We start from the raw sequence: 114726 nt of genomic DNA, 5'->3' as shown, positions 1-114726 counted from the left end.
GCAATCGGCCGTCGTCGAGGAGCAGGACGTGGAGTCCTCGATCTACGAGCTTCCCCTGATGTTGCAGCGCGAAAATTTGGATACCCTGGTCGTCAAAGGACTGCACCTTCCGGATGAACGTCCGGGAATGGCGGTCTGGCAGGATGTGGTTCGCCGCTTGAAGTATCCGCAAACCCAGGTTCGCATCGGGGTGGTTGGGAAATATATCGAGCTGCAGGACGCTTATAAGTCTGTTTACGAGTCGCTCACCCACGGCGGGATCGCCAATGACTGCGGTATCGAAGTGGTCCGGGTCGATTCCGAGACGCTCGAGGGTGAGTTCCCCGAAGAATTTAAGAATTTGGATGGGATTTTGGTTCCGGGTGGATTTGGTGATCGCGGCATCGAAGGAAAGATCGAAGCCGTGCGTCTCGCCCGCGAGAACGGCATACCCTACCTAGGCCTTTGCCTCGGAATGCAGGTCGCCGTCATCGAGTATGCTCGCAACGTTCTCGGACTCGAGGGTGCGAACAGCACGGAGTTTGACGCCAAGGCCGAGCACCCGGTTATCGACCTCATGGAAGAGCAGCGGGGGATGACGGTAAAAGGCGCCTCCATGCGCCTCGGAGCCTATGACTGCGAACTCGTCGAGGGGTCGAATGCCGCCAAAGCTTACGGAGCCCCGATGGTACGGGAACGCCACCGCCACCGTTTCGAGTACAACAACGCCTACCGGGATCAACTCACCGAGGCTGGTCTCGCCGTCGCCGGGCGCAATCCCGAGCGGGACCTGGTCGAGATCGTCGAAGTGGAAGATCATCCTTGGTTTGTCGGGGTCCAGTTTCACCCGGAATTCCAGTCGAAGCCGAACTCGGCGCACCCGCTTTTCGCGGCTTTCGTGAAGGCCGCGATCGCGAGGAAATCCGCCAAGAACGAGAAGTAATCAATGTCTCAGGAGAATATTCATCCCGTCTTCGACCGTCTTTTGGGACGGGATGATAAGCAACGACTGCTCGGACAACGATCAGTAGTCGTCTGGCTCTACGGTCTCTCCGGTTCCGGTAAGAGCACCATTGCCAATCTAGTCGAACGCGCTCTGCACGAAGACGGGAGAATGACTCAGATTCTCGACGGGGATAATATCCGCAGTGGGCTGAATCAGAATTTGGGCTTCTCCGATGAGGATCGGTTGGAAAACATTCGCCGGATCTCCGAAGTCGCCAAGCTCCTGAAGGAAGCTGGTGTCGTGACCTTGGCTTCGTTTATCACCCCGAAGAAGGAGCTTCGGGAGATGGCTCGTTCGATTGTCGGGGCCGAAGATTTTATCGAAGTCTACGTCAAAGCCTCTTTCGAGGAGTGTGCCCGACGGGATGTCAAAGGGCTCTACGCCAAGGCTGCGCAAGGTGGCGTGAAGCAATTTACGGGGAAGGATTCCGGATTTGAAGAGCCTGAGGGCGGAAACGTCATCATTCTCGATACCGAATCGGAATCCGCCGAAGACTCCGCCAAGCGTTTGCTCACGATTCTTCGCGAGCGAGTCCAGCCAACTGTTTCATAGCTCCGTTTAGATCCAAGGGAAACGCGACGGATAGGGAGGGTTGCCTACTGGATCCGTAAAGGCCTTGTTTGGTCGATGAAAGCTGGGAATAGGGCTCTTATTCGGTAGGATTCCGCGTTCTCTCGGGGGAGCGGCGGCCTTTTTTCCTTTTCCCCCACCCATAGTTCTGGTTTTCTCCGCCTTTTTCATGAGTGTCTCTTATAAGATCCGTCATTTGGAGCAGCTTGAATCGGAGGCGATTTTCGTCCTCCGTGAGACTGCTGCCCAGTTCGAGCGGCCGGTAATCCTCTTTTCAGGGGGGAAAGACTCCATCGTGGTCGCACGGCTCGCGCAGAAAGCGTTCTGGCCCGCGCGTCCACCGATGCCGTTCATGCACGTTGATACCGGCCATAATTTCCCGGAAACCATCGAGTTTCGCGACCAGTTCATCAAGGATATCGGCGGACAGCTCATCGTCGCTTCCGTGCAGGATTCGATCGACCAGGGTCGTGCCGTAGAAGAGAAGGGTCCGAATGCTAGCCGCAACGCGCTGCAGACCGTCACTCTCCTGGATGCGATTGAGGAAAATCGGTTCGATGCCGCCGTTGGGGGTGCCCGTCGCGACGAGGAAAAGGCCCGCGCGAAGGAACGTTTCTTCTCCCACCGGGACGAATTTGGCCAGTGGGATCCGAAGAACCAGCGCCCCGAGCTCTGGAATCTTTTCAACGCCCGCAAGTCGCAAGGGGAGCATTTCCGTGTCTTCCCGTTGTCGAATTGGACCGAGATGGATGTGTGGCAATACATCCTCCGCGAAGAGATTCCGATCCCATCGATCTACTTCTCTCACGAGCGTGAGGTGATCGAGCGGGAAGGTGTTCTTCTCGCCAACAACGAGTTTCTCACTCTCCGAGATGACGAGAAGCCCGAGAAGCGCATCGTCCGTTTCCGGACCGTGGGCGACGCCACCTGCACCGGTGCGGTGGAGTCGACTGCTGACACTTTGGAAAAGATTATCGAGGAAGTTGCCTCGGCTCGTCAGACTGAGCGCGGTGGCCGCGCCGACGACAAGCGTTCCGAATCGGCGATGGAAGATCGTAAAAAGGAAGGGTATTTTTGATGTCTACTGACGACGGATACATGGATATGGACCTCCTGCGGTTTACGACTGCAGGGAGTGTCGACGATGGTAAGAGCACGCTCATTGGGCGGCTCATGTACGATACCAAGACGATCTTTGAAGATCAGTTGGAGGCGATCGAACGCAGCAGCCACCAGCGGGGGGACGCCAATGTCAATTTGGCCCTTCTCACAGATGGATTGCGGGCCGAGCGGGAGCAGGGGATCACGATCGACGTGGCCTATCGCTACTTCGCGACTCCCAAGCGCAAGTTCATCATCGCGGACACCCCGGGGCACATTCAATACACCCGGAACATGGTGACGGGGGCCTCGACCGCAAATCTGGCGATCATCCTCATTGATGCCCGCAAGGGAGTGATCGAGCAAACTTGCCGCCACTCCTTCATCGCTTCGCTTCTTCGTATCGAGCACGTGGTCCTCTGCATCAACAAGATGGACCTCGTCGACTATTCGGAAGAACGCTACAACGAAATCGTGAAGCAGTTCTCCGACTTTGCGTCGCGGCTGGACATCAAGGAGATGACCTTCATCCCCATCAGTGCTTTGCATGGAGACAATGTGGTCCGTCGTTCCGAGAACATGCCTTGGTATGAAGGCTCACCGCTTCTCTACCATTTGGAGACGGTCTATATCGGTTCGGATGCGAATCACGTCGATGCCCGCTTCCCGGTTCAATGGGTGATCCGCCCGCATTCCGAGAAGTATCACGATTATCGGGGGTATGGTGGTCGCATCGCCGGCGGGGTTTTCAAGCCCGGCGACGAGGTTACGGTGTTGCCCTCCGGTTTCTCTTCGAAAATCCGCTCAATTGATCGATTCGAAGAGGAAGTCGATGAAGCCTTTTCGCCGATGTCCGTCGCGATCCGTCTCGAGAACGAGATCGACATCAGTCGGGGCGACATGATCGTGAAGCCGAATAACCAGCCGCAGGTGAGTCAGGACATTGACGCCATGATTTGCTGGTTCTCTTCGGATAACACTCTGCAGACCCGCGGGAAGTACATCATCCGCCACACGACGAAGACGGCGAAGGCGATGGTCAAGGGGATCAAGTACAAGGTAGACATCAACAATCTGCACAAGATTGAGTCGGATCTGAACATTGGGATGAACGACATCGCCCGTGTCCAGCTCCGCACTTCGGAGCCCTTGTTCTTCGATTCATACGGACGCAATCGCTTCACGGGAAGTTTCATCCTGATCGACGAGTTCACGAACAAGACCGTGGCTGCCGGAATGATCCGGTAATCGGTTTTTGTCTCAGATTCACGGCCGAGTATGACCGGCTCTTTTCTTGGAATACTGGGGGTGACCCTCCCCGTGTTCCTTCTGGTCGGCTTGGGGATCTTCCTCCGCAAGAGCAACCTCCTGCCCGCTGAGGCGGAGAGCCCTCTGATGCGGGTGATCGTCACCATCTTTTACCCGGCGTTGATTCTGGGTGCGGTGGGGCCGACGCCTGCCGTGGAAAATGTAGGAGTCGTCGGGGTGTCGATCGCGACGGGTTTTCTCACCGTTCTTCTCGGCTTTGGTGTCGCATGGATCTGCGCTCCGATGTTCCGGTTGAAACTGGGCAAGGGCCGCCGCGCATTCTCCTTCACCACCGGAATTTACAATTACGGCTACCTGCCGATTCCGTTGGTCTTTGCCTTTTACGGGCAAAATGACGGGACCTTGGCCATCCTCTTCGTGCACAACGTCGGCGTGGACCTTGCCTTTTGGACGGTCGGCGTCCTGATCCTTCAGGGAATTTTCAATCGCGAAGGTTTTCGGCGCGTCATCAATCCGCCTCTCATCGCCCTCGTTCTCGCTCTCGTCCTCAACTACTCGGGAATTTACGCCACCTTGCCGAACTGGGTAGAGCAGTTTCTCGAATATCTCGCCGAGATTGCCGTCCCGATGGGAATCATTCTCGCAGGCTGTGCGATCGGTGGACTCCTCACCCGCGATGCGTTTCGCTCCGGCTGGAATGTCGTGACCGGTGCTTGCTTGCTGCGATTGGGGTTACTCCCGGTTTTCTTTCTGGCTGCCGCCTATTTTCTCCCTCTTCCCGTCGAACTGAAACGGGTCGTTGCCATCCAAGCGGCGATGCCTGCCGGTTTGTTTCCCGTTGTCGTGACCGGGTTTTACGGAGGGCGTCAGGATGTGGCGGTCCGAGTGGTCGTTTCCACCTTGCTGGTGTCAGTGATCACCACACCGCTTTGGTTGCAGGTGGCGATGAACTTGGTTGGGAATCAATAGATTGCGTAGACGCAAGCTGAGGTTGGAAAGGGAATTGGTGTTAGCGCTTGCGAATCCGGTCGGATTGCACTGATCGTTGTCGAGTGAAAGAAATGAATTCCCCCGAGATGGATTCCCAGTCCTGGACCTCCGAAGACTCTGCCGCCCTTTATGGTGTTCGCGAATGGAGTGGTGGTTATTTTGACGTATCTGAGGAGGGGGATGTGGTCCTCTGTCCTAAAGGGGAGAATGATGGATCCCGCCTTTCTTTGCCGAGGGTGGTAGAGGGATTGCGGAAGCGGGGAATTTCGATGCCCGTTCTCCTGCGGTTTCCCGAATTGCTCGACCAGCAGATTCACGAACTGAATTCAGGATTTAACGAGGCGATCGAAGAATATTCCTACGGAGGAAGATACCGTGGAGTCTACCCGGTTAAGGTGAACCAGCAGGAGCAAGTGATCGACGAGGTCTGCACCTATGGCGCCCGATACGGCCACGGGCTTGAGGCGGGAAGCAAGGCTGAGCTCATTGCCGCTCTTGCCTACCTGAAGAACCCGGGAGATCTCCTCATTTGCAATGGCTACAAGGATGAGCGCTTTATCGAGTTGGGCCTTTACGCCCGCCGAATCGGGATTGACTGCGTTTTCGTCATCGAGACTCCGATCGAGGTCAATCTGATCATCGAGACGGCCAAGCGGTTGGGGATTCGCCCGAAGGTTGGTGTCCGGGTTCGCCTTTCCTCTTGTGGTAGTGGTCACTGGAAGGATTCCGGTGGGGATCGTAGTGTCTTCGGGCTCAACGCCGGTCAGTTGATGGACTGCATTGATCGCTTCCGGGAATCGGGGTATCTCGATTGTGTGCAGCTCCTGCACTATCACTTGGGATCTCAAGTTCCGGATATTCGGGATATCCGTACTTCCCTGACCGAAGCCTGCCGGGTTTACGTCGGGCTGATCGAGGAGGGGGCGCCGATGGGGACGCTCGATATTGGTGGGGGGCTGGCGATCGATTATGAGGGCTCCCAATCAAAGAGTGGAGGCAGTCGGAACTACACGATCCAAGAGTATTGCCGCGACGTTATCGAAACGGTGAAGCACCAGATGGATCTCTCCAAGGTGGATCATCCAACCATCGTGTCGGAGTCCGGCCGGGCGACCGTGGCCTATTATTCCGTCTTGTTGGTCGACGTCCTCGATGTGAATCGTTTTGAGCCGGATCTTGACGAGTCGGAGGTGCCGCAAGATGCGCACTACCTGCTTCGCAATTCTCTGGAGGTTGGCCGCGCCTTGAACGACGAGAATCTGCAGGAGTGTTACAACGATGCCTTCTACTACCGGGACGAGATTCGCCAGCTTTTCCAGGCGGGAGCGCTCGGGCTGCGCGATCGGAGTCTCGGAGAGAAAATTTTTTGGGACAATCTTTCGAAGATTTGGAAGCTTTGTTCGCAAATGGATGAGGACGAGGTGCCGGAGGAGCTTCTCGGGTTGGAGTCTTTCCTCGCCGATATTTACTACGGAAATTTCAGCCTCTTTCAGTCGCTGCCCGATGCCTGGGCGATTGACCAAGTGTTTCCGGTTGTGCCTATTGAGCGTCTCAACGAGGAGCCGAGCCGCCGGGCGATCCTTTCGGACATTACCTGTGATTGTGATGGGAAAGTGGACCGTTTTGTCGAATCGGGCCGCATCCGCCGCACTCTGGCGGTTCACGAACCGCGGGATCAGGAGAAGTATCTGCTCGGGGTCTTCCTCGTTGGAGCGTACCAAGAGACTTTGGGCGATCTGCACAATCTTCTCGGCGATACTCATGTAGTGAGCGTGAGAATGGGGAAGGGCGGCGATTTTGAAGTGGACCGCGAAATTGAAGGCGACTCCATTGCCGACGTTCTTTCTTACGTCGAATACGACCCGAAGCAGGTTTCTTCGCGTTTTCGTGCGTCGGTTGAGCGGGCGGTGCGCTCGGGAGATATCGATGTCGATGAGCGGCGTTCGATCGTGAAGACTTTCGAGGATACGCTGCGCGGTTACACTTACTTCGAAGAGTAGGCGGAGGAGGTTTCGCCCCATCCGCTTTCCTAGGTGGTCCATTTTTCTGCGGCCTACCATGTGTACCGGTTCCGTAACGGTGCTGAATATTTAACCGATTCTTCCTCTTGGCGAAGAGGCTACAAACTGTTAGCCGTGTTGTATGGCAAAAGTGATCATTATTGGTGCTGGAGGTGTCGGCGGTGTCGTCGCTCACAAGTGCGCGCAAGTGCCCGAAGTTTTCGAAGAAATCGTTCTGGCTAGCCGCACGGAGTCGAAGTGCAAGGCAATTGCCGCTGAGATTGGCCGCGACGTGCGCACAGCGCAGATCGATGCCGATGACGTCCCGGCTCTGACCGCATTTCTCGAGAAGGAGAAGCCGGATCTGGTGATCAATGTGGCCCTGCCTTATCAGGATCTTTCGATCATGGATGCCTGCCTCGCTGCGGGAGTCAATTACCTCGATACGGCCAACTATGAGCCGCCGGAAACCGCGAAGTTTGAGTATTCTTGGCAGTGGGCATATCAAGAGCGTTTTAAGGAGAAGGGTTTGATGGCACTTCTCGGCTCCGGGTTCGATCCTGGCGTGACCAACGTCTTCACCGCCTGGATGGCGAAGCACGACTTTGAGGAGATTCACGAGCTCGACATCATCGACGCGAATGCGGGCAACCACGGGATGCCCTTCGCGACCAACTTTAATCCCGAGATCAATATCCGCGAGGTCACCGCTCCTTGCCGCCACTTCGAAAATGGGGAGTGGGTCGAGACGCCGGCGCTTTCGACCAAGAATAGCTTCGATTTCCCGGAAGGCATTGGGCCGATGAACATCTACCGGATGTATCACGAAGAGTTGGAGTCTTTGACCAAGAACATCCAAGGCCTGAAATCGGCCCGGTTCTGGATGACTTTTTCCGACAATTATCTGAAGCACCTCGAGGTCTTGCAGAATGTCGGGATGACCCGGATTGATCCGGTCGAGTATCAGGGGCAGCAGATCATTCCTCTCCAGTTCCTCAAAGCCGTCCTTCCCGATCCCGCCAGCCTCGGTCCATTGACCAAAGGGCGCACTTGCATCGGATGTATCGCTGACGGGGTTCGTGACGGAGAGCGCAAAAAGGTCTACGTCTACAACATCTGCAATCACGAGGATTGCTACAAGGAGGTGAAGTCTCAGGCCATCTCCTACACGACTGGCGTCCCGGCAATGATCGGTGCCAAGATGATGCTTACCGGAAAGTGGAGCGGAGAAGGCGTCTTCAACATGGAGCAAATGGATCCGGATCCTTTCATGGAAGACTTGAACCAGTACGGCCTTCCCTGGACTCGCGTGGAGATCCCGGTTTGAGCGATATTCCCATTCACTTTCCGACTGGCGATGAGCTGAAACTCATTCTTCGCGAGTCGGATAGCCCGTCCTACGTCATGGTGGAGAGGGCTTTTCGGGAGAATCTCGAGAAGCTGCGCCGGGTGAAGGACGAGAGTGGGGCGACGGTGTTGCTGGCACTGAAAGGCTTTGCCTGCCGCCCTCTGCTCCCACTCGTTGGACAATATGTCGATGGGGCCTGTGCGAGTTCGCCTCACGAGGCACAACTCGCCCGCGAAGAAGTGGGTGGAGAGGTTCACATCTTTGCGCCGGCCTACCGCAAAGAGGATTTTGAGGTATCCCTGCCCCTGGTGAATCACGTGGTCTTCAACTCGCTGTCGCAAAAGGATCGTTGGATCGAGTTTGCCCGGGAGGGAAATGGTTCCATCGATTTCGGGTTGCGGGTGAATCCTGAACATTCCGAGGGGCACACTCCTCTCTATGATCCGTGCTCACCGGGCTCGCGCTTGGGGATCCGCTCGGAAGAGTTGTCCGAGGCCTCTTTGGAGGGGATCGACGGCCTGCATTTTCACACTCTCTGTGAGCATAATTCTGATGCCTTGGAGAGGACTTTGGCAGTTGTGGTAGAAAAATTTGGCTGGTGCTTTCCTCATCTGAAATGGATCAATTTCGGAGGAGGGCATCACGTCACCCGAGACGATTATGATATTGATCGACTCATCCGGATCGTTCGGGAGTTCCGCGAAAAAACGGGGCTAAAGGTTTACTTGGAGCCGGGCGAGGCCTTCGGCTTGAACACCGGAGTCTTGGTGACCACGGTTCTCGATATCACAGAGAATCACGGTCGCAATGTGATTTTGGATACATCGGTCACGGCGCACATGCCCGATGTCCTCGAAATGCCCTATCGACCCGAAATCTACGGAGCCGCTCGGCCCAATGAGAAGCCCTATACCTATCGTCTCGGGGGGCTGACCTGCCTGGCTGGCGACGTGATCGGAGAATATTCTTTCGATCAACCTCTCGAGGTTGGCGACCGAATCGTATTCGGAGACATGGGTCATTATACCATGGTGAAGAATACCACCTTTAACGGGATTCAGCTTCCCTCCATCGCGGTGCTGCGGGAGAACGGGGAATTCGAAACCGCGCGGCGTTTCGGATACGAGACGTTTCGGGACAGGCTGGGTTAAGGCGCTTTACCCTGTCGGGCCGGAGAGTAGCAGGTGGTCCGTCCGCCTACCTGAATCCGGGCCAGAGGTTTTTCCGTTTTCGGGCAAATGCCTCCATCTTTCCAGCGGTGACGAAATAGCCAACTTTGGGGAGGGTCGGACCAGTCAGGGGCAATGACCCGCATCGCGTCGCGACATACTTCACGGAGGCACTGGTAGAGCGCAGAGATCTCTTTTTCGCTCAGTTGGCCTCCGCGCTTTTCGGGATGAACAGCGGCCCGCCAGAGGATCTCGTCTGCCATCCAATTCCCGATTCCGGGAAAATGTTTCTGGTCCAGAAGTAGCGATTTGGCGGGAGTCTTGGAACGTCTTCTCAGGCTCTCGCGGAAAATCTCTTCGGTGTAGTCATCATCGAGAAGGTTGCGCCCGGCCTGAGTCCACCAATCTGGTTCCTCCGGTCCGCGATGCCAGAGAATCCGGCCAAAATATCGAGTATCTCTGAAAATGAGAACGCTGGGTTCGAGGTGAATGACCAAGTGGTCGTGTTTGTGCGGTTCGAACGTCTCGGGAGACTGACAGAAGAGCTTTCCGGCCATGCCGAGATGAACCCCGAGCCAGCCTTCTTCCCCAAATCGGAAAAGCATTTGTTTCCCATGGGCCCGCGCTTCGCTGAATTGGCTTCCGGTTAAGCTCTTGGTCAGATCCTCGGTGTCCGTCCCTCGGAAAACCCTGTTTTTCTCATGCAGGTCAATCTTTTGCACAGTTTGGCCGAGCGCCGGCTCCCAGCGCCTCTTGTAGTATTCCACTTCCGCAAGTTCGGGCATGGCTGGGAGCGAAGCTATCTTTTCCCGGAAAAGCAAATTTCCCCGCAACCTTTGCAAAAAGGGGTCTGGTTTAAAATGGATGACGGAGGCCGAAAGCTGACGGGAGGAGGGAAACTTCCCCGTTCTTCCCCCTTGTCATCGGCGCGGATTCTGGTTTCTTTTGCCTGTTTATGGCATCACCAACCGAAATTCGAAAAGGTCGAGTCATCGACTACCAGAGCGCTCCCCACCTCGTACTGGAAATGCTTCACCGCACCCAGGGCCGTCAGGCCGGGTTTGTTCAGGCTACGCTCCGCAACCTCAATACCGGATCCACCACCACCCAGAAGTTCCGTTCGACGGAGTCGGTGGAGTTCATGCACACCGAGAATTTGCGCCTCGAGTTCAGCTACGAAGATCAGGACGGCTATCATTTTCTCCACCCGGAGACCTTTGAGGATACGATGATTCCGTTTGATTTGCTGGAAGACAAGAAGGCCTATCTGACCGAAAACCAGGAGTATGACATTCTTCATGTGGATGGTCGCCCGGTGCAGGTCCAGCTGCCATCTTCCGTGGAAATGGATGTGGCGGAAGCTCCCGAGGGTCTTCGGGGAGATACGGCCAGTGCCGCGCAGAAGCCCGCAGTGACGACGACGGGGATTACCGTTCAAGTGCCCCTGTTCATCAAGCCGGGAGACCGCATCAAGGTGAGCACGGACAACGGCTCGTACCTCGGTCGCGTCTAGTCTTGAGCTCTTGGAGTCGGAGGCCGCTGCAGAAGCGGTTCTTGACTTTGGACCCATTCTTCACCCTAGCTTGATAGCCTATGCCCGGTCGTAAAGTTGAAATGGATCTTCTCAAGCGTGTTCTCCAGCGCAACGAACTCGATGTCCGTCAGGTCAGCCAGATCATTGAGGACATCAATAAGGAGTTGGAGAAAGAGGAAGAACCGAAGGCTCCGCCCGTAAAAAAGGAGTTTTCGATCATGGTCTCGGACCCCGAGGGCAAGCTGCAAGGCATCGACCTCACGGGTTGGGTAGTCCAAATTCCCGAAGGGGAAAGCCCTCAGTTGGCCAAGGACAAGATCATCCGGGCCGCGTACGAGTTCAATACAACCCCGAAGGGGCGCCGTTTCCCGGTGGAGACGATTGGTGAGGCTTGTGAGACGGTTACCGCCCGCCACTTCAAGGAGCAGGGGATCTGGGTGAAGACCAAGGAGCCGGTCTTGCTCGTCCGCACGGACAACAAGATTCCCAAAGAAACGAGCGAGTAAGTTTCTATCGGTCCACCGAGACCGAGGACACTTTTATTTGAGTCTGTCCCAGATATTGGGACAAGGTAAGGACGTCCTCAGTGAGAGAGGGGTCCATCAGATCGGTGGTGGAGAAGAGGATGCGAATCGGAGCGGGTTCGGCGGTTCCGAAGGCGGCATCGATGTCGAGCCACTGGCTTCCATTCCAGAATTGGGCCCACATGTGATAGCCCATGGTGGGTTGGCCGTCGGCATCGAGAAAGTAGACCACTCCGGAAGCTCCGCGCGTGGGAATGCCGGCCGCCCGTCCCAGTGCGGTGAGGAGGAGGGCATGCTCCGTGCAGTCGCCCTCGCTGAGGGCCACAGTTTCTGATGCAGTGGCGAATCCCATGTCCATGGATTTGATCGAGATCGCCTCGTCGGCAATGCGGACAAGCTCGCGGACCCGATCTTCGGGAGAGAGTTCGTCCAGTCCGGCGTTCTCGATGAGCTCGGCGATTGCCGGATCTTCAAAATCGACGAGTGGGGAGGGTTGAAGATAAACTTCGTCCAAAGGGGAGTTCCCGGCGAACTGGAGTTCACCCCGCTGGACGGTCACTTCAAAGGTTCCCTGATCGATCCGTTTGACGCTCTGGTAGGCACTGTCGGGAAGGCCTTCGACGATATTGCCGTTCGACTGAACGAGGAAGGTCACCGTCTCGGCGTTGTCGGGAATGGCTTTATTGAGGGGAATGAGGGTATTGGTAAAGAGATCGGGCGGGGAAAAGGAGGACTTTGCTCGGGCTTCATCGGAGCCGAGAAGGGTGATGTCCATTCCTCCGAGTGGCATATTCATGCGCAGGAGAGTTCCGTCGGTCTCAATCCACGCGGTCAGCTTCAAGGGGAGGAATCCGAGCTGCAGGGTTTGCTGGATCTTTGTCGAAGGGACCTTTTTCCCGTCGACCGTAACGTTTTCCTCGCCGATGACCGTGGTCGAAACTGGAAGCGTGCGGTCGAGAACCAGATCCGGGACGTAGATTTGGTTTTCGAGTGTCTCTCCGGGCTGAAGGTTTCGTTTCTCCAGCTCCCGGACATAGCTCCAGCTGAGGACGAAGCCGGGATCGAGCTCGATGTCTCGTGACCAGGAGCGGGTATTGTCGGTGGTCTCCACATGGGCGCCATCGGGGCTGAATTTCACTCTCTGAGTCTTGGTTCGTTGGCCTTCCCGGTTCACGGAGACCATCGAGATAGGAGTGCCGTCGAGTTTTTCGCGGGTTTTGCTCGTGCTGATCGTGGTGATGGCCGTATCTCCGCGGCCCATTTTCATGAAGCTATCCTCGAGGGTGAGGATCTCTTCTCCTTGTCGCTCGAGGACGGTGTGTGTGTAGCCGACTTTCGACCCGTTGATGTACATCTCCGACCACTCTTCGGAAAAAATTCCTTCCGGAGGATCGTCGACATCGATATCGACGCCGAAGGTCTGCCCGGCCGCGGGCATCAGAGAAAGGAGAAGGGCGGGGAGATAAAGCAGGAACTTCATGGCATTGATCGTGGGATTGAAATCGCTCGAGTCGATCCCGCAATGCGGTTGCCTGTCCGCCGAGGAATGGACAATTTGGTGAACTATGCCGAAGGATCGCGATGAGATTGTTGAAATTCTGGAGGAGATCGCCGTGCTGCTCCAAATCAAAGGAGAGAACGCTTTCAAAATCCGGGCCTACGAAAACGGAGCTCGAGCGCTAGAGCGAAACTCCGAATCGCTCGAAACCTTGGTCGAGGAGGGACGCTTGCAGGATCTCGACGGAGTGGGGAAGGCGCTCGCCGAGAAGGTCGAAACCCTCTTTCGAACCGGAGAGCTCGAGTATTACGAGAAGCTGAAAAAGGAAATCCCGGAGGGGTTGCGGGAGATGGTTGGCATTTCGGGTCTCGGGGGGAAGACGATCCATAAGCTGAACCAAGAGCTCGGTGTGGACTCCCTGGACTCGTTGCGCGAGGCCTGTGAGTCCGGCAAAGTGGCGGCTTTGAAGGGGTTTGGCGAGAAGAGTGCGGCAAAGATTCTCAAAGGTCTGGAGAATCTGGAGAAGTTTTCCCAGCGACAGCTTCTTTCTTCGGCCGAGGAAGTGGCCCTCCCGGTCTTGGAAGGTTTGAAAAAATTAAAGGCGGTTCAGCGGGCGGAGATTGCCGGTAGTCTGCGGCGCCGCAAAGAAACGGTTGGTGATCTGGATTTCATTGTCGCTTCTGAGGATCCGGAATCGGTCATGGACTGGTTTGTCGGGCAAGAGGGGGTGACGGAGGTGTCCGCCCACGGGAAGACGAAATCGAGTGTCCGTTTCGAGGGGGGGCTGCAAGCCGATATCAGGGTCGTCTCCGAAGTCCAATTCCCCGCAGCTCTTCATCATTTTACCGGATCGAAGGATCACAATGTCATGATGCGCAAGCGAGCCCTCGAGAGGGGGTTGAGCCTGAGCGAGTGGGGACTCTTGCAGAAAGGAGGCGAGGGGGATCACGAATCCGTTGCGGACGAGGCCGGTTTGTTCGAACGCTTGGGCCTCGAGTGGATTCCCCCGGAACTGCGCGAAGGCGGTGATGAGATCGAATGGGCCGAATCGGGAAATCTCCCGAATCTAATCGAGTTGGACGATGTCCGGGGCGCTCTTCATAACCACACGAAGGCTTCCGATGGGCGGGGGACTCTTGCCGAAATGGCGGCCGCCGCCGACGAGCTTGGCTGGGATTATCTCGGGATCGCCGATCACAGCCGTTCCAGTTTTCAAGCCAATGGCCTGACCGAAGAGCGGCTTCGTGAGCAGGTGAAGGAGATTCGTGAGTTTAACAAAAAGGGTGGGGCTAAGGTCCACCTCTTCGCCGGGACGGAGTGCGATATTCTCAAGGATGGGTCACTCGATTTCTCTGACGAGCTTCTGGCCGAGATGGACTATGTGGTAGCTGCGATCCACCAGGGAGGGTTTGGCCAGGACCGGGATACGGTGACGAAGCGGATTGTACGGGCCCTCGAGCATCCTTCCGTGACCTTTCTCGCTCATCCCACGGGGCGCCTCTTGCTCCAGCGCGAGCCCTATCCCGTCGATCTCGCCAAAGTGATCGACGCGGCGGCGGCGAACGGGAAATGGATCGAGATCAACGCCCACCCGGTTCGATTGGATATGGACTGGCGGGAGTGGAACCGTGCTCGTGAAAAGGGGGTACTGGCTCACTTAAGTCCCGACGCGCACCGTCCTTCCGGACTGGCTTACGTGAAATACGGGGTCGATATGGCCCGTAAGGCGGGTTTAGCTGCCGATGAGGTCGTCAATACCCGCGATTTAGCGGGAATGAAAAAGCTTCTCGGCGTCGATTAGCCGGAGAGAGACGAGATCGATTCGGGAAGAGGGCTATTTTTACCGGAATGGCAGTTTAGGGAGATCCTCTTTGTAAGAATCTTTTTTCAGTCGTCTCTGAGTTTCCTTCCTGCAAATAGAAGGAGAATCCGAATCCAAACTCCTCCCTTGATCGCAGGGGAGGGGGATCCGCGCTAGCGGGTGGAGGGGTTCCGGGCCAATCAGTGGCGTTTGGCAATCATTGGGTCACAGGTCTTTAACCTGCCATCCCCCTCAATACCCGGCCATTTCTCTCTGGAGGTTCTCCTTGATCCGCTTGCGAATTTTGTCGATGCGGACCGGAGGAGTGTAGCGTTTGGTCGGCTTGCCGGTTACGTCCACGGAGTAGGAATTCGAGTACCCATCGATGACGGTCTGCTGGAAGAGGAAGGTGAAAATCGATTCGGCAAAAACGCTCGTTTTCTTGACTTGGATCATGCCGCTGTCGCCCTCGGTCCCTGCGTCGACGGCTTCCCATCCTTCCTGGTAGGCCGCGTTGAAGATCGCTTGACGGATTTGGAGCATCGAAAGCCGTTTCGGAAGATTCAGGTGAATGACCTTATTCCCGTAGATCGTGGCCGCAGGGTGGATCAAATTAGACGTGTCCGCCGGGCTGGTCGCTGTTTTAGGAGCAGTCGAGCAGCCAGCCAAAAAAGTGAAAAGAAAAATGGCAAAAATCGCGGGTATTTTCATACTGTACAATAGTTTCTTATCCACATCTCCCCGCTCGTAAACGTTTTTCGCACCACTTCGGTGCCCTCCGCTCTCTCTCATGAAGAAAATATTCCCATTTCTCGGATTTGCGGTCCTCGCAGTCCTCATCGTCTTCAATTTTTATAATCCCTTCACGGCCGAGGTGGAGGAGGGCCGAGGCGCGCACGTGGGGGAGTATGTTCCCTCTGAGCTCACAGGTTGGAGCGTGAAGGATAAAAAGCTGGGCGAGACGGAATCCGTGGAGGCCCGCGCCGCTTCGATTCTCGACTTGGACGATTTTGTTTACCGGAATTTCTCGCGAAAGGGCGGCGAAGAGTTTTTTGAGGTCTATGTGGCCTACTGGTCCCCGGGATCCGCCTCGATCGTTGATGTAAACGCCCATACCCCGGATCGCTGCTGGACGAAGAATGGCTGGGACATTGTCAATAAAGAGCACCGGGTCGAGAATATGTGCGGCGATGACCTCCTACTGCCCGCGGAAAAGCGCACATTTGAGATTCAGGGCAATGAGCAGTACGTTTATTTCTGGCATCTGGTCGGAGGAGAAGCTTACGAGTACGGGAAGCGAACCAATCAGTTTCCCACTCCCTATGCCTATGTCCGCGACTTCCTGAAGTCGAAGGTCCTGGGAACTGGGGAACAATACTTCATCCGGATCAACACCAACATTCCTTTGGACACATTGTGGAGAAACAACCAATTCCAAGAAGTCCTCGCCGATCTTTCCGGCCTGGGACTGACCATGGAAAAGGACGATGTGAACGTCTCCTCCTAGGAGGCACGGGGCCTGAAGAAGATGATTGCTGAGATTCAGAAAAACGTCCTGGGCGAGGCCCTGATTCCGTGCTGTCTCGATCCCATCACCGGGTTTTCCCGGAATGGATCCTGTGAGGTGCCGACTGAGGACTATGGATTGCATGCTGTCTGCGCAGTTATGACTGCGGAGTTTCTCGAATTCACGCGTGATCGTGGAAATGACCTCTCCACCGCTATTCCCGAATGGGGATTCCCTGGCCTCAATCCCGGAGACCACTGGTGCTTGTGCGCAAGCCGATGGCAGGAGGCTTTTAATGTGGGTAAAGCTCCTCCGGTCATTTTGGAAGCGACGCACGAGAGGGCCTTGGAGATTATCAAGATCGCAGATTTGAAGAGCAAAGCCGTTGTCGTTGACGACGAGGACTGAGCTGTTGATGTTTAGTCAGATGTTCGCCTCTATCGCCGCCGCTACTGCAGCTTCCTCTCCGTCTACGGATTTATTTTTATGGGTCGGAGTCGAAGGAAACGTTTGGGAAGTTTTGCTCGTTACGGCGAAGGTTCTTGCTCTGGTTGCAGGATGTGTCGTCGTCAATTGGATTGGGAAGAACGTTTTGGTTCGAGTGGTTCGCGCCATTATCAAGGGGACAAAAACCAAGCGTGATGATGTCTTCCTGGAATCCGGGGCGATCACTCGTTTCTCGCACATCCTCCCGGCGCTCGTTGTCCATTTTTCCACACCTTTCCTCTTCGAGCACGAGAAGGTGAAGAGTGCGGTCAGTTCGGCGGTCTCCATCTATCTCATCTTTATCTCACTCTTCGTGCTGGATGGGGTGTTGAATGCCCTCCACCGTCTCGCCGCCCAATCACCGCGGGCCAAGAATCTTCCCCTCAAGGGCTTTATCCAAGCGACAAAATTGATCGCGAACCTGATTGGGTTGATCTTCATCGTTTCGGTCCTTTTCAATAAAACACCGTTCTTAATTTTCTCAGGGCTCGGTGCTTTGACCGCCGTCCTTATTTTGATTTTTCGCGATGCGATCCTCGGGTTTGTTGCCGGGATTCAGCTTTCGGTGAATAATATGGTCCGGCCCGGTGACTGGATCGAGATGTCCTCGAACAATGCGAATGGGGACGTTCTCGATGTTTCCCTGACCACGGTTAAAGTTCAAAACTTCGACAAGACGATCACCAGCATTCCGGCCTACGATCTGATCTCGAAGTCGTTCATTAACTGGCGGGGAATGTCTGAATCCGGTGGTCGCCGGATCAAGCGTTCATTGCGCATCGACATGCGGAGCATTCGCTTCGTGGATGATGAACTTCTCGCCGAGTTGCAGCGGATCCAAATCCTCAAGCCGTATTTGGAAAATCGCCTCAAAGAAATTCACGAGTCGAATGAAGAGAATCAGATCGACGAGGACATGCCAGTCAATGGACGGCGATTGACGAATGTCGGTTGCTTCCGCGCTTACTGTGAGGCTTATCTCCGCAAGGATGACCGGATCCGCAAGGATATGACTTTTCTTTTCCGCCAGCTGGAGCCGGACGGGAAAGGGCTTCCGATTCAGGTCTACGTGTTCACCGCCACGACGAATTGGGTCCGTTACGAATCCATCCAAGCCGATATTTTTGACCATTTCATTGCCGCCCTTCCTCGCTTCGGTTTGTCGGTCTACCAAGATCCGAGTGGCGGAGATCTCGAGCGGGGATTTGTGAAGATCGCGGCTCGGAACGACTCGACCTCTCCCTCGGGGGATTTCAACCTCTCCTAAGAGCGGATTTTCCGAATTTCTCGGATCTATTATTTGCGGTTGCCTACCGAGGCGCGGGGCCATTCTTATACTCTCATGAAAAAAGTCCTTTTAGTCCTCGGTTTTCTTTCGATTTGTTTGGTCCCTGCCAAGGCACAGCTCTTGGGGCTTGAGGCGGGAGCATACGGTTCCTACTGGAAACCGAAGGATTTGGATGAAGGACATGGCGGAGGAATCGTCGCCCGTGGCCAGATTTTTGGTTTCTTTGGCTTGGATGGGCGCGTCGGGTATTTCAAATTCGATGATCCTTCGGTGGACATGGTCCCCATGGAAGTCACCGCCATGCTGCGTTTTCCCTTTCCACTGGTCTCCCCGTTTGTCGGGATCGGTGGGGGATATTACCAGTTCTCGGGCGAAAAAGGATTCTCCTTGGATGATTCTACCGGATATTTCGGGGCCGCAGGTCTAGACGTCACTTTGGGGGATCTCCGGGTCTTCTTCGAATGGCGTTACCAGTCGCTTGAAGCCGAGGTCGACAAGACAGGCGGCGGCTATGTTCGAGGTCAGGATCTGGACTTCAGCGGAAATGGGTTCACCTTGGGTGTGACCTATTTCTTCTGATTCTTACGAGGAGACTCTCTCTCGGGATCGGGATTTTTCCCAATCCCTCTGTCGTTCCGTTCAGACGATCGGAAGGGTTTCAAACGGGCGACCCAGCACTGGTTCGGACGGGCAGTTCAGCCAGTTCTCAAGAACGGAGGCGTAAACGCTGCGAAAATCGATTTCGTGGGAGAGGTCTCCGTTTTCAGGGACGTCGAGCGAGGGCGCATCTCCGTAGATCGGGGTTTTGACTCCGCTGCCCATAACGAAGAGCGGGGCGGCGGTGCCGTGATCGGTTCCCTTGCTCTCATTCTCAAGCGGACGGCGACCGAATTCGGAGAAGGTCATGGTCGTCACCTGCGAATCCAGACCGTCACTTTCCAGATCATTCTGAAAGGCGAGGAGAGCTCCCGACAATTCGCTGAGGAGCTTGGCTTGCCGTCCTTCCTGATTGCTGTGGGTGTCAAATCCACCCAGCGAGACAAAATAGACCCGGGTGTCGAGGCCAGCGCGAATCATGCGGGCGACGTTGTCGAGAGATTTGGCCAGCCGGGAATTCGGATAGGGGGAGGCGGACTGGTTATTCTTTAATATCCGGCCGATGCGTTCGTCCATGGCGAGCGCGTCCAGGTAGGTATGACTGAGAAAATGGGCGGGTTCCGGTGTTTCTTTTCCCTCGGTCAGGGCAAAGCTCTCCAAGAGACCACGATCTCCTCCTCGACTTCCGGAAAGCTGATTGGAGGCGCCGTAAATGTTGAGGAAATTCTCGGAGTCAAAGACTTGAGGGGCTTGTTTCGTCAGGTAGATCCCCTCCGGGTCCTCCGAGGGTGCGCCTTCGCAAGCGTTGTCGAAAAACCGGGAGATCCAACCGGTCTGCCCGAGGTCGTCGGAGTCGGAGGCGGTTTCCCAAATCTCCATGGAACGAAAGTGACTTCGGTTCGGGTTGGGATAGCCGACGTTCTGCAGGACGCTGAGTTTGCCTTCCGAGAAAAGTCGGTGCATCTCGCTGCAGGAGGGGTGGAGGCCCACGGTATCGCCGAGCGGGAGAACCTCATTCTTCGGGATGCCCAGGGTGGGCCGCAGATTGTAGTAGCGGTCATCCTCATACGGAATGACGGTGTTCAGTCCATCGTTCCCCCCGGCAAGTTGAACGAGAACCAATATCGTTGAGTCCTTGTCCGGTCTTGGACTGCCCACTGCAGCCGCTCGGGCAACGAAGGATGGGGCGACTTGGCTCAGTGCGAGAAAGCCGAGGGCTTTTCCACTGGCGCGGAGAAACTCACGGCGGGTCGTTCGGGGAAGAAAGGCGTCGTCCATCATGGCATGTGTATCAGCTGAGTTGATATTGGGGTGATTGGATCACCGTGAGGACGACCGTCCGGATGCGTTCGGGCTTCGGATTCTCTCCGAGAAAGTCGCGAATCTTGCCGAGGTATTCGGGATCGGGTTTCGTCGCAAGGAGCTGATCCTGAATGTAGCGAATGACGTCTTCCGTCGACTTGCCTGTGAGCTGGGTCAGTTGCTGAGGCTTGAGGTAGAAGGGTCGGGATCCGGGCCTCGCTTCCTCACGCTCAACCCTCTGTTTATCATCAGCGTTGAGGCGCTTCATGGGGAGCGGATCGAAAAGGGCGTCTGCGGTTTGTCGGCGGGCGGCCAACTTTCCCGCATTGATCCAGGCTGCGCCCCCGATCCAGCCACGAACGTTAGGTGGGTCGAAAAGTTCCTGCCCCATGTCACGGAGGGGGCGAGTGGTGCGCTGGGGAAGGGGAGCCGGTTGGAGCCCAAGGCGCTGCAGGTTGCCCAAGTAAAACTGGATGGGGCTCTTGATCCGGGTGCCGCGGAAATCCTGAGCGTAGAATCCTCGCGAGGAGAAGAGGCGGCGGCGGAGGGCGTCGAGTTGGAAGTTCTCCTCCGCCCAGAGATCGCCGAGAAACCGCAACCGTTCTTCGGATATCGGATCCTGAGTCAGGTAGAACCGGATGGCTTCGGAGGGGAGGTAGGTGCGGGCGGCCGGTTGCTGGAAGACAATATCGATGATGTCGTCGCCGTCCCAATTCCCGGTTTTTTGGAAAAAGGTTTTGGTCCCGTTATCGCGTTGCTTCTCGACCTCCCGGTATTCGCCTTTGGGCAATCGGCGCCCAGTGAAGGAGCGGGCCGCTTGCTTGATGTCGGCTTCGGAGTAGTTTCCTTCGCCGAGAGTGAAGAGCTCAAGGAGCTCTCGGGCAAAATTCTCGTTCGGCTTCTTTTTCGAGCTGCGGTGCAGGTCGAGGTAGCGAACCATCGCGGGCTCACGGCTGAAGTCTTTGCAAAACTGGGGGTAGGGGAGATCCGACTTTTCTGCCATTGTGATCCAGTAGGAGCTGATCCAGCTGGGATCGCGAACGGTTCGGTTTTCCACGACCCAGACATCGGAGAGGAAGAGCTCCCATTTCGCCCGGAAGGCAGCATCGGGGTGGGAGGCACGCAGGAGCCACTCGTATTCGAAATCCTTGATGAACTCCCGGTACAGTTGGTTGCGCTCCCGATATACCATTCTCCGAGCTTCCCGGTCTTTGGTCTCGCGGGCCTTTTCCGAGAGGGAATCGTACTCGGCAATCTTTTTCTCGATCCATTCTGGGATGACAAGCGGGGTTTCGGGGAAGAATCTTTCGCAGCAGCCTTCGGCTGCTAAATCAGTGGCTTCCTCGACCAGGTCTGTCGTCGAGGCAAAACCAGCTCTTTCGAGAAAATGGCGGGCCTCTCCGGGACCCCAATCATCAGGGTGAACCGGCTCCCAAACGGCGAGCGTCGGAATTTGCTCAAAAGTAGGTGGCACGAGAACAGAAAGAGTAGCGGAAGAAGTCTCAAGACTATCTGCTTTTCCGCAGAAAACAATTCGAGAGTCTCCGCAGCGCTCCTTTTACAGAGAATTTCGAAATCCTCATCCGGCTTTAGGAGGAGGTCGGTTGTGGAGGCTCCTCTTGCATTTTTTGCTCCTATTGATTGAATGGTAACCATGGACCACACATACAAGAAAATCGAAATTACTGGCTCTTCTTCCGTCTCCCAGCAGGAGGCGATCGAGAACGCAGTAGCAAAGGCAGCCGAAAGCGTGCGCAACATGCGTTGGTTTGAAGTCGTTGAGACCCGTGGGCACATCGACGACCAAAAGATCGCTCACTGGCAAGTGACGATCAAGATCGGTTTTACCCTCGATTAAGATCGCAGCACGGCGGCAATCCGCCGAATCGCTTCCGGAAGACCGTCGATATCCATCGCATAGTTAATCCGGATGCACTGCGAGGCGTGGGTCCAGTCGCCGGGCAAATTATGAAAAAAGAAATGCCCGGGAACGACGAGGACTCCCGCCTCTTTTAGTTTCTGGTAAAATTCGGCGCTGTGCATCTTGAGTTCAGGAAACCAGAGCCACAAGAACAGCGCTCCGTCCGGTTCATGAATGCGGAAGGGGATGCCCTCCAGCTCCTCTTGGACAATTTTGACCGCGCAGCGGGAGCGGGTCTCGTAGTAGGGGCGCACCGTGTTCCGGCAGTAGTCGAGGATGCTTCCGTCCTCGAACATGGGTAGGGTCAGCGCCTGACCCACAGTGCCGTTGGCAAGACCGACGACTGCGGTCATAGAGGCAATGGCTCGGCACACGGCTTTCGGGCCGATGACGATTCCCGTGCGGGTTCCGGGGAGTCCGAGCTTGGAAAGGCTGTAGGTGAGAACCACCCCTTCTCTCCAAAACGGAGCCTCGTCACGGAAAATCATATTCGGAAATGGAGTCCCGTACGCGTTGTCGATGATGAGGAGGGCATCCTTGGCACGGCAGTAAGCGTGCAGGCGTTCGAGATCCTCAAGGCACAGCACGTTTCCAGTAGGGTTCGTCGGTCGGGAAACGCAGGCGGCTCGAATCGGCGTACCCTGAGGGAGCGCGTCGAAATCGATTCGATAGCGGAAAAACGGTTTTTCCTGCAGCTCGATTTTGCCGGGCACGGAAAGGAGTGACTCCGGGGACAGTCCCTGGGTCGAGTATCCGATATACTCCGGTGAGAGGGGAAAGAGGATCTTGGAGTCTGAGTCTCCGAGGAGGTTGAATAGGAAGAAAAATGCAGTTTGTCCGCCATTGGTGATCGCGATGTTCTCCGGCTCGAGGTCCCAGCCATATTCACGATTGAAAAGGTTGGCGACCGCCTCGATGAAACGGCGGTTCCCTTGGTGGGGATCGTAGTATCCCAGCATTCGGTCGAAGCCGTCGCCTTCTTCGGCGAGAAGGCTGCTCATGCGCTCACGCCATAGCTTTTGCCCCTCTGGAATCGGTGCGGGGTTTCCCCCTCCCAGCATCGCGATCGACCCGTCGCTGTTGACCAGGGTTTTGCCCAAGTCTTCCATCAAATCTTCAATGCCACTCCCGGCCGCCATGCGCTTTCCCAGTTGCGAAAATTGAATGTTGGCCTCCGTATTTTGCTCTTTCACGGAAGAGAGTATGGAAGGTCTGGGGGCTCGCGGGCAACGGCAATGCGCGGCGAACCCCCCCATCTCTCCAATCTCTTCAGTTTCCCGCTTCTGTAAAAATCCTGAGCTTTGGGATGGGTTCTCCGAAAGGCCATTGACCGTCGGGATGCCCCTGATTATCGAAGATTTGTGCAAAATCGATTCTGTACTCTCTTTCTCTGCGCTTCTCTCCTTTCTCCTCTCTCGGTTTTCGCTGTGGGCGAATTCGGCAGCGGCGGAAGCAGCCTCGAGGAGGGTATGTCTGGTGCTGCGGAAGAGGCAACGGAGGGGAGCAACCCCAGCGAGGCGATTGAGAAAGCGGTTCAGCCCGGGAAAGCTCAGAATCGGGGTCCGCGATCGTTCTTTTCCTTAGAGGGAGAGGTGCATTATTTGCCGAAGGCCGACCTTGACGGTAAGCCGGGCAGACTGGGCGAAACCGGGGCGGGACTGGAACTGAATTGGACTCAACTCGCTTCCTTTAACAATTTCACCCAATTGATGACGTCCTACTCGCAGAGGTCCTACGAGGCGGACAATGGAGATCCGTACTCGAGCAGCTTTACCGAGGTCAATGCCGTCCGGATTGGTGCGACTTTTGAGCGTCCTTTTGGCGATCGTTGGAGTGGCTTCGTGACCTCGCGCTTGAGTTTGCAATCCGCCAAGGGCACCGCGCTCATTGATGGCTGGAACGTTCCGTTCGCAACCGGTGTGGGCTACTTGATACATCCGAAGCTCATTGTTTCGGCGGGTGTTCTCGGAATCTGGCAAGCAGAGATTGGGACTCGTGTCATCCCTTTGGTAACACTGCGATGGACCCCGACGGATCGTCTGACCATTATGACGCTGAATGGCGTTCGGGTGAGCTACAAGCTCGGGGCCAAAAAAGAGTGGGAGATCGTCTCCTCTGTGATGTATGAAACGTTTGTCTTCGCGGTGACCGATTTGGAAGGTTTCAACGAAGAGCAGGGAGTCGTGTCTCAGGAATATTTTCAAGCGCGTGTCGGTCTGAAGCGCCAGTTTGGAAAGATGTTCGAGTTGGGTGGATATGTTGAGAGCCGCTTTAACCGGAATTTTGAGTATTATAAAAACGACGACAAATTCGACGAGTTTGAAGTCGATTCAGCCGTCGGTATCCGGATCACTGGAACCTTTCGGTTCTAGTTGGAGTCGGGGGCAGCCGGAAGCTCAGGCTTCGCCCAAATCGGTGCGGGCAGCTGTCAACAGGCGCTTCATGTACGCCTCGCAATCCTCGATCATGGGTGCCTCAACGAGGAAGCGGAGCTTAGGCTCGGTCCCGGAGTAGCGCAGCATCACACGGCCGGATTGACCAATCGTGGATTCGATCGCAGCCTGCTCGGCGATGAGCGTTTTGCAGGTGCTCAACGGATGTTTTTCTTTCACCCGGAGGTTTCCCGTCATCTGCGGGAGAAGTGGGACTTCTTTGCGAAGTTGGCTGAGGGGCTTGCCGGTTTCTTTGAGAACCCGGAGGAGGTAGAGAGCGGCAAGGAGACCATCCCCGGTCGTCGAGTAATTGTGGAGGATAATGTGTCCGGAGGATTCTCCTCCGAGGGAGGCTCCGATTTCCCGCATGCGGAAGGCGACGTTGCGGTCCCCGACGTCGGTGCGGACCACTTTACCGCCCGCTTTTTGGATCGCGAGGTCGAGGCCCCGGTTGCTTTGAATCGTCGTCACCAGGGTGTTCTCTACGAGCGATCCCTTGGACATGCTATGGAGGGCGAAGATCCCGAGGATTTGATCGCCGGGAACGATGGAGCCTTTTTCGTCTACGAAAATGACCCGGTCTCCGTCGCCATCGTGGGCAATGCCCAAGGTAGCGCCCGACTCTTGGACCATTTTCGCCAATTTCTCGGCATGCTCGCTGCCGCAGTCCAAATTGATATTGGTCCCGTCCGGATTATTTCCGGTCAGAATTAAATTTGCGCCCCGGGAGGTGAGAATGCTCGGAGTCGATTCGCAAGTCGCGCCGTTCGCTGTGTCGCAGACGATGGTTGTATCTTCGAGGTTCAGGTGAACCGAAAGGATTTCGGAGGCCTGTAGGTAGGAGGCTAGTCCGTTCCGTTTGGTCTTGGAAAAGTCGGCGTTCTCGCCCATCGGAATCTCGGTGGGAGCGAGCATAAAAGCTTCGATCTTTTCCTCTTCGGTTTCGGGGAACTTGGTTCCCTCGGCGGAGAAGAGTTTGATCCCGTTGTCCTCCGCGGGATTGTGGGAGGCCGTGATCGCAATCCCAAGATCGGCCTCCGTTACGCGAACCGAATTGGCCACCGCGGGAGTCGGAACGATTCCGAGATCGATGCATTCGCCCGGAATGCGACTGAATCCCTCGATCAGATCTTCGACGATCCTTGATCCAGTCTCCCGGGTATCACGCCCGATGACGATGCGGGGCGATTTGACCGCGAGGGAGGAGCGTAGATAACGGATCAGGCCGTCAGAGAATTTGAGGAGGAATGCTTTCTCGAAGAGGGGGCCGTCTGCGGGGCCGCGTATGCCATCCGTGCCAAAATAACGTGTGCTCATGAATCCTTTCGATTGAAGTCTTCGAAGCGGGCTAACCACTTCTCTAAAGTTTTGTCTTGGAGTGCTGCCTGGGCGGCTTCGATTCCGGCTTTGATCGTTTTCGATCGACCGCAGGTGTAGAGGGCGGCCCCGGCATTGAGGCAGAGAGTATCGGCCATGGGGCCGGTGATGACCCCATTGGCGAGGGAACGAAGGATGATCAGGTTCTGCTTCGCGCTGCCGCCCAGAATATCCGTGATGGGGCCTCCGATGAGTCCGAACTCTGAGGGACGCGAAGGGAAGGTTTCCCCTTTGAGGCGTCCCGCGCCTTCGATGAAGTTCGGGCCGGCCACGGTCAGTTCATCCACACCAAGGGTTTCGGAAACTTGGCAATGAACCACGAGAGCGGCTTTCAAGTCGAGGCTGTCTAAGGCACCGGCGATCGGAGAGACCCAATCCTGAGAGAAAACACCCATGAGCTGGTGTGTCGGCTTCCCCGGGTTAATTAGAGGCCCGAGAAGGTTGAAAATGGTTTTTTGCCCCGATTCTGCCAACTTTTTGCGCACTGGCATGATCTCCTTGAAGGATGGATGGAAGGAGGGGGCGAAAAAGAAGCAGAAGTTGAATTCCTCCAGACTTTTCCGCAGATGGTCTGGCTTGCTCTCCATCGGGATTCCGAGGGCGGCGAGGAGGTCGGCGCTTCCGCTTTTCGAGGTGATGGAGCGGTTTCCGTGCTTCATCACCGGGACGCCCATTGAGGCGAGTAGGAGGCCGGTCGCGGAGGAGAAATTAAAGGTGCCACTGCGGTCGCCTCCCGTCCCCACGATGTCGATGGCATCGGGAGCGATGTCACTCATTTCCGGATCCACCGCTCTTTCGCGGAACTCTTGGGCAAAAGCAAAGACCTCGTCCGGAGTTTCTCCTTTTTGGGCCAGAGTCAGGAGAAAACTCTCCTTGGTTTCTACGGATGGGGTCGGGTCAGCAAGGGCCGCGGCGCCTGTGCGCGCTTCGGAAACCGTGAGGGATTCCTGTGCGGCGAGCTTCTGCGTCAAGGCGATGAGCTCTTCGGTTGGATTTGGATTCGAAGACATGAAGAGGCTGTTCTGTTAAAAATCTGTTTGGGTTTTGCTTTCTCGAGTAGGGAGGGATCATTTTGGCTCTTGGCCGGGAACTCAAGACTTCCTTCGAGGCGCCAACCCCACGGGATTGGCCCGGGATAGGGTTTCCAAGTCAGAGCAGAGCCTTTCCCAGTTGACCGGAAGGGGTTGCAGGAATAGCTCGAAGGGATCGAAACGTTTCGTCAGAAAAACGGTTCTTCCCGTAGAGCCAAAAAGTATTTGCGCCGGTTTCAGCCCCCATTGAGAACGGCTGCGGGTGAATTTGTGGAGCGTCGTGGCTGGCTTCTCCAGGAGTCTAGGGAGGGAAAGAACTTCTGGGGAGAGGTCGCTCCATTCCCCGGATTTGCAGAGGGCCCAAGGGATTGGGAGTCTCGCATCCAAAGGTGGCTCGCCGAAGGGGACCCTGGCGTCTTGGGAGACTCTGGTGCGGTGGGCTTCGGTGCCTGGTGTTTGGAGCAGGAGATTCCGTTTGTCGTCGATGCGAAATCCGCCGGATTGATTCAGGGCAATGGCTCCGTAGAGGATTCTCTTCCGGATTCCTCCGATCAAACTTGGAAGGTGAAGATTGGAGTGAAGGACGAGCGGGAGGAAATATCGCGTCTGGACCGGATCCTCACCGGGGCCCCAGCGGGCACCAAGATTCGACTCGATGCCAATCAACGACTGACCCCCCAGTCCACGAGGGAATGGTTAGAGTGGATGTCCGATCATCCGGAGGTTGAGTTTCTGGAGCAGCCGCTTCCCGTCGGGCGGGAAGGGGAGTTGTTGGAAACTTTTTGCGAGGACGCCGTGCGGTTGGCTTTGGATGAGTCAGTAGTGGGGCTGGAAAATCTGGAAAAGGCTCGAGCCATGGAGTGGCCGGGATGGTTCGTCATCAAACCCTCGCTTTTTGGTTCGCCCGAGCCACTTTTTTCCCTCCCAGAGGAGCTGCGGCGGAGGGTGGTGGTTTCCTCGGCATTTGAAACTGGGATCGGGTTTGCCTTCGTTTTACGCATCGCTTCGCGGCTGGGCCAATCGGGCGTCGCTCACGGATTGGGCACTCGCGGGAGCTTTGGGGAGGACGGGCTGGACGGCTGGTCAACAGCTTCCCAGTATCAAGGAGAAGTGTCCGCAGCATTTTTGGAGGAGATCTGGAACCGTGCTTCTTAAAGAAAATTTGCAGAAGAATCGAATTTTCGCCGATGACTACTCAGAGGAGCGGTTCCGTGCATCCCTCACCCGTGAGGTGGCACTTTGCCGTCAGTTCGAAGGCGGAATTCGAGAGGTCATCCTGACCGATTCGGGGCCGGATTCGGTTGCGGCGGTGTTGTCCTGCCTCCTAACCGAGGTGCCCGTTCTCCTCGCTTCGTCCTCGTGGGGGAAATGGACCTGGGATGCTTATGCGCAGGTCAAAGATTCCAGGGTCGGGAAGGGGAGCGTTCTCATCCGGACCGGGGGCAGTTCAGGAAAGCCCAAGTTTGCTATCCACAGCTGGGAAACTCTTCAGGCGTCCGCCGAGAACCTGTGGAATCATCTGGGCCGTCGCCCAATGTCCGCGATACTGGACCTTCCCTTGAATCACGTCAGTGGCTGGATGCCGGTGATGCGGGCATTGGTTTCCGGAGGCAGTGTTTTGGTGCCGGGTGCCGGAGAATTTGAGCAACTCCCCGGGATGCGATTATTTTCCGTGGTTCCGACAACGCTCTATCGGGCTCTGGCAAACCCGAAAAAAAAGAGAATCCTCCAACAGGCGGATCGGGTCTTCGCGGGAGGGGCAGCGTTTTCTCCCGAATTGCTGGAGGAGGGGAGGCGGGCCAATCTGGCGTTGAGTCTGGTCTACGGAATGACGGAAACGGCGGCGATGGTAGCGGTTCAAGATCCGGATGACTTTGCGGCTGGCCGTGAACCCCGCGTCTCTTCCATCGGAAGCAATCAAATCGAGAGCGGAGATCAGAATGAGATCCGAATTCGATCAAACCAGCTCTTTGCCGGATATCTCGGACAAGCGCGACGGGAGGGGGCTTTCTGGCCGACCGGTGATCTCGGGGCGTTGGATGAGGAGGGCCGGCTCGACCTCTGGGGAAGAAAAGGCAGATTTGTTTCTAGTGGAGGGGAGACCGTTTCGTTGGAAAAGATAGAGGAGGCGGCGAAGCGATTACCCGGAGTTGCGGATGCCTATGCCGCGGCGAATCAGGACCCCGAATGGGGGGAGCGGGTTCACCTCTTTCTCGTTTCGGAAGAGTCCGCCCAATTCGATTGGAGGAAGGAGTTGAAGAGCATCCTCGATCCCCACGAAATCCCAGCCTCAGTCAAAGATTTGAAGGAAATTCCCCGAAATGGTGCCGGAAAAGTTGATCCGGACCGTCTTTTCGGGTGAACTCCCCTCATGGAACCAAGTTCGTTTTCTCTTCCACTCTCGAGACGCCCCAGACGCTTGCGCCAAAATCAAGCCACGAGGGAAATGGTGCGGGAGATTCGTCTCGCCCCCGAAAAGTTGATTCAGCCCCTCTTCGTCCTTGATGAAGAGAGCGCCCGCGAACCGATTGATTCGATGCCGGGAATTGATCGTCTGGGGAAGAAAGAACTGATCGAAGAACTCGAGCAACTGGCAGACCTAGGAATCCGGGGGGTCGCTCTTTTTCCCAAGATCGATTCCTCCCTCAAAACCGAAACGGGACGCGAAGCAGCGACCAATCCAGAGGGAATAATTCCTTCCCTGGCCCGTTTGGTAAAAGAAAAAGACCTTCCCATCAACCTGATCGCCGATATCGCTCTCGATCCTTACACCCTCCACGGCCACGACGGGATCGTTGATCCTGCCAGCGGAGAAATTCTCAATGACCCCACGGTAGAGGTTTTGGCGGAAATGGCAGTGAACTATGCCGAAGCGGGAGTCGATTGGGTAGCCCCCTCCGACATGATGGACGGCCGGATTGGCGTCATCCGCGACGCTCTGGATGACTCCGGATTGGCCAACACCGTAATCATGGCCTACTCAGCAAAATTCGCCTCAGCGTACTACGGCCCATTCCGGGACGCAGTAGGCAGCGCCCCGCCAATCGGAGGGAAATACCTCGATAAATCGTCGTATCAACTCCCCCCAACCAACGTCCGGGAAGCCATGGTCGAGGTAGACCTGGATATACACGAAGGAGCCGACATCGTAATGGTAAAACCCGCCGGTCCGTACCTAGACATCATTCGAAGAGTCCGCGAGCGCTGCGAGCTCCCCGTAGCCGCCTATCAAGTCTCCGGAGAATACTCCATGATCCACGCCTCCGCCCAAAAAGGCTGGATAGACTACAAATCCGCCCGAAACGAATCCCTCACCGCAATTCACAGAGCGGGCGCAGACCTGATCCTTTCGTACTTTTCGAAAGAAGTAGCCAGCAGCTAAAGAAGGTTCTTCGCCACTAGAATAGCTGATCTATTTAATAATTTTATAAACCAGACCCATTTTGTTTGACCGAAATAACAAAAGCCTATCATATTGAGGGTATGAGAAGAAAACGGATGCGCCTCGATGGACAGACAGCTTACTACCATGTGATGAGTCGGACGGTGAATGGGGAGGCTCTCTTTGGGGATCGGGAGAGGGAGGTTTTGCGGAAGATCATCTGGCAGGTGGCTGATTTCTCGGGGATCCGGGTGGTTACTTATGCGGTGATGAAGAACCACTTCCATATCCTGGTGGAGGTGCCGGCGGAGGTTGATGTTTCGGATGAGGAGTTGGTTCGTCGGTATCGTCGGCTTTATCCGAAGCCTACGCCTTGGAATCCGATGCGGGCGGAGGTTTTGGAGGGGCACCTTCGGGATAATACTCTGGAAGGGATGGACTTGCGGAAGAGCCTGCTGCGACGGATGGGGGATATTTCCTGGATGATGAAGACCCTAAAGCAACGATTTACGCTTTGGTTTAATCGATCACGGGATCGTTTTGGACCGCTTTGGTGTGAGCGGTTTAAGAGTGTGCTGGTGGAAGGGGACCGTTGGGCCCTGCGGACGGTAGCGGCCTATATCGACTTGAACGCGGTTCGGGCGGGGTTGGTTGAGGATCCTAAGGATTATCGGTTTTGTGGGTATGCCGAGGCACTTGGAGGGGGTCGGATGGCTCGGGCTGGGCTTTCTGTGGTGGATAAGGATTTGGCCGGGTATCGGCAGACTCTGTATGGGGTCGGAGCCGGGGAGAAGGCTGAGAAGTGCTCGATTTCTCGGGAAGAAGCGGTGCGGGTGCTGGAAGAGGAGAAGGGGAAATTGCCTTTGTCTGTGGTTTTGCGGTGTCGGGTGAGGTATTTTACCGACGGGATGGTGCTAGGGTCGCGCTCGTTTGTGGAAGAGCACGTTCAGACCCAGAGTTCTGCTGGGAAGCGTACCCGGCGGGCGCATGCGATGAGCGGGGCTGACTGGGGTGGTTTGGCTGTTGGGACCGGGCTGCGGAAGGGGTTGTTTGAATAGAGGGGCGCGGGCTTTAGGCGCCCGGAAATCCTCCGGGTAGCCCACCACCTCCCGGCATTCCTCCGCCGGGCATGCCGCCTGGACCTCCACCCATTTTCTTCATGAGCTTTTCGGGGTTTTTTCCCTTTAGCTTGCGCATCATCTTGCGCATTTGCCCAAATTGTTTGAGGAGCTGATTCACGTCGCGGACGTGAGTCCCGGAACCACTTGCGATTCTCATCCTTCGGCGGCCGTTGATCAGATTCGGAGAATTGCGTTCTTCCGGGGTCATGGAGAGGAGAATGGCTTCAGTGCGACCCATTTTCTTATTTTCCTCATCCCCAATTTCGATGCCGTTCATCCCCGGCAGCATTTTCATGATCGAGCCGAGTGAGCCCATCTTTTTGACCTGCCTCATCTGGCTGAGCATGTCATCGAGATTGAAGTCAGCCTTGCGAAGCTTCTTGGCCATGCGCTCCGCTTCATCCTGGTCGACCGTTTCCTGGGCTCTCTCAACGAGAGAGACCACGTCCCCCATACCGAGGATGCGGGAGGCCATCCGGTCTGGGTGAAAGACTTCGATGGCGTCCATCTTCTCGCCGGTTCCGACGAATTTGATCGGAACCCCGGTGAGGCTTTTCATCGATAGAGCAGCACCCCCGCGGGCGTCACCATCGAGCTTCGTGAGGATGATCCCCGTGAGATTGGTCGCTTCGTGAAACGTTTTGGAGACGTTTACCGCCTCTTGGCCGAGAGCGCTATCGGCTACGAGGAAAACTTCTTCGGGTTGAATCTTTTGCTTGAGATCGCTGACTTCCTGAATCAGTTCGTTGTCAACTTGGAGTCGTCCGGCCGTATCGAATATGATGACGTCGCAGCCTTGGGAGATGAGCTCTTTTTCTCCCGCCTTTGCGATTTTGATGACTTTCTTTTGATCGCGATCCGTGTAGATCGGAAAGTCCCCTTCTTTGGCAAGGGTTTCGAGTTGGTCAATTGCTGCAGGGCGGTAGACGTCACAGGCGACCAGACCCGGCTTCATTCCCCGCTTGCGGAAGAGACGGGCTAGTTTTGCCGTGGAAGTCGTTTTCCCCGAGCCGTGCAGCCCGACCATGAGGACGCGAAGGGGGCGAGCGGTGCTGATCTCCGAGGTGTCGTTCCCCAGAAGCTCCACGAGTTCGTCATTGATGATTTTGACGATTTGCTGGCCGGGAGTGATCGACTTGGTAACTTCGACCCCAGTGCTCTTTTCGCGGACTCGCTCAACAAATTCGCGGGCTACTTTAAAATGGACGTCAGCGGAGAGGAGCGCGGAGCGGACCTCTTTGAGGGCTTCAGCGGTGTTCTCTTCCGTAAGCTTTCCTACTCCGCGGATATTCCGCAGAGCTTTGCTCATTCGGTCTGTAAGGCTTTCGAACATATGGCCCAGATAAATAGAGGAGGAGAGCCGCCGACAACTCGAAAGAGGAGATTCCTTGAGATGCTCTCGTTCGATACGAGTAAAAGAGGTCTGGTTTCAAAAAGTTGACAGAGTGGAACGGTGTCTTGCTGGGGGAGTTTGAAGAAGGTGGAAAATCATGCATTTTCCTTTCTTATGGGAACAGTGAATGCTACTTTCTGACTATGATCTCCGATGATCGAAAGGACGCTCTCAAGAAGCTTTTGGATGATGAGAGCCCGACGGTCCGGAATGCGGTCTTAGAAGAGATACGCAGCCGGAACGATGAAGGGGTTGGCTTTCTTCAAGAGCTTGCGCGGGAGACAGCATCTGGGGTGGGGCGTCATGCCCGTTCGCTTTTGGCTGAATTGGGGGCAGACGACCCCAACGGAGATTTTCAGGCATTTATTCGATCCTTTCGCTATGAACTGGAATCCGGTTGCTACTTGATGGAGAGGACGGTTCATCCGGGAGTGGAGTGGACGACGGTGGCGCGATTTTTGGATGCGATGGCGGCCCGCTGCATGGAATTTATTGATCCGGATTCATCGGTTTTCGAGAAGTGTAAGCAGGTCAATTTGGTCTTTTTCCACGAATATGGATTCCGGGGGGATTTGGATCATTTTCATGATCCGGAGAACAATTTCATCAGTTCGGTGATTGCCCGGAGAAAAGGGATTCCGATTTCGCTGAGCGTAATCTACTTGCTGGTGGCGGATCGATGCGGGGTTTCCCTCGATCCGATTGGAGCGCCGGGGCGGTTCTTGTTGGCTAATTTGGAAGACCGGAACTCTTTCTATCTGGATCCATTTGATCGGGGCCGTTTTCGCAGCGAGGAGGAAGTGCGGCAGATGTTGCTGACTCGGAATATTGAGGATGCCGCCGAATACTTGCTCCCATCGCCAATTGGTGAGGTGCTTTGCCGGTTCTGCCGGAATCTGGTCCATCAGTATACGATTCGTAATGAGCTCGGAAAGGCTCGCCAATTCGCCGGATATATTCAGGAATTCGAGGATGCCTATGAGCGCGAATCGTCCTGAAGAAGTCTTTACTCTAGAATCACTACGCGAGTTTCAACCCGAGGGAGTGCCTCTGGGGGTGGTGGGTTGGCCAGTGCGGCACTCGATCAGTCCGCCAATGCATCGGGCGGCCCTCGAAGTTTTGGCGCAATCGGATCCCGCTTTTGCCGAGTGGCACTATGGGGCGTATGAGTTGAGGCCGGAGGAGCTTCCTGAAGGCGTGCAGTATTTCCGTGAGAAGGGATTCCGGGGGATTAACCTCACGGTTCCTCACAAGGTGGAGGTGCTGCCTTTGCTCGATGAGATTGATCCGGTCGCCGAACGAATGGGGGCGGTCAACACGTTAGTCTTCGAGGACGGTAAGCTGAGCGGTTTCAATTCAGATGGTTATGGAATCGAACACGCGGTTGAAGAGGCTTTTGGTCAGGGGCTGGCGGGGCGCTCCATTTTGATCTTGGGGGCCGGCGGAGCCTCCCGAGCGGCGGCCGCCCAGTGTGTGGAGTCGGGGGCTAACTCCGTGTTGATTGCAAACCGCACGGTTGCCAAAGCCCAGACAATTGCAGAGGCCTTGGCCACGGGCACTTCTTGCGAGATCCGGGCGGTTTCGATCGATGCGGCCGCTGACGAGGTGGCTCCGGGAACGTTGGTCATCAATGCAACCTCCCTCGGTTTAGCCGAAGAGGATCCGATGCCGATCGAGGTTTCCGATCTGCCGGAGCAGTGTCTTCTCTACGACATGATCTATAACCCGGAACAAACTCCTTTCCTGCGGGAGGGTATGTTGCGCGGATATCCCATCTCCAACGGTTTGGGCATGCTCGTTCACCAAGGAGTCCGCTCCCTGGAGATTTGGTCAGGGCGCGAAGTGAGCGCCCGCGCTATGCGGTCTGCTTGCGAGGCAACCCTGGCGGCCCGGAGCTGACGGGGGGCTTACTCGAAAATGATTCGGGCGCTTCTCCGGTAGTTGATGTAGCTGTAGAACCAATCGAGCAAAACTACGATTCGGTTCCGGAAGCCAACGAGGAAAATTAGGTGGACGACGAGCCAGGCCATCCAAGCGGGCATCCCGGACATCTTCAGTTTACCGATTTCGGCGATCGCTTTCGAGCGGCCGATGGTCGCCATATTTCCCTTATTAAAATAGGTGAAGGCTTTGCGCTCTTCCGGCTTCCGCATTTGGCCGGTTTCGATCTCTTTGGCGATAATCTTGGAAATGTGCTTGGCCATTTGGAGGGCGGCCGGCGAGACCCCGGGGACGGGTTTTCCCTTGGTGTCGACCAGGTGTGCGATGTCGCCGATGGCAAATGCTTCGGGATGCCCTGGGATGGAGCAGTCCGGGCAAACTTTGATCCGGCCAGCCCGATCGAGGGGAGCGCCGAGTTGCTTGGTTAGGGGGACGGCTTCGACACCAGCTCCCCAGATAATCGTTCCGGCGTAGATGGTTTCTCCTCCGACATCGAGTTCGCCCGCCCGGATATCCTCGACCATGTTGCCGCAGCGGACCTCGACCCCTAGCTTTTCGATCTGTTTCTGGGCAGAGGCGGGAAGGGGATCACTGTAATTGCCGAGGATCTTGTCCGATCCCTCGACGAGAATGACTCTGACATTCTTGGGGTCGATGTGGCGGAAGTTGCGGTTCAGGACGTGGCGCCCGAGTTCCGCGAGAGCGCCGGCCATTTCGACCCCGGTCGGGCCGCCGCCGACTACAATGAACGTCATCAGGCGTTTCTGTTTTTCGGAGTCGGTCTCCATCTCGGCCATCTCCAGCGAGCGGAGGACGTGGTTGCGGATGCCGAGAGCATCGTTCAGCGTCTTGAGCCCGTGGGTGTGCTCGGCCCAATGATCGTTGCCGAAGTAGCTGGTTTTCGCTCCCAGACCGAGGACGAGGTAGTCGTATTCGTAAATCCGGTTCTTGCCTTTTGCGAATTTGCCCTCGAGCGAAATTTCCTGAATCTCATCGAGATAGGTGGTCAGCTGATCGCGGCCGCGGAGGATACCGCGTAGCGGCTGCGCGATCTGCGGTGCGGAAAGCCCAGAGGTGGCGACTTGGTACAGGAGTGGTTGGAAGAGGTGGTGGTTCTTTTTGTCCACCAGCATGATCGAGGTATCTTCGTCCTTAAAGCGGCGGCAGAATTCGAGACCGGCAAAACCGCCTCCGAGAACGAGAATTTTTTTCTTTGTCGATGAGCCCATTGTATAAACTTCTATGGTTAATGGTGGAGATGCAAATGAGAGAGTGGATTGAGCTTTGTTGACGTTCGCCCGAGGAGCAGTCCAAGATAGCGGTCATGAACAAGCCCCCAGTTGTTGCGGTTCTCGATGTCGGGAAGACCAATAAAAAGGTCGCCCTGTATGATGCGAACTTTCGTGCGGTTGATTTGAAAAAAATCAGCCTCGACGCGGTTCCTAATGGAGATGGAATTGAGTATGAGCAAACGGAAGAGTTGTTCCGTTGGACTTGCAAGATTCTTGCCGAATTCGCCGAAGTTTACGACATTCGTGCCATCGGGATCACGACCCACGGAGCGACTCTGGCGGTTCTGGACCGTGATGGCGAATTGGCTCATCCGGTCATTTCGTATTTGAGCCCCGCTGGCGATCGGGTGGAGGACGAGTTTAACGAGAAGTTTGGCCCTCCGGAAAAGATCCATTCCGAAACCTGCACGCCGCCCTTTGGTTTTGCCAATGCGGCCAAGCAGATCTATTTTCTTCAGAAATTCTTTCCGCAGGACTGGGAGAAAGCGCAGCATTTGCTCTATTTTCCCCAGTATTTGGGCTATCTCTTTACGGGGAAGATGGCGGCGGACCCCACTTACCTCGGGTGTCACACGTATCTGTGGGATCTCCGGAAGAGTTGCCCCAGCGAGGTTGCCCGCGAGCTTGGAGTCGATGGGATGATCCCGGAGAAGGTTCTGGCCCCGTGGGACGAGTTGGGCACGGTTGGAGAATCGGTTGCGGAAGAAAGTGGGATCCCTGCGGGCATTCCGGTGGTTGTCGGGATTCACGATTCGAATGCGTCTCTTCTGCCCTACTTGGCCAAAGGGTTTGATCGATTCACGCTCAACTCGACGGGCACCTGGTGCGTCGCGATGACGCCCTCCGATGGATTTGACTTCGAGCCGAACGAGATTGGTACGAAGACTTTTTATAACCTGAGTGCCTACGGTCGCCCGGTGAAGACCGCGATTTTCCCGGGTGGACTGGAATTTTCCGAGTTCTCCAAAATTGTCGGCGAAACTGCGATGGAGAATCCGGAGGAGATCAATCTCGTCTGCCGGGATGCGGAGATTATTTTGACAGGGGGAATCATTCCCGGAGCGGAAGCGTTCCCGGGATCGGTCCCGGTTCTGCGCCTCGGACGTCAGGAAATTTCTCTGGAGGAATTGAAAGAAATGGGGCTCGATGCCGCGGGAATTGGAAAGGATACCTTTCTGGCCGCGCTGAATCTGTCTCTCGCGATTCAGACTGTAGAGGTTCTCAATCGGGCAGGTCTCCGGGAGGATTCGGAAATCTTCGTGGAAGGCGGGTTTGCGAATAATCCGGAGTATTGCCGTATTTTGGCCTCTCTTTTGCCAAAGAATCGGGTTTGCCTCACGGAACTCAAAGAGGCGACCGCCTTTGGGACGGCGCTCTGCGCTTGGAAACTCGTTGAAGGAGTCGATTTGGAGAGCCTCTCCTCGCGCTTCGAGATTGTGATCCGCGATGTGGAGTCGGCGGAGATCTCCGGTTTGGATCAATACGTCGAAAAGTATCGAGCTCTCTGCACGGGAGCCTGAACTCTAGAAGGGGAGGGATGCTTTTATGAAAGACGGGGGAGATTCGGGAAGTTTTCGGAATCTCTGCCGTGAGGAGCGACCGCAAGAGCGGATGGAGCAGCATGGAGCGGGCGCATTGTCTGACTCCGAACTTCTCGCCATTCTCGTGCGAAGCGGAACGGCGGGCCATGACGTGATGAAAGTGGCCTCGGAGATGGTCCGCCGGGCGGGTTCGATTGCTCAGTTGGTTCGTTGGACTGTCGCCGACTTTGAGCAACTCCACGGAATTGGGCGGGTGAAAGCGCTCCAGCTGGCGGCAATCATGGAAGTGGCCCGACGGGCAATTCTTCAGACCGACCGCGAGAAACCGGTCGTCTTTGATGATCCCGAGAAGGTCTTCCATTTTTTCCAACCGATCGTTGCTGGATTGGACGTCGAGTATTTCTGGGTTCTCGTCCTTAATCGGAAAAATCACCTTATCCGATCAATCGAAGTGACCCGCGGAATTGCCGATGCGAGCCTGGTTCATCCACGTGAGGTGTTTCGGCCTGTGATTCGTGAGGGTGGGTCGGCGGCTATCGTAGCCCACAATCATCCGAGCGGAGATCCTGCTCCAAGCGCGGCCGATGTCCGGGTCACCCGCCAGCTGCGGGAGGCCGCGAAGACGCTCGATATCTCCCTCCTCGATCACGTGGTCATCGGGAACCGGGCTCTCGATCCCGCCGGAGTGGGATTCTACAGCTTCTCCGACGGTGGACTCCTCTGATCCGGCGGTGGACGCGGAAGCGCTCGCCGATCCGCTTTATAGAATGGGCGCTTTATTGTCTCTCGGCGTCGATCTGGCGGAGGTAGGGCCAGGAATAGAGGCCGGTGGAGTGTCCGTCGGAAAAGTGGAAGCAAACGGCATAGTTGCCGACCTTTTCCCAGCCGACGACGCGTACGCCCGGGAAGAATTTGGGGCCGTCCCCGCCGTGGCGTTGACCGAGGATATCCACCTCGCCCATATTATCGGCGCTGGGAGATTTTTCCCGCAGATATTCATGAGGAAGGTAGGATTCGTGGCCATCGGGCCAAAGAATGGCGATTTCTGCGCCGATGTTTTCGATCTGTTTGGGAGCTGGGACCATGGTTTTTGAAGAAATGACAAAAAATCAGAATTCAGGGATTGACGAGGGTGGGGGCAAAACTCATTCTCCACCGCTTTCGTCTCTACGTTCTACAAACATACAACCTACAAAACCAATCCCAAAAGGCACTTTCGCCGCCCTTGTAGCTCAGTCGGCAGAGCGCGTCCTTGGTAAGGACGAGGTCGGCGGTTCAAATCCGCTCGAGGGCTCCACTTCAATTAAACTCTAACCTGATAACAAGCACGAATCCATCTCATGGCTAAGGAATCATTCGAACGCACGAAGCCCCACCTCAACGTGGGAACCATCGGTCACGTCGACCACGGCAAGACCACTCTTACGGCTGCAATCTTGCAGACACAGGCCGGTAAGGGTCTCGCTGAGGTCAAAAGCTATACGGACATCGCCAAGGGCGGTACGGTCCGTGACGCTTCCAAGATCGTCACCATCGCAGTCTCACACGTTGAGTACGAGTCCGACAAGCGTCACTACGCTCACGTCGACTGCCCGGGCCACGCTGACTTCGTAAAGAACATGATCACGGGAGCTGCCCAAATGGACGGCGCCATCTTGGTTGTGAGCGCAGCTGACGGACCTATGCCGCAGACTCGCGAGCACATCCTTCTCGCTCGTCAGGTCGGTGTTCCTAACATCGTAGTTTTCTTGAACAAGGTTGACCTCCTCGACGACGAAGAGCTTCTCGAGCTCGTCGAAATGGAAATCCGCGACCTTCTCTCCAAGTACGAGTTCGACGGTGACAACATCACAATCGTTCGCGGTTCCGCTCTTGCTGCTATTGAAGACAAGCAAGAAGGTAAGGACGCGATCCAGAATCTCATGGACGCCATCGACGCCGACATTCCGGAGCCGGAACGCGCAGTCGATAAGCCTTTCCTGATGTCTGTTGAAGACGTCTTCTCCATCACTGGTCGTGGAACGGTTGCCACCGGTCGTATCGAACGCGGTATGGTTAAGGTTGGTGAAGAAGTTTCCATCGTCGGCCTCGAGAAGGAAGGCAAGACCATCGTAACGGGTGTGGAAATGTTCCGCAAGACCCTCGACTCCGGTCAAGCTGGTGACAACGTCGGTCTCCTCCTCCGTGGTGTTGAAAAGGACGCTATCGAGCGCGGTCAAGTTTTGGCTAAGCCCGGCAGCATCACTCCTCACACCAAGGCCAAGGCTGAAATTTACGTCCTGACCAAGGATGAAGGTGGTCGTCACACTCCATTCTTCAAGGGTTACCGTCCTCAGTTCTTCTTCGGAACCGCTGACGTTACCGGTATCGTCGAACTTCCTGAAGGTGTTGAAATGGTTATGCCTGGGGACAACCTCGGAATTAACATCAACCTCCAGAAGCCAATCGCTATGGAAGCTGGACAACGCTTCGCCATCCGTGAAGGTGGCCGCACCATCGGTGCTGGTCGTATCGCGGAAGTCATTGACTGAGGATTTACGGCATAATTAGCCTTTTTGGGGATGCCGGGAACGCTTTTTTGCGTTCTCGGCATTCGCTATCCTAAAACTGAACCGATTTATTTAGGAGGGAGAATAGCTCAACTGGTAGAGCAACGGTCTCCAAAACCGTAGGCTGGGGGTTCGAGTCCCTCTTCTCCCGCCACCCTTTTTTACTGCACCACCTGATGAAAAACCCATTCCGATCCATTCGAACTTTCTGGAAAGAGACCATTCTCGAACTCCGGAAAGCGTCTTGGCCTACCCGGAAGGAACTCAGGCAGTATACGATTGTGGTTCTGATCGGGGTAGCGATCCTCGGGGCTTTTATCGGCGTATCGGATTTCTTCCTCCTCAACTCGATCGAGTTGGTCACTGAGTGGGTTCGCCCCCTCAACTGATTCTTTTTTCTTTCCGTCCCAGATTAGATCATGGTTTCCAATAGCACAATGAGCGGCCATCGATGGTTCGCCGTCCAGACCCTTTCGAACCAAGAACAAAAGGCCAAGTCTTACTTGGACAAGTTCGTGGAGATTGAGGAAATGGGCGATCGGGTTTTGGAGGTTTTGATGCCGACCGAGACCGTGACGGAAGTGAAAAGCGGGAAAAAGTCTCAGCGCACCCGTAAATTCTATCCCGGCTACATCTTCGTGCAAATGCGTTTGTACGACGACGACGGGAATCTCGACCAGGAAGCGTGGTACTTCGTGAAAGACGCGCAAGGGGTCATTAATTTTGTTGGAGGCGAACGCCCGGTTCCCCTCAAGAAGGAAGAGATCGATCGGATCCTCAAGCAAGTCACCGACGCCGAGGGCAAGGAACGCCCGAAGGTCGAATACGAGATTGGGGAAGAAGTGAAGATCAACGACGGACCCTTCTCGAACCTCACTGGACGGATCGACGAAGTCGACCCGGATCGGGGACGGCTCAAGGTTTCGGTTTCAATTTTCGGACGGTTTACCCCCGTCGACCTGGAATATTGGCAGGTTGAAAGGGTCGAAGAGTAAGGAATATCGATGTCTAAGAAAGTTATTGGAGAAATTCGTCTGCAACTGCCTGCAGGTGCAGCCAATCCGGCACCGCCTGTCGGTCCGGCACTGGGTGCGCAAGGGGTCAACATTATGGCCTTCTGTAAGGACTTTAATGCGCGGACGAAAGAACAGGCGGGGACCGTGCTTCCCGTCGTCATCACCGTTTACGCTGATCGTTCGTTTAGCTACATCCTGAAGAGCCCCCCGGCCCCGATTCTTTTGAAGAAGGCCGCTGGGATCGCCAAGGGATCGGGTGTACCCAACCGCGACAAGGTGGGTAAGGTCACTCGCAAGCAGATCGACGAGATCGTAGAAATTAAAAAGAACGACCTGAATGCATCCGATCCGGATCAGGCCGCTAAAATCATTATGGGAACCGCCCGCAGCATGGGCATTGAGGTCGTTGACTGATTCCCCAACGGGAAGCAGGAGACCGAAAGAAACAGAGAATTGCATCATGGCAACAGCTACACGCAGCAAACGTTACCGCAAGGCAGCCGAACTCACTCCTGAGCAGGAAGCTCTCGAGCTGAAAGACGCCGTCGCGGTCCTTCAAGGACTTCCAAAAGCCGCCTTTGACGAGACGGTCGAAGTACAAGCCCGACTCTTCGTCGACCCGAAGCAAAGCACCCAAATGGTGCGTGGTACGGTCAGCCTTCCTCATGGGAGTGGTAAGACGGTCCGGGTGATTGCCTTCACGGAAAATCCTGAAGAAGCCCTCGCAGCTGGAGCTGACGAAGCCGGTCTGGCCGAACTGATCGAAAAGGTTCAGGAAGGTTGGATGGACTTCGACGTGGCGGTCGCCTCGACTGCTGCCATGAAGGAAGTTCGGAAAGTCGCCCGGGTTCTCGGACCGCGTGGTTTGATGCCGAACCCGAAGGCAGGAACCGTTTCTGATAACCTCGCCGAAGCCATTCAAGCGGTGAAGGCCGGACGTGTTGAGTTCAAAATGGACAAGACCGCCAATGTCGCGATCGTTGTCGGAAAGCGTTCCTTCTCGGCTGAGCAACTCGCCGAAAATGCCACCGCCGCCATCGAAGTCCTCGGACGCGCCCGTCCGGAGACCCTCCGTGGCAAGTTCATCCGTGGATTGGCCATCAGCTCGACGATGAGCCCGAGCATCAAGCTCTCGCCATCGATCTACGGTAACTACTGATCAACCCAAGCAGAATTCTCAAATGAGACCGGAAAAAGAACTTCTCGTTCGCGACGTCGACCAACACCTCGACAAGTCCGACTACGTTTTCCTGACCAACTACGAGCGCATCACCGTTGAAGAAACGGAAGCGCTCCGTGAATCACTCGCTGCTGAAAACGCCGAGTTCCACGTGGTCAAGAACAGCATTTTGAACCTGGCTCTTCGCCGCCGCGAAAAGCCGGACCTGAAGGATTACCTGAATGGCCCGACCGCCATTATCGTGGGTGGGGAAAACCCCTCCGGCGTGGCCAAGGTCCTGAAGAAATTCTTCAAGGACAAAGAAAAGGTGGAGATGAAAGTCGGCCTCCTCGGTGATCAAGCCGTGGAAACCGAAGGACTCCTCGAACTCGCCGACCTCCCCGGTCTGGACGAGCTCCGTGCGAAGTTCCTCTCGCTTCTCAACACTCCGGCACAACGCTTCGTTACCGTCGTCAACGCGGTTCCACAAAGCGTCGTCAATGTCCTCAAGGCCTACGCCGACAAAGGCGAGTCCAACTAATTTTTTCCGGTGGCCATTGGCCACGGGAAGGAAAGAAAAGCAAACAACACACAACCAACAACCAAGAGTGAAGTGGGTAGGAGGGTGCTCCCTCTTAAACAGGCCGAAACCGGTCCCTATCCGCTCAGGAGGTAATTATGGCAGATATCACAAAAGAAGACGTAATTGAATGGCTCAGCTCCCAGACGGTCCTCGACATCGCAGGTCTCGTTAAGGAACTGGAAGAAAAGTGGGGCGTTAGCGCTGCTGCTCCTGTCGCTGTAGCGGCTGGCGGAGCTGCTGCTGCCGATGCACCAGCCGAAGAAGAAAAGGATGAATTTGACGTCATCCTCGCCGACTTCGGTGGCAACAAGATTGCCGTCATTAAGGAAATTCGCGCAATCACCGGTCTCGGGCTCAAGGAAGCCAAGGAACTGGTCGAAGGCGCTCCCAAGCCTGTCAAGGAAGCCACCACGAAGGACGACGCGGAAGAGATCAAGAAGAAGCTCGAAGCCGCCGGTGCCAAGGTGGAGGTCAAATAATATCGAAAGCTCTTTCTTACAGAACGAATTCCAGCCAGACCGCGCGGGTTTTTCCCGCGCGGCTGTGCTGTTTCTAATTCCCGGCGTCCTCGCCGTATCCTCGGATCTACGCTAACCTGTCCGCATCATCGCCACCATGTCAGAACGCATCAACTTCGGAAGCCTGAAAGAGGTCATTGAGCCACCCAATCTTATCCAGAACCAGATCGACTCGTTTACCGAGTTCCTGCAGATGGAAATTTCCCCGAGCCAACGGAAAAACGTTGGGCTCCAATCTGTATTTCGCGACGTCTTTCCGATCGAGAGCTACGACGCTCGTTGCATGCTCGACTTCTCGAGCTACAAGCTGACCGAGCCGAAATATTCCGAAATCGAATGCCTGCGTGACGGAGTTACTTACTCTGTAGGTCTCTACGTGAAGTTCTCGCTTCGCGAAGAGGAGCAGATGAAGGAAGAGGAAATCTACATGGGCGAGCTGCCCATGATTACCACCCGCGGAAGCTTCATCATCAATGGAGCGGAACGTGTGATCGTTTCCCAGCTTCACCGCTCGCCTGGCCTTTGCTTCGAGCAAGCACCACACACCAGCGGCAAAATGCTCCACTCCTTCCGGATTATCCCGGACCGGGGCACATGGCTGGAAGCGCAGTTCGACCAAAACGATCTGCTCTACGTTTACCTGGACCGTCGTCGCCGTCGCCGCAAGTTCCTCATCACTACGCTCCTGCGTGCGATGGGTTACAGCTCGGACTTCGACATCCTCAATCTTTTCTACGATCTCCGCGAGCTCAACGTATCCGAAGGGCTTGGCATGGAGAACGTCTCCAACCTCATCCTCGTCGAAGACATCGTCGATGCCGAGCGCGGAGTGGTTCTTGCGCGTGCTTTCGAGCCGCTGACCAAGACCACCATCCGTTCGTTCGAGAAGGCCGGAATCTCCAAGATCTCGGTCATCGACACAACTTCGGACGAAGGTCTGATTGTCCGCTGTCTGAAAAAGGATCCTACTCGTAACGAGGAGGAAGCCCTCAAGGACATCTACAAGCGCCTCCGCCCTGGTGAGCCTCCCACAACCGCCAACGCCAAGGCTCTCCTGAAGCGTCTATTGCAGGATCCGAAGCGCTACGACCTCGGTCGTGTGGGTCGCTACAAGATCAACCAGAAGCTCAACCTTTCCACCGACCTTGAAAATCGCGTGGTCAACGTTGAGGACATCGTCGAATCCACTCGCTACCTCATTAAGCTGAAGCGTGGCGATGGATACGTGGACGATATCGACCACCTCGGTAGCCGTCGTGTGCGTACGGTCGGCGAACTTCTCGCCAACCAGTGCCGTATCGGTCTTGCCCGCACGGAGCGTTTGGTCAAAGAGCGCATGACTCTTCTCGACCAAAGCGTCGACTCGATCATGCCGCAGAAGCTGATCAACCCGAAGGCTCTGAGCACGGTCATCCGTGATTTCTTTGCCCGGAGTCAGCTGTCTCAGTTCATGGACCAAATCAACCCGTTGGCGGAATTGACCCACAAGCGTCGTCTTTCCGCTCTCGGACCGGGAGGTCTGAATCGTGAACGCGCCGGGTTTGAAGTTCGAGACGTGCATCCGAGTCACTACGGCCGGATCTGCCCGATTGAGACTCCTGAAGGTCCGAACATTGGTCTGATCAACTCGCTCTCGACCTACTCGAAGGTCAACGAGTTCGGTTTCATCGAAACTCCTTTCCGCGTCGTCAAGGATGGCCGGGTCAGCGACGAAGTCGTTTACCTCAACGCCGACCAGGAAGAGCCGCACGTGATCGCTCAGGCGAACTCGCAGCTCGACGACAAAGGAAACTTTGTCGGGAAGGTCACTTGCCGATTCCGCGACCAGATCCTCGAGTGTGAGGGTGACCGCGTCGATTACATGGACGTGTCGCCGAAGCAGGTTGTCTCCGTGGCTGCGGGTCTGATCCCGTTCCTCGAGCACGACGATGCGAACCGCGCGCTCATGGGATCGAACATGCAACGTCAAGGGGTTCCGCTTTTGCAGACGGAAGCACCGTTTGTCGGAACTGGGATCGAAGGGCGCGTAGCCAGCGATTCCAAGACCGTCATTCGTGCCGAAGCTGATGGAGTCATCGCCTCGGTCGACGCCCGCCGGATCATCATCACTCCGGACGGCGAAGCGAGCAGCAAGCTCCTCCGCAATCCGAAGAGCGATATCAACAAGGGAGTTTACGTTTATCACCTGCGCAAGTTCCTCCGCTCGAACGCCGGAACTTGCTTCAACCAACAGCCCCGCGTTTACAAGGGTCAGAAAGTTGAGCCAGGTTCTCTCCTCGCCGACGGCGCCGCCACCGATCAAGGTGACCTCGCTATCGGACGTAACGTTCTCGTGGCCTTCATGCCGTGGAATGGTTACAACTTCGAGGACGCCATCCTTCTCAGTGAGAAGATGATCAAGGATGACATCTTCACCTCGATTCACATTGAGGACTTTGAAGTCACGGCTCGCGATACGAAGCTCGGACCGGAAGAAATCACCTACGACATTCCGAATGTCGGGGAAGAAGCTCTCCGCAACCTCGACCACAACGGTGTCATCCGGGTCGGTGCGGAAGTGAAGCCTGGTGACATTCTCGTCGGTAAGATCACTCCGAAAAGCGAAACCGAACTCGCTCCGGAAGAAAAACTCCTCCGCGCGATTTTCGGGGAGAAGGCTGCCGACGTGAAGGATTCTTCGCTCGTGGTTCCCTCCGGTGTGACCGGGATCGTCATGGACGTGAAGGTCTCGACCCGCGTCGAAGGCGAAACCGAGAAGCTCTCCGCTTCCGACCGCAACCGTCAGAAGAAGAAGATCAACGAAGACTACAAGGTTCAGTATGAGCGCCTGCGCGAAGAACTGACCGAGTCGCTTTCGAACATTCTTCTTGGGGAAAAGATTCCTCTCGACGTCAAGAACTCGGAAACCGGTGACCTCATCATCCCGGCAAACCGCAAGATCACCAAGACTCTTCTCCGGAAGCTGGCTCAGGTTTCGAAGCACATCGAAATCGATCCTTCGCCAGTGCGGATCAAGATCATGGAAATCGTCAAGAGCTTCCAGACGAAGTTCGACGAGATCGAGCAGGATCGTGATCGCCGCATCACCGCGGTCGAGCAGGGGGATGACCTCGAACAAGGCGTCATCAAGAGCGTCAAGGTTTACGTCGCCACCAAGCGTAAGATTCAGGTCGGGGACAAGATGGCCGGTCGTCACGGGAACAAGGGGGTTGTCGCCCGCATCGTTCCCGAGGAAGACATGCCGTTCCTTCCGGATGGAACGCCGATCGAAATCTGCCTGAATCCTCTCGGGGTTCCGAGTCGAATGAACGTGGGGCAGGTTCTCGAAACGCACCTCGGTTGGGCGTGTAAGAAGTTGGGCATTAAGGTCGCTACGCCGATTTTCGATGGTATTCCCGAGACCAAGGTTCGTCAGTATCTCCGCGATGCGGGGCTGCCGGAAAGTGGTAAGAGCATCCTCTACGACGGTCAGACCTGCGAACAACTCGACCAGCAAGTGGTTGTCGGCTACATCTACATGTTGAAGCTGAACCACCTTGTCGCTGAAAAGATTCACGCCCGTGCGGTGGGTCCCTACAGTCTCATTACCCAGCAGCCGTTGGGTGGTAAGGCTCAGTATGGTGGTCAGCGCTTCGGGGAAATGGAGGTCTGGGCTCTCGAAGCCTACGGTGCCGCCTACACGCTGCAGGAACTGCTGACCGTCAAGTCTGACGATGTCCAGGGCCGGACGAAGATCTACGAGTCACTCGTTAAGGGTGATCGCAGCCTCTCCGCCGGAACGCCGCAGTCCTTCAACGTTTTGATGAAGGAAATTCAGAGCCTCTGCCTCGACGTTAAGCGTGGCAAGGTAACCCTGTCGTTGTAATCGCAACCGAAAAGGATTTGTCATGAGTATGGAAGAAAAAGGCGGAAGCTTTTCCGCCGAACCCGAGGAACTTTACAACAGCGTCTCGATTGCGATCGCTTCGCCCGACTCGATCCGTGAATGGAGTAGCGGGGAAGTCCGGAACCCGGAAACGATCAACTACCGAACCTTCAAACCCGAGCCCGGCGGTCTTTTCTGCCAGCGCATTTTCGGGCCGGTTCGGGACTACGAGTGCGGCTGCGGAAAGTACAAGGGAATTAAATACAAGGATACCGTCTGCGAACGCTGCGGTGTCGAAGTTACAGTCTCCCGCGTCCGCCGTGAGCGTATGGGTCACATCGACCTCGCGGTTCCGGTTACGCATATCTGGTTCCTGAAGAGCATGCCGAGTCGCCTCGGTCTGCTTCTCGACATGACCGCACGCAGCCTCGAGCGCGTCGTTTATTACGAGAACTACATGGTGACCGATCCCGGTCGCACTCCTCTCGAGTTGAAGCAGTTGCTCACCGAGCAGGAATACCTTCAGGCTCAGGACGAGTACGGGGAAGATGCATTCGTCGCCAAGATGGGTGCGGAGGCCGTTCACGAAGTTCTCGGCACGATGGATCTCGAGCCTCTCGTGGACGAACTCCACGAGCAGATGCACGCCACCCGTTCGAAGCAGATCAAGAAGAAGCTCTCCAAGCGCCTCAAGGTGATCCAAGGCTTCATCGAGTCGAAGTCTGAGCCGGGCTGGATGGTTCTCCAAGTTCTGCCGGTCATTCCGCCAGACCTCCGTCCTCTCGTTCCTTTGGAAGGTGGCCGCTTTGCGACTTCCGACCTGAACGACCTCTACCGTCGTGTGATCAACCGGAACAACCGTCTGCGGAACCTTCTGCAGCTCAAGACTCCGGACGTCATCATCCACAATGAGAAGCGCATGCTGCAGGAAGCTGTAGACGCTCTCTTTGATAACGGTCGTCATGGCCGCGCCGTGACCGGTGCAGGAAATCGTCCCCTCAAGTCCCTGAGTGATATGCTCAAGGGGAAGCAGGGTCGTTTCCGTCAGAACCTTCTCGGTAAGCGCGTCGACTACTCCGGTCGTTCGGTTATCGTCATCGGTCCTGAGCTCAAGCTCAACCAGTGCGGTCTGCCGAAGAAGATGGCTCTCGTCCTCTTCGAACCATTCATCATTCGTCGTCTGAAGGAACTCGGCTTCGTCCACACCGTCCGCGGTGCTCGGAAGATGATCGAGAAACGTTCCCCCGAAGTGTGGGACATTCTGGAAGAGGTGACCAAGGGCCATCCGGTGCTCCTCAACCGTGCGCCGACCCTTCACCGCCTTTCGATTCAAGCCTTCGAGCCGACTCTGATTGAAGGGGATGCCATCCGCGTTCACCCGCTCGTCTGCACGGCTTACAACGCCGACTTCGACGGGGACCAAATGGCCGTCCACGTGCCGCTCTCGATTGAGGCGGTCATGGAAGCCAAGATGCTGATGATGGCGACGAACAACATCTTCTCGCCCTCGAGTGGTAAGCCGATTCTCACGCCGTCTCAGGACATCGTGCTCGGTTCCTACTACCTCAGCATGGAGCCGAAGAATCCGCCGGCTGAAGGCGTTCATGTTCCCCTCATGGGAAGCATTGACGAAGTCATGGTCGCGGAGGCAGAGCACGTTCTCAAGAAGCATGACTGGATCGACATCCGGAACCCAGACTACGGGAAGAAGACCACCTTCGGGAAGCCAGAGAAGAAGATTCTCCGCACCACCGTTGGTCGTGTGATCTTCAACACCATCTGGCCGGACGAAGTTGGTTTCTACAACGAACTGGCCCCGAAGGGTAAGCTCGGCGACCTCATTCTCGCGACCTACCGGGTCACCGGACAGGAAGAGACGATTCGTACTCTCGACCGCCTGAAGGAAGTTGGTTTCAAGACCGCGACTCGCGCCGGGATCTCGATCGGGATCGACGATATGATCATTCCGCCTTCGAAGCCGAAGATGATTTCGGAAGCGCGCAAGCAGATCGACGGAGTGGAAAAGCAGTACCGCAAGGGGCAGCTGACTCCGGGTGAGCGATACAATAAGATCATCGCGATCTGGTCGAAGCTCACCGACGATATTGCTGAAGCGGTTTACACCGGTCTCGAAGCGAACTCGACGGTCGATAAGGTCAATCCGGTTTATCTCATGATGCACTCCGGTGCTCGTGGTAATAAGCAGCAGGTTCGTCAGCTTTGCGGTCAACGCGGACTGATGGCCAAGCCGTCCGGTGATATTATCGAACGCCCGATTCTTTCTTCGTTCCGCGAAGGTCTGACCGTTCTTGAATACTTCATCTCCACTCACGGTGCTCGTAAGGGATTGGCCGATACCGCGCTTAAGACTGCGGATGCGGGTTACCTTACCCGTAAGCTCTGTGACGTGGCCATGGATTGCATCACCACCTGCGACGACGACGGAAACCGTAACGGGATCTGGAAGCGCGCGATCATGGATGGTGACGAAACCATTGTTGGCCTGGCCGAACGAATTGTCGGACGGACTTCTGCGGACGACGTGCCGAACCCAACCGAGCCTTCTGAGATCCTCGTCAAAGGCGGCGAGCAGATCAGCGAATCGGTGGGTAAGAAAATCGAGACCCTCGGCATCGAGCGGATCAAGATTCTCTCCCCGTTGACGACTCGTCAGCGTGATGGGATCACCGCCCGCGAATACGGAATCAACCCGGCCTCCAGCCGCACCGTTGATATCGGAACCGCTGTCGGGATTATCGCCGCTCAGTCGATTGGTGAGCCGGGCACCCAGCTGACCATGCGTACCTTCCACATCGGAGGGATCGCCAGCCAGGTTCTCCGCGATCCGAAGATCGTCATCCGTAAGGGAGGTAAAGTGAACTACTCGGAAGATCTCCGCAAGGTGGAGACGGCCGACGGACGTTACGTTGTTCTCAACAAGACGGGTACGATCAGCATCACCGATGCGAACGACAAGGAGCTGGAAAACTACAAGATTCCAGTCGGTTCGATTCTCTTCGTTACTGACGGAGAAGAAGCCGAGCCCGGCACACTCCTTGCCGCATGGGATCCGCACAGTGTTCCGATTCTCTCTGAAAAGGGAGGAAAGATCGGCTTCCGCGACATGATTCCAGGGGTCACCATTAAGCGTGAGCAGGATCCTGAGTCGCAGGGGATTACCAACGTGGTCATCGAGCACAAGGAAGACTTGAATCCTCAAGTTTTGATCCTCGACGAGAGCGACAAGGAAATCGCTACCTATGCGATTCCGGTCGGTGCTCAGATCGTGGTCGAAGAAGGGGACGACGTCGACCGTGGTGGATGGCTCGCCAAGACTCCGCGTCAGGCCTCCAAGACGCAGGACATTACCGGGGGTCTTCCCCGCGTGGCCGAGCTCTTTGAAGCCCGCCGTCCGAAGGAAGCCGCTGACATGGCGAAGATCGACGGTCGCGTCGTGATTTCGGGAACGGTTCGCGGCAAGCGCCGCCTCTTCGTGACCAAGATGAATCCGGATGATGTCGCCAACAACGGCATCACCAAGGATGACGAGGAAACCGAAGAACACCTCATCCCGCACGGCAAGCACCTCATCGTGCAGCCCGGGGACTACGTGACCAAGGGGCAGCACCTCACTGAAGGCGCCGCCGATCCGCACGAAATGCTCGAGATTCTCGGACCGAACGCCGTTCAGGAATACCTCCTGACCGAAATTCAGAAGGTCTATCGTCTCCAGGGTGTGACCATTAACGACAAGCACATCGAAGTGATCCTCTCTCAGATGCTGAGGAAGGTCCGGATCACCGATCCGGGTGACTCCGAGTTCTTCTGGGGTGAGCAAATCGATCGCTTCACGTTCATGGAAGAAAACGAGCGCTTGGAAGAAGCCGGTGGTAAGCCTGCGGAAGCCGAGCCCGTTCTCCTCGGTATTACCAAGGCCTCGATCGAAACCGAAAGTTTCATCTCGGCTGCATCCTTCCAGGAAACGACTCGCGTTCTCACCGACGCTGCCACCCTCGGCAAGTCCGACGATCTCAAGGGATTCAAGGAAAACGTCATCATGGGGAATCTGATCCCCGCCGGTTCCGGTCTCCCTGCCTATCGTCACCTGAGGATCGATACCTTGGGCCTCGAAGCCGAAGCGGAACCGACCGAGGAAGAGACCAGCGAACAAGCGGTCTAAGACCCCGAGTCCAACTCAATTTATCAGGCGCTTCTCCGAAAGGAGGAGCGCCTTTTTTTCGGACGCCTTGATAGTTTTGGGGCCGTAGCCCTCGCGTTACGGCCCCAAAGCGCCGGAGAGGAATTGCGATAGCCATTTCTACGGTTGGCCAGAGGAAGAAGGAGGGTGCTAAAGCAACCTTCCCACCTTGGATGTCCGCCGCAATGGTTTTTCCTCGTTCTGCATCGCTAGGATTCGGTGGGCCGTACTTGAAATTGCCGAGCTTTCGCTTCCCTTTTCCTCCATGGCAGAAGCGGCAGAAAAGCGGGATCTTTCGAAGTGGATGGAAACGTATCGGATTTACGTTTTAGAGAATGGCAAGCCGCCGCCTTCCGTTTTCGCCTTTTGTCGCTTGCTGGAAATCGGTGAGGAAGAATTTTTTGCCGAGTTCCCGACATTGGAGTCTCTGGAGGGAGCTATCTGGGCCGAGCGGTTGCACCACGTTCGGGAAATGCTGGAGGCGGATGAGGAGTATGCGACTTATCCACCGAGGCAGAAAGCTTTGGCTTTTTTCTATACCTTTCTCGAAGCGATCCGGGGACAAAGGTCTTGGTATCTGGCGCGGTTTCCCAGGAAGTTCCCAGCACCCGATCCGAAAACGTTGGAACGATTCCGGAAATCCTTCTTGGAGTGGGCGGAACCAGTCGCAGCTGAAGAGGTGGGAGAAGGCAAGCTGGCCACGAAGTTGAAGGCAGATAAAAAGGTGGCGAAGCTCCTCTATGGGCATTTTCGGGCGATCTTGAAATACCACTTGGAGGATGATTCGGAGAATTTCGAGAGTACCGATGCTTTCGTTGAAAAGTCGTCCCGGCTCTTTTTCGATCTGGCTGACACCCGGATCCCCGAGTCGGCGGCTGATTTTTTCCGGTTTCTTTCCGGAAAGAAGTGATGAAAGAGCAGACCTCGATCCCCAAGGGAAAGATCGGGCGTGCAGCTGCCTTGGTCAATGCGGGTGCGAAGATCGGTGTGAACTACACCCGGTACCGCGCCAAGCGTTTGGTGACCGGAAAGGATGACCGTGAGAGCCTGCATCGCGCCAATGCGTCGGATTCCTATGGCGCCTTGAGTCGGTTGAAGGGCGGGCCTTTGAAGATTGCCCAAATGTTGAGCATCGACACGGCCTTGCTGCCAACGGCCTACGCGACGGAGTTTTCAAAAGCTCATTACCAAGCGCCGCCATTGTCCTATCCCTTGGTCGAGCGAACCTTTCGTCGGGAGTTTGGGCGAAGCCCTTTGGAAATTTTTGACGAGTTCAGTCGGGAAGCCGTGAGTGGAGCTTCGATTGGTCAGGTGCATAAAGCGGTTAAGGACGGTCGGGAGTTTGCGGTCAAAGTGCAGTATCCAGGAGTCGCCGCCAGTTTGGAGAACGATCTGCGTCTAGTCCGCCCGTTTGCCATGCGTTTATTCCAACTCTCAGCGGCCGAAATCGACCCCTACCTTGAGGAGGTGAAAGCCCGGCTCATTGAGGAGACCGATTATGAGATGGAGTGGAGAAGGGGGACCGACCTTGCGGAGCGGACTCTGGGCTCGGTGCCAGTACGTATTCCGAGGTATTTTCCCGAGTATTCGACTCGACGCATTCTCACCATGGAGTGGGTCGAAGGAGTTCCTCTCGACCGATTCATTGAAACCGATCCTGCGCCGGAGTTGCGGAATCGTATCGGGCAGCATTTGTGGGATTTCTATCATCACCAGGTCCACGCTTTGCGAGCTTTTCACGCCGATCCTCATCCCGGAAATTTCTTTGTTAAGGATGGGGAGTTGTGGGTTCTTGATTTCGGGTGTGTGAAAGAGATCCCCGACGATTTTCACGAAGCCTATTTTCGCTTGTTGGAGCCCGGCGTTGCCACGGATCCGGCCCTGCTGGAAAAGTCGTTGCGGAATCTCGATCTGGTTCTCGATTCCGATTCGGAGCGCGCCCGAGAGGTTTTAATGGCCATGTTCCGCGAATCCGTGCAGCTCCTTTCCCGTCCTTTTGTCGAAGGTGAGTTTGATTTCGGCGATCCCGGCTACCTCGAAGAAGTTCGTGAATTTGGGGAGCGCACTGGCAACGACCCGGAAATCCGGAAGGTTGGTTCCGGTCGGGGTTCCGCGCACGGTCTCTATGTCAATCGGGCTTACTTTGGCCTCTATTCACTAATGGGAATGCTCGGTGCGCGCATTCGCACGACCCGGCCCGTTTTGGGAGGAGGGGAGAATGGTTACTTGGGGTTCATCCCGACTGAGACGGTTTCTTAGGTTAGGGGGCTATTTTCAAGCTGAATAGGCCGAGAGGCATGCGGGGCGGAATGAATTCCGCGTTCCAATGCGGAGGCCTGACGCTCAAGTAATGGAGCTGAAAGGTGTGTGTTCCAGACTCCTCCCTTGCTGGTCGAAAGGCTGGGAAAAGCCTGTCTGCTGAAGCCGTGTGCGGAGGCTTGAGGGGCCCCCTTGGATAGGTGATCAGGGGATCGTTGATTTTGAGGCTTCATTTTCTAGTTTCCCATATTTTGCAAATCCGAGTCTCCTCCTCTTCAGTCGATTGGCATTGCAAATAAGCCGATTCCGAATTGCGTCAGTTACTATGGCAGAATGGTTTCATCGAGTCGCAATTTTGGAAGGGATTTCCTATTTGGTTCTCCTCTTGGTGGCGATGCCGCTCAAATATCTGGCAGGCTACGAGATGGCCGTGCAAGTCGTTGGCTGGGCTCACGGGGCTCTCTTCATTGCCTATATGGTCATCCTCGGTCTCTGCTGGATCAGGCTAGGCTGGAGTCGCCGTTTCGTTTTGATTGCCTTTATTGCCTCGTTGCTTCCTGCCGGTCCCTTCTTCCTGCATCCGCCCAGGGAAGAGAATCCTGTTGGTATGGATTAAAGAGAGAGACTCACCGCAATCAGCCTTGGATTCTCTTATCGCCAGATCGAGGCAGGGCTGTTCCCTCGGTCGGTTTGGTCGGTTGGGGGAGGATTCTTCATCAATCGGAATCGGCCCAACACTTAAGTTTTTCTGCGGGAACGATCAGAGCGGTGTGTGATGTCTGAATCTACTCCTTCGATCTGGAGGTAGTCCATGGAGTGCCCCACGACGCGAATCTTTTTCCCTTTGGAAATGAACGAGCGAGTGGATCGACTCTCATATTCTTTGCCGTCAACCCATACTCGTCCGGTAGGGCTTTGGGCTGTCAGAGTTTCACCCAATTTTCCGATTTCTCGACCCATGTCGACTCTTTGCGGTTCTTCCTGATTTCTCCGACTATTCAATTCCCGTTCTTGGATCGCGTTATCGATTACTGTGAAAGGAATGATGATGGGCCAGAGAAAGATGACGATCCAAATACCAAAGCCGTTCAGCATGAACAGGCCGTACGCGGGTTGCACCCCCTCCTTTGTTTTGCGATTGAGCCAGAGGTAAGAAATGAGTCCGGAGATTATATACAGGGCAAGAAAGGTCACGGGTTCTCTGGCTTACAGATCGCCTTCACAGCCTGATAATCCTCATCGAAAGCGAGGGCTTCTTCCGCGCGTCGAAGGGTCTGTTGAGCATGCTGGGAAGCCAGAGCTTGGAGTTCTTCATCCATCTTCCCAATGGCCTGATAGGCTTTTTGCAGGCGGATCATCACTTCCTTGAATTCGGCCCCGTTCCGCTCGATACCGAGAAAGGCGTCTTCGAAAATCCCTTCGAGAGAGATGGGCGCTACTTGGAGTCGGTCAAACCGGGATTGCTTCTCTGGGTTGAATTCGCGGGTGGGATTCTTCCAGAGGTGGAGAAGACGGACGAACTGACCGATGATCTGGATCGCGGTTCCAGGGTCGTTGACCGCAGGGGAGAGCGCGCGGCTGGCAATTTCGGAGAGAACTACGAATCCAAATCGGGGGTCTTCGTCGAACATTCGCTTGTCCCCGATGTGGAAGGCATTCTGGATCTCGTTGATTTCCTTGGCGTTCAGGTCCTCTTTCGATTTTCCAGAAAGGATGGCTAAGCACTGGTCCGGGGTTACAAATTTTCCGGGAAGGGCGAGAATCTGGATGCGAAGATTCGCCTCTTCCGCGATTTCTTGAAGGCGAGGCCAGTCGATTCGCTGTAAATATCCGATTTGTGATTGGTGAATGCCCAAGCCTTTTGGATTGGGGTCCGGTGGGCAGGCTTTCCAAAGCCATGAGGCCTGATAATGCTGGATCGAGCGGGTGACGGTTTCTTCGACCTGCCCGAGGGTGGTGCCGAGTCTCCCGAGGCGGGCAATTCGGTCAACCCAGCGGATGAAGGTCATGACGACTACCCAGAAGACTCCAAGGGTTAGGAGGAGGAGAAGGAATCTGGCTCCCGCATGGAAAATGTCATTCATCACCGCGAGCAGGGCGATGACGGCAAACAGAAAGGCTCCGACGAAGGAAGAGAGTGCGTTTTGGGAGACATCATCCGAGAGGATGACCGGAAAGGCCCGCGGGGTGGCTGTTTGGCTGGCCGAGGCGTAGGCAGAGATCATTGCTCCGGCGGCAAAGGTCGCGATGACCAACATCCCTGATGTGAGAACGCCGAGAAGGACTTTTAGGGTGTCGGCACTGATCTCGGGAAAGTGATCCCCTTCAAACCAAGTTCCTGCGTAGTAGGCGACGACGAGGGCGAGCACTGAGACGATGCACATGACCAATGGGCGGAGCCATAGGCATTCGGCGAGTCGGTTGCGCAGATAAAAAAGGGTGTTCCACATTGGGTTCTAGGATGATGAGTTCTCGACGGATTGCAATGGATTGGAGGAGTGCCTTTTGCGACTGGCTAGACGAGCCCGCCGAACGATCTCGGGGGGCCACCGCGCTGGAATCGGTGGGTTTATGCGGTCTGTATTCTCCCTGTTTTCGGTAGATTGGGCCGCTGTGATGCCAGCGAGTCGTAGATCAATCGAAGATCAGAATCACGTAGGTGGCGAAGAGGACGAGATGGACGGCGCCGGAGAGGGTGTTGGTCCGCTTGCTGCCAAAGGTCGAGTCGGCAACCATGAAGGTCGCCACGAGAAGAACGATTCCGGCTGGCTCCAGCCCGAGCTCGATATGCTTGCCGGTGATTTCGCTAATGAGGAGGACTGCCGGAACGGTGAGGCCGATGGTCGCGAGGGCAGAACCCAGTGCGATGTTAACCGTGCGCTGCAGTTGATTGTTCAGCGCGGCTTTTATAGCGGCCATGGCCTCGGGCGAGAGAACGAGAATGGCAACGAGAAATCCGGCGAGGGGTTCAGGGGCTCCCGTGGCACTGATACCAAAGTCGACCACGAGCGCCATTTTCTTGGAAAGGAGTACGATCGGGAGCATGGTGAGCACCAGCAACCCGACATGAAATCCGATTGATCGAATTTCGAGACCCTCATGGCCGTGACTTTCATGGTCGGAATCGATTTCTTCCGGGTTTTTGAAAAAGGCACTGTGTCGGGTCGATTGGAGAAAGAGGAAAACCCCGTAGAGTGAAATCGAGACGAGGATGAGGTAAAAAGCCATCAAATCGGATGGCTCTCCGCCGGGAGCGGATTGAGTGAAGCGGGGAAGGATCAGGCAGAGAAAGCCGAGTGCGACCAAAACGCCGGTATAGGAACGGACACCGCGTAGATTGTAGTTCTGCTCATGGTGGCGGAGTCCTCCGAGAAGGAGCGTAACCCCGAGCATCCCGTTCAGAACAATCATGACCACGGAGAACATGGTGTCGCGGGCGAGGGTTGGATTCTCCTTCCCGGTCATCATCACTGCGGAAATCATCACCACCTCGATGCTGATGACGGCGAGTGTGAGGATCAGAGTGCCGAAGGGTTCTCCCAGCTTTACGGCGAGGCATTCCGCATGTTTGACGACGCCGAAGCTGAGCCAGAGCATTACCGCGAAGAGCCAGAGAAAAATTCCCCCGGCGGCGATCCCGCTTCCGAGCTCTTTTACCCAAGAGGCCCCAACGGTAAAAAAGATCAGGGTGGTCAGTATGCCGACCCAGAGGGCCATTTCTGAACGGAAAATTCCTTTTTTTGCCCCTTCGGAAGAAATGTGATCGGTCATAGAGAAAAGTTCGTAAATGTCTGGTCAAAGAGCAACTGGAAATCTCGGAGCAGATGAGAGGCGTCTTTCGAAGAACTCTTCCTGCAGGTGTCTCTTCCGCCCCATGCGGACCATAAAATGGGTTCAGAAAATATTTCCGTGGCGCAGAGGCTGTTGCTTGATCTTCGCTCCACCCGGAATCGGAAGGGGCCGTCTCGAAACTGAGTGGGCTCGCCTTCTTCTGAGTCGAGATGCAGTGTGCTGAAGTGAAACCGGAAAATCTACTCTTTGACCTGGATGGAACGCTGACGGATCCGAAGCCTGGGATTACGGAATGTTTGCGGTATGCATTGGGAAAAATGGGGAGAGAGGCTCCTCCAAGAGACGATTTGCTCTGGTGTATCGGGCCTCCGCTCTTGAAGTCTTTCGTCATTCTTCTGGAAGACGACTCACAAGACGTGTGTGAGGAAGCACTACGGCACTACCGGGAGCGATTCTCGACGATCGGGCTTTTCGAGAACTCGGTTTATCCGGAGGTGCCGGATGTTCTCGATGAATTGTCGAAGGCGGGAATGAAACTCTTTGTTGCGAGTTCGAAGCCTGAGGTGTTTGTGCGCCGGATCCTGCAGCATTTCGGTCTAAGCCCATTCTTTGTGCAGATGTATGGGAGTCACCTCGACGGAACCTTTGCGGAAAAGGCAGACTTAATCCGCAACGTTCTTGCCGTAGAGGATCTCCTTGCCGAGAAGACGTGGATGATCGGTGATCGCCTTCATGATGTGATCGGCGCCAAGGCAAATGGGCTACGCGCGGTCGGGGTCACTTACGGCTTCGGCTCGGAGCGAGAGCTGAGAGAGGCGGGAGCGGACGATTTAGTCAGTTCTCCCCGGGAAGTTCTGTCGGTTCTGGGGGACTAAGCGTTCTGGCCCAGCAGTGCTTCAACGTTCGAGAACGCTGCGGTGGAGCTTGCGGAAGCTAGGCTTCCAGAAAGCGATATTTTCCGCCTCAAGATAGCCGCCGTAGGCGAGACCAGGGGCGACCGCAGAATTTCTGTCCAGGACGGTGCCTGGCTGGAGGACGACGTTGCATCCGGCTTCTGCACCATCTCCAAGGATCGCTCCAAATTTGCGAAGGCCACTTTCCGAGGATCCTTCGGCCGTCCGGACGACGACGGGCTTTTGATCGAATCGGAGGTTGGAGAGAATGGAGCCAGCGCCGAGGTGGGCCCGATTGCCGAGAACGGAATCGCCAATGTAATTGTAATGAGGGGTCTGAACGTGGTCGAGGAGGATACAGTTCTTGTATTCACACGAGTTGCCGAGAACGCAATTCCGGCCGGCAAAGACGTTTCCGCGAATATAGACCCCAGGCCGCAATTCGCAGCCGTTGCCGATCCATGCCGGTCCGGTAATGGATCCGAAAGGCGGGAGTTTGACCTCACCTTCGAAGAAGACCGGGCCTTCGATGTGGAGACCGGGCGGAACGGATGCCGGAAGCCGGGACTCGATTCCGGCCAACGCGTCCTTGATCTGGGGAAGCCAGGCCCAAGGAGCTTCCTCGAGAGAGAACCAGGAACGAATAGGATGATCAGGGGCGATGTCGAAAAAGTCCGATGCTTTCATGCAAATGTTATCCTCCTCTTTGCCGGGGGAGGGTCAACGACTGAATCGTGAGGATGGGGGTGGGAGATCAGAAGTGCGTGGACTCCATCAGCCAATTACATCGATTTTGTGTGAAATCTGCGGAGAGGTTCATGGGAGCGCGGTGCTTTGAGCCCGCGTATTTCCCAGGTTATTGTCCTTACGCACGCAGGCTAAAGAGCTGCGCTCCTGAAAGGCCGAGGGAAATGGGATCAATTTGCTCCAAAAATTCCCGCACTTATAGTTACGCTCCGAGATTTTCGGAACGACGGATTCAAGCTTCTGCTTGGAGTGGTTTCCGATCGGAGCTTTTCGGAAATTTCTTTTTGAATTTTCGCTGTTCGGATTCGCTTCAAATCGGGTTCCTTTCAATTTTGATAGAGATGTCTACGAGCGAAATAGGATGGTTTGAAGATCTTCAGGTCTTTGTCTACGGGACGTTGAAGCCAGGTGGCTTCTATTGGCCTCAGTTTTGTGAGGGAAAGGTCGAGCAGTGGTGGCCAGCCCGGGTGCGGGGCCAGGTTTATCATCTTTCTGTCGGGTATCCGGCGGCTCAATTCGGTGGAGATCGTTGGATCTATGGCTTCATTCTCAAGCTCCGCGATATCGCAGCGTTGAAGGGGATCGATTCTCTCGAAGGGTTTGATCCGGAGAATCCCTCAGTCGAGGCCAATGATTACGTGAGACTGCGGGTCGATGTAGAGCGTTGTGATGTGGAGAAGACCGAGCGGGTGTGGTCCTACGAGATGAGTCGCGAGAAGATTCAGCGTGAGGGCGGGATCCTCGTGGAGAGTGGAGATTGGTCGGGTTCCGCTGGATCCGAAACCTGAGCGGGGAGGCGGACAAGCAATCCGCTTGTCTCCCGGAGGTTTCTTCGGAAAGTTGGGAGCATGAGTCTATCAGATTCCGATGCCATCCCGTCTTTTCCTGAAGTGCGAGATTTTCTCTTCGGGCTGCGCAATCGTGGATCGAAGTACGGCATCGGGAGGATGGAGAGACTGGCCGAGGCTCTCGGGCATCCGCAGAGAAAGTTTCCGGTGATCCACGTGGCGGGGACCAATGGGAAGGGATCGGTTTGTGCTCTTCTGGAATCGGCCTTGCGTAGAGGAGGGCTGAAGACTGGGCTCTATTCGTCTCCGCACTTGGTGCATCTGGGGGAGCGGGTTCAGGTGAACCGCGAACCGTTGACGGAAGAAAGGATTATTCGTCTGACAGAGATGTTGCGAGAAGCGGCGCGAAAAGTCGTGCAGGAATCGGATGATGACTATCCCAGTTTTTTTGAATTTATGACGGCGATGGCCTTTCTTCAGTTCGCGGAGGAGTCGGTCGATTGCGCGATGCTCGAAGTGGGATTGGGAGGGCGTTTGGATGCGACTAACATTGTAACTCCCGAGGTTTCCATCATCACCTCCATTGGTTTGGATCACACCGAGATTCTCGGAGAAACGATTACGAAGATAGCGGGTGAAAAGTCCGGGATTTTGAAAGCGGGAATTCCCGTGGTGATGGGATTGCTTCCATCGGATGCGGAAGGGGTCGTGAGAGAGCGAGCTGCGGAGCTCAGCTGTCCGGTGCATTCGGTGAGGGATCGTTTTCGGGAGGCGGAGTTGCCGGAGACCAATTTGGTCGGTCGGTTTCAACGATGGAATGCCGGGACCGCCCAGCTTGCACTGGAAGTTGTGCGAACGCGTTTTCCATTGGATCCATGTGATATGCGATCGGCTTTCCAAAACACCGTTTGGTCGGGCCGCTGGGAAGAACGGAAGGTCGGATCTCGCTCGATTATTTTTGATAGCACCCACAATCCCCAAGGTGCGGAAGTGCTGGCCGAGAATCTTCAGGGGCGATTCGGCAGTCCCCGCGGTGAATTGGAGGTGGTCGTCGGCAGCCTTGGATTGGCCCGGGCGTGGGCGGTCCTGAGAGTAGTCGCTCCCTACGCAAGGAGGATTTTGATCGTTCGGCCATCTCAGCCCCGAGCCCTGAGCTTCGATGAAATGAGGAGCGTGGTGCCTGCTAGCTTTCAGGGAGAGGTTCTGGAGACCTCGGTCGAAGAGCTTTTCCCCGGGGGAGATTGCGCTCGGTTTTCCGAGGGGCCGGATCCTGTTCTATTGACGGGATCGATTTATCTGATCGGCGAGGTTTTCAGCCGGTTACAGTCCGATGGGCTGTCGGAAACGCTGGATCTTCAAGATCGAATTTGAGAAATTGGAGTCGTCGGATTAGGCTATATCCATGTTTGGAAAAAATCAGACCGCGATCGTCACTGGAGGGAATAGCGGAATCGGCGAGGCGATCGTTTACGCTTTGGCCGCCCGGGGAATGAACGTTGTTGTCGCTGGTCGGCGTCAGGAAGAGAACGAGAGAGTCGCGGCGGAGGTTGCGGATCGCTTCGGGATAGAGGCCCTGCCGATTTCGGTCGACGTGTCGAAAGAGAGTGAGTGCCACGGATTGATCGAGACCGCCGTGCAGAAATTTGGAGGCGTCGAGCTCTTGGTCAATAATGCGGGTATCGGGGCCGGAGGAAAGATCATGGATACGGATACCGAGACCTTTGATCGAGTGATGAAGACGAACCTGTACTCGACCTACTGGTGTTCGCGTTCCGCCTATGCCTCAATGTTGGAGAATGAGGTCGTTCCTGAGAACGGTTTGAGGGGCGGGATCATTAACATTTCCTCGCTTTGCGGAGTGGAAGCTTGGTCGGGCGTGGGGGCCTATGCTACTTCCAAGCACGGTGTCATGGGCCTCAGTCGGGCCATGGCCGATGAGGGCGCTGAAGATCAAATTCGCGTAGCAGCAGTGTGTCCGGCGATGGTGGCCACTCCGCTGACAGGAGCCAGTGGACCGGATGTTCTGACGCCGGAAGATATCGCGAAGACGGTTACCTACTTGCTGGATCTCAGTAGTGCGGCATGGCCGAAGGAGATCGTCCTCAACCGACGTGGTGAGGATTGATTGAGCGGACTTATTGGGGCTGGTGATTGAGCAGTAGGATCCTGCCAAGCTTGTGCTCGAACCACGGACACCAAGCCGCCCCTAGAGCTCATCTGCGATGAGCCCTGGGAAGCGAAATCTATCCTAGGACTGTTTCCAGTCTCTTATTTCCCCGAGGGAACACCGATTTCGCGGAGAGGCTTGCCAGCGTAGATATTGCGTTCGATTTCTTCGAGGGGCACGCCTTTGGTCTCTGGCAGGAATTTCGCGGCGAGGGCGAGGCCCAAGGTGGTGAAGGCTGCGTAGATGAGTGTGGTCACCGTCATCCCAAGATCCTGTTTCATCACCGGGAAAAGTTGGCTGACGAAATAGTCGACGAGCCAGTTGGCTGCGACCGCGATGGACATTCCGATCCCCCGCAAATGCATGGGGAAAATCTCGGAGATAATACACCAGCAGAGGGGGCCAGCACTGATCGCAAAGAAGACGATGTAAAGGAGAATGCTGCCAAAAATCAGGTAGGTGACGGTCTGCGTCGGATGCGAGGAAACGCTAGCGGCGACTTTGGACGCGGCGTCGGTGATGCTGGTTTTGGCATCCGGCGAGATCAAGGCTTTCGATTGGGTGTATCCCTTGTGGATGACAGCTGCCCCGGTGTTGGGGAGGACCGGGCGTTGGGTAGCCTCGGCTGTCTGCGTGTTGGAAACCGTTTGCTGGAGAGTGCTGCGCTGGCTGTCGTAGGCGTGGAAGAGATACGATTGCACGCAAAGCATGAGGACAATCCCGCTGACCCCGATCATCATCAGTTTACGCCGCCCAAGACGGTCGACCAGGAAGATGGAGACTATCGTGGCGATAAGGTTGACCATCCCCATTGCGACTTGCGCCCACATGCTGGCGGTTTGGCTAAAGCCACCTTCCCGGAAAATTTCGGGGCCGAAGTACATGTCGGCGTTGATGCCGGTCGATTGTTGGAAGAATTGGAGGAAGAATCCGAGAAGAATGACCGGGAAGAAGAGTTTGCTGAACAGGCTCTTGATCGAAACCTTCTCGTCCTTTACCGCGTTCTCGTGAATCTCGCTGAAGGTCTTGCGGGCTTCACTTCGGTCCATCATCCTGAGGAGGATTTCGTGGGCATGTGCCCATCGGCCTTTTTCGATAAGCCAGCGGGGGCTGTTGGGCATGCGAAACATGCCAAAGAGAAAGATGAAGGCAGGGATCAAACCGACTCCAATCATTACCCGCCAATTTACGTCGTCATTGGGAATGAGGCTATCGACGGTGACTCCGACAATGAACGAGACCAGAATCCCGATGACGATGGAAAGCTGATACATGAAGAGAATCCTTCCCCGATTTTCCGGGGGAGCCACTTCGGCCATGTACATGGGAGTGATGACGGCCGAATTTCCGATGGCCAGTCCCATCAACAGTCGGGCCACGACGAATACCCAGAAGCCCGGAGAGACCGCGGCGAGGACGATGCCGGCGATGAAGAGAAGGGCGTTGAGCAAGAGTCCCTTTTTCCGACCGAGAGTGCTGGATACTTTCCCACCCAGCATCGCACCGAAGAGTGCCCCGAGGGGAACGCATCCCACCCAGAGGCCCATGAGGCCGGGGGAATTCGTGATGCCAAAGTGGGTATTGACGGAGGTCCCGCAGGCTGCGGCAATCGATGCGTCAAAGCCAAAGAGAACCCCCGACATGGCGGCGACAATGCCGATGGTGAATCCGCTAAGGGGTTTGAGGGTCGAGTTCGCGAAATTTGCTTCTACTTGAGATAGCGTTTTGTGAACAGGTTCGGGGAGCACGGCTTCACTCATGATCGAATTCTGGGGTTAGTAGATGTCTTTCCCGTTGTCTCGGGAGAAGATGGGGTAGTTCGGATATAGGTGCAGCTTTGTGAAATTTGGCTGAAATGGCCAACAAATTCTCTCCGGGAAATTGCCCTTTCTGAAAGTGATCCTGTGGGCTCTTTGGGGGGATGAAAAGTGACGGTGGTTTTAAAACAAAACGATTCGATTTCCCTCGGACTTTCGGGAGGGCAGCGCTCGGCCTGCGTGCATAACCAAGAAAACATTCCGAAAACGAGGGCTGAAGCACCGCGTTCCCCTGAACCTCTGCGTGGTTTCCTCTCAGGATGGGCTGCAACTGAAGTCCCCGCACATCTGGATACATCCAGAGCCTGGAGGCGTAGTCTTCGCGACCAGACTTTTCGCCTAATTAGGGAAACAAGGTGGCCAGTCGCTCTTCGGTCATTTGGACATAGTCCCCGCTCGATTCGATGCCAATCCAGCGGCGGTCAGTGCGTTCACAGACGACGGAGGTGGTTCCACTTCCGAGGAAGGGGTCGAGAACGAGATCCCCCGGCTTGGAGCTGGAGCGGATCAGTTGATCGATGAGAGAAATGGGTTTTTGAGTCGGATGGCCAATCTTCTCCTTGGAGCTTCCTTTCAGAGAGGGGACGCGGAGGATGTTGGTGGCGTATTTCCCACGACGTAGGTGTTTTTCCCGAGCTTCCTTGTCTTTGTAGCGATTGTCGCGGAGATAGGTCTGGATCGTCTTCTCGTCATAGGGGATGCGGACAGCATCTTTGTCGAAGAACACCTTGTTCGCCTCAGGGTGGCGTAGGGCGAGGATCATTTCGAATTGCGGGGTGAACGAGTCGCGGCGTTCGTTGTAGCCGACAGCGCGGTCCCAGACGATGAGGTCATGGAAGGCGAGGGTGTCGACGAGATGGGCGCAGACTTTGAGCCAGACGTGTTCTCTTTTGCCGGGCTGCCCGAAAATGTAGAGAATTCCATCGGGCGCCAGATGCTGAGAGGCCGCTTTTACCCATTGGGCGGTCCAATCGAGATAGGCCTCTTCGTCTGGCCAAAGGTTGTCCCACTCCTCCTTGGTTTGGACCTGAAAATAGGGAGGGTCCGCGACAATGCATTGCGCTTTGTCCCCGGTCCAGGCGGCGAGGCCTTCAAAGACATCGCCTTGAAAGAGTTGTCCTTTGGATACGTCGCGCCACATCAGTTTGGGAAGAAGGGGTTGTGTTGTTTTTCCTCGGCGACGGTCGTCGTCGGGCCATGGCCGGGGCAGAGAATGGTCTCGGGTGGAAGGGTGAGGATGTTCTCCCGGATTGACTGAAGGGCATGATCGTAGTCCCCCGCACAACCCCCGACTGAGCCGGCAAAGAGGGCGTCTCCCACAATTGCTATTGGTGGACTCTGGTCCTCAACAAAGAAAGAGGTTCCACCGGGAGTGTGTCCTGGAGTCGATAGGCTTCGGAGGCGGAAAGGTCCCGCTTCAAACGATTCTCCCCAATGGAGGGGTTGGGCCGAGTCGATGTTCTCCGAGGGGTGGGCGAAGACGGGAATCTTCTGCCAAGCCTTAAGAATGGGCTCCATCACGGCGACATGATCCAGATGTCCGTGGGTGAGAACGAGGGCTTCGAGCTCGATTTCATTTTCCTCGAGATGTTGGAAAATCGGTTGGGCGTCGACTCCTGTATCGAAGAGCACTCCACGATGGTCAGGGCAAGTGAGGAGGTAGGCGTTCACGGTCATTGAGCGGAACTCGCTCGTAAAGGTAGTGAGGTGAGGGCACTCGATTGTCTCGGGGAGCCACGACTTGCGGGCCGATGTGATGAGGCGTTCTCCGTGCAGCTGGAGGGCGGAAGCGACGCGAATGAGGGCTTCCTCGTCGATCGATCCATTTTTGAGGGCCTTTACCGTGGACAGCTCAATTCCTGCCCGGTCGGCAAGTTCACGGTTGGTCATTCGCAAGCCGTCCTGGGCTTTGGCAATGATGTCTTCGCTGAAGTCTTCGAGGTGGGTGAATGGATCTGGCATGGTTTGAAATCGGTTGTCTCCCGATAAGGTTCGCACGAACATGGCAATATGGAAACGGGAAAAATACCATCGGCGTGGAAGGTTGAGGAAGTGCAGGAAGTCGCGGATTGCCGTGTTTTCCGAGTGATTACCCAGAAAAGCCGCAGGGAGGATGACGGACGGGTCAGCGATTGGTATGTCGTCGACACCAATGACTTCGTCAATGTCGTCGCGATCACTCTTGACGACGAACTCGTCATGGTGCGTCAATTCCGCCATGGGAGCGAAGAGTTCTCATTGGAATTGCCCGGGGGAATGGTCGATGACGGAGAGAATCCTCTCGATGCCGGGGTTCGCGAATTGCGCGAGGAGACCGGATTCGCCGGTGGCACGGCGAAGATCTTTGCCGATTGCCATCCGAATCCGGCGATTATGAACAATCGTTGTCACTACGTGCTGGTGCCTCAAGCCAAGCTTGTGGACGAGGTGGACTGGGACGAGCATGAGGAGATGGAGGTCATTCTTCTACCCATGAAGGACGTCCGTGAGGCCTGCCGACGCGGGGAGATCACGCATTCACTGACCTTAGCGGCTCTGATGCGCTATTCCCTCTTGGAAGGATAGTTCATCGAATAGGGATCTGCGATCCCTTGACGGTTCAACTCTTTCGGAGCTCCGAAGACGGTCCGAGAGGACTTTCCTCGGAATCAAGGAAGTTCCAGGAGGATTTATCTTCTGTGAAGAGGATCGTCCTCAAAACCGGGGACAGCAGCTCCAGCCGCTGGTTCTTCGAAAAGTTCAACGGCTCGCGCCGTGCGATCGCACTATTTCGTCGAAGAGACTTCCTGGATCTCGCTCAGCGGGATCTCCGTGGCGTCTTTCCAGAGGGCTTCGAGCCGGAAGAGGCCGCGCATTTCTTCCGTGAAGATGTGAACAACGAAGTCGACTCCATCGGTCACGACCCAACCACTCTCAAACTCGTCCCGGTGACGGGAGACTTTGCCCGGGCTGTTGAACAGCGCCTTCTCGGCTGAGGTGCAAAGGGCACGGAGGTGTGGAGAGGACGTTCCGGAGCAGATCACGAGGAAATCGGTAATCGAAGATTTTCCTCTCACATCCAGTATCCGGAGATCCTTCGCTTTGCGGTCTTCCAGAGCTTCTGTGCAGGCTCTGAGTTCTGCGAGGGTCTGGGGATCAATGGGCTCTTGGCTCATCGGCGCGGTGCGTTTGGACGGGTGAACATTTCAAAGGAGACTTGGAAAGGCTTCCGTCGAAGTCAAGAACGAGGATTGGGCAGGAATTTTTGCCTGAGGGAGATAGGGCTTCCCGGTCTTGCTCTGTCGAAAGTTCATGGCATCCTACCGGGTTATGCAGTCACGAGTAGTTCGGCCGGAGATTTTAGACACCTTGGAGCCCGATGATCCGGGGGCTGTGGCCAACCGCCGGGACTTGCGCTTTTTGAATCGGTTCATGGGGAACTGGGCCTGGATCGCCCGGCAAGTCCGCAAATATTATCAACCGGGTCGGAAAATCGTGGAGATCGGGGCCGGGGAGGGCGATCTGGGGCGGTATCTGTTCGAGAAGATCCCGGAGTTGCAGGAGAGAGATTACACCGGGCTCGATTTGTGGCAGCGTCCGCCCGATTGGCCCGAAGCAGGCTTGTGGCGGCAGGAGGATCTTCTGACCGCTTCTTGGAATCCGGGGCCGGATCTACTGGTCTCGAATCTATTGCTGCATCAGTTCGAGGATGGAGATCTCAAAGCTCTGGGAGAGAAGATGGCCCACCTCCCGGTTTGGATCATCAACGAGCCTCTGCGGGTCGGCTGGGCGGTTTGGGGTTTGGCGGCCATGAGGCCCTTTGGCCTGCATCCGGTCTCCTGGCACGACGGACGGGTGAGCATCGGGGCGGGTTTTCGCGGTCGGGAGATTGCCGATCTTTTGGGCGCGGACCGAAATGGGCGTAAATGTAAGATCGTCTCGGATATCCGGGGAGCTTATCGCATGGTCTCATGGCTCGAGAATTGACGATTGTTGGAGGCGGTCTGGCAGGCCTTTCGCTGGGTGTAGCTCTCTCCGACCGTGGAATCCCGGTTACGGTCTGGGAGGCGGGGGAAATACCGCGTCACCGGGTTTGTGGGGAATTTATCTGCGGCGTTCGCCCGGAGACTCTACAGAATTTGCGGGTAGCCGATGATCTGGAGGATGTTCTTCTTCACCATCGCGCCACTTGGCTGGGCAAAAAGGGTGAAATCCTGTTCTCGGGAGAGCTTCCGCGTCCGGCGTTGGGGATTTCCCGGTACGCGCTCGATCATCGCCTCGTAGAGCGAGTTCGGGCGAACGGAGGGGAGGTCATTCTCGGTCAACGTTGGCGGGGAAATCCCAATGAGGAAGGGGTCGTGTTGGCCTCTGGGAGGATTGCGGAACGAACCTCTTGGATGGGGTTCAAGCTTCACATCGCGGGCGATCTCCCGCGGGAGCTGACTCTGTTTTTCGGGGATTATGGTTACGTGGGTCTTTGTCCCGTCGAGGGAGGATATTGGAATCTTTGCGGGCTTTTTCGCAAACGCCCTGAGGTGCGGGGTGGGAAGGAGGAAATCTTGGAAGCCTACGCATCGGCCTCGGGGATGGAGCCGGTAGTCGATTTGTTGAAGAAATGCAGGATCGAGCCGGGTAGTGCGGCTGGCGTGGCTGGCGTTGCGTTTGGACTCAAACCTCCACCAAAGGGCGAAGTGCGCTTGGGTGACGCTTGGGGAGTCATTCCTCCATTTACGGGTAATGGGATGTCGATCGCGTTCGAGTCGGCCGAGTTGGCACTGACTCCGTTGGAGAAGTGGGCGAATGGACGGCTGGAGTGGGAGGGGGCCAGGGATGATATCGTTCGGTCCCATTGCAGGCATTTGCGAACGCGCTTCCGAGTGGCAAATTCTCTCCATCCGTTCCTTCTGCGTCCGGCAGGGGTGCGGTTTCTTTCGATTCTTGCCCGGACTAAAATTCTTCCATTCAGACCTTTGTTTGCGCTGACTCACTGATCCAATAGTATGCGTCGGTAGCAGAACGTAAAAAAGGGTCGGGATGCGGAGCTTTTCGCTTCCAGAGATTGCCTTTCTTGGTCGCTTGGTTATGCCTAAGGTTCTGGACAGGGATCTCCTCGCTCCAATTTAGCCCCTAGTCAATTACTTGTATGAAGATCTGGAAGAAGATCACTCTTGGATTCGTTTTAGTGACGGGGGTTATGATGATCGTAGACTTCAATGCCCTGAGGCAGAATTTTATCACGATCCAGCAAATTGACGATCTTGAGCTTTCCAACCGGGCGGAATTGATTGAGTCCCACCGGGTCGCTTACACGCAGCAGCGAATAAGCTCAAATGTTCGCGAGTTGCTACTCGAATGGGCTCTGGGGGGGCGGTCGGACGAAATTGAACTCGCGAAACAGAAGATTGGAGTGGCGAGGGTGGAAATGGAGGAGGCGCTCGGGAAATTGAATCGGGCAACGTATTTAGGGACAGGGCGAGATGGCTTTGACGAGCTGGAACAACAAGAGATCGAAAAACTCAATACGATGATGAGTCGGGTTCCGGAGTTCTTTTCTTCTCTCGATAAAGTGCTGGCACTGCAGGAGGAGGGTAAATTCGAGGAGGCTGAGGAGGTCTTCGAAGACGTCTTGGAGCCAAGTTCCCGATATATCCAAGAGCGTATAGCCGAAATTGCGGAACTTGCGAAAGAGGAAATCGAATGGGCGATTCGCCAATTGAACATTCGGGTCCGGCGAACGATTCGACTGGGGATCTATCTTTCGGTTCTGAGTTTTATCTTCGCCATTGGTCTTGGATTATTGATTTCCCGTTCGATCTCAAAACCTCTGATGAAACTCGTGCGCAGTGCCGACGAGATTGGTCGAGGAAATTTAGATACGTTCGTTGATTTGAACACGAAGGGAGAGCTGCAGATACTCGCGGGATCGTTCAATCAAATGGCTTACGACTTGAAACAGAAGGTTGATGCGATTGAGCAGGTAAACGAGGAATTGCTCGAATCCAATGAAACCAAGGATAAGTTCTTTTCAATTATCGCTCATGATCTAAAGAATCCCTTCAACGCGATTTTGGGATACTCCTACATCCTCTCGGAATCATATGGAGAGTTTGGAGATGAGGAACGGAAGGAGATGATTGAAGAGATTGATCGCTCGTCCCGTATCACTTACGAGTTATTGGAAAATCTCTTGAATTGGGCTCGTTCTCAAAGCAACAAAATCGAGATCAAGCCAGTGATGCTGGATGTCTCCGATATCGCGGAGAAGTCGATCGAGTCGCATCGCGCGACGGCTAAAGGCAAGCGGATCGATGTTTTGAATAAGGTCCCCAAGGGTCTGATGCTTGAGGTCGACCGCGAGACTTTCACGGTGATCCTGAACAACGTTCTCAGCAATTCGATCAAGTTTACACCGGAAGGCGGCGAAGTGATAATTTCGGCAGAAAAGAGGGCAGGGGAGGTCGTTGTCTCCATCCGGGACAGTGGAGTAGGAATGAGTGAGGAGGCGATCTCTCGTCTGTTCCTGCGCGAAGGTAGCATCTCTACTCTAGGCACTGACCAAGAGAATGGAACCGGATTGGGTCTTGTACTCGTGAAGGACTTTGTCGAACGGAACCGCGGGCGACTCGAAGTGAAAAGCCAGCAGGGCGAGGGCAGCGAGTTCTTCTTGTTTTTCCCAGGATAGCATTGGCCGCAGGGAAGTTTTGCCCCGGGGCTCGCCCACTCGTTTAGGGGCGCTGTAATTCCAATTCCAGGACGACGCGCCGAGCCAGATCGCTAACCATTGCGGGTTTGCTTTGATCAACCGGATTGGGAAAGGCGGTGGATGGGGAGGAGTAGACTGCCGAATTCGCAGTCAGTGGCATGTCCTCAATGAGAACAGTCTCGTCGATGTCCGTCTCGGTCAGGGTGAGCTGAGCAGAAACGGAAATGCGTGCGGAAATGGGCTGACCCGTGTCGCTCTTCAGGTAACCAATGGGTTGCTCTTCGTAGTCAAGGAGCCGGATGTAAGCTACCATGTCCGCTTCCTCTGGAGTCGGGACAAGTTTGAGGAGACGGCTGGAAAGAATCTGACGGCGGAGCTCGGATTGGAAGAGTGGGGCCACTCCAGAAATATAGGCCTCATTTTGAATCGGCTCGAGGTAGAGGGACGCCGTTTCGGAATTGGGCAAGCTCCCTTTTTGATATCCCGCACAGCCAGCGATCAAAGCGGCGAAGAGGAAAAAGGGAATCTGGAGGATTTTTATCATTCGGGATTCGGATAAATCTTCAATCTTACCCGTGAGTGAAAACGTTGGATCCTCCAGGTCAGTTGAGGATGCTGTCGTTCTCAGCCTCTTCCAGGTCGATGGCACGCCACCGTTCGACGAAGAAGTCATTCACCGCGCTGGGAATGTCGTTGCTCTTCAGCTTTACCTTAAACCGTGGCGGTTTCTTTCCCGATTCCATTCGTTCCAGGCGTTGACGGGCAATGTCCGCAGCTTCCGTTTCGGGAGCGACCGTAATTGTCTCGTTGTAGAAAACGGCTGCAGCTTCCTCCTCATGACGGTTTACGTAGTAGAACTCCGCGATGATGAGTTTGCTCTGCGCGTAGATTTCGCTGACTCGCTGGAGCCCTTTCTCGGCCTCGTCCACATATTGGCTGCGGGGGAAAAGAATCAGAAAGTCCTGGTAGTAATTGATGGCCTCAAGGGTTGAGCCCTGATCGTATTCAGGCCCTTGGATGAGGCTGGCGAAAACCTGCGCCATCGCGAAGTAGGCATCGGGCGTCAGCAAGCTTCTGGGGTAGAGGGTGATCAAGCGGTCCAGCGCGTCGATAGCGAGCTCCTCATCGCTCTTTTGCTGGGCGATGAGTGCGATGTTCATGAGAGACAGGGGGGCGTAGTCACTGTAAGGCGAGTTCTTGATGATCACCTCGAAATACTCCATGGCTGTGTCGTAGTGATTCGAGCCGAAAATACCGAGAACCTTTCCGGATTCGCCGCTGTTCATGAAGCTCGAGGCGATGATGAATTGGTTGGAGATGACGGCGTCGAATCGCTCATACCCCGGATAGCGGTTGACGATCTTCTGGAAGTTCTTGAATGCCTCACTCAGATTCCGCTGCTTCATCTGGATTTCGCCTGCGAGGAACAGGGCGTCAGCAGCCACGGGTGTGTTCGAGTAATCGAGGAGAATCGTCCGGAGAGACTTCAGGGCTGTCTTCGGCTTGTTCTTGTCCCGGGCGTCGAGCGCGGCGGTGTATAGTTGGTCGGCGGCGTCGAGTTGCTGGATCGTCGGCACCGAATAGTCGACATTCTTATCGCTTCGGAACCAATCGAGGAAACCGAAGGAAGCCGTCGGCAGGAAAATTATGAGAAGAAGCGTTGGGAGAAATTTCATCACTTGGGCGAATTCCATTTCATGAGAGTCGAGCCCCAGGTCAGGCCTGCGCCGAATGCGATCATGAGGACATATTCTCCATCGGCGATTTTTCCACCCCGAATGGCCTCATCGAGTGCTAGGGGCACCGAAGCGGCTGAAGTATTGCCGTAGTTGTGGACGTTGTTCGGGAAAATATCGAGTGGCAGCTTCATGTGAGAGGCCACGCTCTCAATGATCCGGATGTTGGCCTGGTGGGGAATCACGCAACCCACATCTTTCAACTCAACCCCACATTCTTCAAGAATGTCGTGGGAAGCCTTTACCATCGCGCGGACGGCGAGTTTAAAGACTTCGCGTCCGTTCATCTTGAGGTAGTGCTGCCGGTTCTTGATCGAGTCCATGGAGGCAGGAATGCTCGAACCTCCGGCTGGCATGTGGATCATATGGGCGCAGTTGCCGTCGGCCCCCAGTTGGACACCGAGGAGTTCTCCTCCGCCACGATTTTCTTCGCGGCTGAGAACCACAGCTCCGGCTCCATCCCCAAAAAGCACGCAGGTCGAGCGATCTTCCCAGTCAATGATCGAGCTGAGCTTTTCCGCTCCGACGAGGAGCACGTTGCGATAGCGCGGATTGGCGGAGAGGATCCCGCGTGCGGTCTCGAGGCCATACATGAATCCCGAGCAGGCAGCGTCTACGTCGAAAGACGGGACCTTTCCCAGGCCTAGCTTGTTCTGGACCAAACACCCAGTTGAGGGGAAAAGCATATCCGGCGTGAGGGTTGCGATGATTAACGCATCGACCTCATCGGGCCCGATTCCGGCCATCTCCATCGCCTTTTCGCAGGCCCTGGCTGCCATGTCGCTCGTCGATTCATTCTCGGCGGCGATTCGGCGCTCGCGAATCCCGGTGCGGGTTACGATCCATTCGTCGTTGGTATCAACGATTTTCGAGATATCCTCGTTGGTAAGAATCTTTTCCGGCGCGTACGAGCCGGTTCCGCGCACATAAATAGAAGGACCGTGATGGGACATAAGTGGTCAAGAGTGGTTGTTTTTTTAAGAGGAGGCCATCTCTTTTTCAGGTCCATTCGTTGAATTATCTTCGCTGATCCGTTCGAGGACTTGAGTGGCTTTCTCAATGTCTTCCCGAATGTGCTCGGTCATATCGTATTTCAAAGCGTTCGCGGCGATCTTGAGGGCCCCGGCGATCGATTCGCTGTCGGAAGAACCGTGGGCTTTGAGGACCGGAGCTTTCAGGCCGAGGAGGGGAGCCCCTCCATATTGCGCGGGATCGAGCTGATGCTTGATCTCCTTGAAAGCGCCCATCGACAGAAATGCGCCGGTTTTGCGGAGCCAATTCGCCGAAAGTTCGTCTTTTAAATACCCACTGAGCATTTTAAAGAGCGATTCGCATACCTTGAGAACGATGTTGCCGGTAAATCCGTCGCAGACAACGACATCAACATGGTTCTGAAAAACTTGGAAACCTTCGATCAGGCCGGTGTATTCAATGACCGAATCGAGCTGTTTGAGGCGCTCGTGAGACTCGTGAATGCGAGCACTGCCTTTGCCTTCCTCAGTGCCGATGGTGAGGAGACCTACGCGAGGGCGCTCTTTGCCAATGGCCACCTTGGCGTAATTCGAGCCCAGAATCGCATTCTGGCACATCTGCAGGGCCGTTGGTTCGGGGTTGGCACCGGCATCCAAGAGGATGAATTTGCTCTCCCGGGTCGGGATGATCGTCCCCAGAGCTGGGCGTTCTACGCCGGGAAGGGGGCGGATGCGGAGCGTGCCGCCAGCCATGAGGCTGCCGGTGTTTCCACAGCTGAGAAGGGCCGATGCACGGCCGTCTCTTACGAGGTGCAGAGCCTGCACCATTGAGGAATCGGGTTTGCGGCGGATGCCCATCAAGGGCTTTTCGTCCATCCCGATCACCTCGGAAGCATGATGGACTTCAATTCGCTTCTCCCCTGAAATGCCCGCCTTGCGGAGGGCAGGGAAGAGGATTGACTCGTCGCCGACGAGGATGAGCTCGTCAAAATTAGTGTCGAACTCGGGATCTTTTAGGGCCAAAGCTACGCCTTGAGCGAACGCATCCGGTCCGCGATCGCCTCCCATAGCATCGATGGCTATGGACCGGCTTGTCGCTGCCCCAAACATAGTAATCGAACCAGCCCGTTAGGCGGAGCGATCTCTCTTAGACCTCTAGGTCGATGACTTGACGGCCGCGGTACATCCCATTGGAAGGATTTACGCGATGAGGCATGTAGGCGCTGCCATCCGTCGAATCTTTTGCGAGGAGAGGTGCCTCAAAACGGTTTGCGCCGCGACGTTTGCGACTTCTTTGCTTAGAGTGTTTGCGCTTTGGTTGTCCCATGGTCGTTCAATAAATAAAGTTCTTTGTCTGGAAAAACGGTGGAGTAAGGCGAGAAATGACGCCCTTGTCAACCATTCCCTAAGGCCCCAATGACCCTTTTTGCCAGCGCCTCCAAGAGGATTGGGTGGTCGCCGAGAAGTTCAGTGGTGCGAATCTCGAGAGAGGGGGATTCCTCGATCGCCTCCTCGCAAATTTCCGCGACATCACCTCCATGCCCGGCATGGCGTCCGGGTAGGAGGAAAAACATGAGAAGGATCAGGGGTCGCTGGCTTAGATGGGGGCGTCGGAGAACTTCTTCCAAAAGGGGGTCGGTGAAGGCGTATTCGTCCCCGTCGCGCCGCTCCATCGAGGCCGGAATGACCGTGTGAACTTCATCGTGGAGAAATGCCTGCACCTGGCCGGCGACAAAATTGCGGACCTGGGCCGCACCCGGATAGGGGCTGCCATGGTCGACGAGGACGACCGTAGGCTTTTGGGTGTCGCTGGGGCGGATTTGTTCGCGAACTCGGACAGTGCCCGCCCGCGCGAGAATTTCCTGTTCGGCCCCATCCTCTTCGAAAAGATAGGGGAGGAGTTCGACGCTAAGTTGTGGCCGTTCCTCACGGGTTTCGGCGATCGCTTGCTCGACCAAGCGGACGATCGCTCCGCGGTTCGCGAGAAAAAAGGGAATAATGAAAACCGGACGTTCCTCTGGCAGGGAAGGATCGAGGAGGGTCTCCTTGAGCCGCCGGGCGGGAGTGCCCCCGAGCTCTTCGGCTGGAATCCGATGGCAGTGCGCCAGGGAGGCGGGCATCACGGTCTGACCCGTGCGGTTGGAAAGGTCCTCGGCCGCTGCTCGTAGGGCCAACGCGGAGGCTGGACGGATCGATCCGTTGTCCGTCAGGAGAAAGAGGGGAGCTTTGGCTCCGCCCGCAATCATTCTGCCGGGGAAGTGGGCTCGGCCGATTCAGTTTCCGGCGTGGAGGCGGTGTCGGAGTCCGTCGTGCTTTCCACAACCTCTACCGCAGCTTCCGTTTCGGCGGTCGCTTCGGGAGTGGACGCGGTTTCTGCGCTTTCCTCGGAGGTAACCTCGATTACTGGAAGAGGGGTGCGGTCTTCATAGTAGCCAAGTTTGGCGGTCCACTGACCAATCTGGTCAATCTCGGCGAGTTTGGAAGACCATTGCGAAAAGCTGTCATAGTCGCCGGATTCCAGGGAGAGGAGGCTGAGGAAATACATGGCTTCCGCGCGGGATGCCGGGAAGGATTTCTCATCATTTGCGAGGGCAGAGAGGATTTTTTGTGCTTCCTCGTTGTTGCCCATCTCTGACTGAGTAACGGCAATGCCGAGTCGGGCTTTCCCGGAGAGGGGATTGCCTTTCAAAGATTCTGCTGCGATCTTGTAGTTCGCAAGAGCTTGGTCCCATTCTTGGTTCTCAAATGCGGTGTTGGCGGTCTGCAGAGCTGCAACTCCCCCAAGCGGATACCCGGCATTCTCTTGAGCAAAACTCTCGAGGCTCTCGGAGCTAACTGCTTCATTGAAGGCAATCTGGATCGATTGCTCCTGGGATTGGCGATAAATGCGGAAGCCGAAAACTGCTGCGGTGCCGACGATGACGATCACAGCCCCGGCAATCAGCGATTTACCGTTCTTCTGCCACCAGTCGTGAAGCGGATCGTCAAAAGCTCCGTCCGGATGATGTTCCCCGGGAGGGTTCATCGGCGAGTGCTTTGGGGTGGATGTCGGTTCAGATTCTTTCATGCGCAATAATTGGATCGACCTTTGAGTCAAAGACAAGGCGAGAGCCGAGGTCAAGTAGGGGAAAAAATATCTCTTAACCCAATTGTGCAACTCAGAACCGGCGAGAGCCGCGCTTGGGCGAATTTTCTATCGGTCCTATCTACAATAGGAGCTTCGATTTTCCGGACGAGGCGGGTCGGTCGGAATCCCGATTGAGAGCTGAGGTCGAACAGTTGACGCGCAGTCTTCGCCTTAGGGTTCTTTGTCGGGGAGGAGAATTAGAAAGGGATGATCGAATCCTCTCGTCAATCCTTGCCAGAGGTCTTTACAAATCCGTTCTATGGAACTGGTTTTTCTCGGAACAGGAACTTCACAGGGGGTTCCCATGATTGCGCAGCCGGAGGGGCTTTGTGACCTTGAGAACCGCCGGAACTGGCGGACGCGTTCCTCAATTCATGTCCGGATGGGAGAAACGCGGGTTCAGGTGGATGCCGGGCAGGAGTTTCGCCTGCAGTGTATCGAGAACGAGATTCCGGGGATCGACTATTTCATTCTGACCCATGGGCACGCCGACCATATTCTGGGAATGGATGATTTGCGGCGATACTGTGATATGCGCGATGGGGAGGCTTTGCCGGTCTACGGAACGGAAGAGGGTCTGGACCGGGTTCGGACGATTTTTCCGTACGCGGTCCGCGAGAAGGCAGTGGTGAAGGGATACCCCGCCTTTTCGCTGACGGAGATGCCCAAGGTTCTGGAAATCCCGGATGGGAAAATTTATTCGTCACCACTCCCTCACGGAGCCATTGAGGTCCTGGGATTGATTTTTGAGAGGGGGGGACGCCGAATCGCCTATTTTACGGATTGCTCTGAAGTTCCGGAGGAAGCCCGTGATCTGGCGAATGGGGCGGAGGTCGTTATTCTGGATGGTCTGCGGCAGCGACCACATCCTTCGCACATGACGATTGAGAAGGCTGTGGAGACCGCTGATATTATCGGAGGGAAGCGGACGTTTCTGACCCACATGACCTGCACGGTGGATTACGAACAGGTGGGGGCGGATCTGCCGGAAGGGGTCGAGTTGGCCTATGACGGTTTGCGGCTCGAGGTTTAGTCTCATTGATCTTGCTACAGGGCTTGCAATTTTCGGGAAAGCGGAAAGGCTCCTCTTCCTGTGGATAAAGAGATCCTGATCGGCCTGACCTGGGTCATTTTTCTTGGCACTTTCGCACAGTGGTGTGGGTGGCGTTTTCAGATTCCTTCGATTCTTCTGTTGCTCACGTTTGGCCTAGTCGCCGGACCAGGGATAGGGTTGCTGGATCCCGATGCGCTTTTTGGGGATTTAGTCTTCCCCGTCGCCTCGATTGCGGTGGCCGTCATTCTTTTTGAGGGAGGGCTGTCTCTCAACCTCAAGGAGTTTCGAGAGAGTGGAACGATTATCCTCCGGCTGATATCGATCGGGGGGCTTCTGACTTGGCTTCTGTCGACGTTTTTTGCCTGGCTCCTTCTGGGGCTCTCTTTGGAGATCTCCCTTCTATTGGGAGCTCTTTTGGTCATCACCGGGCCGACGGTCATCGGGCCGATGCTACGGCAAATTCGCCCTCGAGGGCGTGTGAGCCATGTCGTGAAGTGGGAGGGGATCCTGAACGATCCGGTCGGGGCAATCCTCTCGGTGTTGATTCTCGAAACGGTTCTTCACGGCGGGCTGGATTCGGCCACGAGTACTTTTGTCTCGGGGATTCTGGTGACTCTCGGCGTGGGGATCGTCGGCGCCATTGTTGGTGCCTTTGTGCTCATCTTTGCCATGCGGCACCGCTGGCTGCCGGACTATCTTCATATTCCGGTGACGCTGACCGTGGTCATCGCCTTGAATTCGGTCTCTAACCTTTTTCAGGAAGAAGCGGGATTGGTCTCGGTCACCTTGCTGGGGATCATTTTGGCGAATCAGCGAACTTTTCCCATCAAACACATCATCGAGTTTAAGGAGAATCTTCAGATTCTTCTCATCTCCGGGCTCTTCATTGTCCTCGGTGCCCGAGTCGAGCCGGATACTCTCTTTCAGGTCGGTTGGTCGAGTTTGCTCTTCCTTCTCGCCTCGATTCTCATCGTCCGACCGTTGTCGGTGGTGGCTTCGACGGTCGGAACGAAGTTGATCTGGAAGGAACGCTTTTTCCTGATGCTCATGGCTCCGCGTGGGATCGTGGTCACCGCCTTGGCTTCGGTTTTTGCGTTCCGATTGAGTCAGACAGGAGACCCGGATGGCGAACGTCTCTTCGCCGAGGTTCTTTTCGTGATTCTTGGAACGGTGCTGTTCTACGGAATCGCTGCCTCTGTCTATGCCCGCAAGGTGCAGATCGGCTCTTCGAATCCGCAGGGGCTCATTCTCGTCGGAGCCCATCCATGGGCTCGGATGATTGCCGTGGCCTTGAAGAGGAATGGCATCCATGTGGCCCTGATTGATTCGAACGGGAGCCACACGGAATCGGCCATTAACATCGGACTGGAAGCGCACCAGGGCAACATTCACTCCTCAGAATTTATGGAGGAGATCGATTTCTCGGAGATTGGGAGAGGCCTAGCCGTAACCGGAAATGCGGAGATTAATGCATTTGCCGAGTTGGCTCTCGGGAAACATCTCGGGAAGACCCACGTCTATCACTTGGCAACCGGAGAGAATTCGGAGAAGGCGAGGGGCGGATCGGCCGAGCGCCAACAGAATGTCCTCTTCGACTCCAAGGCGACTTTCGATCTCATCGAAAAAGAGTTTTATTCCGGAGCCGTCGTGCGGGAAATCCATCTCAAGGAAGATTGGGATCCCGAAAAGGCTGCCAGCTTCGACGGTTTTATTCTGCCTCTCTTCGTGATCGGAGAGAATGGGCAGCTGCGGATTTTCTCCTCCCGGAGCACCTTTGTTCCAAAGGCTGGGGGGAAGATTCTGGCCCTGCACCGGAGTAACGACAAAACCCGTAAATTCGAACCTACCCAAGTTACCGAGTAAGAGATGACCACCGATTCCGGCGAAGCCCAATCACGAATCGAGGAGCTGCGGGAGCGTATCCGCGAGCTTGATGAAAAATACTACCGCGAGGCCGAGCCGGAAGTTTCCGACCGCGAATATGATCGCCTCAAAGAGGAATTAGTCGGTCTCGAAGAAGACCTCCTCGGAGAGGTTCCTGAAGATTCTCCCAGCCAACAGGTTGGCGATGACCGCCAGGAAGGATTCGACAGCTATCGCCATCGCGAGCCGATGTTGAGCCTCGACAACACTTACAATCAGGAGGACCTGTATGCTTTTGACCAGCGACTGCGCAAACGGTTTGAAGCGGAGTCCCTGACTTATACGGTGGATCCGAAGATTGACGGGCTTGCGATTAGCTTGACCTATGAAAAGGGTCGTCTCGTCCGCGCGGTGACTCGGGGGAACGGTACCGAGGGCGATGTGGTCACGGCCAACGCCATGACAATCGAGTCTCTCCCACGGGAGTTGAAAACCGATCATCCTCCGGAGGTGATCGAGTTGCGGGGCGAGGTCTATCTGACAAACGACGAGTTTCTGCGCATCAATGAGGAGCGTGAGAAGAACGGCGAAGCCCTTTACGCCAACCCGAGGAATTTGGCGGCTGGCACCATCAAGTTGCTCGACAGCCGCCTAGTCGCCAAGCGGAAGTTGGCCGTCGTGGTTTATGGAGTGGGCTATTGCGAACCGCATTTCCTGGAAAGCCAAAGTCAGTTGCAGGATCATTTGCTCGAGTGGGGACTTCCGGTAGTCGAACGCTATTGGAAAGTCGAAGGGATTGAAGAGGTCTGGAAATCGATTGAGGAACTCGACCAGATGCGGGTCGAATTCTCGTATCCGACGGATGGGGCGGTGGTAAAACTCAATCAGCGCTCTCTCCAGAGAGAGGCTGGGCGCACCGCCAAGGCCCCCCGCTGGTCGATCGCCTACAAGTTTGAAACGGAAAAAGCGGAGACCACTCTGCGGAAGATCGGTCTCCAAGTGGGCCGGACCGGAGCGGTGACTCCGGTTGCCCATCTGGATCCGGTCGAGCTTGCGGGGACGACCGTCGCCCGCGCGACTCTTCACAATGAGGATGAAATCCGCCGCAAGGACATCCGGGAAGGTGATCGGGTTCTCGTTGAGAAAGCTGGCGAGATTATCCCGCAGGTGATTTCCGTAGATTTGGAAAATCGTCCGGAAGATTCCCAACCCTTTGAGTTTCCCAAAATCTGTCCGGCCTGCGGCACTGAGTTGAAAAGGCTCCCGGAAGAGGCCGTTTGGCGCTGCCCCAATGCGGCTGGCTGCGGTCCACAGGTGCGTCGCCGAATCGAGCACTTTGGGTCGCGAGCCTGTATGGATATCGAGAACCTCGGTAAGGCGGTGGTCGATCAATTGGTTTCCCGGGATCTCGTTCACAATATCGCCGACCTTTACCGTTTGAAGGTTGAGGACCTGATCGAACTGGAAAAGTTCGCGCAGAAGTCCTCCGAGAATCTAGTCAACGCCATCGATCGGAGTCGGGAGACGGAGGTCTGGCGACTCTTGCATGGCCTGGGAATCCCTAATGTCGGAGCGGGGATGGCGAAGGATTTGATTCGTCGCTTTCACAGTATTGATGCTCTCATGACAGCTGATGAGGAAACGCTGGAAGCTGTCGATGGGGTTGGTAGTATCCTCACCGCAAGTATCCGCACCTTTTTTGCCGAGCCGAAAAACCAGCATCTTGTCGACGAACTCCGCGACCTTGGGTTGCGATTTGCCGAAGAGATCGAAGAAGAGGATGCGGGCGAGAAACCTTTGGAAGGGAAGACGTTTGTCCTCACGGGGACCCTGCCGACTTTTACGCGTGACGAGGCCACCGCCTGGATCGAGGCGAGGGGAGGCCGAGTGACCTCTTCGGTCAGTAAGAAGACCGATTACGTTCTCGCCGGAGAGGAAGCCGGGTCGAAATTAGCGAAAGCCGAGAAACTCGGCGTCGCTGTCATCGATGAAGAGGGTCTGAAAGCTCTGGGTTGAGAACGGGGGGGCAGGTTTCCTGCTGCTGTCTGAATGGCGGGTGCCGCGTCTTCGGATCTAGGCTTAGGAAGAAGCGTCCTTGCTCGATGGGGACTCTTCGGCGTCCCCATCAGAGTCCTCGATCGGATGGGGGCTGTCGGCGTTGATCGCTAATTTTTCTTCTTCGGTCTGGGGACTGTATTCGGGCGAGACTGCTCCTCCTGAAATAATAACTTTCATTCCCTCGGCGACAGTCATCTTCAGGGGAATGATATCGGCGGTGGGAATCATCAGGAGAAACCCGCTAGTAGGATTCGGGGTGGTCGGGACAAATATGTTGGAGAGATGCTGGCCTGTTTTGGCTTGGACTTCTCCTTTCGTCTCGCTGGTGCGAAAGCCGAGAACCCACGAGTTTTCGCGGGGATATTCGACAAGAACGACTTCGTGGAAGACGGCCCTCTGCTGTTGGCTGAAGGTGTCGACGATCTGCTTGACCGTGCGGTAGACCGAATTGACGAAGGGCAGGCGATCGAGAATCTTCTCGACCATCGAGATGAGAAGCCGTCCCAACACGTATCGGGAGAAGAAACCCAGCCCGATGATGAAGATTATGAGAACAAAGAGGGAGAGAATGTTGAGGACGGTATTGAGCAGTGTGACGCTCCGAATGTTGTCGCCAACATACCAAAAAAAGATACCGCTCGCCGGAACTCCTATCTTAACGATGATGAAATTAACGACGATGTACGTTACTCCGAGAGGGAGGAGTAAAATGACGCCAGTTAGAAATGCGTTGCGGAGGTTCCGTAACATGTTCTGAACAATCCGCCTCTATTTCAGAGAGTCAATCTGACAGAGAACATTCTGGTGGCTCACGATCTGCGAGAAGGAAGGCGAGGGCCTCCTTTTCACCGCGGCGCATCTCCACTCGATCTTCTTCGCGCTTGTCATCATATCCGGCTAAGTGAAGCCAGCCATGTGCCAAATACAGGAGAATCTCGTGGGAAAGACTCACATCATGATCTTTGTAGACGGCTTCCGCCTGCTCTACGCCAACACAAATTTCCCCGGCTTCTCCAAAGGAGGTATCTCCGGGGAAGGTGATGACATCGGTCGGAGTCGCATCGCCGAGAAATGTTCCGTGGAGTTCGCCCATTTCCTCATTGCCGAGAAAAACAACCGAGAGATCCCCATCGGGGACGGCAAAACGGGCGTCCGAGTCGAGCTTTCGCAAGCACTCCTCGACTCCGGCTTCGTCCACGGTCAAGCGGTCACACCTGCTGATTATCTGTATCTCCCTTGTCATTTTCTTCGGGTGGTGTGGATTTGGGTTCGGCTTCTTTGCCTTCCTTGCCTCTCTTTTCCTTTTCTTTGTCCTTCTCGTCGGAAGGATAGGCGATGCGGGTGTGCAAGCTATTCAAGAGGGTGCGGGTGAAGCTCTGCTTGATGATGGCAACCTGTTGGAGGGTCAATGGACATTCGTCGAGTTGGCCGTCTTCGATCCGGCTTTGGAAGATGCGGTCCAGTAACTCGCCGACGCTCTGGGCATTGACCTTCTGGAGAGAACGGCTTGCTGCTTCAATCGAGTCCGCGAAAAGAATGATCGCGCTCTCGACGAAGTCCGGCTTCGGACCATCGTAGCGGTAAGTGTTTTCCTCGACGGTTTCGGCGCTGATGTCGGAGAAGAGGGGAAGCTGACTACGTTCGCGACGGTTGATCGCCTCCCGGTAAAAATACTGGATGAGGCTTGTTCCATGGTGCTGGCGAATGACATCGACGAAAACCTTCGGCAGCTTGTATTTGCGAGCCAGCTCGACTCCCTCTTTGACGTGACGCTTGATGATGACCGCGCTCATCGAAGGCTTTTGCTCAATGAGGGGATTGCGGCCAGAGCGTTGGTTTTCCGTAAAATACTCAGGTTTGACGATCTTGCCGATGTCGTGGAAAAGGGCGCAGGCGCGGCAGGCGAGGGGGTTGGCCCCGATTTCGGCCGCAGCATTCTCGGAGAGGTTGGCCACCATCAAACTGTGGTGATAGGAGCCGGGGGCTTCGACCTGCATCCGCCGCAGAAGGGGGTGGTTGAAGTCTGTGTATTCGAGGAGAGTAATATCGGTGGTATAGTTGAACAACCGCTCGAGAAGGGGGAGGAAGCCGAGGATGACAACCCCTGTGATTGAGGAGGAAATCAAGGCCGCGGCGATTTGCCGACCGATCTGGGCCAGGTCGGAATCGAGCAGGGCACCGTGGAGGAGGATAAAGCCCGAAAGAGTCACTCCAGCGAGGAAGGAGGCCCGGACGACGTTCGTACGCAGGCGAATGTTATGACAGAGGAAGATCCCGACCAGAGAGGAGATCATCCCCGCCAGAAAGAGGAAGCTGGCCTCGCCTAGCATGATGGCGAAGATCGCCGAAATGATAAAGGCGGTGAGGGCTCCCAATATTGGGCCGAGGAGGATACCTGCGGTAATCGGACCAAACGCCAGAGGGGCGACGTAGGGCAGGACTCCTATAATGCGATGATCCCCGCGGAAAAGATCAGAGTTCCCCAGATAGAGGGAGAATCGGAAGATGAGAAGGTTGACCAGAATCAGTAAGGCCACCGTCCCCAGCCGGCGTGGGTCGTTGGCGAGCCGAGGGAATCCGAGCTGAAGGAGAAGCACTGAGGTCAGCAGGACCATCAAGGTGAGGAGAGTCCGTTGCTGAAATGTCGGATCGAGGAAGAAACGGTTTGCCGCGCGGGTGCTTTGCTCCTGCCGGTATTGGACAAGCTTTTCGTAGGCGAGGGCCGAGACCGTTACTCCGGGTTCGATAATGGTGGTTCCTTCGCGGATCTCTACCCGGACGGGATTGACCTTTACGGCTGCTTCATCGCGTCGGGTGCGGGTTTGCTCGGCATCGAATTCCAGATTGGGCTGCACCCCGATGCTGAGAATCTCGTAGAGGGAGTTGAAGACGGTATCGCTGACATCCATGTTGGCCAGCTCGTTGCGGAGAGATACTCTCGCGTCGTAGGGCCTCTGGATTTCCACGCGTGCGATTTCGTCATCTTCGGTTTGCACGGGGATGACATTGAAGGATCCGATTCCGGAAAAATTGGGATCATCCTCATCAATAATCCCATTCCGGTAGATGCTGCCGAGCACGTCGATTGCGTCTTGGATCAGCCGATTCCTTTGGGCTGGGGAGGTTTCATTCAGGAAAACTGCAGTCTGTTCGACCGGAAGTTCCATCCCCCGCTCGTCCGAGAATTCACGGACGAAGGCACGGATGGCCTCCATGCGGTTCACCCCTTCAAGGTCTTGGAGGTTGGTCTCGAACTCGGCGAAATCGAACTCGAGGGCGTTCAGAGCCCGGGAGAATTCCTCGAAAGGAGCGATGTCGACCTCGTAAAAAGGGGGGATCCGTTCCCGGGCGAGCGCGACCTGACGTTGGGTCAGTACATCGCTCTCAAAGGAAAAGGAGAAATCGGCGACGACCCGGTCACGAGCGACCTGATCGCGGGCGATTTGCGGGTCGCTTTGGGTTAGACCCGCGAAGGCAATGAGCACGATCAGACCCGTAAACCCGATAAAACCGAGGAACCAGTAGATTGCGACCTTGAGGGGTATGGAGCGGTTCTCGTTCGGCCCGAGTCCCCGCCGCCGTTGCAGAGGCGATGGATTCCGGTCTTTCCTGAATTTTCGGAAAATTCCCATGGAGTTCTGGTTGGATTCGGGTCCCGAAACGGGAGATTAGACAAACGTAACTGCCTGGGATTCACCATTGCCCTTTTCATAGGCTTGGATGATCCGTTGGACCAGTGGGTGACGAACGACGTCAACGCCGTCGAATTCGAAAATAGAAACTCCCTTTACATGCGAGAGGATCTGGATGGCCTGCTTCAGACCGGATTTTTTGCTGCGGGGAAGGTCAACTTGAGTAATATCCCCGGTGATGATCATCTTCGAGTCGTCACCCAAGCGGGTGAGGAACATCATCATCTGTTCTGGAGTGGTGTTTTGGGCTTCGTCCAGGATGACAAAAGACCGGGAAAGCGTCCGCCCGCGCATGTAGGCGAGAGGGGCGATCTCGATCTGTTGGCGCTCCATCATCCGTTGAGTCTCTTCAACCCCGACCATGTCATAGAGGGCGTCATAAAGAGGGCGAAGATAGGGAAGGATTTTCTCCTGCAGGTCGCCGGGTAGAAAGCCGAGAGCCTCCCCCGCTTCGACAGCAGGTCGGGTGAAGACCAATTTTTCAGCCTCGCCCTTTTGGAATGCATCGAGTGCCGCCGCCATTGCCAAATAGGTCTTCCCTGTTCCGGCCGGACCGATCCCGAAGGAAACGTCGTGGTTGCGGATGCGGTTCAGGTACTGCTTCTGGTGGACGGTTTTCGGGACAATACTCTTGCGCTTCAGCTGGATGATGAGCGGATTTTCGAACAGATCGCGCATCTCAGCTCCCTCACCGTCGGCAACGGCACCCAGCATCTTTTCAAAGTCATTGTTCCGAATCTTGAGGCCTTGGGCACGGGCAAGACGGAGAATTTCGAAAAATTCTTTCGCCATGTGCACGTTGGCCTCGGATCCCTCGATCTTCAACCAGTCGTCCCGGGTGATGAGGGTAACCCCGAGCGCCTTTTCGGCTTCGGTAAGATGCCCCTCCTTTCCGCAATAGAGCTGGCTGAGCAGGCGAGGGGAGTCGAATTCGAGAGTCTGGCTGTAGGCGTGAGTTTCCACGATAGAGTTAATCTTCGATTTGTGGGACAAACTGGTGAAGCCGCTCCCACATGGCGGCCATAGCTTCAGGAAGAACGCGAGTGCCAGCAATTACCGGCATAAAATTAGTATCCCCCGACCACCGAGGAACAATATGGCAGTGCAGATGCCCGGGAATACCCGCACCCGCGGAAGCTCCCAGATTGTAGCCAATGTTAAAAGCATCCGGCTGCAGAGCCAGCCGAAGAAGTTTCTTCCCCTTCAAGACGGTCTGGCAAAGGTCGCCATACTCCTCGTCCTCCAAATCCTCAAGGTCACCGACCTCCCGATAAGGAATGCAGAGCAAATGGCCCGCATTGTAGGGGAACTTGTTCATGACGATGAAACTCTTCGACCCCTTGTAAAGCAGCAGGGCCTCCTTCGGATTTTCAGAATGAGGAATCGAGAGAAATGGGTTTGCCCGTTTCGCCCCTGTTTCCGAAGGCTCCTTGATGTAGGGCATACGCCAGTGAGCGTGCAGGTATTCGTGCGGCATGCTCGAAAATTCAGCAGAATTTCAGTTCTTTGTCTTTCGACTCTGTTTCGCGAAAAGCCTTCATGTTCGATTAGGAGATTGAAAGGAAGGACGTCAGGCTTCAATGCGAAAAGCAGCAGGGCTTTGCTCTTAAAGTAGCTCAGGCTCTGAACCTTGTTTTTTCCTTACAACCCACGGGAGGCTTTATTCTATATAACCGTTCTATTAGTGTTGACTAATATGATTAATCCGCAATGATACGAATGCATGGGCAGGCGTAGGTGTCGTATTTCGGATCAATTGGCGTATTACCATCTGATGAGTCGGACGGTGAATGGGGAGGCTCTCTTTGGCGACCGGGAGAGGGAGGTTTTGCGGAAAATGATCTGGCAGGTGGCTGAGTTTTCCGGGGTTCGGGTGGTTACTTATGCGGTGATGAAGAACCATTTCCATATTTTGGTGGAGGTGCCACCAGCAGGGACAGAGGTTTCAGATGCGGAGTTGGTTCGTCGGTATCGGAAGCTTTATCCTAAGCCTACTCCCTGGAATCCAATGCCTGCGGAGGTTTTGGAGGGGCATTTGAAGGATAACTTTCTTGATGGAAGGGAGTTGCGTAAGGAGCTTACCCGCCGGATGCATGATGTTTCGGAGTTTATGCGGACTCTGAAGCTTCGGTATACGCTTTGGTTTAACCGCTCACGGGATCGGTTTGGTCCGCTTTGGTCGGCACGTTTTAAGAGTGTGCTGGTGGAAGGGGATCGTTGGGCTTTGCGGACGGTGGCGGCCTATATTGACCTGAACGCGGTTCGGGCCGGGCTGGTTTCGGATCCTAAGGATTATCGGTTTTGCGGTTATGCGGAGGCGCTTGGTGGAGGGCGATTGGCTCGAGCTGGGCTCTCAATGGTGGATAAGGACCTGGCTGGGTATCGGCAGACTTTGTATGGGTCTGGCGGTGGTGAGAAAGAAGGGAAAGCGTCTATTTCTCACGAGGAAGCGGTGCGGGTATTGCAGGAGGAGAAGGGTAAGTTGCCTCTTTCTGTAGTTTTGCGGTGCCGGGTGCGGTATTTTTCGGATGGGATGGTGCTGGGATCGGAGGACTTTGTGAACAAGTTCTTGGAAAACGAACCGGATGGGAAGCGGGCGCGAAGACCTCACCCGTTGCGGGGGAGCGACTGGAAGGGGCTCGCCGTGGGGACGGGACTGCGAAAGGGATTGTTTGGGTGAATTCTGATTTCCGTTGAGCGGGAATTGTCGATTCTGCCGATCTGGTCTTGTCTTCGGAGAGTTTTACCAAAAGTTTGTAGGCTTCTCTCTCTTCTATGGTTTCCTCAACCCCTAGCAAGCCGGCCGAAACCGGGTTTCCCTCCTATATCCGTTATACTGGCTTTCTCCTGATTGCGATGGCAGGCTATTTGGTCTTCGACCAGCAAAAGTGGTGGGCGAATCGAGAGGATTATAGTTTTGGGTTCATTGTCCCATTTTTCGTGGGGTATGTGGTTTATGAGCGGTGGGCTCAGATTAAGGCATTCCTGCAGGAAAGGAAATGGAATGGCGAGGTGGTTCCGGTCTTGCCGCGTTCGCAGTCACTGGGCACCGGACTGCTTGTTGCTCTCGCTTGGTGCGGGGCACTGGGTGGATTGGGCCTTTTCCTCTTAGGAGGATTCCTACAGGCGATTGCGAATAATCCTCTCTTGCCCGGTGGACAGGCGCTTGCTTACGGATTTGCCGCCACCTGTATTTCAATGGCTTTTATTGGAGCTGGGTGGGCTCCGGTAGGCGAAGGAACTACGGTTCCTGCACGCTATCGGTTTCTTTTCACGGGTTTGTTTGTCTTCCCTGCCTTGATTTGGATTCTTTCAATTCCGCTTTTGGATTTTGCCGAGACGAAGGTAAGCCTGTTTCTGCTCAATAAGGTTACTGTTATTGTTTTCAACGTCTTCGATATTCTAGGAATTCCGCTTCAGCGGGAGGGCAATACTCTTATCCTAGAAAAGGGACGGGTAGGAGTGGAAGACGCCTGCTCGGGGATCCGCTCTCTGACGGCCTGCCTCTTTGCCGGATCATTTCTGGCTGCGGTGTTTCTCAATCGTTGGTGGAAGAAAATTCTCCTCGTCGTTTGCGCGATGATCTTCGCCTTTATCATGAATATCGTGCGCAGTCTCTTCCTCACCAGTTGGGCTCATGTTTATGGCTCTGATGCGATTGCCGGAAAGGTTCATGATATCACGGGCTACGCGGTTCTCGGTTTTACCTGTGTCGGCTTGTTTCTGCTCTTACCCCTGTTCAATTTTCGCCTCAAGCTTGAGGAAACCTCTTACTCGGATGAGGATTCATCGGGAGAAGAAGAAGATCAAGGGTCAGAGAAGAAGGAAGAATGAAGATATTGATGGTTGCACCCGAAGTCGCTCCCTTCGTCAAAGAAGGTGGGTTGGCTGATGTAGTCGGGGCATTGCCCAAAGCGCTGGCGGCGGCCGGACACGATGTTCGGATTGTTTGTCCCCGCCACGGAAGTCTCACGATCGAGGAAAATTGGGCGCGGCGTCCCGAAATTCTCTACGTTCCGACGGGAGATGGTACGCAGTTCGCTTCGCTTTGGGAGACTGAGATCAATCATGGGGCGAAGGTTCCTCTCTATTTTATTGAGTATGGGGAGTACTTCTCCCGCGGGGAAATATATCATGGTCCTTGGGGGGCTCATGGTGATAATGACCGTCGGTTTGCTTTCTTTGCGCGGGCCGCATTGGAGACCTGTCACTTGCTCGACTGGATTCCAGATGTGGTCCATTGCCACGATTGGACCACGGGGCTGGTTCCGATCTATTTAAACACTCTCTACAATAGTGGACCGTGGCAGGGGACTTCCTCCGTTTACACGATTCACAACCTCGAGCACCAAGGGAATTTTTCGCCTGAGGTTCTCAATTACACTCAGTTGCCGAGCTGGGTTTATCAAGAAGCAGGGCTCGAATCCTTGGGGCGAATGAATTGGATGAAGGGAGCGATCTATCATGCAAATAAGATCACAACCGTCAGTCCGACTTATTCTTTCGAGATCCGTAGCCCTAGTGGTGGTTTTGGTTTGGATCACGCATTGCGTTTCAAGGGAGCTGACCTGGTCGGGATCTTAAATGGGATCGATCTCGACGCCTGGAATCCGGCGACCGACCCCCAGCTGCCCGAAAACTATTCAGTAGAAAATCTCGCTGGGAAAGATCGTGTGAAGGCCGATTTGCAACGCGAATTTGGTCTTGAGGTGAACCCTCATATACCTCTTTTCGGAGTCGTATCCCGACTTTTTCACCAGAAGGGACTCGATCTGCTTGCCTCTGTGGTGGAGAGAATCGCGGATAGTGGCCGAATGCAATTGGTAGTTCTCGGCTCCGGGGAGCAATGGCAAGAAGACAGTTTCTCGCAAGCCGCTTGGCGTCATCCGAATTGTGTAGGGACCTACATTGGATTCAGCGAAGCACTTGCGCATCGGATTATTGCGGGATCTGATTTCTTTATCATGCCAAGCCGTTTCGAGCCGTGTGGGCTGGGGCAACAGTATGCAATGCGATACGGGACGATTCCGGTTGTTCGCCGAACAGGAGGGTTAGCGGACACGGTCATCCCGGTGGGACAGGAAAATTCGAATGGCTTTCTTTTCGATGATCCGCATCCGCATGACCTTTTAGGAAGGATATTTGAGGCCATCACTCTTTGGGAGCATGCGCCCGATGAAGTTCACCGACTCCGGATCAACGGGATGACCCGAGACGCTTCTTGGGATCGTTCCGCGGCAGAATACTCACAAGTCTACGAATGGGCGGTCGCGGCACGGCGGGGTGGTTGATTTTTTCGGGTGAGGTCGGACCACCGCATCCTGGATTGAAATTCTAGCTGGCCTTTCGGATTAATTCGCGGGATCGATCTCGTAGGTCCTCCCCTTTGGTGATTTGAGGGGAGTCTTGCCCGTTGCAAAATGCAAGGTTCCTGGGATGAGGTTTCTCAATCTACCGGTGAATTTGTATAACGCTGGTAAATTGCTCCGTCTTTAGCGAGGTGTGCTTGAATCAGAGGCCCGGCCGTGAGATCTGTTTCGACCGCAGATTTTTGCTCTTTTTAGGAATTGTTATAGTTTTCATTATTCTTCTTGTTCGATGCCCCACGTCCGTTTCATTGTCCTCGCTGCAGTCCTCTTTTGTTTTGGCCGAGGTCTTCTGGCCTTGGATCCAGAACAGGTTCTTGTGGTCTACAACAGTCAGAATGGGGACAGTCAGGAAGTGGCCGACTACTATGCAGAAGCACGGAAAGGGGTGAAGAAACTAGATCTCAATGACGAGTCTCTCCTGCCGGGAACCATCTCCTACGCCGACTTTATCAGTAAGATCCGAACGCCTATTCGCACCTATTTGAATGGGAATGTCGACGAAAATGGGGACGGTCTGGCGGAGTTGATTTGTGTGATCGTATTGACGAAAGGATTGCCACACCGCATTCAGCAGATTGCCCCGAACAGTCCGAATCTTGGAGATAATCCCGAAGCCTCTTCGACCGCCTACAACAACGGAAATATCACTTATGCTTCCGTCGATTCTGAGCTGACGCTCTTGCAGTTCGACTTGGAAGAGGGGGAGGCCGGCGGCTCCTCGGACTCGCCCGCCGACCGCGCAATTTATAATCCTTATTACCGTGGAACGACGCCATTCGGGAATTTTGATCGGAGCGAAATTGTTTCGGGCGACCGTTATTTCGAACCGGAAGCGGTGGGTTACAATTGGTGGCTTGGAATGATTCAATCGTCGAATCCGGGGCAACCTCAATACGTTCCCTTCGACGCCGGGCATCTTTACCTCACGGCCCGACTTGACGCGGAAACCGTTTCCGACGTAAAAGCGATGATTGATCGAGCTGCATCGGTTGTCATCCGCAAGCAGACTGATGCGATCCTTCTCGATGCGGATTCAAGGACAGTCGACAGTGAGGGAAAGGACGTGCGGCTCCAGTATATATATGACCCCGTGATCGACGATCTTGTGGACGACTATGGCAATGTCGAAAGCCTCTTTGCTGCCGATTGGGATCAGTTGCAGTTCGACCATTCGAATAAGTTCTTTCGTGGTGCAATCGACACCATTTCGTTTTCGGGGACGGAGGTCGTCGTCACTGGACCGGTCGCTCATCTGAATTCTTACGGCGTAAATCACAATGGTGGAGGAGAGAGAAAATACCTGAGCAGCTACGAGGGTCAGTTGATTCCGGGGGCGAGTTTTGCGGCTTACGAAAGCTACGGGGCGGCTGGTCTGGCGGGCGTGACGCTGGCCGTAAATCAAGCCCAAGTAACCGAATGGATCGCGGCTGGCGGAACCTTTGCCACCGGACCGGTGTGGGAACCGTTTAACATTGGCATCTCTCGCAGCGAAGTATTCCTCAATGCCTTTTACGAAGAGGGATTGACCTATGTTGAAGCCGCCTGGTCCTCGATTATGCAGCTTTCCTGGCAAAGTGTGGTGATAGGTGATCCGCTGGCTACGGCGACCATTATCGACGCGGAACCTTATTACCTCTGGGCCTTTGAAAATACGGGGACGACCCCGACGGTTAGTGAAGAGATTGCGGAAGGGGCGGATTATGATGGAGACCAAGTGGGGAACGGAGTGGAGTATGGCTTTGATCTCGACCCGACCGCATATTCGGCCCGTCCGATCGCGGCGCCCTCGCTCACGGCTGGAGGAAATGCGGAGTTTGTTATTGAGATTCCGGATACAGCTCCCAGTGGGGCCACCTATTCGCTGGAAAAGAGCCTGACGTTGGCGGCGGACTCTTGGAGTGTGATTGGTAGCTGGAGTGAATCGGGCGGCGCCTCGGGGTCTGCGAATGTAGTCGCGATGTCGAGCGGTAATGGGACGACAATTACGATCACAGATGCCGAATCAATTGACCCCGGAGAGAAAGCTTTCTATCGACTGTCGGTCGGATTCTGACCGAGGCGTTGATGATCCCGGTGAGGTGGGTGATCCTGCATCCTGCTAGAATTTTTCAACGGGGGAGCATTTGTAGCTTTCGTTGCCCCGTTGCTTGGCCTGTTCGAGGCCGAGGGTGTCGACCCGGAGATTCCAGACCTGCTGGTCGAGGGCTGCATGGGCATCCTCGGAGAACTCGGTCGGGGGTTGGAGACCCTTTTTGAAGTTGGCGATATTTTCCAGCGCCCGGTCGATTTGGTTGCGGTCGGCCTTCTCAAGGTGACGGCCCGCCTCACGTTGTTGTTCGACGCGGTGGCATATCATGAGAAGGTCGTTCCCGGCGCCGAGGGCGTCGTCGAGACTCTCGTTGAGCGTGTGGCTTTTGAGGAGTGCGCCCATGTCGAGATCGTCAGTCATAATGAGCCCCTTGAAGCCCAAGTTTTCTTGGAGCAGATCCCGGATCACCGATTTCGAGAGAGAGGAGGCGAGAGGCTCGGGGTCGTAGCACGGATACCAAGAGTGCCCAATCATCATCGAATCGATTTCTTCCATCATCGCCCGGAAGGGCCGTAGCTCGCAGTCCTCCATCTCCTCAATGGAACGGCGAATCACTGGCAGCTCGTGATGGGGGTCGACCGTGGCCGCGGCGCATCCCGGGAAGTGCTTGGCGCAGCTGGCTATGCCTTCCTCACGCATGGCGGTATTGAAGAGACGGGCGTTGCGGATGACCTCCTCCGGGCTTTTCCCGTAGCAGCGTCCACGGAGGGAGTTGTCGGCCTCGTCATCGAAGGAGATATCGAGGACTGGGCAGAGGTTTAGGTTGAAACCGAAGAGCCTCATCAATTGCCCCGTGAGGCGTCCGTGGGCACGGATGAGTTCAGGGTCTCCCTTTTGACGGAGCTGCTGGGGATTGGGAGGTTCGTGACCGACAGTGCGCAGACGGGAAACACGGCCGCCCTCTTGGTCTGTCGTGATAATGGGCTCAATCTCGCTGAGGTCGCGCAGGTTGTCGATGAGCTTGCGGACCTGATGGGGAGACTCGAGGTTGCGGTTGAAAAGAATAAACCCGCCGGGCTGAATCTTGCGGTAGAGGTTCGCGGTTTCCGGATCGAGTTCTGGACCGGGAATGCCGACGAGAAGGAGTTGCCCTGGATTCATGAAGAGTAGACGTGGGAGAGGACGGTTTTGCGAACGATAGCCATGGAGTCTGCTTGAAGATAATTCGCACGAGACTGGGCATGTTGCAATTTCGATCGAGTCCTTTCGTGATTTTCAACCAATTGCGTCAGGCTGATGGTCCGTCCATTTTCCCTTCCGAGTTTAGGTGGGGCGCGGCTGCCAGCGGGGCGCTGACGATCGCGAACGAATGGATTTATACTTTCTTTAGGCTTTGAGGATTAGGTCGCCTTTGGGCTTGGCTTGGCAGAGGAGGCAGGCGTGTTCGCCGGGGTCGGCCGCGGGGGCAGAGTCGTATTCGACCTCGCCGCTAGCAATTTCCTGTTTGCACGCTCCACACACTCCCGAGCGGCAGCCGAAGGGGAGAGTGAGTCCGGCGGCTTCTCCAAGCTCGAGAAGGTTTTCCTGTTCTCCTGTCCATTCCAGCTCTTTTTGGGATTGGGCAAAGGTGACCGTGCAGGTCGGTTCTTCGCTGGCGGACTTGGGGAGGGGGCGTGTGCGCTTGACCGAGGAGGGACCAAAGGCCTCGAAGTGAATCCTCTCTGGTGCGATCTCCCAATCCTCCAAGCCACGCACAACCTCGGCCATCATGGCATTGGGGCCGCAAATGTAGAAATCGTAGTCTTTGCTGGGAAGATGTGTGCGGATGAATCCAGCTCCAAGCCGGCCGATCTGGAAATCCTGTTTGATCTGCTTTTCTCCTTCGGTTGGTCGGCTGTAGCAGACTCGGATCTGGAGTTGAGGATTCTTGTCGGCGATCTTTTCCAGTTCTTCCGCGGTGAAGTGTCCACCTCGAGTGCGGGCCCCGTGGAAGAACCAAATCTCGTCGCCATCACGCAGTCCCTGGTTGATGCGGTGGTAGAGCATCGAAAGCATGGGAGTGATGCCGACGCCGGAACTGACGAGAGCGATCTTACGAACATTCTCTTCGAGAGTGAATTTTCCTGCAGGCGCTTTTACCTGAAGGATGTCTCCTTCTTGGACGGTGGCATGGAGGTGGGTTGAGGAAATTCCGGGCGCGGCAGTGGGGACGTCTCGTGGCGCGCGCTGAAGTTTAACCGAGATTCGATAATGGTCTTGGGCCGGTGCATCCGAAAGACTGTAGCAACGAAGAACCGGTTTTGCCTGTCCGGGAACTTCGAATTTGAAGGTAAGGTATTGTCCGGGGAGAAAGGGAGGGAGCGGTTGACCATCGACTGGCTCAAGATAGAAAGAGCAGATCTCGCCGGGGTTGGGCTCTTTGCGGGCGACCCTGAAGTCCCGATAGCCCTCCCAGGCCGGTTTGGGGCGGGGCTTGCGGATGACGGGAGGCGGCGCGCTTCCCTTCTTCTTGAAGAGGCCGAAAAGGTTCTTGAGAATACGGAGACTCTCGAGAAGGAAGAGGGGGAAGAAGATGAGGAGAGTTTGGAAAAGCTGAATCTCCTCGCCCAAAGAGCGATGTAGGAAAACGGCGATCGCGGCGATGTAGGCGAGCCGGTGGAGGATTTTCCAGGGTTTGTATCCAAATACCCTTACGGAGTAGCTGTTGCTGGTGAGGAAGAGGGGGGTCAGAAGAATGAAAGCGGCGAGTCCTAGCTGCAGGTAAAGAAATTCCTGGAAATCCTGGAGGATACTCGCTGAGCTCGGCAGCGAGATGATGTAGCACAGCAAGTGAAGCGAAGCGTAAATGTAGCAGCTGATCCCGATAGACCTTCGGTGGGTATTGAGGGCTTGAGCCAACCTCCATCGAGGGAAGAGCTGGATCAAAGGGGTCAGACTCAAAACGAAGATAAGGAGGAACATTGCAATGTTCCCCAGGAAATTCTGGATGTCCCGAAACTGCCATGAGTTGAAGCTCGGGGCGTAAATACTCGCCAGAACAAAAAGGCCTGGGAGGCTCAGGAGTGTGAAGAAAACCGTTCGCTTTCGAATGAGGGAGGGAAGCATGGCAGGTCAGTACGAGTACGTGATGACGGAACGGAGTCCATAGCCGGTATCCAGTTCCTCTTGGAAGGTAACGGAGGCTCCGAGTGTGAGCACAAAATGCTGCCAGAATCCGAGCTCGTACTCGGCACCAGTGGCAACGGCGGTATTGGAGGAACCTTTTAAGCTCGTCACCCCTCCGATCTCGCCGATGAGTTGCTGATCGACATCTCCGAGGAAGTGTTGGTAGCCGATGGCTCCGCCTACGGTATTTTGACCACTCGAATTCAGGGCTGGCCCGAAGGTGCCCAGGCCCGTGGCGGCGAAGAGGATGCCAGCCTGACCGAGAGGTCCGCCATCGTTCGCCCCGCGGGCGGCTGAGGTGAATTCGTCAATTCCGAGGAAGGTGTTTACGTAGAGGTTGTCGACGGTGTGGGACGGCTGGGTTGAAAACTGGGCGAAGAGCAAAGTTCCTGTCCCGCTCCCGGCGGTTTCTTCACCGGAGGCGATCGATTGGTTGATGCTGCCTGTGATATTGAGCCAACCTCCGAAGCGGGTATTGCCCCCGAGGGAAATATTCGTTCCGTCGCCGCCGATGGTGTGCCCTCCGTCCACAAAGGTCACATCGAACTCCACCTGGAGATCATTGTAGTTCCACTGCGTTAGCAGTCCGAAGAGGGATGCACCGGAATCCTCCTCATTTACTCCGGTTCCGCGGTCGATATTATCCCACCCGAAGAGACCGGTGACGGTCGTTGCCGAGCTGCCGAGCCAGAAGAGGTTGGTCCGGGTAATGCCGATGCTGTCGATGTTGTCGTCGATAAGGATGCCGTCCTGATAGAAAAGCGGCTGGCGCCCTACGGAGAAATCGACGTTCCAATCGACGCTGGAGTCGAGCAGGCCGGGGAAAAGACTGGTCAATCGGCCCTCGAAGAAAAGAGTTTCGATGTTGCCGTTCAGCGCGTCGAGGCCCTTATCGTCGGGCTCCCACTGGTATCCGGTGAAGCTACCATTTCGATCCAAGGGGGTGAAGCCGATGAGGATCCTTTCGGTTGGAGTGAGGTTGAGGTTCCCGTAGAGATCAAGCGCGTTGACCCACTCGGTGGTTTGGACCGCTCCGTCGTCGAAGGTTTGAAGAGCGGTGGAGTAGGTGCCGAATATAAAGAATTGCGGATTCCAGATGGCTCCGGTGGGGATCTCGAATCCCTTGCTAATCGGTCCGGGGCCGAAGAAGGGGTCTCCCCAGCTGAGGAGGAGATTGGGCCGTTCGGGTAAGTCAGCCAGCGGGTAGGCGACGTCGAGCAAAGCACTCTTGCGGATCCGGGTGACGATGCTCCGCTGGGAATCGGTGGGAGCGGGATTCTGAACGGCCGGGCGGGGCGCATCGAGAATGTCTTCTTCCTGGATGACAGCGTCGCTGGAAACTTCTGGTTGGTCGAAGGAAGGGATGTCGTACTCGGCCTCTTCTCCGGTGCTGGTCAGGATGACCGTGCCCTTGACCATTCTGGGAGTGGGCGCGGCTTTTGAGGAAGAATCTTCCGGCTGCGAGCGGGTCTTTGCGACTGGTTTGGTATCCTCGGATGCGGTGCTTTCGGTCGAGTGCACTTCTTTATCGGGCCTCGTCTGCTCCGCACTCTTGGAATTCGTGGCATCCCAGAGTGCAGCAGCCGACACGGATCCGGCGAGGAAGAGAGGGAACGAGAGGCGATGGATTCGGCGGAGGAGCATCAGTTCTTTTTCAGGAGAGAATTGATGTAGCGATACCAGTGGTTGTCGGTCTCGTCGGTGGTTTTTGAAGAAAGGATATCATCCTCGGTCGGCCGAAGGTCGATGGAGGCGCTGGGAGAATCCAGCAGTATGTTGTGTTCCCAGAGGGTGAGGGCTCCCTTTACCAGGCGGTCCCCGACTTCCTTTGCGGAGAGGCCGTAGTCAAATCCGACTCCGCTGATTTCCCACACCAAGTGGACCGGCATCATTTGGGAAATGAATCGAAGGTTGACCAGATAGGGCCCCTTTCCGGTGAGCTGATCTTTCGTGACGACATAGCGGCCTGTGAGGCTGCCGTTGGGAGGAAGACTGTTGACGATCTTTCGGGTGTCGGGTGGATGACCGAGGAGCAGGCTCGACATCGTGTTGGGGCGAACGAAGGGAAGGGCTGTGGCGGAATAGTCGATGGTGAGGATCTCGGGTCGCTGTCCACCGCGGAGATTGAGAGCCAGGAAGTCGGATTGAAGGCTCATCAAGTATGAGTCAAACGGCACTTCTCCATTGTGAACATAGCGAGATAGGCCGTCGCGCAGGTCTCCATTGGGATCGCGGTCACCGGATTGGAAGACGATATTGCCTTCCTGATCCGTGACGGTGACTTGGACGAAGACCACCCGCTCGGCATCGAAACCCGTGGGAATGGCATGGCCATCCGTTCCGTTTTGGATCGTGACTTCGAAGGCAATGCCCTTGTCGTCATTTTGCAAAAGTTCGAACTCCCGGAACTGGTATCCGCGGCGCAGGAGTTGCCGGCGTCCGGCATCAAATTTTTTCAATCGCTTGATTTGGGAATCGATCAATTGGCGGGCTTTGATCCGCTTGGATCTGCTTTGCCAGGCCTCAGGGAAATCGGACTTTCCCGTTTCATCGGCTTCAAACGTTTCAGATCCCCAACCGGCCGTGTAGTCGAAATCAAACCAGTCCTGGAACGCGGCCAGCTCGGTTGTTTCGACCGAGTGGGGGAAGACGCCAGCATGCACAATCGAGTAGTCGGGGCCATGGAAGGAATGGTCCGTCAACCTTTGTTCGCGGGTAGGTTGGCCTCCGATCTCGGCGACGGGTCCCTTGTGGAACCCACTTAGCGGCTGTCCGGGGATCTTGGACATGTGGCAATCCTGGCAGCTCTGGCCTTTTTCATGCGCGGGGGAGTTAAGGAATTGCGTGTAGGCGGTTTCGAGTCGGAATCCGTTCTGGCTGTTTACGTCGTGACACATTCCGCAGAAGACGGGCTTCTGGAAGACGCCAATTCGTTCGGTGCCGGCGTGGATCTTCTCCGCTCCCTCGTTGACTCCCGGAGCGGGTGAGACGTCATATCGTTTGATGACTTCCTGAATGACCTTGTTGGCCAAGGGACCGTACATCTTGTCGTAGATCGGCCCCTCCTCGATTGGGAATCGTCCCGATACGCGGCCAAATTCTCCGTTTACGCGGTGGCAAACGATGCAGGTGACCCCCTCGCGGGAGACGGAGGACCGGTTTTCGTTCGCCGTGAAGAGAGGTTCCTCAAGAGCCATGCCAACCGGAGTGTGGCAGCGGATGCAGAAGTCGCCGTTGGTTCCGTTGCTCCGGTCGATGAACGTGCCCTGCATTGCGTTGAAGATCGGGCTGATCTGGGCGTAGGAGTGAGCGGAGGCGGACCAGCCTTCGAAGTGATAGGGATGGCAGACGGAGCAATCCATCGCCGATGGGAATCTTTTGCGGGTTAGAAGATCGATGTGGGCTTGGTCGGCGATCTGCTGCTGGAGGGCTGGATTTCCCTTGGCTGCTTTGAGTTGTTTGGCCGTTGCTTCCTCCTCGACGCTCTTGAACATCTCGTGCCGGGAAGAAAAATCCCTAGCCTTGGAATTTACCTTGTCCTCGATCTTTTTGTATTCGTCGGCCACTTCATGTTCCGTCTTTTTGAGGGAGGATTCAACCCCAGCCCAAACCGCTACGGAAGCTGTGCAAAGCAATGCGCCAAGGATACCGATGAAAGTGATAGGTTTGAGGCGGAAGGTGGTCATTAGCAAATAAATCGGTAGTGATTAGAAGAATAAATACCAGCTTGAAACGAGGGAAATCGGAAGCCTGCTCCGGTAAGGGTTGGGCCGATGTGCGATTGGGACTGGAGCCCAAGTGAAACGCTGACTATTTGCGAATGACTCTCGATTTTGTGCCTCTCCAGATGTCGAGTGTTCAGGTTGGCCGAAGGGGACTTTGGAAACGAATCATGTTCTTTTTCCGGAAAGGGTGTAAACTGTCGGCTGTTTAAGAATCGATGTGTGTAGACATTCAGCAGTTGCGAATCTTTTGCTCTGTCGCCGGAGAGGAAAACCTGACACGGGCCGCCGAGAAGCTTCATCTCAGTGCTCCGTCGGTCAGTGCCCGGATCAAAGCGCTTGAAGAGTTTTTAGAGGTACAGCTGTTTGTGCGGAGCGCCCGGGGAATGTTCCTTACCGAAGCGGGTCACGCGCTTTGGCAGGAGGCTGAGGGGATCCTGAGTCGTGTGGATCAATTGAGAGATCGGGTTCGGACCTCAGATGACGCGGTGAGCGGGACGATTCGTTTAGCCATCAATAACCCTCCAGAGGTGATTCGGTTTGATGCACTGTTGAAGGCGTTGGTGGCTCAGTATCCCAATTTGAATCTCGAAACCAGTTTTGGGAACTCGGTTGAGAATTTGCGGAAATTGCTCGGGGAGCAGGTCGATTTTTGTTTTTTCGAGGGCCCAATTGAAAATGCAAATTTGGAGGCGATTCCGCTGACAAGGCAGGAGTTGATTCTTGTCGCCCCAGCGAAGTGGGAGATCGATTGGGCGGAAGTTTTGCCGCAGGCATTGGAAGAGCATCCTTGGATATTCATGAGTGAGGGGTGTTCGTGTTTTACTGCTGCGAAAAACTGGGCCGCAGGTCACGGCCTTCGGCTGAAATCCCAGATTCGCAATTGTCCCAATGATTTAACTACTCTGAGTTATGTCGCCGGTGGAATGGGTGTCAGTGTGATCTCCCGGAAGGCGCTCGAGCTTTACCACGACCGAAAATCCATCGCAATCGTGCCCTGTTTTTCCGAGTCGGTGCTCTTGTCATTTGTGTTTCGGAAAGGAACGGAGGGCTATCGCCGGGGAGCGGTTGTGATTGATGAAGTTTGCCGCGTTTGGGGCCTTGAGGAAGCTCCTTGAGAGACGCTGAGAAATGTCGATGGAGCGGGTTTACATATTGGGAGGAGGCGCAGTGGGGGCGCCATTGGCAGCCTTCTTGACGATGAGTGGGAGAGAAGTCGTCTTGGTAAGAATGCGATCGGGAGTCGCGGATTCCAGTCAATCGACTTGGGTGGAAGTGACGATGGGAGATGAGTCGATACGAGCGAAGGTGCCGACGGTCGCCTTTGAGGATTTGCGAGGGGTGAATGGGGTTATTGTCGTCACCTGCAAAACTTATGCGAATGAGAGAGTGGCGGAGGGTTTGCGACGGGTATATCGAGCGGGGCCGATTGTCCTCGCTCAGAACGGATTGAACGTGGAGCGAGCCTTCCAAGATCAAGGATTTCCGAATCTTGGCCGGGCGGTTCTTTATTTGACGAGTCAATCCAGTGAAGATCGAGCCGGGTTGTCCTATCAGTTTCGGTCGATTGCGGATTCTCTGGTGGGCACCCTCTGTGGAGATGCGCGAGAAATCCGCGAGGCGGTCAAAACTTTGCAGACGGATCGGTTTCCGTTCTCCTATTGCGATGCTCTGGAGGGTCCTGTCTTCAAGAAGGCGATCGTGAATGTGATTTTCAATTCGATCTGCCCGTTGTTGGACGTGGATAACGGCATCTTTGCTCGTGGTCGGTCGCTTCTTCCCCTCGTCCGTTCGCTGATTAGGGAGTGTCTCCAGCTGGTCGGTGCGAAGGGCCTCGAACTGAGCGAAGAGGAAATTCTCGAGTCGGTGGAGCGGATCAGTCAGAATTCCCCGCAGCTGATTTCCACCCTGCAGGATCTCCGGGCGGGACGGCAGACCGAGATCGATTCTCTCAATTTTGCGTTTGTGGAGATGGCGGAGGGGATCGATCCGGAGATGCGGCTCCCTCTTGTTCATGCGCTTGGCGATTTGATCCGGGCAAAGTCGGAGCTGAGCGGTTCCTCTCGCATCTAATACCGAATTTAGGAAGTTTTGATAGTTATGGCGGGATGAGAAATGAGCCTGAGCAAGGCGGCCCAATTGAAGGCGGGTCTGCGACCCGTGCCATTTGGGCTAACGCTGCTCAGGCTCATTTCCCGCCCGTCCCAGGGGGATGCGCCCAGAATCGAAGGTCGCGGCGTTGCAGGGATCGGAGCGTATCTCGATACGAATCCGATCCCTGCGCCTTGCGCTGCTTCGATTCTGCGCTGCACCATAACGGTCAAAACTTACTAAATTCGGTATAACCTGGGCCTCGAAAAAACAGGCTCGCCAAGAGGCCCGAAGGCCCTTTTGGTTGAGGGTTTTGATGAATGCGGAGAGGACCCCGGCATCTGCCGGCGATTTTTGACTTCTTCTTCGCTTTGAAGATATGAAGTTTACAGACCTCCCATTCCGCCCCGAAATTATTCGGGCCATTGAAGATGTCGGCTACGAGTCGCCGACCCCCATTCAGGAACAAGCGATCCCCGTCATTCTCGAGGGCAAGGACGTCATCGGTTCTGCCCAGACCGGGACCGGCAAAACCGCAGCCTTTGCGCTGCCGACGATTGAGCGGCTCGGCGGCCACGGGAAATGCCGTTGTCTAGCCATTGGGCCGACTCGTGAATTGGCGGCCCAAGTGGAGGAGAATTTTCATCTCTATGGGAAATACCTTGACCTAAAGGTAACTCTCTTGCACGGCGGTGTCGGCTATGGAAAGCAGAAGAGTGACTTGGCGAATGGGGTCGATGTGATCGTTGCGACACCGGGTCGCCTTTTGGACCATGTGCAGCAGGGCACGGCCAATCTCGACGACGTGGAGATTCTGATTCTCGACGAGGTGGACCGGATGCTCGACATGGGGTTCATCGAGGACGTCCGCAAGATCATCAGTAAGTGCAAGCGCAAGGATCGCCAGACCCTCCTTTTTTCGGCGACCGTTCCGGATACGATTCAGCGTCTGGCGAAGTGGGCGCTCAAGGATCCGGTCAATATTACGATTGGCCAAAGTCTTTCGACGGCCTCCACGGTCAAGCACGAGGTCTATCCGGTGAATGCGATGCAGAAGTTCGACCTCCTGGTCGCTCTGCTCAATCAATTTGATGCCAAGAACACCTTGATTTTCTGCCGGATGCGGCGTGGATCCGATCGGGTGGCCCGCTGGCTGAACGAACGCGGGTTCAATGTCGGAGTCATTCACTCGGATTTGAATCAATCGGAGCGAACGAGTGCGCTGGCTAATTTTAAAAGTGGCGAGATTCCGATTCTTGTTGCGACAGACATCGCTTCGCGGGGTCTGGACATCGCAAATGTGACCCACGTCGTGAATTACGACGTTCCTCAGCACGCGGAAGACTACGTGCATCGGATCGGTCGAACGGGCCGGGCTAAGCGCGAAGGCACTGCTGTAACTCTTCAGGCTCCCGATGAAACGAGTGCTTTGATGGCGATCGAGTCCTACATCGGTCGCGAGGTGCCAAAGGCAAAGCTGGAAGGGTTTGGGTATCGTTACGATCCCCTGCAGGGAGTAAATCCTCGTAAAACCCGTCCAAGGCGTCGAAATCGGTAAAGAAGTCGAAAAAGTAGGGGAGGAAAAAAGCATTCCTTCTTGTATTTTTTTTTGAACGGGTCTTTTTTCTTTGGTGGTGAAGGGCTGGAAATTTAGGATTTTGTCGAGCGTAGCAATGCTATGTGGCGCGAGCTTCGCAGTGTCTGCGGAGTCCGACATTCTACTTTCCTCCGGATCGGAATCCGTCGAGACCCCGCAGGAGTCTTCGGGCTCGGCTTGGACCTACTCGCCTTCGGGGGAGAGCGTTCGCCTTTTCCAGAATGGAAGCGATTCCGATAGCTCTTTGGTTTCAATCCAACACAGTGCCTTTCCCTCATCCTCGCTGACTCCGTCATCTTCGTCTTCCGATCACCGTTTGGGCGTAAATTATCAGACCAGTCTCAGTGATTACGGGTTTCTGGAGTCCCGTTCGACAGTCGATGACAGTAATTTTGGCCCTTACTCGCGCGGTTACCGCCAGAGCGTAGGGTATGGTTTGCGGATACTCGATAACCAGTCGCTCTCGTTCAACATCGTTCCCGGTGTGGTGGGGGAGTATTCGGTCGATCGTCCGATCGAAGATCGCCTCAAGCTGATGGGGAACCTGAATCAGAACCTTTCCTGGGAAGTGAGTGACGGCTTCATCTTTACCCAGAATTTCAACACCACCCTGGAGAGGACGGACACCGATGACCTCTCGGCTGTGATGAATCTGGACCTGGAAACCCTGTTTGCGGACCGTTTGAGCTTCAAACTCTCCTACGAGGTCCACTACGACGATTCCCTCGGGGACGAACTCGAACAACGCGACGCACGGTTGTCCACCTCGGTCGGTTTCCGATTCTAGAGGCTAGGCGGGTTCGTTCGCGCCCCCAAATATCTTTCTCTTTCCATTTCGGGAGTTTTCCCGACAGAGGAGTCAGGAAAAAAAGTAGTCCCAACTTCCTTCACCGCTTTTGGGGGCTTCAATTGAGACACCAGTCTTCGGGTTTATGCCGTCTCGAGAAGAGTACGAATGGAGCGCGGAATTGATTCTGCCCCGTATGCCTCTCGGGCGTTTCGCCACAGAATCTGAATTGCTCCTTTCTTTCTTCCGCTCTGTCGGGGCGGAATCAATTCTGCGCTCCGCCCTTGGCCTATTCTCTGCACATGTAAACGCAGGAAGAGACAGCAAGGATGCGCGCAGGGCAGGGATCCCTCTGACCGCCGATCCGCCGCCGATCCGCCGCCGATCCGCCGCCGATCCGCCGCCGACTCGCCGCCGATCCGCCGCTAATTCGCGACGAAATTGACGATTTTGCCGGGGACGAAGATTTCCTTGCGGATGGTTTTGCCTTCGAGGAAGGAGGCGACTTTGTCGATCTGCTTAGCCTCGGCCAGAACCTCATCTTTGCCAGTATCTTTGGCGGTGTTGAGTTCGCCGCGGACTTTGCCGTTCACTTGGACCACGTATTTCACCGAGTCGCTCTTCAAGAGAGAGAGGTCGGCTTCGGGCCAAGGTGCGTTGGCGATACCGGGTTCGCCGCCGAGCCGTGCCCAGACTTCCTCGGCCATGTGAGGCGCGAAAGGAGCCAGCAATTGCACGAAGGCTTTGCCGGTCTCACGTTGGATGGTCTGCGCTTTGGTCAGGTGATTGACGAAAATCATCATCTGCGAGATCGCGGTGTTGAGTCGCAATCCTTCAATGTCCCCGGTGACCTTGTGGATCGTCTCGTGGAGAGCCTTGAGCGTTTCCGGGGTTTCTTCGCCTTCGTCGACAATCTTGTCGGAGGCTTGGCCGTCTTGGCCGATGAGTGCGCGCCAGACCTTTTTCAGGAAACGGTGAACGCCTTCGATTCCGGAGGGATTCCAAGGCTTCATGTCTTCGAGTGGTCCGAGGAACATTTCGAAAAGGCGCAGGGAGTCGGCTCCGTATTCGTCGATGACGACTTCCGGATTGATGACATTGCCACGGCTCTTGGACATCTTTTCGCCGTCAGTGCCGAGGATGATGCCTTGGTGAAAGAGCTTGCGATAGGGCTCATCGGAGGAGACGGCGCCGACGTCGTGGAGCACCTTGTGCCAGAAGCGGGCGTAAAGAAGGTGAAGAACGGCGTGCTCAGCCCCGCCGATGTAGAGATCGGGGCTCTGCCAATACTTTTCCTTCTCCGGATCGACAAGGGCGTCGGCGTTGTCCGGATCCATGTAGCGCAGGTGATACCAGCAGGAGCCGGCCCATTGCGGCATGGTGTTGGTCTCGCGTCGCGCGGGAACCCATGCATCGCCTTCGGGTTTGGATTCGTCCTGGGAGATCGTTTCCCCGGTCTCGACGTTGAACCAGACGTTCAACCACTCGGGGATCGTCGCCAACGGACTCTCGCCAGTGCCGGCGGGTTGGAAGGTTTCAACCTCGGGCAGAGTGAGGGGAAGCTGCTCCGGAGGAATGGGCAGAGCGTAGCGCACGTCCCCGTCCAGATTGCTGGTCACGGCCTCTTCGGGGAGGGCCCGGCCAACGATGGTTTCACGGTTCGCCGAAGCTTTCTTCCAAGCTTCTTCATCGACCCAGAGCATCGGCATGGGTTCGCCCCAATAGCGCTGACGGGAGAAAATCCAGTCGCGCAGGCGGTAGTTGACCGAAGTCTTGCCGGCGTCGTGACTTTCCAGGTTGGCGGTGATTTTCTTGCGCCCTTCCTCCGTGGTGAGGCCGCTGAAATCTCCAGAATGGACGAGCTTTCCTTCTCCGGCGAAGGGGAGTTCCGGGGTGTGCCCGTTCCCTTTGGACTTCCCGGGTTCGATAACCCGCTGGATCGGGAGCTGAAATTCCTTGGCAAACTCGTAGTCGCGCTCGTCGTGAGCGGGCACGGCCATGATCGCACCGGTGCCGTAGCTGGCGAGAACGTAGTCCGCGATCCAAATGGGGATTCGCGCCTGGTTGACCGGGTTGATGGCGTGGGCTCCGGTGAAAATCCCAGTCTTCTCCTTCGCCAAATCGGTCCGGTCGAGATCACTCTTGGCCCGGGCCTTTTCGCGGTAGGCATCGACATCGGCTTGGCGCGAAGGGTCAGTGATGGAATCGACGAGCGGATGCTCAGGAGCGAGGACGAGGTAGGTCGCGCCGAAAAGAGTGTCGGGCCGAGTGGTGAAAACGGTGACCGTAGGGCGCGCTTTGTTGTCGACAGTAAAGGTGACTTCGGCGCCTTCGCTGCGACCGATCCAGGCCTGTTGCTGGCGCTTGGTCGATTCGGGCCAGTCGAGGTCTTTCAGGCCATCGAGAAGGCGGTCGGCATAGGCGGTGATGCGGAGCACGACTTGGCGGAGGTTGCGTCGTTCGACCGGATGATTGCCCACCTCGGAGCGACCTTGAACCACTTCTTCATTGGCGAGCACGGAACGGAGCTCCGGACACCACCAGACGGGGCGCTCGTCGACGTACACGAGGCCGAGACGGAAGAGCTGGAGGAAGATCCACTGCGTCCAACGGTAATAGTTGGGGTCCGTCGTGTTGATCTCACGGGTCCAGTCGATCGCGAAGCCGATCTGTTTGATCTGCTTACGGAAATTCTCGACATTGGCGGCCGTCGTCTGAGCCGGGTGGGTGCCGGTCTTGATCGCGTACTGCTCGGCCGGAAGTCCGAAGGCATCCCAACCCATGGGATGAAGGACGTTGAAACCTTTGGCCTTCTTGTAGCGGCAGATAATGTCGGTCGCGGTGTATCCTTCTGGGTGGCCGATGTGGAGTCCGGCACCGGATGGGTACGGAAACATGTCGAGCCCGTAAAAGCGGGGGCGCTCGTCCGGATCGGAGGTGCGGAACGTGCCGTTGTTTTCCCAGAAGTCCTGCCAGAATGGTTCAATCTTGGCAGGGTCGTATTGTTCACAGTTTGCGTGCATGGTACGGCCGAATTTATTCGGGTAGATTCAATTTCTGTCCGACGCGGATCACGTTTGGATCGATATCGGGATTGGCATCCAAGAGGTCGGGGACGCTCAAATTCTTGCGGCGGGCAATGTCCACCAGCGTATCGCCAGACTTCACCGTGTAGGTGGCCCGAGGCTTCGGAGCCGGTTTCGGGGCGGCTGTCTGTTGTTGTGTGCTCGAACCGGTGTTCGCGCCCTCTGGCTGGGTGCGGGCTGTCGGAGAGGGCGTCGGCCGTGGGGGCCGGGTCCGCTCGGTTTGCACGCCTTCAGGAATTGCCGGGATACGGGTCGCCAATTCGGTGATGGCCTCTTTCTGCGAAGTCAGCCCTTCAATCAACTCGGAGGCCACCTTGCGGGTCGATCCGAGTTGAATCGCGTTGGTCTTTATCCGGGTCTGGTTCTGTTCAACCGTGAACGACATGTCATTCAGCCGTTGCTCTGTAAGCCGGAGAAACTCCCGGATCTCCGTCTCCAGCGATTCGATCTTGGTGCGGCTCTCGTCGAGGAGTTCGACATTCCGCGCCATGCGTCGCTGGGAATCCTGAGCGACATTGCGGGCGTCGATCCCGAGGTAGAGGCAGATCAGGCTGATCACGATCGCCCAAATGCCGATCCACAGGGCCAGTGAGCCAAACCCCGCACACGGGGAGTGGCTCGACCGGCCAAAACGAGGTTCAACGATAGGCATAAGAGAAAGAAGGCTCCTCTCCGTTGCGATTAGCTTTCCAGAGCTTGGGTGATGTCGGCTAGGATGTCCTCGATGTTCTCGAGTCCGACCGAGAGGCGGACGTAGTCGTTGCTAACGCCGGAGGCCTCTTGCTCCTCGGCGGTGAGCTGACTGTGAGTCGTCGTCGCCGGATGGATCGCCAGAGATTTCGCATCGCCGATGTTGGCCAGATGGCTGAAAAGCTTGAGCTTCTCGATGAATTTCTTGCCGCCTTCAATACCGCCCTTGACGCCGAAGCCGATGAGTGCGCCATACATCCCGGGTTCGAGATACTTGTTGGCGAGATCGTGGTAGCGGCTGGATTTCAGGCCGGGGTAGTTGACCCAGTTCACTTCGTCGTGGCCTTCGAGGAATTCGGCCACCTTCATGGCATTCTGGCAATGACGCTCCATGCGGATGTGGAGAGTTTCCAGACCCTGCAGCTTCATCCAGGAGTTGAAGGGGCTGGGGCAGGCGCCGATGTCGCGGAGCAGTTGTAGCCGCATCTTCAGGATGAAGGCGACGTTGGCTCCGCCCAGCGGTTCAAAAGCCTTGAAGGCATCCCAGTGGACGAGACCGTGGTAGCTCGGGTCTGGCTCCGTGAAGCCGGGGAACTTGCCGGAACCCCAGTCAAAGTTTCCTCCGTCGACGACGATGCCTCCGATCGAGGTGCCATGGCCACCGATGAACTTCGTGGTGCTGTGGACGACGATGTTCGTGCCCCATTCGATCGGACGGTTGAGCATGGGGCTCAAGGCCGTGTTGTCGATGACGAGGGGTACGCCCGCTTCCTTGGCGATGGCGGCCACTTCTTCGAATGGGAAAATGTTAAGGCGCGGATTGCCGAGTCCTTCTCCGTAGAAGAGCTTCGTGTTCGGCTTCAGAGCCTTGCGGAAGCCGTCGGGATCGTCGACGTCGACAAACGAGACCTCGATTCCGAGCTTCGGCAGGGTGTAGTGGAAAAGATTGTAGGTGCCGCCGTAGAGCTGAGCTACGGCGATCATGTGGTCTCCGGCTCCCAAAATGTTGAGGACGGTGTCGGTGATCGCAGCCTGTCCACTGGAGTGAGCCAAGGCGCCGGTTCCGCCCTCGAGAGCCGCCAGACGTTGCTCGAGAACGTCGTTGGTCGGGTTGTTCAGGCGGGTGTAAATGTTACCGAGCTCCTTCAATCCGAAGAGGTTAGCGGCCTGTTCGGTATCGTTGAAAACAAAGCTGGTCGTTTGATGAAGAGGTACCGCGCGGGCACGGGTGATGGGATCAGGCGTTTGGCCTGCATGAAGAGCGCGGGTTCCGAGTCCTGGGTTTTTGGGTTCCATAGCGGCTAAAACTGAAGAATTTTGGGGCAAGTGCAAAGGAAAAGCGGTTTTCGATGAGGCGGATACCGGTGGGGCGGTGGGTCGGTGGGTCGGCATGCCACGCCGTAGTCCCGTAGGGCGAAGGCGGGTGAGTCAGTGGTTCGGCATGCCACGCCGTAGTCCCGTAGGGCGAAGGCGGGTGAGTCGGTAGCCCTTCGACACGCTCAGGACGAGTGGGGGGGGGGCTTAAAATGTACCACAGGCTGCCAGCCTGTGCTCGTCCGAGTCCGTCCGCATTCGACTGCCCAGTAGTCAGCAAAGGCTGACCCTTCGTGGGGAAACAAAAGTGTCCGATTCTTCTCCCCTCTCCGAGTGATGCAAGCAAGGAGCCGATCCGCCTCCAGTTTCCAAAACAGCAAAGAGATCAACCCGTCTCCCTTGCCTTGATGCTGATTCCATCCTTCTCCGCATCAGGGAGGCCGGCTCAACATCTCACAGGCTGGCAGCCTGTGGTACACTAACCCGCTCCGCCGATCCAGTCCTGCCAATCGCCCTCGTTGCGGATGGTTGCAATTTCGCCGAGATCTTTTCGAAGGAGGTCGTGGTATTCCGGCTCGAGAAAACGGCGGTCGTGGAGGAGGACCGTGGCGCGGTGCTCGAGGCTGCGGACGAGTCGTCCGATCGCTTGGTTGACGCGGCGCATACCCGGAATGCGGCAGACTTCGTGGAAACCTTCCTCCCGGTTCGGGTAGGCGTCCATGCGGATGCGGTTGAGGGTGGAGAGCTCGGGAAGACCCGGGCCGATGATCATGGCCGTTTCGACGATTCCGCCGAAGGCGTCGACTGCTTCGGCAAAGCTCCCGCCGAGCATCAGAAAGAGAACATCGTGGGAAAGGGGCGCTGTGCGGGCGAATTCCTCCCGCTCGTTGGCGTTGAGGTCGCGGGGTTGAAGAACGCTGCGGAGGTGGGGAGCGATGGCTTCGAGATAGGTCTGGATGGTTTCGGCGTATTCAAACGAAGGAAAAAACGCGGCCACGCATCCGCCGCTCGATTCGGCCAGATCGCGGAGAGTCTCGGTGGTGCGGGAAGCGTTGCGTTTGCGCTCGCGCAAAGTCGTTTGCACCCGGGTGTCGATGGCGGTGCGGAAGCGGTGGGTCCCGTCGGCTTCGGCCCGCACGAGTTGGCATTGCTCTTCCGTGAGCCCGAAATTGGAGACGAAGGAGGGGAAGGGATCCAGGGTTGCGGAGAAGAATACGGATTGGGCGAAGCCGGAAAGCGTCTCCGCAATCCAGGGACCGACTTCGAGCGGTAGCCATTCGAGCCGACCCGGACTCGGCGACCAGAGAAGCGGATGAAGTTCCTCCCGTTCGAGCAGAAAAAGCGCGGACTCCAGCGCCTGCAGGGTTGAAACGGTGTCACCGGTCAGCTCTCTCCATGGGAGTGGGCTATTGGCTAGGGAATCCGAAGCCGTCTCGAACAGGTCGGTGAAGACAAAAAGAGTCGCCGAGTCCACCATCCGGTCGGGATGAAGATTTTCGATCTCGCGCGCGATCTCCCGGAGAGTGGCTTTCAAGGTGTTGTCAGTGCGAAACTCCCGAAGATCCTCGGCGGCGTTTTGAAGTAGCCGTGTGTCAAGCCGTCCCCCGAGGGCCGAACTGGTGCGGTCGGGGAGATTGTGAGCCTCGTCGATGAGGAGCCAGGTGCGAGCCGGATCGAAGCCGGGCTGCTCGAGGAAAATATGTCGGGAGGAGGGGGAGAACAGGTAGTTGTAGTCGGCGATCCAGAGATCTGAAAAGGGGAGTAGCCCGCGGGAGAGAGAGTAGGGGCAATGATGGAAATTCTCGGCAAGCTCGCGGATCCCATCCCAAGCCTCCTCGGCATGTCCCGGGTGTCGAATGAGTTCGGCGACCGGAAGGGCTGAGCGCTCTTCGGCGGGGGGCGCACATTTATCCTGGAGGCACCCATCCAGCGGGCAGGCTGCCCAGTGCTCCCGGTGATTTCGCATCCGGAACGATCGGAGCCCTTGGGAGTCCGGAAAGAGCTGACGGGCCTCCGTGCACGCCTGTTCCTGCCCGCTGATCTTCCCGGTGAGATAGAGAATACGGTCCGCCTTCCCGGCTCGGATGGCTTCGAGGGCATGCTCGAGAACGATCCGGGTCTTTCCAAACCCCGTCTGTGCTTGAAAACCAACGACTCGATGAGTCTTTTCTGCGCAGGCCAGATCTTCAGAGGCCTGCACCTGTCCAGCGCGGGGATGAGCCCGGAAGCTGTTCCATTCGAGCTGCACGCGCGAAGCGGTTTGTTCGGCTGTGAACTGCAGGAATTCGACCAGCGAATCGAGATGCGTTTCGAGACTCTCGAGATCTTCCGGACCCAGTGCGACCGTCTGGCGGATTTCTGTATCGATGTTTAGGAAGAGAAGAAACGACTTGGCCAGATTGTAAGATTCGCCTGCGAGGAGCGAGTAACAGGCCAGCTGACGGAAGTAGGCGGGAAACCGCGCGCGCAACTCAGAAGCCGGAAGCGGGAGGGGGTCGGTGACCGTCTTGATCTCGCCAAAAACTGGTAAACCAGCTTCGTCGAGGCGGAACAGGTCGCAGCGACCGTCGATCTGAATCGACCATCCCCCGCGTTCGATTCGCCCGGAAATCGACTTCTCCCGATCAAACTCTTCCTGAGACTCCCCTTGAATCGTCTGGTGCCAAGTCCGCCCAGCTTCCAACCGCCATCGGCCCGCTCCCCGTCCGGAAGAACGCTGGCAGATCTCGAACTCACTGAGTTCGCGAACGCCGAGCATCACGGTCTGGGTTTCAGGATCAATCTTCATGCGGCTTCATTTTCGGAAAGCCTTCCCGTCAATGGCGAGAGCGATTTTCTCGGGTGGGCCCAGATGGTGGATTGCAGCGCTCCGCTTCTGCTGCGATCGATGCTTTGAGGCCGAACTGGAGACACAGGCTGGCAGCCTGTGGGACATGGGGACGGCCGATGGGTCTTCTTTTTCCGAGAAATTTAAAGAAAGCGCCAAGCCTCGTAGGCCTAGCAGTGAAGTCTTTCCTTCGAGGTTGCGCGGCTTGGCCCAAGCCGCATCCCGCCGGATCGGTGGACGGCACCGGAAATCCCTTACGATCCCTCCAAATCCAACCGCAAGGGCGAGCCTTTGTCCGCAGGGACGACGCTGCGGTCGAGAATGGTATGAAGGCTCTCGCGAACGATTTCCCCCATGCTGTTGGCTTTGAGGAAATCTTTCCGTTCGTGGTGGTCAGCGAGTTCGTGCTTCAACTGCTCGACGTTCTCCGGTTCTGAGATGACGTCGTCCGACATCTCGGCGAGGAGCATTCGGAGACGCTGGTGAATGAGATTGATGCGGCGGGTCATCATGGCGTGCTCTTCCAGCTGATACTGATAGGCCGTTTCCTTGATGAGATTGTTGAGGCAGAAAAAGACGAGGGCGTTGTTGCTTTTGAAGAACTGGGGGAGGTAGACGTGCTTCCGTCCCTGGTAGCTCTGCTGGTCAAAGTCCATCGGACGGATGCGAAGCTGGAAGCTCTCAAAGTCGGGGGTGATGTCGACGACGAAGTTGTAGGATCGCATGTCGCCGAGGAGACGCAGAAAACAGCGTTCGTTGAACTTCACCAGCTCCTTCGCCAGACGAATGCGGCTGATCTGTGGGTTGTCGAGCCACTCGTTGATGAAGACGTCCCCCGGGATGCCGATCACGTGCTCCTCGACCAGCGTCTGCTGATAAGTCATGTAGTGCATCCGGTTCGGGGAGAGCAGGTGTTCCAGCTCCAGTCCGTAGACCCGGGAGGCATCGGCCTTCTTGATGTAGTAGTAGTCGGGGTTGTCGTTGTGGACGTTGACGATGCGAATCCGGAAAGGGTGCGAATTGCCGAAAGTGCAGAAATCGATCCGGTCCATGTAGAGGTGATCGACCGCCGACCAATCTCCGTTGGTCTTGAGCAGACCGTAAATCTGAGTCAGGGCCTTGGCGATGCGGCTCATCTCCGGTTGCGGGTAGGCGACCGTTTCCCAGAGCGTGTCGTTGCCATCGGCGTCCCGGAGCGGTACCGAGACGGAGTAGTCCAGCAGTTCCTCATAGGTGACCGGAAGTTCCATCTCCCGCCCGTGTCGGATCATGTAAGACCGCAGCCCATCCTTGAGCGGATAAATCGGCTTCTTACGGGTGGTCTGGAGCTCGTCGAGATGTGGGTCGTCCTGCATTGAGTTCAGCGTGCCGGAGGAGAGTCCCCGCTGCAACGCGAGAGTTTGAGTTGTCAACGAGTCAGCATCGATGGCCCCAGCCTCCGAAAAGTAACATAGGCTGCCAGCCTGCGCGAGTCATCAGGATCGCCCAATCCGTCTCCTGGGATCCCGGAGAGGAAACTGTCCCAGCCATCTTTAGATGGGGCATCGGGACTTTTGCGGTAGAAAAAGAATGAGTGTGGATGGAAGCTCAGATTGTCGGGGATAGGTATAATTGCCTCATCTTTGAATGTTGTTTCTCGCATCTATGAAAGATAGGAAGAATTAGAGATTCTTTTACGAGTTCACATTCAATATTTCGGCTCTCCCGGATGAAACGAAATCGGCTTCGGACTTCCAAACCTTGATTCCAGGGTTGGTCTCTGTTCGCAAAAATCGGCATCCATTAATCTAGAAATTCGCTAATAGTTTATATTATAATATCACTAGTGTCCAGTTAAGAGGGGTTTCGATTTTTCCAAGTGATTCATTTGAAGAGTCTTACACAGGATAAAGGTTGTCACGCATTTGAATCGGCTGGCGACCTTCCGTCGCATTCGTTCTCAATAACGGATGAACGCTGGCAGGCTCGTTTTTACTCAGATTACCGATGGCTTGGACCGGAAGGAGTTCGACCGATGCATCAAGCTTTACCCGATGCCCAAGAGCAGTCGCGGATTTACCGCACGCGACCAATTCCTTGCCATGGTCTTTGCCCAGTTGACTTACCGGGAGGGGTTGCGCGAGATCGAGGCTTGTTTGCGCGGGAATCAAAACGCTTACGCGATGGGGTTTCGCGGCAACATTACCCGCACCAATTTGGCATATGCCAACCAATGGAGGGACTGGCGCGTCTACGAAGCCATGGCTCATATCCTCATTCGAAGGACGCGGAGACTTTAGGCAGGCGAGACGAACCCGATGGGTCTCGATGGCATGGTCGTCGCGGTCGATTCGAGCACCATCGATCTTTGCCTGACTCTCTTCCCTTGGGCGGACTTTCGTTCCACGAAAGCGGCGGTAAAGATCCACACGCAGTTCGAACTTCAAGGCTCTATCCCGCTGTTCATCGACGTTACGAAGGGACGGGAACACGATGTGTCTTTCCTCGACCGAATGCCAGTCTCTCCCGGAACGATCTATGTAATGGATCGTGGATACCTCGACTTCGGTCGACTCTTCGGCCTCAGCCAGGCCGGAGCGTTCTTCGTTATCCGTGCCAAACGCAACCTCGACTGCTATGTCCGGGAGTCCCGCAGAGTTGCCAAAATCACAGGTCTGCGCAGCGATCAAACAATCGGTCTGAGCGGAGCCCTGTCCAAGGAACGATATCCCATTGCTTTGCGTCGAGTTCGTTTCTTCGACGAGGAGACTGGCAAGGACTTGGTATTCCTTTCCAACAATTTTTCCATCCCAGCATTGACCGTCGCCTTGGTCTACAAGAGCCGCTGGCAGATCGAACTTTTCTTCAAATGGATCAAACAGAACCTGCGGATCAAGTCCTTCTTCGGAACCTCGGACAATGCCGTCAGAACCCAAATTTGGATCGCCATCTGCACCTATCTTCTCGTCGCCAGTCTCAAAAAGACTCTCTGCCTCGACCACAGTTTGACCCGGATTCTGCAAGTTCTGAGTGTTAACGCTTTTCAGAAAGTTCATATCAATCAGCTATTTACAGAATCCTTCACAAATTTTGACGAAACTCAATTATCTAACCAACTCAACTTCAACGACTTCCT

97 protein-coding genes, 2 tRNA genes and 1 pseudogene (1 of these 100 only partly in view) are annotated in these 114726 nt (G+C 55.7%); 60 read left to right on the top strand and 40 right to left on the bottom strand.

Annotated features, from left to right (window positions below; all coding sequences use genetic code 11):
• From pyrG to nspC, 8 genes are all read left to right on the top strand, one after another.
• On the top strand, positions 1-922 hold the 3' portion of the coding sequence (gene pyrG, locus H5P30_RS04045) for a CTP synthase (protein ID WP_185691678.1). Its footprint begins 710 nt before the window's first position; the window shows 922 of its 1632 coding nt (coding positions 711-1632); its start codon lies off the left edge, out of view; the stop codon is at positions 920-922.
• A gap of 3 nt (positions 923-925) precedes the next feature.
• The gene (cysC, locus tag H5P30_RS04040; RefSeq protein ID WP_185691677.1) at positions 926-1537 is read left to right on the top strand and encodes an adenylyl-sulfate kinase; all 612 of its coding nucleotides are present in this window, start codon (positions 926-928) and stop codon (positions 1535-1537) included.
• A 187-nt stretch (positions 1538-1724) separates the two neighbouring features.
• A complete protein-coding gene (gene cysD, locus H5P30_RS04035) occupies positions 1725-2633 on the top strand; it encodes a sulfate adenylyltransferase subunit CysD (protein WP_185691676.1) in 909 nt (302 codons plus the stop codon).
• Positions 2633-3904, top strand: coding sequence for a sulfate adenylyltransferase subunit 1 (locus H5P30_RS04030; RefSeq protein ID WP_185691675.1), 1272 nt, complete (start codon positions 2633-2635; stop codon positions 3902-3904). The genes cysD and H5P30_RS04030 overlap by 1 nt, the downstream gene beginning before the upstream one ends.
• 30 nt (positions 3905-3934) lie before the next feature.
• Positions 3935-4894: an AEC family transporter gene (locus tag H5P30_RS04025; RefSeq protein WP_185691674.1), complete on the top strand. Its 960-nt coding sequence runs from the start codon at positions 3935-3937 to the stop codon at positions 4892-4894.
• A gap of 92 nt (positions 4895-4986) precedes the next feature.
• A complete protein-coding gene (gene speA, locus H5P30_RS04020) occupies positions 4987-6915 on the top strand; it encodes a biosynthetic arginine decarboxylase (protein ID WP_185691673.1) in 1929 nt (642 codons plus the stop codon).
• Positions 6916-7057: 142 nt separating this feature from the next.
• Positions 7058-8242: a saccharopine dehydrogenase family protein gene (locus tag H5P30_RS04015; protein WP_185691672.1), complete on the top strand. Its 1185-nt coding sequence runs from the start codon at positions 7058-7060 to the stop codon at positions 8240-8242.
• Entirely contained in the window at positions 8239-9414 is a 1176-nt protein-coding gene (gene nspC / locus H5P30_RS04010; protein WP_221774273.1) for a carboxynorspermidine decarboxylase, read from the top strand. Before H5P30_RS04015 ends, nspC begins: the two co-directional genes overlap by 4 nt.
• Here the strand turns inward: nspC and H5P30_RS04005 are convergent.
• Positions 9411-10217, bottom strand: a complete 807-nt coding sequence (locus H5P30_RS04005; RefSeq protein WP_185691671.1) for an Fpg/Nei family DNA glycosylase — start codon at positions 10215-10217, stop codon at positions 9411-9413. The two genes, nspC and H5P30_RS04005, sit on opposite strands and share 4 nt — an antisense overlap.
• A gap of 170 nt (positions 10218-10387) precedes the next feature.
• On the opposite strand from H5P30_RS04005, the gene efp reads away from it, so the two are divergent.
• Together efp and H5P30_RS03995 are read left to right on the top strand one after the other, a co-directional pair.
• Positions 10388-10945 carry an elongation factor P gene (efp, locus tag H5P30_RS04000; protein WP_185691670.1) on the top strand — a complete coding sequence of 186 codons (558 nt, stop codon included), beginning with the start codon at positions 10388-10390 and terminating at the stop codon, positions 10943-10945.
• 80 nt (positions 10946-11025) lie between these two features.
• Complete coding sequence (locus H5P30_RS03995) at positions 11026-11472, top strand: hypothetical protein (protein ID WP_185691669.1); 447 nt, start codon at positions 11026-11028, stop codon at positions 11470-11472.
• Between the two features lie 4 nt (positions 11473-11476).
• On the opposite strand, the gene H5P30_RS03990 is transcribed toward H5P30_RS03995, so the two are convergent.
• Positions 11477-12970 (bottom strand): transglutaminase-like domain-containing protein, encoded by a 1494-nt coding sequence (locus H5P30_RS03990; protein ID WP_185691668.1) that lies wholly within the window; start codon positions 12968-12970, stop codon positions 11477-11479.
• A gap of 85 nt (positions 12971-13055) precedes the next feature.
• Here H5P30_RS03990 and polX point away from each other — a divergent pair, with 85 nt between their 5' ends.
• On the top strand, positions 13056-14789 hold the full coding sequence (gene polX, locus H5P30_RS03985) for a DNA polymerase/3'-5' exonuclease PolX (RefSeq protein ID WP_185691667.1): 1734 nt from the start codon (positions 13056-13058) through the stop codon (positions 14787-14789).
• A 252-nt stretch (positions 14790-15041) separates the two neighbouring features.
• On the opposite strand, the gene H5P30_RS03980 is transcribed toward polX, so the two are convergent.
• Positions 15042-15500: a hypothetical protein gene (locus H5P30_RS03980; protein ID WP_185691666.1), complete on the bottom strand. Its 459-nt coding sequence runs from the start codon at positions 15498-15500 to the stop codon at positions 15042-15044.
• Between the two features lie 79 nt (positions 15501-15579).
• On the opposite strand from H5P30_RS03980, the gene H5P30_RS03975 reads away from it, so the two are divergent.
• From H5P30_RS03975 to H5P30_RS03960, 4 genes are all read left to right on the top strand, one after another.
• Complete coding sequence (locus H5P30_RS03975; protein ID WP_185691665.1) at positions 15580-16296, top strand: exosortase-associated EpsI family protein; 717 nt, start codon at positions 15580-15582, stop codon at positions 16294-16296.
• 21 nt (positions 16297-16317) lie between these two features.
• Positions 16318-16704 carry a DUF2237 family protein gene (locus tag H5P30_RS03970; protein ID WP_185691664.1) on the top strand — a complete coding sequence of 129 codons (387 nt, stop codon included), beginning with the start codon at positions 16318-16320 and terminating at the stop codon, positions 16702-16704.
• A 19-nt stretch (positions 16705-16723) separates the two neighbouring features.
• Positions 16724-18049 (top strand): mechanosensitive ion channel family protein, encoded by a 1326-nt coding sequence (locus H5P30_RS03965; RefSeq protein WP_185691663.1) that lies wholly within the window; start codon positions 16724-16726, stop codon positions 18047-18049.
• A 75-nt stretch (positions 18050-18124) separates the two neighbouring features.
• Positions 18125-18649 (top strand): hypothetical protein, encoded by a 525-nt coding sequence (locus H5P30_RS03960; protein ID WP_185691662.1) that lies wholly within the window; start codon positions 18125-18127, stop codon positions 18647-18649.
• A gap of 60 nt (positions 18650-18709) precedes the next feature.
• Here H5P30_RS03960 and H5P30_RS03955 read toward each other — a convergent pair whose 3' ends face one another.
• Positions 18710-19948, bottom strand: a complete 1239-nt coding sequence (locus tag H5P30_RS03955) for a DUF1501 domain-containing protein (protein ID WP_185691661.1) — start codon at positions 19946-19948, stop codon at positions 18710-18712.
• Positions 19949-19958: 10 nt separating this feature from the next.
• Positions 19959-21443 (bottom strand): DUF1800 family protein, encoded by a 1485-nt coding sequence (locus H5P30_RS03950; protein WP_185691660.1) that lies wholly within the window; start codon positions 21441-21443, stop codon positions 19959-19961.
• Between the two features lie 180 nt (positions 21444-21623).
• Here H5P30_RS03950 and H5P30_RS03945 point away from each other — a divergent pair, with 180 nt between their 5' ends.
• On the top strand, positions 21624-21827 hold the full coding sequence (locus tag H5P30_RS03945; protein ID WP_185691659.1) for a dodecin: 204 nt from the start codon (positions 21624-21626) through the stop codon (positions 21825-21827).
• Here the strand turns inward: H5P30_RS03945 and H5P30_RS03940 are convergent.
• Positions 21824-23083, bottom strand: coding sequence for a valine--pyruvate transaminase (locus H5P30_RS03940; RefSeq protein WP_185691658.1), 1260 nt, complete (start codon positions 23081-23083; stop codon positions 21824-21826). The two genes, H5P30_RS03945 and H5P30_RS03940, sit on opposite strands and share 4 nt — an antisense overlap.
• A 168-nt stretch (positions 23084-23251) precedes the next feature.
• Between H5P30_RS03940 and H5P30_RS03935 the strand changes: the two genes are divergently transcribed.
• On the top strand, positions 23252-24262 hold the full coding sequence (locus H5P30_RS03935; RefSeq protein WP_185691657.1) for a hypothetical protein: 1011 nt from the start codon (positions 23252-23254) through the stop codon (positions 24260-24262).
• Between the two features lie 24 nt (positions 24263-24286).
• Here the strand turns inward: H5P30_RS03935 and H5P30_RS03930 are convergent, their stop codons facing one another.
• Positions 24287-25639: a phosphohexomutase domain-containing protein gene (locus H5P30_RS03930; RefSeq protein ID WP_185691656.1), complete on the bottom strand. Its 1353-nt coding sequence runs from the start codon at positions 25637-25639 to the stop codon at positions 24287-24289.
• The gene (gene trpD / locus H5P30_RS03925) at positions 25636-26709 is read right to left on the bottom strand and encodes an anthranilate phosphoribosyltransferase (RefSeq protein ID WP_185691655.1); all 1074 of its coding nucleotides are present in this window, start codon (positions 26707-26709) and stop codon (positions 25636-25638) included. The genes H5P30_RS03930 and trpD overlap by 4 nt, the downstream gene beginning before the upstream one ends.
• Before the next feature lie 291 nt (positions 26710-27000).
• Here trpD and H5P30_RS03920 point away from each other — a divergent pair, with 291 nt between their 5' ends.
• The 4 genes from H5P30_RS03920 to H5P30_RS03905 all read left to right on the top strand — a co-directional run bounded on the left by H5P30_RS03920 (position 27001) and on the right by H5P30_RS03905 (position 31170).
• Positions 27001-27885 (top strand): enolase C-terminal domain-like protein, encoded by an 885-nt coding sequence (locus tag H5P30_RS03920; RefSeq protein WP_185691654.1) that lies wholly within the window; start codon positions 27001-27003, stop codon positions 27883-27885.
• Complete coding sequence (locus tag H5P30_RS03915; protein WP_185691653.1) at positions 27875-29092, top strand: AMP-binding protein; 1218 nt, start codon at positions 27875-27877, stop codon at positions 29090-29092. The genes H5P30_RS03920 and H5P30_RS03915 overlap by 11 nt, the downstream gene beginning before the upstream one ends.
• A 9-nt stretch (positions 29093-29101) precedes the next feature.
• Positions 29102-30112 (top strand): porphobilinogen synthase, encoded by a 1011-nt coding sequence (gene hemB / locus H5P30_RS03910; protein ID WP_185691652.1) that lies wholly within the window; start codon positions 29102-29104, stop codon positions 30110-30112.
• Positions 30113-30213: 101 nt separating this feature from the next.
• Complete coding sequence (locus tag H5P30_RS03905; protein WP_185691651.1) at positions 30214-31170, top strand: transposase; 957 nt, start codon at positions 30214-30216, stop codon at positions 31168-31170.
• A 13-nt stretch (positions 31171-31183) separates the two neighbouring features.
• On the opposite strand, the gene ffh is transcribed toward H5P30_RS03905, so the two are convergent.
• Positions 31184-32566, bottom strand: coding sequence for a signal recognition particle protein (gene ffh, locus H5P30_RS03900; RefSeq protein ID WP_185691650.1), 1383 nt, complete (start codon positions 32564-32566; stop codon positions 31184-31186).
• A 203-nt stretch (positions 32567-32769) separates the two neighbouring features.
• Here ffh and H5P30_RS03895 point away from each other — a divergent pair, with 203 nt between their 5' ends.
• Both H5P30_RS03895 and aroE read left to right on the top strand, forming a co-directional pair.
• The gene (locus tag H5P30_RS03895) at positions 32770-33624 is read left to right on the top strand and encodes a transglutaminase-like domain-containing protein (protein ID WP_185691649.1); all 855 of its coding nucleotides are present in this window, start codon (positions 32770-32772) and stop codon (positions 33622-33624) included.
• Positions 33605-34525 carry a shikimate dehydrogenase gene (gene aroE, locus H5P30_RS03890; RefSeq protein ID WP_185691648.1) on the top strand — a complete coding sequence of 307 codons (921 nt, stop codon included), beginning with the start codon at positions 33605-33607 and terminating at the stop codon, positions 34523-34525. Before H5P30_RS03895 ends, aroE begins: the two co-directional genes overlap by 20 nt.
• An 8-nt stretch (positions 34526-34533) precedes the next feature.
• Here aroE and H5P30_RS03885 read toward each other — a convergent pair whose 3' ends face one another.
• A complete protein-coding gene (locus H5P30_RS03885) occupies positions 34534-35796 on the bottom strand; it encodes an NAD(P)/FAD-dependent oxidoreductase (protein ID WP_185691647.1) in 1263 nt (420 codons plus the stop codon).
• Between the two features lie 95 nt (positions 35797-35891).
• Here H5P30_RS03885 and H5P30_RS03880 point away from each other — a divergent pair, with 95 nt between their 5' ends.
• Both H5P30_RS03880 and radC read left to right on the top strand, forming a co-directional pair.
• Positions 35892-37379 (top strand): FGGY-family carbohydrate kinase, encoded by a 1488-nt coding sequence (locus H5P30_RS03880; RefSeq protein WP_185691646.1) that lies wholly within the window; start codon positions 35892-35894, stop codon positions 37377-37379.
• Positions 37380-37404: 25 nt separating this feature from the next.
• Positions 37405-38124 (top strand): RadC family protein, encoded by a 720-nt coding sequence (radC, locus tag H5P30_RS03875; RefSeq protein ID WP_185691645.1) that lies wholly within the window; start codon positions 37405-37407, stop codon positions 38122-38124.
• Positions 38125-38176: 52 nt separating this feature from the next.
• Here radC and H5P30_RS03870 read toward each other — a convergent pair whose 3' ends face one another.
• Entirely contained in the window at positions 38177-38485 is a 309-nt protein-coding gene (locus H5P30_RS03870) for a gamma-butyrobetaine hydroxylase-like domain-containing protein (protein WP_185691644.1), read from the bottom strand.
• Positions 38486-38621: 136 nt separating this feature from the next.
• On the opposite strand from H5P30_RS03870, the gene H5P30_RS03865 reads away from it, so the two are divergent.
• The 14 genes from H5P30_RS03865 (at position 38622) to H5P30_RS03800 (ending at position 54163) form a co-directional block, all read left to right on the top strand.
• Positions 38622-38697, top strand: a tRNA-Thr gene (locus H5P30_RS03865).
• A gap of 43 nt (positions 38698-38740) precedes the next feature.
• The gene (gene tuf, locus H5P30_RS03860; RefSeq protein WP_185691643.1) at positions 38741-39931 is read left to right on the top strand and encodes an elongation factor Tu; all 1191 of its coding nucleotides are present in this window, start codon (positions 38741-38743) and stop codon (positions 39929-39931) included.
• Between the two features lie 96 nt (positions 39932-40027).
• Positions 40028-40103, top strand: a tRNA-Trp gene (locus tag H5P30_RS03855).
• Between the two features lie 22 nt (positions 40104-40125).
• Entirely contained in the window at positions 40126-40338 is a 213-nt protein-coding gene (gene secE / locus H5P30_RS03850) for a preprotein translocase subunit SecE (protein WP_185691642.1), read from the top strand.
• A gap of 48 nt (positions 40339-40386) precedes the next feature.
• A complete protein-coding gene (gene nusG, locus H5P30_RS03845) occupies positions 40387-40944 on the top strand; it encodes a transcription termination/antitermination protein NusG (protein WP_246459292.1) in 558 nt (185 codons plus the stop codon).
• Between the two features lie 9 nt (positions 40945-40953).
• Positions 40954-41379: a 50S ribosomal protein L11 gene (gene rplK, locus H5P30_RS03840; RefSeq protein WP_185691640.1), complete on the top strand. Its 426-nt coding sequence runs from the start codon at positions 40954-40956 to the stop codon at positions 41377-41379.
• Positions 41380-41425: 46 nt separating this feature from the next.
• Positions 41426-42124, top strand: a complete 699-nt coding sequence (gene rplA, locus H5P30_RS03835; RefSeq protein ID WP_185691639.1) for a 50S ribosomal protein L1 — start codon at positions 41426-41428, stop codon at positions 42122-42124.
• A 22-nt stretch (positions 42125-42146) separates the two neighbouring features.
• Entirely contained in the window at positions 42147-42665 is a 519-nt protein-coding gene (gene rplJ / locus H5P30_RS03830) for a 50S ribosomal protein L10 (protein ID WP_185691638.1), read from the top strand.
• 137 nt (positions 42666-42802) lie between these two features.
• A complete protein-coding gene (gene rplL / locus H5P30_RS03825) occupies positions 42803-43186 on the top strand; it encodes a 50S ribosomal protein L7/L12 (RefSeq protein WP_185691637.1) in 384 nt (127 codons plus the stop codon).
• 136 nt (positions 43187-43322) lie between these two features.
• A complete protein-coding gene (gene rpoB, locus H5P30_RS03820; RefSeq protein ID WP_185691636.1) occupies positions 43323-47090 on the top strand; it encodes a DNA-directed RNA polymerase subunit beta in 3768 nt (1255 codons plus the stop codon).
• A 22-nt stretch (positions 47091-47112) separates the two neighbouring features.
• Complete coding sequence (rpoC, locus tag H5P30_RS03815) at positions 47113-51270, top strand: DNA-directed RNA polymerase subunit beta' (RefSeq protein ID WP_185691635.1); 4158 nt, start codon at positions 47113-47115, stop codon at positions 51268-51270.
• Positions 51271-51553: 283 nt separating this feature from the next.
• Positions 51554-52198 carry a hypothetical protein gene (locus tag H5P30_RS03810; protein ID WP_185691634.1) on the top strand — a complete coding sequence of 215 codons (645 nt, stop codon included), beginning with the start codon at positions 51554-51556 and terminating at the stop codon, positions 52196-52198.
• On the top strand, positions 52198-53547 hold the full coding sequence (locus H5P30_RS03805) for an ABC1 kinase family protein (RefSeq protein ID WP_185691633.1): 1350 nt from the start codon (positions 52198-52200) through the stop codon (positions 53545-53547). The genes H5P30_RS03810 and H5P30_RS03805 overlap by 1 nt, the downstream gene beginning before the upstream one ends.
• 325 nt (positions 53548-53872) lie before the next feature.
• Positions 53873-54163, top strand: a complete 291-nt coding sequence (locus tag H5P30_RS03800) for a DUF3817 domain-containing protein (protein ID WP_185691632.1) — start codon at positions 53873-53875, stop codon at positions 54161-54163.
• 122 nt (positions 54164-54285) lie between these two features.
• Here H5P30_RS03800 and H5P30_RS22205 read toward each other — a convergent pair whose 3' ends face one another.
• From H5P30_RS22205 to H5P30_RS03785, 3 genes are all read right to left on the bottom strand, one after another.
• On the bottom strand, positions 54286-54741 hold the full coding sequence (locus H5P30_RS22205; protein ID WP_185691631.1) for an NfeD family protein: 456 nt from the start codon (positions 54739-54741) through the stop codon (positions 54286-54288).
• Positions 54738-55997 carry a DUF2254 domain-containing protein gene (locus tag H5P30_RS03790; protein WP_185691630.1) on the bottom strand — a complete coding sequence of 420 codons (1260 nt, stop codon included), beginning with the start codon at positions 55995-55997 and terminating at the stop codon, positions 54738-54740. The genes H5P30_RS22205 and H5P30_RS03790 overlap by 4 nt, the downstream gene beginning before the upstream one ends.
• A gap of 184 nt (positions 55998-56181) precedes the next feature.
• On the bottom strand, positions 56182-57318 hold the full coding sequence (locus tag H5P30_RS03785; protein WP_185691629.1) for a calcium:cation antiporter: 1137 nt from the start codon (positions 57316-57318) through the stop codon (positions 56182-56184).
• Between the two features lie 245 nt (positions 57319-57563).
• Between H5P30_RS03785 and H5P30_RS03780 the strand changes: the two genes are divergently transcribed.
• Positions 57564-58214 (top strand): HAD hydrolase-like protein, encoded by a 651-nt coding sequence (locus tag H5P30_RS03780; RefSeq protein ID WP_221774272.1) that lies wholly within the window; start codon positions 57564-57566, stop codon positions 58212-58214.
• 21 nt (positions 58215-58235) lie between these two features.
• On the opposite strand, the gene H5P30_RS03775 is transcribed toward H5P30_RS03780, so the two are convergent.
• Complete coding sequence (locus tag H5P30_RS03775; RefSeq protein WP_185691627.1) at positions 58236-58919, bottom strand: LbetaH domain-containing protein; 684 nt, start codon at positions 58917-58919, stop codon at positions 58236-58238.
• Between the two features lie 401 nt (positions 58920-59320).
• Here H5P30_RS03775 and H5P30_RS03770 point away from each other — a divergent pair, with 401 nt between their 5' ends.
• The 3 genes from H5P30_RS03770 to H5P30_RS03760 are packed head-to-tail and all read left to right on the top strand — an operon-like array spanning position 59321 to position 61892.
• Positions 59321-59767, top strand: a complete 447-nt coding sequence (locus H5P30_RS03770; RefSeq protein ID WP_185691626.1) for a gamma-glutamylcyclotransferase family protein — start codon at positions 59321-59323, stop codon at positions 59765-59767.
• A 60-nt stretch (positions 59768-59827) separates the two neighbouring features.
• Positions 59828-61138: a bifunctional folylpolyglutamate synthase/dihydrofolate synthase gene (locus tag H5P30_RS03765; RefSeq protein ID WP_185691625.1), complete on the top strand. Its 1311-nt coding sequence runs from the start codon at positions 59828-59830 to the stop codon at positions 61136-61138.
• Positions 61139-61169: 31 nt separating this feature from the next.
• Positions 61170-61892: an SDR family NAD(P)-dependent oxidoreductase gene (locus H5P30_RS03760; protein WP_185691624.1), complete on the top strand. Its 723-nt coding sequence runs from the start codon at positions 61170-61172 to the stop codon at positions 61890-61892.
• Between the two features lie 143 nt (positions 61893-62035).
• On the opposite strand, the gene H5P30_RS03755 is transcribed toward H5P30_RS03760, so the two are convergent.
• From H5P30_RS03755 to H5P30_RS03745, 3 genes are all read right to left on the bottom strand, one after another.
• On the bottom strand, positions 62036-63694 hold the full coding sequence (locus H5P30_RS03755; RefSeq protein ID WP_185691623.1) for a sugar porter family MFS transporter: 1659 nt from the start codon (positions 63692-63694) through the stop codon (positions 62036-62038).
• A 400-nt stretch (positions 63695-64094) separates the two neighbouring features.
• The gene (locus H5P30_RS03750) at positions 64095-64892 is read right to left on the bottom strand and encodes a DNA-methyltransferase (RefSeq protein ID WP_185691622.1); all 798 of its coding nucleotides are present in this window, start codon (positions 64890-64892) and stop codon (positions 64095-64097) included.
• Complete coding sequence (locus tag H5P30_RS03745) at positions 64892-65713, bottom strand: MBL fold metallo-hydrolase (protein WP_185691621.1); 822 nt, start codon at positions 65711-65713, stop codon at positions 64892-64894. Before H5P30_RS03745 ends, H5P30_RS03750 begins: the two co-directional genes overlap by 1 nt.
• Positions 65714-65761: 48 nt before the next feature.
• Between H5P30_RS03745 and H5P30_RS03740 the strand changes: the two genes are divergently transcribed.
• On the top strand, positions 65762-66316 hold the full coding sequence (locus H5P30_RS03740; protein WP_185691620.1) for an NUDIX hydrolase: 555 nt from the start codon (positions 65762-65764) through the stop codon (positions 66314-66316).
• A 200-nt stretch (positions 66317-66516) separates the two neighbouring features.
• On the opposite strand, the gene rsfS is transcribed toward H5P30_RS03740, so the two are convergent.
• The gene (gene rsfS, locus H5P30_RS03735) at positions 66517-66906 is read right to left on the bottom strand and encodes a ribosome silencing factor (protein WP_185691619.1); all 390 of its coding nucleotides are present in this window, start codon (positions 66904-66906) and stop codon (positions 66517-66519) included.
• 154 nt (positions 66907-67060) lie between these two features.
• On the opposite strand from rsfS, the gene H5P30_RS03730 reads away from it, so the two are divergent.
• The 3 genes from H5P30_RS03730 to H5P30_RS03720 all read left to right on the top strand — a co-directional run bounded on the left by H5P30_RS03730 (position 67061) and on the right by H5P30_RS03720 (position 70412).
• Positions 67061-67717 carry a class I SAM-dependent methyltransferase gene (locus H5P30_RS03730; protein WP_185691618.1) on the top strand — a complete coding sequence of 219 codons (657 nt, stop codon included), beginning with the start codon at positions 67061-67063 and terminating at the stop codon, positions 67715-67717.
• Positions 67702-68721: an NAD(P)/FAD-dependent oxidoreductase gene (locus H5P30_RS03725; protein WP_185691617.1), complete on the top strand. Its 1020-nt coding sequence runs from the start codon at positions 67702-67704 to the stop codon at positions 68719-68721. Before H5P30_RS03730 ends, H5P30_RS03725 begins: the two co-directional genes overlap by 16 nt.
• Before the next feature lie 152 nt (positions 68722-68873).
• Positions 68874-70412, top strand: a complete 1539-nt coding sequence (locus H5P30_RS03720; RefSeq protein ID WP_185691616.1) for a sensor histidine kinase — start codon at positions 68874-68876, stop codon at positions 70410-70412.
• A gap of 43 nt (positions 70413-70455) precedes the next feature.
• On the opposite strand, the gene lptE is transcribed toward H5P30_RS03720, so the two are convergent.
• The 7 genes from lptE to H5P30_RS03685 form a co-directional block, all read right to left on the bottom strand.
• Complete coding sequence (gene lptE, locus H5P30_RS03715; protein WP_185691615.1) at positions 70456-70977, bottom strand: LPS assembly lipoprotein LptE; 522 nt, start codon at positions 70975-70977, stop codon at positions 70456-70458.
• 58 nt (positions 70978-71035) lie between these two features.
• A complete protein-coding gene (bamD, locus tag H5P30_RS03710; RefSeq protein ID WP_185691614.1) occupies positions 71036-72109 on the bottom strand; it encodes an outer membrane protein assembly factor BamD in 1074 nt (357 codons plus the stop codon).
• Positions 72109-73122, bottom strand: a complete 1014-nt coding sequence (locus tag H5P30_RS03705) for a beta-ketoacyl-ACP synthase III (RefSeq protein WP_185691613.1) — start codon at positions 73120-73122, stop codon at positions 72109-72111. The genes bamD and H5P30_RS03705 overlap by 1 nt, the downstream gene beginning before the upstream one ends.
• A gap of 24 nt (positions 73123-73146) precedes the next feature.
• On the bottom strand, positions 73147-74250 hold the full coding sequence (gene plsX, locus H5P30_RS03700) for a phosphate acyltransferase PlsX (protein WP_185691612.1): 1104 nt from the start codon (positions 74248-74250) through the stop codon (positions 73147-73149).
• A 37-nt stretch (positions 74251-74287) separates the two neighbouring features.
• Entirely contained in the window at positions 74288-74467 is a 180-nt protein-coding gene (gene rpmF / locus H5P30_RS03695; RefSeq protein WP_185691611.1) for a 50S ribosomal protein L32, read from the bottom strand.
• Positions 74468-74534: 67 nt separating this feature from the next.
• Positions 74535-75386 (bottom strand): sirohydrochlorin chelatase, encoded by an 852-nt coding sequence (locus H5P30_RS03690; RefSeq protein ID WP_185691610.1) that lies wholly within the window; start codon positions 75384-75386, stop codon positions 74535-74537.
• Positions 75383-76207 (bottom strand): YfgM family protein, encoded by an 825-nt coding sequence (locus H5P30_RS03685; protein ID WP_185691609.1) that lies wholly within the window; start codon positions 76205-76207, stop codon positions 75383-75385. The genes H5P30_RS03690 and H5P30_RS03685 overlap by 4 nt, the downstream gene beginning before the upstream one ends.
• 319 nt (positions 76208-76526) lie before the next feature.
• On the opposite strand from H5P30_RS03685, the gene H5P30_RS03680 reads away from it, so the two are divergent.
• The 3 genes from H5P30_RS03680 to ligA are packed head-to-tail and all read left to right on the top strand — an operon-like array spanning position 76527 to position 81200.
• Positions 76527-77300: an MBL fold metallo-hydrolase gene (locus H5P30_RS03680; RefSeq protein WP_185691608.1), complete on the top strand. Its 774-nt coding sequence runs from the start codon at positions 76527-76529 to the stop codon at positions 77298-77300.
• 60 nt (positions 77301-77360) lie between these two features.
• Positions 77361-79184: a cation:proton antiporter domain-containing protein gene (locus tag H5P30_RS03675; RefSeq protein ID WP_185691607.1), complete on the top strand. Its 1824-nt coding sequence runs from the start codon at positions 77361-77363 to the stop codon at positions 79182-79184.
• A gap of 3 nt (positions 79185-79187) precedes the next feature.
• On the top strand, positions 79188-81200 hold the full coding sequence (gene ligA / locus H5P30_RS03670) for an NAD-dependent DNA ligase LigA (protein WP_185691606.1): 2013 nt from the start codon (positions 79188-79190) through the stop codon (positions 81198-81200).
• 63 nt (positions 81201-81263) lie between these two features.
• Here the strand turns inward: ligA and H5P30_RS03665 are convergent, their stop codons facing one another.
• From H5P30_RS03665 to H5P30_RS03645, 5 genes are read right to left on the bottom strand one after another with little or no spacing between them, the layout of a single operon-like run.
• Complete coding sequence (locus H5P30_RS03665) at positions 81264-81992, bottom strand: DUF502 domain-containing protein (protein WP_185691605.1); 729 nt, start codon at positions 81990-81992, stop codon at positions 81264-81266.
• A 31-nt stretch (positions 81993-82023) separates the two neighbouring features.
• Positions 82024-82440: an rRNA maturation RNase YbeY gene (gene ybeY, locus H5P30_RS03660; protein ID WP_185691604.1), complete on the bottom strand. Its 417-nt coding sequence runs from the start codon at positions 82438-82440 to the stop codon at positions 82024-82026.
• 10 nt (positions 82441-82450) lie between these two features.
• Positions 82451-84874, bottom strand: a complete 2424-nt coding sequence (locus H5P30_RS03655) for an HD family phosphohydrolase (RefSeq protein WP_185691603.1) — start codon at positions 84872-84874, stop codon at positions 82451-82453.
• Positions 84875-84910: 36 nt separating this feature from the next.
• Positions 84911-85897: a PhoH family protein gene (locus H5P30_RS03650; protein WP_185691602.1), complete on the bottom strand. Its 987-nt coding sequence runs from the start codon at positions 85895-85897 to the stop codon at positions 84911-84913.
• Between the two features lie 7 nt (positions 85898-85904).
• A complete protein-coding gene (locus H5P30_RS03645) occupies positions 85905-86411 on the bottom strand; it encodes an HIT family protein (protein WP_221774269.1) in 507 nt (168 codons plus the stop codon).
• Between the two features lie 246 nt (positions 86412-86657).
• Between H5P30_RS03645 and H5P30_RS03640 the strand changes: the two genes are divergently transcribed.
• The 4 genes from H5P30_RS03640 to H5P30_RS03625 all read left to right on the top strand — a co-directional run bounded on the left by H5P30_RS03640 (position 86658) and on the right by H5P30_RS03625 (position 92356).
• A complete protein-coding gene (locus tag H5P30_RS03640) occupies positions 86658-87614 on the top strand; it encodes a transposase (RefSeq protein ID WP_185691601.1) in 957 nt (318 codons plus the stop codon).
• Between the two features lie 95 nt (positions 87615-87709).
• A complete protein-coding gene (locus tag H5P30_RS03635) occupies positions 87710-88768 on the top strand; it encodes an exosortase/archaeosortase family protein (RefSeq protein WP_185691600.1) in 1059 nt (352 codons plus the stop codon).
• Positions 88765-90225, top strand: a complete 1461-nt coding sequence (gene glgA / locus H5P30_RS03630) for a glycogen synthase GlgA (RefSeq protein WP_221774268.1) — start codon at positions 88765-88767, stop codon at positions 90223-90225. Before H5P30_RS03635 ends, glgA begins: the two co-directional genes overlap by 4 nt.
• A gap of 307 nt (positions 90226-90532) precedes the next feature.
• Positions 90533-92356, top strand: a complete 1824-nt coding sequence (locus H5P30_RS03625) for a hypothetical protein (RefSeq protein ID WP_185691599.1) — start codon at positions 90533-90535, stop codon at positions 92354-92356.
• A gap of 45 nt (positions 92357-92401) precedes the next feature.
• Here the strand turns inward: H5P30_RS03625 and H5P30_RS03620 are convergent, their stop codons facing one another.
• From H5P30_RS03620 to H5P30_RS03605, 4 genes are all read right to left on the bottom strand, one after another.
• The gene (locus tag H5P30_RS03620; RefSeq protein ID WP_185691598.1) at positions 92402-93493 is read right to left on the bottom strand and encodes a glycoside hydrolase family 3 protein; all 1092 of its coding nucleotides are present in this window, start codon (positions 93491-93493) and stop codon (positions 92402-92404) included.
• Positions 93494-93718: 225 nt separating this feature from the next.
• Positions 93719-95437 (bottom strand): ferric reductase-like transmembrane domain-containing protein, encoded by a 1719-nt coding sequence (locus H5P30_RS03615; protein ID WP_185691597.1) that lies wholly within the window; start codon positions 95435-95437, stop codon positions 93719-93721.
• Positions 95438-95443: 6 nt separating this feature from the next.
• Positions 95444-97141, bottom strand: coding sequence for a hypothetical protein (locus H5P30_RS03610; RefSeq protein WP_185691596.1), 1698 nt, complete (start codon positions 97139-97141; stop codon positions 95444-95446).
• Entirely contained in the window at positions 97141-99183 is a 2043-nt protein-coding gene (locus tag H5P30_RS03605; protein WP_185691595.1) for a multiheme c-type cytochrome, read from the bottom strand. Before H5P30_RS03605 ends, H5P30_RS03610 begins: the two co-directional genes overlap by 1 nt.
• Before the next feature lie 254 nt (positions 99184-99437).
• Between H5P30_RS03605 and H5P30_RS03600 the strand changes: the two genes are divergently transcribed.
• The 5 genes from H5P30_RS03600 (at position 99438) to H5P30_RS03580 (ending at position 103694) form a co-directional block, all read left to right on the top strand.
• Positions 99438-100337: a LysR family transcriptional regulator gene (locus tag H5P30_RS03600; protein WP_185691594.1), complete on the top strand. Its 900-nt coding sequence runs from the start codon at positions 99438-99440 to the stop codon at positions 100335-100337.
• A 13-nt stretch (positions 100338-100350) separates the two neighbouring features.
• Positions 100351-101292 carry a ketopantoate reductase C-terminal domain-containing protein gene (locus tag H5P30_RS03595; RefSeq protein WP_185691593.1) on the top strand — a complete coding sequence of 314 codons (942 nt, stop codon included), beginning with the start codon at positions 100351-100353 and terminating at the stop codon, positions 101290-101292.
• A 42-nt stretch (positions 101293-101334) separates the two neighbouring features.
• Positions 101335-101553 (top strand): hypothetical protein, encoded by a 219-nt coding sequence (locus H5P30_RS03590; protein ID WP_185691592.1) that lies wholly within the window; start codon positions 101335-101337, stop codon positions 101551-101553.
• A 136-nt stretch (positions 101554-101689) separates the two neighbouring features.
• Positions 101690-102868, top strand: coding sequence for a DEAD/DEAH box helicase (locus H5P30_RS03585; RefSeq protein ID WP_185691591.1), 1179 nt, complete (start codon positions 101690-101692; stop codon positions 102866-102868).
• A gap of 115 nt (positions 102869-102983) precedes the next feature.
• On the top strand, positions 102984-103694 hold the full coding sequence (locus tag H5P30_RS03580; protein WP_185691590.1) for a DUF481 domain-containing protein: 711 nt from the start codon (positions 102984-102986) through the stop codon (positions 103692-103694).
• Positions 103695-104119: 425 nt separating this feature from the next.
• Here H5P30_RS03580 and leuS read toward each other — a convergent pair whose 3' ends face one another.
• The 5 genes from leuS to H5P30_RS03555 form a co-directional block, all read right to left on the bottom strand.
• Entirely contained in the window at positions 104120-106717 is a 2598-nt protein-coding gene (leuS, locus tag H5P30_RS03575; protein WP_185691589.1) for a leucine--tRNA ligase, read from the bottom strand.
• A gap of 13 nt (positions 106718-106730) precedes the next feature.
• The gene (locus H5P30_RS03570) at positions 106731-107432 is read right to left on the bottom strand and encodes a LysM peptidoglycan-binding domain-containing protein (protein WP_185691588.1); all 702 of its coding nucleotides are present in this window, start codon (positions 107430-107432) and stop codon (positions 106731-106733) included.
• A gap of 29 nt (positions 107433-107461) precedes the next feature.
• On the bottom strand, positions 107462-108766 hold the full coding sequence (locus H5P30_RS03565; protein WP_185691587.1) for an O-acetylhomoserine aminocarboxypropyltransferase/cysteine synthase family protein: 1305 nt from the start codon (positions 108764-108766) through the stop codon (positions 107462-107464).
• A gap of 496 nt (positions 108767-109262) precedes the next feature.
• Entirely contained in the window at positions 109263-111572 is a 2310-nt protein-coding gene (locus H5P30_RS03560; protein WP_185691586.1) for an ATP-dependent DNA helicase, read from the bottom strand.
• Positions 111573-111865: 293 nt separating this feature from the next.
• Positions 111866-113023 (bottom strand): hypothetical protein, encoded by a 1158-nt coding sequence (locus tag H5P30_RS03555; RefSeq protein ID WP_221774267.1) that lies wholly within the window; start codon positions 113021-113023, stop codon positions 111866-111868.
• Between the two features lie 537 nt (positions 113024-113560).
• Between H5P30_RS03555 and H5P30_RS03550 the strand changes: the two are divergent.
• A pseudogene (locus tag H5P30_RS03550) lies at positions 113561-114726 on the top strand (IS4 family transposase); the annotation flags it as partial.

The sequence above is a fragment of the Puniceicoccus vermicola genome (assembly GCF_014230055.1).
Classification (GTDB): Bacteria; Verrucomicrobiota; Verrucomicrobiia; order Opitutales; family Puniceicoccaceae; genus Puniceicoccus; species Puniceicoccus vermicola.
This window is presented reverse-complemented; position numbering and strand designations above follow the sequence as displayed.

What these genes read in the sequence shown, in the direction of transcription:
- H5P30_RS03885 (WP_185691647.1), bottom strand. Translation starts at nt 35,796, where the DNA reads ATGGGCTCATCGACAAAGAAAAAAATTCTCGTTCTCGGAGGCGGTTTT.
- H5P30_RS03775 (WP_185691627.1), bottom strand. Translation starts at nt 58,919, where the DNA reads ATGAAAGCATCGGACTTTTTCGACATCGCCCCTGATCATCCTATTCGT.
- glgA (WP_221774268.1), top strand. Translation starts at nt 88,765, where the DNA reads ATGAAGATATTGATGGTTGCACCCGAAGTCGCTCCCTTCGTCAAAGAA.
- H5P30_RS03980 (WP_185691666.1), bottom strand. Translation starts at nt 15,500, where the DNA reads ATGAAAATACCCGCGATTTTTGCCATTTTTCTTTTCACTTTTTTGGCT.
- H5P30_RS03645 (WP_221774269.1), bottom strand. Translation starts at nt 86,411, where the DNA reads ATGCCGCACGAATACCTGCACGCTCACTGGCGTATGCCCTACATCAAG.
- H5P30_RS03680 (WP_185691608.1), top strand. Translation starts at nt 76,527, where the DNA reads ATGGAACTGGTTTTTCTCGGAACAGGAACTTCACAGGGGGTTCCCATG.
- H5P30_RS03635 (WP_185691600.1), top strand. Translation starts at nt 87,710, where the DNA reads ATGGTTTCCTCAACCCCTAGCAAGCCGGCCGAAACCGGGTTTCCCTCC.
- H5P30_RS03585 (WP_185691591.1), top strand. Translation starts at nt 101,690, where the DNA reads ATGAAGTTTACAGACCTCCCATTCCGCCCCGAAATTATTCGGGCCATT.
- H5P30_RS03580 (WP_185691590.1), top strand. Translation starts at nt 102,984, where the DNA reads ATGCTATGTGGCGCGAGCTTCGCAGTGTCTGCGGAGTCCGACATTCTA.
- H5P30_RS03960 (WP_185691662.1), top strand. Translation starts at nt 18,125, where the DNA reads ATGAAAAAAGTCCTTTTAGTCCTCGGTTTTCTTTCGATTTGTTTGGTC.
- efp (WP_185691670.1), top strand. Translation starts at nt 10,388, where the DNA reads ATGGCATCACCAACCGAAATTCGAAAAGGTCGAGTCATCGACTACCAG.
- H5P30_RS03560 (WP_185691586.1), bottom strand. Translation starts at nt 111,572, where the DNA reads ATGAAGATTGATCCTGAAACCCAGACCGTGATGCTCGGCGTTCGCGAA.
- H5P30_RS03800 (WP_185691632.1), top strand. Translation starts at nt 53,873, where the DNA reads ATGGCAGAATGGTTTCATCGAGTCGCAATTTTGGAAGGGATTTCCTAT.
- speA (WP_185691673.1), top strand. Translation starts at nt 4,987, where the DNA reads ATGAATTCCCCCGAGATGGATTCCCAGTCCTGGACCTCCGAAGACTCT.
- rpoB (WP_185691636.1), top strand. Translation starts at nt 43,323, where the DNA reads ATGTCAGAACGCATCAACTTCGGAAGCCTGAAAGAGGTCATTGAGCCA.
- H5P30_RS03975 (WP_185691665.1), top strand. Translation starts at nt 15,580, where the DNA reads ATGAAGAAAATATTCCCATTTCTCGGATTTGCGGTCCTCGCAGTCCTC.
- leuS (WP_185691589.1), bottom strand. Translation starts at nt 106,717, where the DNA reads ATGCACGCAAACTGTGAACAATACGACCCTGCCAAGATTGAACCATTC.
- rplA (WP_185691639.1), top strand. Translation starts at nt 41,426, where the DNA reads ATGGCAACAGCTACACGCAGCAAACGTTACCGCAAGGCAGCCGAACTC.
- H5P30_RS03570 (WP_185691588.1), bottom strand. Translation starts at nt 107,432, where the DNA reads ATGCCTATCGTTGAACCTCGTTTTGGCCGGTCGAGCCACTCCCCGTGT.
- H5P30_RS03965 (WP_185691663.1), top strand. Translation starts at nt 16,724, where the DNA reads ATGTTCGCCTCTATCGCCGCCGCTACTGCAGCTTCCTCTCCGTCTACG.
- H5P30_RS03595 (WP_185691593.1), top strand. Translation starts at nt 100,351, where the DNA reads ATGTCGATGGAGCGGGTTTACATATTGGGAGGAGGCGCAGTGGGGGCG.
- H5P30_RS03945 (WP_185691659.1), top strand. Translation starts at nt 21,624, where the DNA reads ATGGACCACACATACAAGAAAATCGAAATTACTGGCTCTTCTTCCGTC.
- H5P30_RS03720 (WP_185691616.1), top strand. Translation starts at nt 68,874, where the DNA reads ATGAAGATCTGGAAGAAGATCACTCTTGGATTCGTTTTAGTGACGGGG.
- H5P30_RS03565 (WP_185691587.1), bottom strand. Translation starts at nt 108,766, where the DNA reads ATGGAACCCAAAAACCCAGGACTCGGAACCCGCGCTCTTCATGCAGGC.
- nusG (WP_246459292.1), top strand. Translation starts at nt 40,387, where the DNA reads ATGAGCGGCCATCGATGGTTCGCCGTCCAGACCCTTTCGAACCAAGAA.
- H5P30_RS03730 (WP_185691618.1), top strand. Translation starts at nt 67,061, where the DNA reads ATGCAGTCACGAGTAGTTCGGCCGGAGATTTTAGACACCTTGGAGCCC.
- H5P30_RS04030 (WP_185691675.1), top strand. Translation starts at nt 2,633, where the DNA reads ATGTCTACTGACGACGGATACATGGATATGGACCTCCTGCGGTTTACG.
- H5P30_RS03895 (WP_185691649.1), top strand. Translation starts at nt 32,770, where the DNA reads ATGATCTCCGATGATCGAAAGGACGCTCTCAAGAAGCTTTTGGATGAT.
- aroE (WP_185691648.1), top strand. Translation starts at nt 33,605, where the DNA reads ATGAGCGCGAATCGTCCTGAAGAAGTCTTTACTCTAGAATCACTACGC.
- H5P30_RS03905 (WP_185691651.1), top strand. Translation starts at nt 30,214, where the DNA reads ATGAGAAGAAAACGGATGCGCCTCGATGGACAGACAGCTTACTACCAT.
- H5P30_RS03755 (WP_185691623.1), bottom strand. Translation starts at nt 63,694, where the DNA reads ATGAGTGAAGCCGTGCTCCCCGAACCTGTTCACAAAACGCTATCTCAA.
- tuf (WP_185691643.1), top strand. Translation starts at nt 38,741, where the DNA reads ATGGCTAAGGAATCATTCGAACGCACGAAGCCCCACCTCAACGTGGGA.
- polX (WP_185691667.1), top strand. Translation starts at nt 13,056, where the DNA reads ATGCCGAAGGATCGCGATGAGATTGTTGAAATTCTGGAGGAGATCGCC.
- H5P30_RS03765 (WP_185691625.1), top strand. Translation starts at nt 59,828, where the DNA reads ATGAGTCTATCAGATTCCGATGCCATCCCGTCTTTTCCTGAAGTGCGA.
- ligA (WP_185691606.1), top strand. Translation starts at nt 79,188, where the DNA reads ATGACCACCGATTCCGGCGAAGCCCAATCACGAATCGAGGAGCTGCGG.
- H5P30_RS03930 (WP_185691656.1), bottom strand. Translation starts at nt 25,639, where the DNA reads ATGAGCACACGTTATTTTGGCACGGATGGCATACGCGGCCCCGCAGAC.
- H5P30_RS03600 (WP_185691594.1), top strand. Translation starts at nt 99,438, where the DNA reads ATGTGTGTAGACATTCAGCAGTTGCGAATCTTTTGCTCTGTCGCCGGA.
- H5P30_RS03760 (WP_185691624.1), top strand. Translation starts at nt 61,170, where the DNA reads ATGTTTGGAAAAAATCAGACCGCGATCGTCACTGGAGGGAATAGCGGA.
- trpD (WP_185691655.1), bottom strand. Translation starts at nt 26,709, where the DNA reads ATGTCTTCGAATCCAAATCCAACCGAAGAGCTCATCGCCTTGACGCAG.
- H5P30_RS03665 (WP_185691605.1), bottom strand. Translation starts at nt 81,992, where the DNA reads ATGTTACGGAACCTCCGCAACGCATTTCTAACTGGCGTCATTTTACTC.
- H5P30_RS03640 (WP_185691601.1), top strand. Translation starts at nt 86,658, where the DNA reads ATGGGCAGGCGTAGGTGTCGTATTTCGGATCAATTGGCGTATTACCAT.
- H5P30_RS03770 (WP_185691626.1), top strand. Translation starts at nt 59,321, where the DNA reads ATGTCTACGAGCGAAATAGGATGGTTTGAAGATCTTCAGGTCTTTGTC.
- H5P30_RS03725 (WP_185691617.1), top strand. Translation starts at nt 67,702, where the DNA reads ATGGCTCGAGAATTGACGATTGTTGGAGGCGGTCTGGCAGGCCTTTCG.
- H5P30_RS03620 (WP_185691598.1), bottom strand. Translation starts at nt 93,493, where the DNA reads ATGAATCCAGGGCAACTCCTTCTCGTCGGCATTCCCGGTCCAGAACTC.
- H5P30_RS03785 (WP_185691629.1), bottom strand. Translation starts at nt 57,318, where the DNA reads ATGACCGATCACATTTCTTCCGAAGGGGCAAAAAAAGGAATTTTCCGT.
- rpoC (WP_185691635.1), top strand. Translation starts at nt 47,113, where the DNA reads ATGAGTATGGAAGAAAAAGGCGGAAGCTTTTCCGCCGAACCCGAGGAA.
- H5P30_RS03805 (WP_185691633.1), top strand. Translation starts at nt 52,198, where the DNA reads ATGAAAGAGCAGACCTCGATCCCCAAGGGAAAGATCGGGCGTGCAGCT.
- H5P30_RS03685 (WP_185691609.1), bottom strand. Translation starts at nt 76,207, where the DNA reads ATGAAAGAATCTGAACCGACATCCACCCCAAAGCACTCGCCGATGAAC.
- H5P30_RS03750 (WP_185691622.1), bottom strand. Translation starts at nt 64,892, where the DNA reads ATGTGGCGCGACGTATCCAAAGGACAACTCTTTCAAGGCGATGTCTTT.
- plsX (WP_185691612.1), bottom strand. Translation starts at nt 74,250, where the DNA reads ATGTTTGGGGCAGCGACAAGCCGGTCCATAGCCATCGATGCTATGGGA.
- H5P30_RS03810 (WP_185691634.1), top strand. Translation starts at nt 51,554, where the DNA reads ATGGCAGAAGCGGCAGAAAAGCGGGATCTTTCGAAGTGGATGGAAACG.
- H5P30_RS03970 (WP_185691664.1), top strand. Translation starts at nt 16,318, where the DNA reads ATGATTGCTGAGATTCAGAAAAACGTCCTGGGCGAGGCCCTGATTCCG.
- H5P30_RS03615 (WP_185691597.1), bottom strand. Translation starts at nt 95,437, where the DNA reads ATGCTTCCCTCCCTCATTCGAAAGCGAACGGTTTTCTTCACACTCCTG.
- rplK (WP_185691640.1), top strand. Translation starts at nt 40,954, where the DNA reads ATGTCTAAGAAAGTTATTGGAGAAATTCGTCTGCAACTGCCTGCAGGT.
- secE (WP_185691642.1), top strand. Translation starts at nt 40,126, where the DNA reads ATGAAAAACCCATTCCGATCCATTCGAACTTTCTGGAAAGAGACCATT.
- H5P30_RS03610 (WP_185691596.1), bottom strand. Translation starts at nt 97,141, where the DNA reads ATGCTCCTCCGCCGAATCCATCGCCTCTCGTTCCCTCTCTTCCTCGCC.
- rpmF (WP_185691611.1), bottom strand. Translation starts at nt 74,467, where the DNA reads ATGGGACAACCAAAGCGCAAACACTCTAAGCAAAGAAGTCGCAAACGT.
- H5P30_RS03605 (WP_185691595.1), bottom strand. Translation starts at nt 99,183, where the DNA reads ATGACCACCTTCCGCCTCAAACCTATCACTTTCATCGGTATCCTTGGC.
- H5P30_RS03655 (WP_185691603.1), bottom strand. Translation starts at nt 84,874, where the DNA reads ATGGGAATTTTCCGAAAATTCAGGAAAGACCGGAATCCATCGCCTCTG.
- H5P30_RS04025 (WP_185691674.1), top strand. Translation starts at nt 3,935, where the DNA reads ATGACCGGCTCTTTTCTTGGAATACTGGGGGTGACCCTCCCCGTGTTC.
- H5P30_RS03740 (WP_185691620.1), top strand. Translation starts at nt 65,762, where the DNA reads ATGGAAACGGGAAAAATACCATCGGCGTGGAAGGTTGAGGAAGTGCAG.
- H5P30_RS03955 (WP_185691661.1), bottom strand. Translation starts at nt 19,948, where the DNA reads ATGATGGACGACGCCTTTCTTCCCCGAACGACCCGCCGTGAGTTTCTC.
- H5P30_RS03995 (WP_185691669.1), top strand. Translation starts at nt 11,026, where the DNA reads ATGCCCGGTCGTAAAGTTGAAATGGATCTTCTCAAGCGTGTTCTCCAG.
- H5P30_RS03880 (WP_185691646.1), top strand. Translation starts at nt 35,892, where the DNA reads ATGAACAAGCCCCCAGTTGTTGCGGTTCTCGATGTCGGGAAGACCAAT.
- hemB (WP_185691652.1), top strand. Translation starts at nt 29,102, where the DNA reads ATGGAACCAAGTTCGTTTTCTCTTCCACTCTCGAGACGCCCCAGACGC.
- ffh (WP_185691650.1), bottom strand. Translation starts at nt 32,566, where the DNA reads ATGTTCGAAAGCCTTACAGACCGAATGAGCAAAGCTCTGCGGAATATC.
- H5P30_RS03625 (WP_185691599.1), top strand. Translation starts at nt 90,533, where the DNA reads ATGCCCCACGTCCGTTTCATTGTCCTCGCTGCAGTCCTCTTTTGTTTT.
- rplL (WP_185691637.1), top strand. Translation starts at nt 42,803, where the DNA reads ATGGCAGATATCACAAAAGAAGACGTAATTGAATGGCTCAGCTCCCAG.
- cysD (WP_185691676.1), top strand. Translation starts at nt 1,725, where the DNA reads ATGAGTGTCTCTTATAAGATCCGTCATTTGGAGCAGCTTGAATCGGAG.
- cysC (WP_185691677.1), top strand. Translation starts at nt 926, where the DNA reads ATGTCTCAGGAGAATATTCATCCCGTCTTCGACCGTCTTTTGGGACGG.
- radC (WP_185691645.1), top strand. Translation starts at nt 37,405, where the DNA reads ATGAAAGACGGGGGAGATTCGGGAAGTTTTCGGAATCTCTGCCGTGAG.
- H5P30_RS03745 (WP_185691621.1), bottom strand. Translation starts at nt 65,713, where the DNA reads ATGCCAGATCCATTCACCCACCTCGAAGACTTCAGCGAAGACATCATT.
- H5P30_RS03705 (WP_185691613.1), bottom strand. Translation starts at nt 73,122, where the DNA reads ATGTCCCATCACGGTCCTTCTATTTATGTGCGCGGAACCGGCTCGTAC.
- H5P30_RS03990 (WP_185691668.1), bottom strand. Translation starts at nt 12,970, where the DNA reads ATGAAGTTCCTGCTTTATCTCCCCGCCCTTCTCCTTTCTCTGATGCCC.
- H5P30_RS04005 (WP_185691671.1), bottom strand. Translation starts at nt 10,217, where the DNA reads ATGCCCGAACTTGCGGAAGTGGAATACTACAAGAGGCGCTGGGAGCCG.
- rsfS (WP_185691619.1), bottom strand. Translation starts at nt 66,906, where the DNA reads ATGAGCCAAGAGCCCATTGATCCCCAGACCCTCGCAGAACTCAGAGCC.
- H5P30_RS03790 (WP_185691630.1), bottom strand. Translation starts at nt 55,997, where the DNA reads ATGTGGAACACCCTTTTTTATCTGCGCAACCGACTCGCCGAATGCCTA.
- H5P30_RS04015 (WP_185691672.1), top strand. Translation starts at nt 7,058, where the DNA reads ATGGCAAAAGTGATCATTATTGGTGCTGGAGGTGTCGGCGGTGTCGTC.
- bamD (WP_185691614.1), bottom strand. Translation starts at nt 72,109, where the DNA reads ATGAAATTTCTCCCAACGCTTCTTCTCATAATTTTCCTGCCGACGGCT.
- H5P30_RS03690 (WP_185691610.1), bottom strand. Translation starts at nt 75,386, where the DNA reads ATGATTGCGGGCGGAGCCAAAGCTCCCCTCTTTCTCCTGACGGACAAC.
- H5P30_RS03590 (WP_185691592.1), top strand. Translation starts at nt 101,335, where the DNA reads ATGAGCCTGAGCAAGGCGGCCCAATTGAAGGCGGGTCTGCGACCCGTG.
- rplJ (WP_185691638.1), top strand. Translation starts at nt 42,147, where the DNA reads ATGAGACCGGAAAAAGAACTTCTCGTTCGCGACGTCGACCAACACCTC.
- lptE (WP_185691615.1), bottom strand. Translation starts at nt 70,977, where the DNA reads ATGATAAAAATCCTCCAGATTCCCTTTTTCCTCTTCGCCGCTTTGATC.
- H5P30_RS03870 (WP_185691644.1), bottom strand. Translation starts at nt 38,485, where the DNA reads ATGGTCCCAGCTCCCAAACAGATCGAAAACATCGGCGCAGAAATCGCC.